The organism is Ruegeria sp. K11 (genome assembly GCF_056531905.1).
Genome location: NZ_JBQFMP010000014.1, coordinates 1 through 105434, shown reverse-complemented (window position 1 = coordinate 105434; position 105434 = coordinate 1). Strand labels below are relative to the sequence as shown.

Annotated in this window: 83 protein-coding genes; 37 read left to right on the top strand and 46 right to left on the bottom strand. The window is 56.7% G+C overall.

What is annotated here, in order from left to right:
• The first annotated feature begins 252 nt into the window (after positions 1-252).
• Entirely contained in the window at positions 253-1308 is a 1056-nt protein-coding gene (locus ACR0K4_RS19280; protein ID WP_480855210.1) for a tyrosine-type recombinase/integrase, read from the top strand.
• Between the two features lie 27 nt (positions 1309-1335).
• On the opposite strand, the gene ACR0K4_RS19275 is transcribed toward ACR0K4_RS19280, so the two are convergent.
• Positions 1336-2358 carry a ParB/RepB/Spo0J family partition protein gene (locus ACR0K4_RS19275; RefSeq protein ID WP_480855318.1) on the bottom strand — a complete coding sequence of 341 codons (1023 nt, stop codon included), beginning with the start codon at positions 2356-2358 and terminating at the stop codon, positions 1336-1338.
• 55 nt (positions 2359-2413) lie between these two features.
• Positions 2414-3826 (bottom strand): AAA family ATPase, encoded by a 1413-nt coding sequence (locus ACR0K4_RS19270; protein WP_480855316.1) that lies wholly within the window; start codon positions 3824-3826, stop codon positions 2414-2416.
• A 420-nt stretch (positions 3827-4246) separates the two neighbouring features.
• Here ACR0K4_RS19270 and ACR0K4_RS19265 point away from each other — a divergent pair, with 420 nt between their 5' ends.
• Positions 4247-5236, top strand: coding sequence for a replication initiator protein A (locus ACR0K4_RS19265; RefSeq protein ID WP_480855321.1), 990 nt, complete (start codon positions 4247-4249; stop codon positions 5234-5236).
• A 4-nt stretch (positions 5237-5240) separates the two neighbouring features.
• Here ACR0K4_RS19265 and ACR0K4_RS19260 read toward each other — a convergent pair whose 3' ends face one another.
• The 5 genes from ACR0K4_RS19260 to ACR0K4_RS19240 form a co-directional block, all read right to left on the bottom strand.
• The gene (locus tag ACR0K4_RS19260; RefSeq protein ID WP_480855314.1) at positions 5241-5510 is read right to left on the bottom strand and encodes a hypothetical protein; all 270 of its coding nucleotides are present in this window, start codon (positions 5508-5510) and stop codon (positions 5241-5243) included.
• Between the two features lie 295 nt (positions 5511-5805).
• Positions 5806-6843, bottom strand: coding sequence for an acyltransferase family protein (locus tag ACR0K4_RS19255; RefSeq protein ID WP_480855313.1), 1038 nt, complete (start codon positions 6841-6843; stop codon positions 5806-5808).
• 193 nt (positions 6844-7036) lie between these two features.
• On the bottom strand, positions 7037-8407 hold the full coding sequence (locus ACR0K4_RS19250) for a nucleotide sugar dehydrogenase (RefSeq protein WP_480855311.1): 1371 nt from the start codon (positions 8405-8407) through the stop codon (positions 7037-7039).
• Positions 8408-8597: 190 nt separating this feature from the next.
• The gene (locus ACR0K4_RS19245; protein ID WP_480855309.1) at positions 8598-9773 is read right to left on the bottom strand and encodes a glycosyltransferase family 4 protein; all 1176 of its coding nucleotides are present in this window, start codon (positions 9771-9773) and stop codon (positions 8598-8600) included.
• Between the two features lie 67 nt (positions 9774-9840).
• On the bottom strand, positions 9841-10929 hold the full coding sequence (locus ACR0K4_RS19240) for an NAD-dependent epimerase/dehydratase family protein (RefSeq protein WP_480855307.1): 1089 nt from the start codon (positions 10927-10929) through the stop codon (positions 9841-9843).
• Between the two features lie 167 nt (positions 10930-11096).
• Here ACR0K4_RS19240 and ACR0K4_RS19235 point away from each other — a divergent pair, with 167 nt between their 5' ends.
• The 3 genes from ACR0K4_RS19235 to ACR0K4_RS19225 all read left to right on the top strand — a co-directional run bounded on the left by ACR0K4_RS19235 (position 11097) and on the right by ACR0K4_RS19225 (position 14790).
• Positions 11097-12137: a Gfo/Idh/MocA family protein gene (locus ACR0K4_RS19235; protein ID WP_480855305.1), complete on the top strand. Its 1041-nt coding sequence runs from the start codon at positions 11097-11099 to the stop codon at positions 12135-12137.
• Between the two features lie 97 nt (positions 12138-12234).
• Positions 12235-13155, top strand: a complete 921-nt coding sequence (locus ACR0K4_RS19230) for a glycosyltransferase (protein WP_480855303.1) — start codon at positions 12235-12237, stop codon at positions 13153-13155.
• A 3-nt stretch (positions 13156-13158) separates the two neighbouring features.
• Complete coding sequence (locus ACR0K4_RS19225; protein ID WP_480855301.1) at positions 13159-14790, top strand: GMC oxidoreductase; 1632 nt, start codon at positions 13159-13161, stop codon at positions 14788-14790.
• 4 nt (positions 14791-14794) lie between these two features.
• On the opposite strand, the gene ACR0K4_RS19220 is transcribed toward ACR0K4_RS19225, so the two are convergent.
• The gene (locus ACR0K4_RS19220; RefSeq protein ID WP_480855299.1) at positions 14795-15898 is read right to left on the bottom strand and encodes a glycosyltransferase family 4 protein; all 1104 of its coding nucleotides are present in this window, start codon (positions 15896-15898) and stop codon (positions 14795-14797) included.
• A 261-nt stretch (positions 15899-16159) separates the two neighbouring features.
• On the opposite strand from ACR0K4_RS19220, the gene ACR0K4_RS19215 reads away from it, so the two are divergent.
• Together ACR0K4_RS19215 and ACR0K4_RS19210 are read left to right on the top strand one after the other, a co-directional pair.
• The gene (locus tag ACR0K4_RS19215) at positions 16160-17482 is read left to right on the top strand and encodes a glycosyltransferase family 4 protein (RefSeq protein ID WP_480855298.1); all 1323 of its coding nucleotides are present in this window, start codon (positions 16160-16162) and stop codon (positions 17480-17482) included.
• Positions 17469-18578 (top strand): formylglycine-generating enzyme family protein, encoded by a 1110-nt coding sequence (locus ACR0K4_RS19210; RefSeq protein WP_480855297.1) that lies wholly within the window; start codon positions 17469-17471, stop codon positions 18576-18578. Before ACR0K4_RS19215 ends, ACR0K4_RS19210 begins: the two co-directional genes overlap by 14 nt.
• 16 nt (positions 18579-18594) lie before the next feature.
• On the opposite strand, the gene ACR0K4_RS19205 is transcribed toward ACR0K4_RS19210, so the two are convergent.
• The 6 genes from ACR0K4_RS19205 to ACR0K4_RS19180 all read right to left on the bottom strand — a co-directional run bounded on the left by ACR0K4_RS19205 (position 18595) and on the right by ACR0K4_RS19180 (position 25301).
• Positions 18595-20124, bottom strand: coding sequence for a GMC oxidoreductase (locus ACR0K4_RS19205; protein ID WP_480855295.1), 1530 nt, complete (start codon positions 20122-20124; stop codon positions 18595-18597).
• Positions 20125-20158: 34 nt separating this feature from the next.
• Positions 20159-21130, bottom strand: a complete 972-nt coding sequence (locus ACR0K4_RS19200) for an NAD-dependent epimerase/dehydratase family protein (RefSeq protein ID WP_480855294.1) — start codon at positions 21128-21130, stop codon at positions 20159-20161.
• 94 nt (positions 21131-21224) lie between these two features.
• Positions 21225-21968, bottom strand: a complete 744-nt coding sequence (locus ACR0K4_RS19195) for a polysaccharide deacetylase family protein (RefSeq protein WP_480855292.1) — start codon at positions 21966-21968, stop codon at positions 21225-21227.
• Positions 21969-21971: 3 nt separating this feature from the next.
• Positions 21972-23411, bottom strand: coding sequence for a protoporphyrinogen/coproporphyrinogen oxidase (locus ACR0K4_RS19190; protein WP_480855290.1), 1440 nt, complete (start codon positions 23409-23411; stop codon positions 21972-21974).
• The gene (locus ACR0K4_RS19185) at positions 23408-24370 is read right to left on the bottom strand and encodes a lysylphosphatidylglycerol synthase transmembrane domain-containing protein (RefSeq protein WP_480855288.1); all 963 of its coding nucleotides are present in this window, start codon (positions 24368-24370) and stop codon (positions 23408-23410) included. The genes ACR0K4_RS19190 and ACR0K4_RS19185 overlap by 4 nt, the downstream gene beginning before the upstream one ends.
• A gap of 13 nt (positions 24371-24383) precedes the next feature.
• Positions 24384-25301, bottom strand: coding sequence for a glycosyltransferase family 2 protein (locus ACR0K4_RS19180; protein ID WP_480855286.1), 918 nt, complete (start codon positions 25299-25301; stop codon positions 24384-24386).
• A 269-nt stretch (positions 25302-25570) separates the two neighbouring features.
• On the opposite strand from ACR0K4_RS19180, the gene ACR0K4_RS19175 reads away from it, so the two are divergent.
• Complete coding sequence (locus ACR0K4_RS19175) at positions 25571-27046, top strand: lipopolysaccharide biosynthesis protein (protein WP_480855285.1); 1476 nt, start codon at positions 25571-25573, stop codon at positions 27044-27046.
• 24 nt (positions 27047-27070) lie between these two features.
• On the opposite strand, the gene ACR0K4_RS19170 is transcribed toward ACR0K4_RS19175, so the two are convergent.
• The gene (locus ACR0K4_RS19170) at positions 27071-28576 is read right to left on the bottom strand and encodes a PepSY-associated TM helix domain-containing protein (protein ID WP_480855284.1); all 1506 of its coding nucleotides are present in this window, start codon (positions 28574-28576) and stop codon (positions 27071-27073) included.
• Positions 28577-28761: 185 nt separating this feature from the next.
• On the opposite strand from ACR0K4_RS19170, the gene ACR0K4_RS19165 reads away from it, so the two are divergent.
• Both ACR0K4_RS19165 and ACR0K4_RS19160 read left to right on the top strand, forming a co-directional pair.
• Positions 28762-29802, top strand: a complete 1041-nt coding sequence (locus ACR0K4_RS19165) for a glycosyltransferase family 2 protein (RefSeq protein ID WP_480855282.1) — start codon at positions 28762-28764, stop codon at positions 29800-29802.
• Entirely contained in the window at positions 29799-31850 is a 2052-nt protein-coding gene (locus ACR0K4_RS19160) for a glycosyltransferase family 39 protein (RefSeq protein ID WP_480855281.1), read from the top strand. The genes ACR0K4_RS19165 and ACR0K4_RS19160 overlap by 4 nt, the downstream gene beginning before the upstream one ends.
• Before the next feature lie 22 nt (positions 31851-31872).
• Here ACR0K4_RS19160 and ACR0K4_RS19155 read toward each other — a convergent pair whose 3' ends face one another.
• The 6 genes from ACR0K4_RS19155 to rfbF form a co-directional block, all read right to left on the bottom strand.
• The gene (locus tag ACR0K4_RS19155) at positions 31873-33909 is read right to left on the bottom strand and encodes a B12-binding domain-containing radical SAM protein (RefSeq protein ID WP_480855279.1); all 2037 of its coding nucleotides are present in this window, start codon (positions 33907-33909) and stop codon (positions 31873-31875) included.
• Positions 33910-34013: 104 nt separating this feature from the next.
• Complete coding sequence (locus ACR0K4_RS19150) at positions 34014-34415, bottom strand: GtrA family protein (protein ID WP_170658116.1); 402 nt, start codon at positions 34413-34415, stop codon at positions 34014-34016.
• Positions 34412-35290 (bottom strand): NAD-dependent epimerase/dehydratase family protein, encoded by an 879-nt coding sequence (locus ACR0K4_RS19145; RefSeq protein ID WP_480855277.1) that lies wholly within the window; start codon positions 35288-35290, stop codon positions 34412-34414. The genes ACR0K4_RS19150 and ACR0K4_RS19145 overlap by 4 nt, the downstream gene beginning before the upstream one ends.
• Positions 35290-36531, bottom strand: a complete 1242-nt coding sequence (locus ACR0K4_RS19140; protein ID WP_480855275.1) for a methyltransferase domain-containing protein — start codon at positions 36529-36531, stop codon at positions 35290-35292. The genes ACR0K4_RS19145 and ACR0K4_RS19140 overlap by 1 nt, the downstream gene beginning before the upstream one ends.
• A complete protein-coding gene (gene rfbG, locus ACR0K4_RS19135) occupies positions 36528-37607 on the bottom strand; it encodes a CDP-glucose 4,6-dehydratase (protein ID WP_480855274.1) in 1080 nt (359 codons plus the stop codon). Before rfbG ends, ACR0K4_RS19140 begins: the two co-directional genes overlap by 4 nt.
• A complete protein-coding gene (gene rfbF / locus ACR0K4_RS19130) occupies positions 37604-38377 on the bottom strand; it encodes a glucose-1-phosphate cytidylyltransferase (RefSeq protein ID WP_480855272.1) in 774 nt (257 codons plus the stop codon). Before rfbF ends, rfbG begins: the two co-directional genes overlap by 4 nt.
• A 670-nt stretch (positions 38378-39047) precedes the next feature.
• Between rfbF and ACR0K4_RS19125 the strand changes: the two genes are divergently transcribed.
• Positions 39048-40532, top strand: coding sequence for an NAD(P)/FAD-dependent oxidoreductase (locus ACR0K4_RS19125; RefSeq protein ID WP_480855271.1), 1485 nt, complete (start codon positions 39048-39050; stop codon positions 40530-40532).
• Positions 40533-40535: 3 nt separating this feature from the next.
• On the opposite strand, the gene asnB is transcribed toward ACR0K4_RS19125, so the two are convergent.
• Entirely contained in the window at positions 40536-42407 is a 1872-nt protein-coding gene (gene asnB / locus ACR0K4_RS19120) for an asparagine synthase (glutamine-hydrolyzing) (RefSeq protein ID WP_480855270.1), read from the bottom strand.
• A gap of 166 nt (positions 42408-42573) precedes the next feature.
• Here asnB and ACR0K4_RS19115 point away from each other — a divergent pair, with 166 nt between their 5' ends.
• From ACR0K4_RS19115 to ACR0K4_RS19100, 4 genes are all read left to right on the top strand, one after another.
• Positions 42574-43239 carry a response regulator transcription factor gene (locus ACR0K4_RS19115; RefSeq protein WP_480855268.1) on the top strand — a complete coding sequence of 222 codons (666 nt, stop codon included), beginning with the start codon at positions 42574-42576 and terminating at the stop codon, positions 43237-43239.
• Positions 43229-44575 carry a sensor histidine kinase gene (locus tag ACR0K4_RS19110; RefSeq protein WP_480855266.1) on the top strand — a complete coding sequence of 449 codons (1347 nt, stop codon included), beginning with the start codon at positions 43229-43231 and terminating at the stop codon, positions 44573-44575. Before ACR0K4_RS19115 ends, ACR0K4_RS19110 begins: the two co-directional genes overlap by 11 nt.
• A gap of 234 nt (positions 44576-44809) precedes the next feature.
• The gene (locus ACR0K4_RS19105) at positions 44810-46774 is read left to right on the top strand and encodes a hypothetical protein (protein WP_480855264.1); all 1965 of its coding nucleotides are present in this window, start codon (positions 44810-44812) and stop codon (positions 46772-46774) included.
• 63 nt (positions 46775-46837) lie between these two features.
• The gene (locus ACR0K4_RS19100; RefSeq protein ID WP_170658127.1) at positions 46838-47647 is read left to right on the top strand and encodes an FkbM family methyltransferase; all 810 of its coding nucleotides are present in this window, start codon (positions 46838-46840) and stop codon (positions 47645-47647) included.
• A gap of 36 nt (positions 47648-47683) precedes the next feature.
• Here ACR0K4_RS19100 and ACR0K4_RS19095 read toward each other — a convergent pair whose 3' ends face one another.
• Genes ACR0K4_RS19095 through ACR0K4_RS19085 form a run of 3 tightly spaced genes read right to left on the bottom strand, consistent with a single transcriptional unit; the run spans position 47684 to position 51217 of the window.
• On the bottom strand, positions 47684-48709 hold the full coding sequence (locus tag ACR0K4_RS19095) for a glycosyltransferase family 2 protein (RefSeq protein ID WP_480855262.1): 1026 nt from the start codon (positions 48707-48709) through the stop codon (positions 47684-47686).
• Positions 48706-50217 carry a hypothetical protein gene (locus tag ACR0K4_RS19090; RefSeq protein WP_480855261.1) on the bottom strand — a complete coding sequence of 504 codons (1512 nt, stop codon included), beginning with the start codon at positions 50215-50217 and terminating at the stop codon, positions 48706-48708. Before ACR0K4_RS19090 ends, ACR0K4_RS19095 begins: the two co-directional genes overlap by 4 nt.
• Before the next feature lie 7 nt (positions 50218-50224).
• Positions 50225-51217, bottom strand: a complete 993-nt coding sequence (locus ACR0K4_RS19085; protein ID WP_480855259.1) for a UDP-glucuronic acid decarboxylase family protein — start codon at positions 51215-51217, stop codon at positions 50225-50227.
• A gap of 375 nt (positions 51218-51592) precedes the next feature.
• On the opposite strand from ACR0K4_RS19085, the gene ACR0K4_RS19080 reads away from it, so the two are divergent.
• Together ACR0K4_RS19080 and ACR0K4_RS19075 are read left to right on the top strand one after the other, a co-directional pair.
• Positions 51593-53671 (top strand): acyltransferase family protein, encoded by a 2079-nt coding sequence (locus tag ACR0K4_RS19080; RefSeq protein WP_480855257.1) that lies wholly within the window; start codon positions 51593-51595, stop codon positions 53669-53671.
• A gap of 251 nt (positions 53672-53922) precedes the next feature.
• Positions 53923-54456, top strand: coding sequence for a VPLPA-CTERM sorting domain-containing protein (locus ACR0K4_RS19075; protein ID WP_480855256.1), 534 nt, complete (start codon positions 53923-53925; stop codon positions 54454-54456).
• Positions 54457-54522: 66 nt separating this feature from the next.
• Here the strand turns inward: ACR0K4_RS19075 and ACR0K4_RS19070 are convergent, their stop codons facing one another.
• From ACR0K4_RS19070 to ACR0K4_RS19055, 4 genes are read right to left on the bottom strand one after another with little or no spacing between them, the layout of a single operon-like run.
• Positions 54523-55407 carry a glycosyltransferase family 2 protein gene (locus ACR0K4_RS19070; RefSeq protein ID WP_480855255.1) on the bottom strand — a complete coding sequence of 295 codons (885 nt, stop codon included), beginning with the start codon at positions 55405-55407 and terminating at the stop codon, positions 54523-54525.
• A complete protein-coding gene (locus ACR0K4_RS19065) occupies positions 55388-56218 on the bottom strand; it encodes a CpsD/CapB family tyrosine-protein kinase (protein ID WP_480855254.1) in 831 nt (276 codons plus the stop codon). The genes ACR0K4_RS19070 and ACR0K4_RS19065 overlap by 20 nt, the downstream gene beginning before the upstream one ends.
• 34 nt (positions 56219-56252) lie before the next feature.
• Positions 56253-57791, bottom strand: a complete 1539-nt coding sequence (locus ACR0K4_RS19060) for a GumC family protein (RefSeq protein ID WP_480855253.1) — start codon at positions 57789-57791, stop codon at positions 56253-56255.
• A 1-nt stretch (position 57792) separates the two neighbouring features.
• Positions 57793-58569 (bottom strand): ExeA family protein, encoded by a 777-nt coding sequence (locus ACR0K4_RS19055; protein WP_480855252.1) that lies wholly within the window; start codon positions 58567-58569, stop codon positions 57793-57795.
• A gap of 819 nt (positions 58570-59388) precedes the next feature.
• Here ACR0K4_RS19055 and ACR0K4_RS19050 point away from each other — a divergent pair.
• The 5 genes from ACR0K4_RS19050 (at position 59389) to xrtD (ending at position 66581) form a co-directional block, all read left to right on the top strand.
• Positions 59389-60006 carry a sugar transferase gene (locus ACR0K4_RS19050; protein ID WP_480855251.1) on the top strand — a complete coding sequence of 206 codons (618 nt, stop codon included), beginning with the start codon at positions 59389-59391 and terminating at the stop codon, positions 60004-60006.
• 70 nt (positions 60007-60076) lie between these two features.
• A complete protein-coding gene (locus tag ACR0K4_RS19045) occupies positions 60077-62527 on the top strand; it encodes a tetratricopeptide repeat protein (RefSeq protein ID WP_480855250.1) in 2451 nt (816 codons plus the stop codon).
• A 100-nt stretch (positions 62528-62627) separates the two neighbouring features.
• Positions 62628-63254 (top strand): polysaccharide biosynthesis/export family protein, encoded by a 627-nt coding sequence (locus ACR0K4_RS19040; RefSeq protein ID WP_480855249.1) that lies wholly within the window; start codon positions 62628-62630, stop codon positions 63252-63254.
• A gap of 291 nt (positions 63255-63545) precedes the next feature.
• Positions 63546-64844 carry a hypothetical protein gene (locus ACR0K4_RS19035; RefSeq protein WP_480855248.1) on the top strand — a complete coding sequence of 433 codons (1299 nt, stop codon included), beginning with the start codon at positions 63546-63548 and terminating at the stop codon, positions 64842-64844.
• 117 nt (positions 64845-64961) lie between these two features.
• Complete coding sequence (gene xrtD, locus ACR0K4_RS19030) at positions 64962-66581, top strand: VPLPA-CTERM-specific exosortase XrtD (protein ID WP_480855246.1); 1620 nt, start codon at positions 64962-64964, stop codon at positions 66579-66581.
• A gap of 4 nt (positions 66582-66585) precedes the next feature.
• Here xrtD and ACR0K4_RS19025 read toward each other — a convergent pair whose 3' ends face one another.
• Together ACR0K4_RS19025 and ACR0K4_RS19020 are read right to left on the bottom strand one after the other, a co-directional pair.
• Complete coding sequence (locus tag ACR0K4_RS19025) at positions 66586-67842, bottom strand: glycosyltransferase family 4 protein (protein WP_480855245.1); 1257 nt, start codon at positions 67840-67842, stop codon at positions 66586-66588.
• Positions 67829-69091 (bottom strand): nucleotide sugar dehydrogenase, encoded by a 1263-nt coding sequence (locus ACR0K4_RS19020; RefSeq protein WP_480855244.1) that lies wholly within the window; start codon positions 69089-69091, stop codon positions 67829-67831. The genes ACR0K4_RS19025 and ACR0K4_RS19020 overlap by 14 nt, the downstream gene beginning before the upstream one ends.
• Positions 69092-69462: 371 nt before the next feature.
• Between ACR0K4_RS19020 and ACR0K4_RS19015 the strand changes: the two genes are divergently transcribed.
• Positions 69463-70944, top strand: coding sequence for an oligosaccharide flippase family protein (locus tag ACR0K4_RS19015; RefSeq protein WP_480855243.1), 1482 nt, complete (start codon positions 69463-69465; stop codon positions 70942-70944).
• Positions 70945-70956: 12 nt separating this feature from the next.
• Here ACR0K4_RS19015 and ACR0K4_RS19010 read toward each other — a convergent pair whose 3' ends face one another.
• The 3 genes from ACR0K4_RS19010 to ACR0K4_RS19000 all read right to left on the bottom strand — a co-directional run bounded on the left by ACR0K4_RS19010 (position 70957) and on the right by ACR0K4_RS19000 (position 73900).
• Complete coding sequence (locus tag ACR0K4_RS19010) at positions 70957-72021, bottom strand: DegT/DnrJ/EryC1/StrS family aminotransferase (RefSeq protein WP_480855241.1); 1065 nt, start codon at positions 72019-72021, stop codon at positions 70957-70959.
• 108 nt (positions 72022-72129) lie between these two features.
• Complete coding sequence (locus ACR0K4_RS19005; protein ID WP_480855240.1) at positions 72130-72609, bottom strand: N-acetyltransferase family protein; 480 nt, start codon at positions 72607-72609, stop codon at positions 72130-72132.
• Positions 72610-72796: 187 nt separating this feature from the next.
• A complete protein-coding gene (locus tag ACR0K4_RS19000) occupies positions 72797-73900 on the bottom strand; it encodes a lipid II:glycine glycyltransferase FemX (RefSeq protein WP_480855239.1) in 1104 nt (367 codons plus the stop codon).
• Between the two features lie 153 nt (positions 73901-74053).
• Here ACR0K4_RS19000 and ACR0K4_RS18995 point away from each other — a divergent pair, with 153 nt between their 5' ends.
• From ACR0K4_RS18995 to ACR0K4_RS18980, 4 genes are read left to right on the top strand one after another with little or no spacing between them, the layout of a single operon-like run.
• Positions 74054-75013, top strand: a complete 960-nt coding sequence (locus ACR0K4_RS18995; RefSeq protein WP_480855238.1) for a glycosyltransferase family 2 protein — start codon at positions 74054-74056, stop codon at positions 75011-75013.
• Entirely contained in the window at positions 75010-76230 is a 1221-nt protein-coding gene (locus tag ACR0K4_RS18990) for a GNAT family N-acetyltransferase (protein ID WP_480855237.1), read from the top strand. Before ACR0K4_RS18995 ends, ACR0K4_RS18990 begins: the two co-directional genes overlap by 4 nt.
• Before the next feature lie 7 nt (positions 76231-76237).
• Positions 76238-77281 carry a lipid II:glycine glycyltransferase FemX gene (locus tag ACR0K4_RS18985; RefSeq protein ID WP_480855236.1) on the top strand — a complete coding sequence of 348 codons (1044 nt, stop codon included), beginning with the start codon at positions 76238-76240 and terminating at the stop codon, positions 77279-77281.
• Complete coding sequence (locus ACR0K4_RS18980; protein WP_480855235.1) at positions 77278-77958, top strand: polysaccharide deacetylase family protein; 681 nt, start codon at positions 77278-77280, stop codon at positions 77956-77958. Before ACR0K4_RS18985 ends, ACR0K4_RS18980 begins: the two co-directional genes overlap by 4 nt.
• A gap of 22 nt (positions 77959-77980) precedes the next feature.
• Here ACR0K4_RS18980 and ACR0K4_RS18975 read toward each other — a convergent pair whose 3' ends face one another.
• Positions 77981-79327, bottom strand: a complete 1347-nt coding sequence (locus ACR0K4_RS18975) for a hypothetical protein (protein WP_480855234.1) — start codon at positions 79325-79327, stop codon at positions 77981-77983.
• Between the two features lie 339 nt (positions 79328-79666).
• On the opposite strand from ACR0K4_RS18975, the gene ACR0K4_RS18970 reads away from it, so the two are divergent.
• Positions 79667-80473, top strand: coding sequence for a capsular polysaccharide synthesis protein (locus tag ACR0K4_RS18970; protein ID WP_480855232.1), 807 nt, complete (start codon positions 79667-79669; stop codon positions 80471-80473).
• Between the two features lie 22 nt (positions 80474-80495).
• Here ACR0K4_RS18970 and ACR0K4_RS18965 read toward each other — a convergent pair whose 3' ends face one another.
• The 3 genes from ACR0K4_RS18965 to ACR0K4_RS18955 form a co-directional block, all read right to left on the bottom strand.
• Complete coding sequence (locus ACR0K4_RS18965; protein ID WP_480855231.1) at positions 80496-81392, bottom strand: hypothetical protein; 897 nt, start codon at positions 81390-81392, stop codon at positions 80496-80498.
• A 28-nt stretch (positions 81393-81420) separates the two neighbouring features.
• The gene (locus ACR0K4_RS18960) at positions 81421-82212 is read right to left on the bottom strand and encodes a sulfotransferase family 2 domain-containing protein (protein WP_480855230.1); all 792 of its coding nucleotides are present in this window, start codon (positions 82210-82212) and stop codon (positions 81421-81423) included.
• Positions 82213-82369: 157 nt separating this feature from the next.
• Entirely contained in the window at positions 82370-84517 is a 2148-nt protein-coding gene (locus ACR0K4_RS18955) for a right-handed parallel beta-helix repeat-containing protein (RefSeq protein ID WP_480855229.1), read from the bottom strand.
• A gap of 456 nt (positions 84518-84973) precedes the next feature.
• Here ACR0K4_RS18955 and ACR0K4_RS18950 point away from each other — a divergent pair, with 456 nt between their 5' ends.
• Entirely contained in the window at positions 84974-86251 is a 1278-nt protein-coding gene (locus tag ACR0K4_RS18950) for a right-handed parallel beta-helix repeat-containing protein (protein WP_480855228.1), read from the top strand.
• Positions 86252-86293: 42 nt separating this feature from the next.
• Here the strand turns inward: ACR0K4_RS18950 and rfbA are convergent, their stop codons facing one another.
• The 4 genes from rfbA to rfbC are packed head-to-tail and all read right to left on the bottom strand — an operon-like array spanning position 86294 to position 89645.
• Positions 86294-87163, bottom strand: coding sequence for a glucose-1-phosphate thymidylyltransferase RfbA (gene rfbA / locus ACR0K4_RS18945; RefSeq protein ID WP_480855320.1), 870 nt, complete (start codon positions 87161-87163; stop codon positions 86294-86296).
• 15 nt (positions 87164-87178) lie between these two features.
• Positions 87179-88042, bottom strand: a complete 864-nt coding sequence (gene rfbD, locus ACR0K4_RS18940) for a dTDP-4-dehydrorhamnose reductase (protein WP_480855227.1) — start codon at positions 88040-88042, stop codon at positions 87179-87181.
• The gene (gene rfbB / locus ACR0K4_RS18935; protein WP_480855226.1) at positions 88039-89079 is read right to left on the bottom strand and encodes a dTDP-glucose 4,6-dehydratase; all 1041 of its coding nucleotides are present in this window, start codon (positions 89077-89079) and stop codon (positions 88039-88041) included. The genes rfbD and rfbB overlap by 4 nt, the downstream gene beginning before the upstream one ends.
• A complete protein-coding gene (gene rfbC, locus ACR0K4_RS18930) occupies positions 89079-89645 on the bottom strand; it encodes a dTDP-4-dehydrorhamnose 3,5-epimerase (RefSeq protein WP_480855225.1) in 567 nt (188 codons plus the stop codon). The genes rfbB and rfbC overlap by 1 nt, the downstream gene beginning before the upstream one ends.
• A gap of 296 nt (positions 89646-89941) precedes the next feature.
• Between rfbC and ACR0K4_RS18925 the strand changes: the two genes are divergently transcribed.
• Positions 89942-90940, top strand: coding sequence for a glycosyltransferase family 2 protein (locus ACR0K4_RS18925; RefSeq protein ID WP_480855224.1), 999 nt, complete (start codon positions 89942-89944; stop codon positions 90938-90940).
• Between the two features lie 330 nt (positions 90941-91270).
• Complete coding sequence (locus ACR0K4_RS18920) at positions 91271-92734, top strand: glycosyltransferase family 39 protein (protein ID WP_480855223.1); 1464 nt, start codon at positions 91271-91273, stop codon at positions 92732-92734.
• 62 nt (positions 92735-92796) lie between these two features.
• On the opposite strand, the gene ACR0K4_RS18915 is transcribed toward ACR0K4_RS18920, so the two are convergent.
• Entirely contained in the window at positions 92797-93108 is a 312-nt protein-coding gene (locus tag ACR0K4_RS18915) for an arylsulfotransferase family protein (RefSeq protein ID WP_480855221.1), read from the bottom strand.
• A gap of 674 nt (positions 93109-93782) precedes the next feature.
• Here ACR0K4_RS18915 and ACR0K4_RS18910 point away from each other — a divergent pair.
• The 4 genes from ACR0K4_RS18910 to ACR0K4_RS18895 all read left to right on the top strand — a co-directional run bounded on the left by ACR0K4_RS18910 (position 93783) and on the right by ACR0K4_RS18895 (position 98239).
• A complete protein-coding gene (locus ACR0K4_RS18910; protein ID WP_480855219.1) occupies positions 93783-94847 on the top strand; it encodes an arylsulfotransferase family protein in 1065 nt (354 codons plus the stop codon).
• A 70-nt stretch (positions 94848-94917) separates the two neighbouring features.
• Positions 94918-95160, top strand: a complete 243-nt coding sequence (locus ACR0K4_RS18905; protein ID WP_480855218.1) for a hypothetical protein — start codon at positions 94918-94920, stop codon at positions 95158-95160.
• On the top strand, positions 95160-96611 hold the full coding sequence (locus tag ACR0K4_RS18900; protein WP_480855216.1) for a sulfotransferase: 1452 nt from the start codon (positions 95160-95162) through the stop codon (positions 96609-96611). Before ACR0K4_RS18905 ends, ACR0K4_RS18900 begins: the two co-directional genes overlap by 1 nt.
• A gap of 236 nt (positions 96612-96847) precedes the next feature.
• Positions 96848-98239, top strand: a complete 1392-nt coding sequence (locus tag ACR0K4_RS18895; protein ID WP_480855214.1) for an arylsulfotransferase family protein — start codon at positions 96848-96850, stop codon at positions 98237-98239.
• A 57-nt stretch (positions 98240-98296) separates the two neighbouring features.
• On the opposite strand, the gene ACR0K4_RS18890 is transcribed toward ACR0K4_RS18895, so the two are convergent.
• The gene (locus tag ACR0K4_RS18890; protein ID WP_480855212.1) at positions 98297-100036 is read right to left on the bottom strand and encodes a glycosyltransferase family 39 protein; all 1740 of its coding nucleotides are present in this window, start codon (positions 100034-100036) and stop codon (positions 98297-98299) included.
• Positions 100037-100566: 530 nt separating this feature from the next.
• Between ACR0K4_RS18890 and ACR0K4_RS18885 the strand changes: the two genes are divergently transcribed.
• Positions 100567-101622 carry a tyrosine-type recombinase/integrase gene (locus ACR0K4_RS18885; RefSeq protein ID WP_480855210.1) on the top strand — a complete coding sequence of 352 codons (1056 nt, stop codon included), beginning with the start codon at positions 100567-100569 and terminating at the stop codon, positions 101620-101622.
• Between the two features lie 24 nt (positions 101623-101646).
• On the opposite strand, the gene ACR0K4_RS18880 is transcribed toward ACR0K4_RS18885, so the two are convergent.
• Together ACR0K4_RS18880 and ACR0K4_RS18875 are read right to left on the bottom strand one after the other, a co-directional pair.
• Complete coding sequence (locus tag ACR0K4_RS18880) at positions 101647-102735, bottom strand: ParB/RepB/Spo0J family partition protein (RefSeq protein ID WP_480522288.1); 1089 nt, start codon at positions 102733-102735, stop codon at positions 101647-101649.
• Between the two features lie 14 nt (positions 102736-102749).
• The gene (locus tag ACR0K4_RS18875) at positions 102750-104057 is read right to left on the bottom strand and encodes an AAA family ATPase (RefSeq protein WP_480522289.1); all 1308 of its coding nucleotides are present in this window, start codon (positions 104055-104057) and stop codon (positions 102750-102752) included.
• A 467-nt stretch (positions 104058-104524) separates the two neighbouring features.
• Between ACR0K4_RS18875 and ACR0K4_RS18870 the strand changes: the two genes are divergently transcribed.
• Complete coding sequence (locus ACR0K4_RS18870) at positions 104525-105205, top strand: DnaA N-terminal domain-containing protein (protein WP_480855208.1); 681 nt, start codon at positions 104525-104527, stop codon at positions 105203-105205.
• Positions 105206-105434 lie beyond the last annotated feature (229 nt).

Here is a 105434-nt window from a genome sequence, read left to right as displayed (position 1 = left end):
GATCGTCACGGTTAGCTCCTGTCATATTCCAGCCCGCGTTAACAGAACTGCGTTCGATCTGACAGGTGGGGACGGAGTTTGCGACAGAACCTTGGGAAGTCGCAATATTATTGGAGTAAGCTTGCAGGGTGTTCATAAATTAGATTTTTTGACTATAAGGCAACCTATCGGGAAAAGACTAAATTATATCCGATAAGTATCCCTTATCATGTTTTATTGATATTGCCGGGAAAAGGGCGCAGAACAGGCTTTATGAAGCCCCCTGCCCCATACCTCCCAGCCGCTTCCCCGGCCCTGTCTCAGGCGGATCAGGACGCGCTGACCGACCTTTATGTCCGCGGCACGCCAGCAAACACGTTGAGGGCTTATGAGCGGGATCTGATCTATGTCACAGCGTGGAAATCTGCCCGGTTCAGCGCCGCATTGCACTGGCCCGAGTCCGAGGCTACCGCACTGGCCTTCATTCTCGATCACGCCCGCGATCTAAATGACGCGGCACCAGATGATCACGCCCGCCGAACCGCGGAGGCACTGATCGCGCAAGGGCTGCGCAAGTCGCTGGCCTGCCCGGCTCCGTCGACGCTGGACCGGCGCATCGCCTCCTGGCTGGCGTTTCACCGGATGAAGAACCTCGCCTCGCCGTTCGATGCGCCACAGGTGAAACAGGCCCGATCCAAGGCGCGCCGCGCCGCCGCCCGGCCCCCTGCCCCGAAATCACAGCACCCGATCACCCGCGATGTGCTCGAGCAGTTGCTGACCACCTGTCGGGGGTCCCGGCGGGATTGCCGCGACCGGGCGCTCCTGATGCTGGGCTGGGCCAGTGGCGGGCGACGACGCTCCGAGATCACCGGATTGAGGCGCGCGGATGTCTCACTCAAGGAGTTCGGCAAGTCCGGCGTGGTCTGGATCTCGCTGTTGGAGACCAAGACTACGGCCAAGGGTGAGACCCCCCGGCTGGTGCTGAAGGGCCGCGCAGCGCAGGCTCTGATGCATTGGATCGAAGTTGGAGAGATCGAGGACGGGCCACTGTTCCGCCCCATCTCAAAAGCGGATCGGGTGCTGAAACGCCGCCTCAGCCCGGATGCAGTCTATCAGATCGTCAAACATCGCCTCGCGTTGGCCGGACTCCCGGACGACTTCGCCTCGCCCCACGGTCTGCGTTCAGGCTTCCTGACCCAGGCCGCCCTCGACGGTGCCCCGATCCAGGCCGCCATGCGTCTCTCGCTGCACCGATCCATGGCCCAGGCACAACGCTACTACGATGATGTGGATATCACAGAAAACCCGGCGACGGACCTGCTGGGGTGAGCTGACACATGTTTCGCGCGCGAAACATCAGGTGGTGCGGGAGTGTAGCCAATCTCGCAGGTCCGCAAGAAATCCTTCAGATACGCCCCGGCCTGACAGAATAAGCTGAGCACCATTTCGACTCTGTTTCAGCCGTATGTCGCCGATCGTCTCTTGCAGTTCGGGCTCGGTCTCGGACGCAGGTGCCTCGGGTTGATTTGAACCTTTGCTGTTCACCATGAGCGTCAGAATTGACAGCTCCTCATCCGCCGTTTCTATTCCGGCCTTCACCAGTGTTTTGGCAATCGACGGCGTCGCTTTCGGCTCCTCCTTCAAAAGCTTCGCAATCGACAACCCCAACCGTTCAGGGATGGCTGAAGCAAAGCGCAGATGGTCATCCAGCGCATGGTAGATTGTGACAAAAGATCCGATCTTCGACCGTTTGGCCCGGCTGGCCGATGCAAACAATCCTCGCAAAGCGGTGGCTTCGTCCGGATAGACCCCCTGCTCGGCCGCGCGGGCGACGATCCGCGCGCGTTCGTAATAGCTGAGCCCGACGCGAATTTCATTTTCCTCGACCATGGCGACATAGGCATCCGAGGCGCTCTGTGGTTGCCGGAGGAACGCGCGTACGGTTTCAAAACGCGCGTCACCCGTTTCCTGTACCAGCGCCCGCAGCGCCGTCATGCGCCGCCAACCCGAGATCAGGCCATAGCGCCCCTCATCCAGCGCCACGACCTCGATCGGGGTCTGTTGTCCGCGCGCCCTGAGGCTTTCCTTCAGCGCTGCCATCTCGGCATCGTCAGCGGCCAACCGGTCGCGCACCAGATAGGTTTCCTCAATCGCATCCAGCGGCAGGTCCAGCACCAGACGTCCTTCGGCCCGGGCAGCCTGCATTTCTGCGGTCAGTTCTTCCAAAGCGGCCTGCGCGGCAGATGCACCGGCCACCTGCGCAACAGGTGGGGTAGGGCGGGCTGTATCCGCCGAAAACATAGGATTCAGACCGGGGGCCGGCTGGCTGTCTTCCAGATAATCCGGCCGGGCCGGGGTCAGTCGTTTGCGTTTTGCCATCGGCTTCTCCTTTTCCGATGCAGCTCCGATATGTTTCGCGCGCGAAACATATCCGTCAGAGCGTCAATTCCGGTGTATCCGCCTCGTGAGTTTGCTGTTCCAGCTCTTCACGCCGCCAGACACCTATCAGCAGGCGCTTGAAGGCCGCATATGTGGCATCAAAGGTTTCCCGACCACGCACATAAGTCTCACGGTTGAAATCCCGGTAATCCGCTTCATAGATGCCGTTGACCTGTTCTCCGGCTTGCCCGATCAGCGCGGTATAACCTTGCCAGTGCGGCGACAAGGTACGCCCCAGATAAGCCTGCATCAGCCCGGCCAGCTCGACCTGCTGGCTGTTGTCATACCGGGTGATAAGCGTGCGCACCGCGTCCCACTGAAATGCCATCTCGGGGCGTCCCAGCGCGCGCGCGGCCATATTCTCACCGTCTTCAATGGACTGGAAGGTGGAATGCAACATATCAAAGAACCGGCCCGTGGAATCGAATTCCAGGAACGAGGCTCCCATGGGCACCAGCAGGATATCCGATGCGGCCAGCCCGTTGATGGTCAGATACCCAAGGGCAGGGGGCGTATCAATGAAGATGATGTCATAGTCATCCAGGACCCCATCTGCGTCCAAGGTGTCGGTCAGGGCATCCCATAATTTCCAGCTGCGCCCCTGCATACGCCAGACGGGGATCTGAAACTCGGCCCAGTAGAGGTTCAGCTGTGCCCCGATCAGATCGATATTCGGCCAATGCGTGGTCTGGATCAGATCCCTGCTGCGCAACTTCAGCGCCTCGGATAATGTATCGTCAATCGGATGGGGGGCCTCTCCCCGGTCGAGCCGGCCCTGATTGTCACGCTGCAGATGGGTGGCATAGTGACGGGCCAGCAAGGGGAACACCGTCTGCCATTCATCCGAAACTTTGCCGCCAAAAATCGAGGTCATCGAACCCTGACTGTCCAGATCGATGACCAGCACCTTGTACCCATCCAAAGCCGCCGACATCGCCAGATGAGCGCAGGTTGATGTCTTGCCCACCCCGCCTTTGAAATTGGCCACAGCCACCATCTTGGCAGGCAGCCCCTTGGGGCGATAGGGGCGGTACTCCTTGGTCTTCGATCCCTCAGAGGCAAAATGCAGCCGCAGGCGCAGCACTTCATCCAGGGTGAACCACTTGGCGCCGCCTTCGGTCTCGGATCGGCCCTGAGGCAGCTCCGGGTTCCCTTTCAGGACACGGCGGAAATGAGCGGGTGCCACAGGGATCAGATATTTGGTAATCTCCCAGGTGGAAAACAGGCGCAGTTTTTTTTGGCCGCCCTCTTCCAGCCCCCGGCTGGCAAGATCGGCCCGACCGCGGGCGCAGGCGTTTGAGATATCCGAGAAATCGGATGTTCCTGTCGGTTGACCCAGCTCGACATGTGCCAGGTCAGGGTCAATATTGAAATACGGGGGAAGCCCTTCCGGCGTGCCTGTTCTCATAGAAATCACTGCTCATGTGCTGTCTTTTTGGGAATATACCACAAAAGGCGACATATAAAAGAAATATAAGCATAGAGGCGGATTTTCTAAGCAAAAATAAGGGGTAAATTCCAGGCGGAACGCGGGTCTGGAAGGTAATTCAAAAAATATCCTGTTAGATTTTTGTTATTTAATTAGTTACGGATGAAAAGAAGAGTATCTAAGTATAAGAAAAAAAAGAGATTATATGGTTTCTTACTTCTCCAAGTGAATCTGATCCCACGATAAGGCGACTCTGATCCCACGTTTGAGTGACTCTGAACCCACGATCCGTTGGCTTTACGTGTCCTGTGGATAACTTTACGGTGGGCGTCAATAAAACCACGAACGAAGATTCGGGCAGGAACATATGGGCAGGCTGATTTGAGCGGGGCAGGGGCGCTGTTGCCCGACCGTCATCCAACAGGCGATTTTTTTGTTTGCGACATCTTCGATGCGCTGCCCAAAACTGATATGGGCTCGATGGAGCATCCGATGTTTTCGCTTTCGACCCGGCCTGACCGGCGGATTCTGAATTACGAACATAACGGGGTCGAGGTCACGGTGACGCCCTCGGTGCGTGGTCTGGCGACGATCCATGACAAGGATATTCTGATCTTCTGTATCAGCCAGTTGATGGCGGCGATCAATGCGGGCCGGGCCGTCAGCCAGGTGCTGCACCTGACCGCGCATGATCTGCTGGTGGCCACCAATCGCGAGACCAGCGGCGACGGTTACAAACGCCTGCGCGAAGCGTTCGAGCGGCTGGCCGGCACCAGAATCACCACCAATTTTGTCACCGGTGACAAAGAGACCACCACCGGCTTTGGCCTGATCGAAAGCTGGGAGATCGTGCGCCGCACCCGGGCAGGCCGGATGGTCAGCGTCAGTGTGAAACTGTCGGACTGGCTGTTCCGCGCGGTGCTGGCAAAATCGGTGCTGACACTCAGCCGGGATTACTTCCGCCTGCGCAAACCGCTGGAGCGGCGGATTTATGAGCTGGCGCGCAAACATTGCGGGCGCCAGCCCGAATGGCGGATCTCGGTCGAGGTGCTGCTGAAGAAATCCGGCTCGGCCTCACCCCGGCGGGTGTTCCGTAAAATGATCCGGGACATGATCGCAGCTGACCATCTGCCTGATTACGAGATGACCGAAGAGCCGGGCGACCTGATCCGCTTTACCCGCCGCGGTCAGGTGGTTGAAGGACCGGACAAACCGGTGCTGTCATCTGAGGCACTGGAAGAGGCCAGAGCGATGGCCCCGGGGCAGGATGTCTATGCGCTGGAGGCGGACTGGCTGGCCTATTGGGCCGCGTCAGGGCGTCCGCAAATCCGAAACCCACGCAAGGCGTTTCTGGGATACGTGGCCAAACGGGTGGCGGGACGAGGCTAGGGGATTAGCTGGAATAGGCGGGATTTTCTTTTTTACCCCACGCCTTCAGCATTTTTGCGGTACAGATCAGGGCGACAGCGGCAAGGATGAACAGCCAGCCAAACAGTATATAGGCCCCCAGTGCCATCAAAATGGAAGACCCGGACAGCAAGGTTATTCCGCCAGCGCACAGGCCAACAAGAACGGCTAATCCGATAATCCCCATCATGCTTTCCAAGTCCTCCGGTTCTGGTCTTGGTGGCGGCAAACCCCAAATGAGCCATGGCTGTGCCATTGGGCATGCACCCAAAAAGATTCCGCTACGAAATCATGGCAAAACTTTGGACCACTGAGGGTTAAAATTTGGTTATTTTGACCTGACGGAGCTTTGCTCCACTACTCGTGCTGCACTGCTTATTATTTATTGAGACATGAGAATGTCTGATCAGATAGTTTCGCAAATTGTTTACATCGTCAACGCATCGCACGTGAATTAAGCAAGTAAGGCATAAAATTGCGCAACGCCCGGGAAAAGGGCTGATCTGTTCTGATCGCCTGGGAAAAGAAACCTTGGGACCTAAACCCGTATTCTATCCTGTATGGCTGGTGGCCAGCTGCTTTTTATGACTGGGTTTCCGGAACGGCTGTTCGATCCAGCGCCAGCTGGCCCACGCAACAAGAAGCGAAATGACGATCATAACAATGCTGCTTTTTAAACCGAGGTTGTACCCTCTGCCGGTATAGTCGCGGAAAAAGCCGAACAGCACATAATGCCAAAGATAAAGGGAATATGAAATCAGACCGATCCCGACAAACGGTCGGGTTGAGAGGATGGTTTTGACGATTGTTTTGTGCCCGCCGCTATAGATGATCAGGACAGCTCCCAGGCATGGAAGCAGTGCCCACGGACCAGGGAACGCACCTTTGGACGGTGAGAGAATAAAGGCTGCGACCGCGATCAGCGCCAACCCGACAAAAGCGAATATCTCTGCTGTTACCCGCTGAAGAGAGGGGAGCCGGGTCGCCGAAAGCAAGACGCCCATCAACAACTCCCAGGCCCGGAGCTGAGGCATGAAAAACATGTAGTCTTCATAATGCGCCGTGGCGAGCGCGGCCCAAATGAAAGACACAAGCGCAATGATGGAAAAAGTCAGGAACAGGTTAATCGAATATCGCGCCGCCAAAATAGCAAGGAGGGGAAAGACAAGATAAAACTGCTCTTCAATTCCCAGCGACCAGGTGTGCAGCAAGTGCGTGCTGCCGAACCATTCCCAGCCTGTGGCGAACAGAAAGTTGGAGACTGAAATCGCAGCGCTTAGGGCAACCCAGAGCTCATTCTCGAAATACTCCCGCGAGTAGAAGAGATATTTTGCGGCCACTGCCACAAACAGTGTTGCGAACAAAGCCGGGATAATTCGACGTATTCGTCTTTCATAGAACCGGATTAACCGGAAATCCTTGGCCTCCAGTTCTTCGAAAATGATCCCGGAAATGAGGAAGCCGGAAATGACAAAGAAGATATCAACTCCGATAAAGCCGCCTGGAAAAATGTTCAGCCCGGTATGCTCAATAACCACGAGCCCGACCGCTACGGTCCGCAGGCCATCCACATCTCTCCGCCGTTCCATGCAAGGTTACCTTTACTTCTGAGATACGGAATACCTGTTCAGCGCGCAAATTTACTGACCGAGAAAATCTGGTTTCCGTATCAATACCGCATTACCCTTCACCTTATCGCGCTCATGGTGTGGTTCCGCCGAACTCGCGACCTTCAAGACCTTCATTAACGGTCACGAAAATCAACTGAACCGGTGTGGGCAATCACATCTTCACCAATCGCCCGTCCGCCATCTTGATCCCCTGCTTCTCAAATACGTTCCGCGTATCAAAAACCAGCGCCGCCTCGCGCGCGACCAGAGCGTAATCGGGGGCGCTGTGATCGGTGATGACGGCCACCGCCGCATAGCGCTTCAGGGTCTCCGGCGTCAGCGGTTCCGAGGTCCGGCCCGCAAGTTGCGGGTATTCGCCACCCTCGGGCAGGCGGGGAAAATACGGGTCATGATAATCGACCTCGGCTCCCAGCTTCTCCAACTCGTCCAGCAGCACCAAAGCGGGGCTGCGGCGGGTGTCCTCGACATCACGCTTATAGGCGATGCCCATCAGCAGGATGCGTTGTCCGGTCAGCGGTTGCCCGGTTTCCGCCAGGGCTGAGCCGTTGCGTGCGGCCAGTTCTGCGGCCATCCGCGCGGCCAGCATCGATGGTACGGCGTCGTTGCTGGAGCGTGCCAGATTGATGAGCGGTGTATCCGATCCCGCATCCGCCGCGCGCCAGGCCAGATAGGCAGGCGAGACCGGGATACAGGCGCCGCCAATGCCTGGGCCGGGATAGAAAGGCATGAAACCAAAGGGCTTGGTCGCCGCGGCCTCGATCACTTCCCAGACATCCACATCCATGGCTTCAAGCGCGGTCTTCAGCTCGTTGACCAGAGCGATATTGACGGTGCGAAAGCTGTTTTCGACCAGTTTGACGGCCTCGGCCGTGGCGGCCGAACTGACCGGCACCGCGCTGGTGACGATGGAGCGATAGAAATCCTCGACCAGTTGCCGTGACAGCGGGTCGTCGGCACCAACCACTTTGGGAATGCTATGCGTGTCGAACTTGTCATTGCCCGGGTCTTCACGTTCGGGCGAAAACGCCAGGAAGAAATCGCTGCCTGCGCGCAGACCGCCCGCTTCGAGGATCGGTTGCACCAGTGTGGTCGTGGCACCGGGCCAGACGCTGCTTTCCAACACGACCATCTGACCGGGGCGCAAATGCTGCGCGATGGTCTGGGCGGCGGCGGCGACAAAGCGCATGTCCGGGTCTTGTGCATCGGTCAGCGGGGTCGGCACGCAGATCAGGATCACATCGGCCTCGGCCAGCGCGCTGGCATCCTGCGTGGCGCGGAACTTGCCGCTGTCCACCGCTTGCGCGATCCGATCAGGCTCCAGGTAGGATATCACCTGATCCCCCTGATTGATCCGGGCCACCCGGTCAGGGTTGAGGTCCACGCCGGTGGTATCGAATCCTTCATCATAGGCGGTCAGGGCCAGCGGCAGGCCGACATAGCCCAACCCCACCACGGCAACCCGCGCGTCGCGCGCCGCGATAAGCTGTTTGAGGGACTGATGATGCGAGGTTTCGTAATTCATAATCTACCCTGATCGTACAAAGTCACACTGAAATCAATTGGCATCACGGTTGCCGAAAATCTCGACCCTCTTCACGGATAGGGCGGAATGAGGGTGAATCCAACATATTTGTCCGCCTGCCGAGACACCACAGCATTGTGTTTCTTCAAACGGTTCAATTTTGGGCTTGTGGCGTCATTGTTGAGAAAACCTATTTTGGTTGCAGGGCGTGCCGAAAGGATTCCTCGGCCAGCTCCGCGCCTTTGTCCCAACTGAAGCGGGAGGCCTGCGCCAGCGCCTTTTGCGACAGTGCGTCTTGCAGGCCGGGTTCGGTCAGAAGGCGGCAGGTCTGATCCGCCAGCGCCTGGCTGGACAGGGGATCGAAATACAGCCCGCCATCGCCGACCACTTCCGGAAGGCTGCCGCGATCCGAGGACAGGACGGGCGTGCCGCAGGACATCGCCTCGAGTGCGGGCAGGCCGAACCCTTCCCACAACGAGGGGAACACCAGCGCGTCAGATGTGTTCAGCAGGGCGGCAAGCTGTTCATCGTCGATCTCGCCGGTAAAGACGATGCTTTCCGACCGTGCCGCATCCGCGGCAGCGCTGGCCTTGAGGTCCTCGACATTGTCCCAGAACCGTGCGCCGGTGGTGCGCCCGACAATGGCCAGCCGAGCATTGGGGACACGTGTCAGGATTTCGGGCATCGCCTCGATCAGGCGCAGTACGTTTTTATGCCGGTTGAACCCACCCACATAGACCAGCAACGGGGCATCGGCCGGAATACCATATGTCTGGCGGGTCTGCGCCAGACGCTGCGTGTCAGGGATGTGCCGAAAGATCGGCTCGGCGCCTTCGGTGATGATGTCGGTGCGCGCGGCGGGGATGCGCAGGATGCGGCTCAGATCATCGGCGGACGCCTGCGAGATCGTCATGATCCGGGTGGCCTGTTTCTTGGCCAGCCAGCATTTCGCCTGCCACAGGCGGAAATTCAGCTTTTTGGGGAAAATGAGATCGGGGAAGCGTTCGGGAATGGTGTCATGAAAACACACGACCGAGGGTCGCCGGGTCAGTTGCGGGAAATAGGAATAGACTGCGGGGTAGAAGAACAGATCACAGTCCATCCGTTGTGCGGACCTGGCCATGGTCATCAGATCGGCCCCGCCGCGCGCCGAAGCGCCTGAGGAGGCCTCGGACATCGACTTGTCGGACCCGGCGATCCGGATATCGACGCCTTCGGGCACGGGCCGCGTCGGTTCCTGATCGAACAGCAGCGTATAGCGGAACCCGGATTGCCGGGCGGCCAGGGCAGGGATCAGATTGCGGGTGAACCGCCCAAAGCCGCGTTCATTTTCCCAGGAACTGGCGTCTACGCCGATATGCAGCATGATGTTGCCTTGATAGTTGCCCTGAAATCCGGGCCATGTGGTTGCGTTTCAAATAATGGGCGTGGCGTCAGCCGAACCGGCCCCGCAAATAATCTGCTGTCGCCTCCAGACCTTTTTCAAGCGGATAGTCGGGCTGATACCCCAGCCGGGCCTGCGCATGTGCGATGCTGCACCCGCCTTTGGCGGCGAAAAGCTCCAGCAGATGCCGGTCGGGATAAGCGGCCCCATCGCCCGAGGCCACGCGTCGTTTGATGGCGCGCACCAGTGCCTCGAACCGGTCCCGCCCCAGCACGGTACGACCAAGTGCGCCGATCCGGGCCGCAGCCGAGAGGGTCTCGGGGCCCGCATCGTGATCGGGCTCGGGCCCCAATCGGTCCGAGAGGGTCTGATAAGGTTCAAACCGCAATTCGCCCTTGCCGATGATCCGGGAATAGCCTGACAAGAGGTCAGACCAGGCTACCGGTTCAGGCCCCGAAATGACAAAGCGCTCCTGGCCCAAATCCTCCAGCACAGCCGCCCTGAGAATGGCCTGCACCACATCATCGACGAACACTGCGTTACACAGGCCCTCGGGCTGCGGCAGAATCTGCGCGCCTGCGGCAAGATTTTCCGTCAACCCGTCGGTCCACAGGGTGCTGCCGGGCCCGTAAATCAAGGTGGGTTGCAGGATGGCGGCCGGGATTGGCCCGGCCATCAGCTGCTGCTCCATCTCGATCTTGGCCTGACGATACGGGCTGCCGCCAGGGCGTTGCATGGGGCTGGTTTCATCCAGATCCTCGTTGGGCCACAGATCATGCACCACGATGGAACTGGTGTGGATGATCCTGCTGATGCCCGCATCCTGCGCGGCACCGAACAGTGCGGCAAAATCCGACAGGTTCTTCTCAGACGTGGCCCGCACGTCATAGGCCAGATGCACCAGTATATCGTGATCCCGCAGGGCCTCTGCGACCGCCGTACGGTCACCAAGTGCTGCGGTGACAACCGTGGCGCCCTGTGCCTCAAGATCTTTAGCACTGTGGCGACTGCGCAGCAGGGCTGTGACCTGCGCCCCGTTTTCCAGAAGGGCCGGAACCAGACGTGCCCCAAGGAATCCCGTCGCGCCAGTGACAAAGACCGCTTGCCCCTGCAGTTTTTCCGAGCCGGTGAAGTTCACTGTTGCCAATCCTTCTTCAATTCAAATCGAGGCATGAAATCGTTGCGCCTCAGAAGCCTAGCGCAGGGTGGTTGCGCATGCTACTCCGCTAACAGATGATCTGCTGTTATAGATGTCCGGGGTGTAACACCCCATGGTTTTGAGTGAGGAATTTTATGAGGATCGGCGTGATCGGCGCAGCCGGCAAGATCGGGCAGATGCGCGTGCAGACCATTATCGACAATCCCGACACCACGCTGGCCGCCGTTATGGATATGGACATGCACCGCGCCGAAGCCGTGGCCAGCGGTGCACCGGCCTTTACCGATGCGGACCGGTTCTTTGATGCCGGTATGGATGCGGTCGTGATTTCGACCCCGGCGCATGTGCGCGAACCTTTGTGCCTGAAGGCGTTTGACCGGGGGCTGCATGTGCTGTCGGAAAAGCCGCTGGCCACCACGGTCGAGGCCAGCCGCAGGATCGTTGCGGCCGCCCGGACGGCGGGCAAGGCTTTGGGTGGCGGGTTCAACATGCGGTATTACCCGGCCTTTTCCTATGTGAAGGATGTGATCGGGTCCGGCCAGATCGGAGAGGTTGACCATGTGCGCATCTATGGCGGGCATGAGGGTCTGACGAAATTCGTATATGACTGGGAATACAAGGCCCGGATTTCAGGCGGTGGCGCGCTGTGGGATGTGGGCATTCACATGACCGACATGGCCCGCCACATGCTGGGTGAAATCACCAGCGTTTACGGCGTTGCCACCGAAAAGGTCTGGAACGAGCCTGGTTCTGAGGACAACGCGATGGCGATCTTCAAAAGCCCCGAAGGTATCCCGGCGATCTATCAGGCGACCTGGACAGACTGGAAGGGTTACAAAAGCCAGATCGAGGTCTATGGCAGCAAGGGTATGGTCCGCGGTGCCTATGCGCCGATGGAAACCTTGCTGATCACCATGGACCGTCCGGGCGGCAAGCCCACCCGTCAGCATCGCCGCTATCCCGGGATCATGTTGCGGGAAAAGCTGAAATCCTGGAAGACCACGGCGCTTTTGTCCTTTGCTGATGAGTTGCAGGAATTTGTCGGCCTGTGCGCGGGTCAAACCGGGTTGCGGATTTCCGATGGTCATGCGGCCCTGCGCGCGATCGAAGTTGCGGATGCGGTGCGCGAAAGCAGTGCGTCCGGCCAGCCGGTCACGCTTGAGGCGCTGGGGGACATGGCGGCATGACCCCTGATCGGATTCCAGACGCCGCTTGGCATCCCGAGCGGGCCTTGTCAGTATCTGCCGTGAAGAGGCAGGATTTTTTCAGTTTCAGGAGCTTGCGGTGACAGATCATCCAACGCTTTCCATTGTTGTGACCATTGTCGATGGCGGCTCTTACCTGCGCGACTTTCTGGTGTCGGTTGCCGCGTTCGAAGACCCGCCACCTCTGGACATCATCGTGCCTTACGATGCCAGTGTCGCGGATGCCGCTAATTATGCGGCAGAGTTCCCGGATGTGAATTTTCTGGACCTCGGCCCCATCACACCTGCCCGTCCGATCACATCCGAGGCGGGCCAGCATGAGCTGTTTGACCGCCGCCGCGCCGCAGGGCTGGCCGCCGCCACCGGCGACGTGATCGCGATCCTTGAAGATCGCGGGCATCCGCACCCGGACTGGGCCCGCACCGTCATGCGTCTGCACGCGGAAACCGGCAAGAATGTCATTGGCGGGGCCATCGACTGCAAGGAACCGGTCTCGTTGCTGAACTGGGCTTTCTATGTGACAGACTTTGGCCGTTACGGCCTGCCCTTTGACAGCGGCCCGGCGGAATGGGTCTCGGACGTGAATGTGACCTATAGCCGGACGGCGCTGGAGGCGACCCGCCACCTGTGGAAAGAACGGTTCCGCGAGCCGGTCGTGCACTGGTTTCTGATTGAACAGGGCGAAGAGCTGTTGCTGTCCAATGAACTGGTGGTCGATCATGTGCGCCCTCCGGCCACGCTGGGTCGGTTGCTGCCGGAACGGTTTCACTGGGGGCGTCTGTTCGGCCATATCCGCGCCATGCATATGAGCGGTCCGAAACGGCTGGCCTATATCCTGTCGAGCCCGCTGATCCCGCCGGTTCTGTGGGTGCGTCACGGCTTGACGCAGGCAGGCAAGGGGCGGCTTCTGCGGTATCTGACCGCGCTGCCTTATATCATCATCCTGACCATCGCCTGGACCTGCGGCGAGGTCTGGGGCTACATCACGCGCAGGCCCTGAACGATGCAGGCAACCGGACCAGAATACGATGTCATCGTCATAGGCTCCGGCGCTGCCGGGGGGTGGGTTGCGAAGGAAACAAGTGAACGCGGCTGCCGGACATTGATGCTGGAAGCGGGGCGCGCGCTGGATTCCAAAGATGATTTCCCCGACAGCGACCGCGCAGGCGGGTCCCGGGTCAGCATCCTTGCCCGTGTCATGGCGATCCTGCGTGGCCAGCATGTGCAGGCGCGCTGCATGTCCTTCACGCCGCTGACCGGGCATCTGTTCGTCAATGATCGGCAGAACCCCTACACCACGGCGAAAGGGTCTCATTTCAACTGGTTCCGGTCCCGTCAGGTGGGTGGGCGGCTGCATCTGTGGGGGCGCAACGCGCTGCGCCTTTCGGATCAGGAATTCAAGGCCGCCGAGCAGGACGGGTTCGGTGATAGCTGGCCGATTTCTTATGCCGATCTCGATCCCTGGTATGGCCAAGTCGAACAGTTTCTGGGGGTCGCAGGCGAGGCGGCGCAGATCGAAAACCTGCCTGACGGTCTCTACGATACCCCGCATCCGCTGACCAAGGCTGAACGTGCGCTTATGGACGAGCTCGCGCAGAAATGGCCCGATCGCCCGGCCACCACCTGCCGGATCATCCGCCATGTGCCGGCGCGAACGCCGCTGCCCCTGACCGCCGCGCAGGCAAGCGGGAATTTCGAGCTGCGCAGCGGGGCGGTGGTGTCAAGGATCGAAACCGATCCCGAAACGGGTCTGGCGACCGGCGTTTGCTATATCGACGCGGCCAGTGGGCAGGAACACACCGTGACGGCACGGGTGATTGCGGTTTGCGCCTCGACCATTGAATCCGTGCGGCTTCTGCTGAACTCTCACGGGCCGCAACATGCGCGGGGGTTGGGCAATTCATCGGGCAATCTGGGGCGCTACCTGTCGGACCACCTGATGGTCTTTCGCGCAGGGACCCTGCCCGAGGTCGAAGGGCTGGGGCTCGATCACGACCCGTATGATTTCGGGGCCCAGTCCGGCATCTACATTCCCGGTTTCCGCAATCGTGGCGGGCGTGACGATTGCGGGTTCCTGCGCAGCTATTCTCTGCTGGGCTCTGTCGGACGGATTGAGCCGGGCTGGTTTTTCATGGCAATCGGCGAGGTCCTGCCGCGTGCCGAAAACCGGATCGAGCTTGACCCCGGCAAACGCGATGCCTGGGGTATTCCCGTGCCAAAGGTCACGTTGCGCCATTCCGACAATGAACGCGCGATGGTGCAGGACATGAAAGAGACGCTGAAGGACGTATCGCAGACGTTCAATCTGCCGGATGATCTGCTGGGGCGCGAAAGCCTGATCTCGAAACTGGCGTATAAAATGGCCGGACCGCTAGTCTATACCCCGGACGGGGCCTTGCAGCCGGGATCATCCATCCACGAAACCGGAGGGGCATGTATGGGTGATGATCCCAACCGGCATGTGCTGAACGGGCATCTCGAGGTCTATGACTGCCCCAATGTCCACGTCACGGACTCGGCGTCCTTCCCGACCAATCCGTTTCAGAACCCGGGCCTGACCATCATGGCCCTGTCCGCCCGTGCAGGCGCGCGGATCGCCGAAAAAGTCACCGCAGACCGCGCAAGCGGCGCATGATGTTTCAGCCGCGCGACCGCCCGGCCAGATCGTAATAGGTTTTTTCAAACTGACGGTGCACCCAATCCGGGTCGAACCGGTCTTCACGGCTGCGCTTCAGGGCATTGTCCGCAAGCGTTTTCCGACGCCCTTCGTCCGACAGGACATCCGTCACAGCCGTGCAGATCGCATCGATATCACCGATCGGAACCACTGCGCCAACGCTGTCATCGATCAGTTCAACCACGCCGGAACAAGCGGTGGCAACGGCGGGCGTTCCGGCCTGAAAAGCCTCGGCGATGGTGAAAGGCAATGCCTCCCATCGTGAGGTCAGCAGGAACAGGTCAGCGGCCCGCAGGTGACGGATCGGTTTATCTGTTCGGCCGATGAATTGCAGATGCTTGCCAACCCCCTTTTCCTGCGCCAAGGCATGCAGCTTTGCCTCGTCCGGTCCATCGCCTGCAACGACAAACCGAAAACCGGGATGGGTGTGCTTCATCCGGGCAACGCAATCGATCAGAATGTCGATCCCTTTCTGCGGCTGAAGTCGGGCCAGTGTCAGGATCACTCGCTCGCCATCTCCCAGCAGCTTTGCCCTGAGTTCGGCCACCTCCTCGGCGCTGTCTTCGGGCGGAGGAGATACGCCCAGGCCGATCACCTTCAACTTGTCCTTTGGCACATTGCCAATGGCGGCCAGATCTTCGGCGGACCGATGACTGGGTGTAATCACCAGATCGCATTTGGCGGCAATCCGGCCAAAGGCGGCAATGCGTTCCGGTTCAGACCCGTGATAGGTGACGGCGACCGGAATGCGCCGTCCGGTGCGGGCCAGATTGGCGACCAGAGCGGGTGCGGATTCGTGGCAATGGATCAGATCGACGGGGTTGCGCGCCAACCAGCGCCGCAAACGCCAGGCTGCGCTGGCCGTGTGGCGCAACCGGTTCACCATGTTGCCTCCTTCGCCCGCAACATAGCGCGTAGGCAGATCCAGAAATCCGTCCCCACGGTTGGGACCGGCCCAGATATCAGCAGTGCCCGCCAGTGTGATGCGGTGGTTTCTGGCTTCCAGCCAGTCGCTCAGCCCGAGGATATGCCGGGTGATGCCGCCCATGCCAAACTGGGAACCCATTTCGATGACATGAAGGGGATTTGAAGAAGGGGCAGTCTGCATCTGATGTAGGTCGGGGCCAAATTTCTCAACAATCGCGCGATCATAACACGCGGGCATTATTTGCCTATGTCAGGATGGCCGATCCTTTCAGCGCATGTGCATTTGCAGCATGTCCGCAACACAAGGTAAGAACCCGCAGGTCACACGGGTTCGGACTTTAGATTGCCATATTGATTGTGTCTTATACCGGTCAGTTATTAGTAGCCCGGTACGATCCGCATGCAGTCATTGCGCATTTTGATGTTCACCACATTTTACCCGCCTTATTCCTTTGGTGGCGATGCCGTGGGCATTCAGCGCATGGCGCGGGCGCTGGTGGCGCGCGGTCATGACGTGACGGTGGTACATGACGAAGACAGCTATCTGATCCTTGGCGGCAAACCCCAGCCCGAGGGCGATCCCGATGGGGTCCGGCGGATCGGGTTGCGCAGCCGCAACGGCATGATGTCGAACCTGCTGACCCAGCAGCTTGGTCGCCCGGTGATGCACGCCGCGCGCATCCGCCAGATTCTGGATGAACGGAAACCGGATATCATCTGGCACAACAACACCTCTTTGATTGGCGGGCCGGGTCTGTTGCCGATGGGCGAGGGGCTAAAGGTCTATGAGGCGCACGAACATTGGCTGGTTTGCCCCACCCATGTTCTGTGGCGGCACGGGCGCGAGCTGTGCGACGACCGCCAATGCCTGCGCTGTGTGCTGAACTACAAGCGCCCGCCGCAGCTGTGGCGCTATACCGGCGCGCTGGACCGGGCGCTGGATCATATGGATCTGATCATCGCCAAAAGCGAATTCAGCCGCGCCAAACATCGCGAGTTTGGCCTGCGGCAGGAGATGCAGGTGCTGCCTTATTTCCTGCCCGATCTGGATCAGGATGCCTTGCCGGAACCGGCAGCGCATGAGCGCCCCTATTTCCTGTTTGTCGGGCGGCTGGAAAAGATCAAAGGGTTACAGGACGTGTTCCCGGCCTTTGATCGCTATCCGGATGCTGATCTGCTGATCTTGGGTGACGGCGACTATGCGGAGGAATTGAAGAAACAGGCCGCAGGCAATGACCGGATCAAGTTCCTGGGCCGTAAGACGCTTGAAGAACTCAACGCTTATTATCGCGGTGCCATCGGTCTGATCGTGCCGTCCGTATGTTACGAGACCTTTGGCATCATCCTGATCGAAAGCTTCCGGCTGGGTACACCGGTGATCGCCCGGCGACTGGGACCCTTCCCCGAGATTGTCGAGCGGGCAGGCGGCGGGTCGCTGTTCGAAACCGAAGACGATTTGATCGCCGCGATGCGTGATTTGCAGCATCAGCCCGACCGGCGCGAAGGGCAGGGTGCCGCCGCGCGTAAGGCGTTCCTAGATATTTGGCACGAAACCTCAGTTCTTGAAGCCTATGGCACGGCACTGGCCCGCGCTGCACATGGCAAAGGTGACCTTGCGCTGACCCGCGCGCTGGAGGCCGGGGCGTTTGAGAATGGAGCAACGAGCCCAATGCCCACCGGGCTTGCGGGCAAGCAGGAAGGATTTTCAGATGGCGTTGGATAGAAGGGCGACCGGATCAGAGAAAGGTTCCTTTATCGGGGGGATGTTTCGATGGGTGCTGCGATTGCTCTGGGTCATGCTGTCCGGTGCGCTGGTGGTCTTCGCGCTGCTGGCAGGTTTCCTCTTGCTGGTCGTAATTTCCAACACAGCACTGCGCGATCTTGAGACCACGATGCGTAGGACCGTAGAGAAGGAACAGTTACCCGAACCCAACCTGTCAGGCCTGCAACGGGCTGCACTTTTTGCGACGGCTCAGGTGCTTCCTCTGCATCAGCCCGGGACCCAGATGGTTACGCCGGGCAGAGTCTTTCGCGATTGTGCGGATTGCCCGGAAATGGTTGAGGTTCCCAAAGGCTATTTCCTGTTCGGGTCCCCGATCTTTGAAGAGGGACGGTATGTGCACTTGTTTAGTCACACGCCGCTTCGGTCTCAGTTCAAATTGGCCAATCGGGAAGGTCCACGCCGCTTGACGCGCATTCCACGCGCGCTGGCATTTTCCCGCTATGAGATCACTTACGGGCAATGGCGGCAGGCGCAGGAAGACCCTGAATGGCAGGAGATCACCGGGCAAGAGCCATATCTTCCGGACTTGGGGGCAGATTATCGCGACGATCAGCCCATGACGTTGATCGATTGGACCGATGCGAACGCTTATGCGACTTATCTAACCACCAAGACCGGGCAGACTTACCGCCTGCCCACCGATGCGGAATGGGAATATGCCGCCCGGGCCGGAACCGTAACGCGGTTCCCATGGGGGGACGACATCGGGAAAAACAATGCAAACTGCATCAACTGTTCAGTCTTGTGGCTCGAGCGCAAACCCGGTCCTGTCGGTTTGTACCCACCTAATGATTTCGGCCTGTACGATATGCACGGCAACGGGTTTGAATGGGTCGAAGACTGCTTTGAAGCCTATCTTGATCCTGTGACGGTCGACGGCTCTGCGTTTGTACAGGAAACCTGCGAGTTTCGAGCCATTCGCGGGGGCGGCCCGGCCTCTCCGGCCTGGCAGAACCGGTCTGGATTTAGGGTTGGACCACATTATTACAACCGTGGTCAGGGCCACGCCATTCGCCTTGTTCGAGAGTTGAGCTAAGCCAGTCTACCGGTCGTCAGGGGGCCAGCGTACCAATCCGATGGGCGTTGGCCATGACCGAGAAGGTGATGGTCGTGGCCGGAATGCTGGGCAGGCTTGAGGCGTCGACCAGATGCACACGCGACAGCCCTTTAGGTCGCCCAAGGATGTCGGATTGCCCCAAGCGGGGCGCTTTTGCCATGGGGACGGATCCCCCCACATGAAAACTGGAGCCCACATCGCCCGGACGGCGGGCGAAGCTCAGGGGGGTAAGCCCTGCCAGTTTCAAAACCTGAGCCATGCGCGTGGTGGCACGGACCATAACCTGTTCGGTCTCGTCATTGCGTTCAACCACCAGAGCAAGCCGCCCATCGGCGGCCAGCGTCAGGTTGATCCGGGCGGAATGAGTGGAATGCAGAAAGGCTTGGGCCACAATCAGGCGCTTTGCCAACATCCGCCACAAAGGGGCAGATCCGGGCAACCTCGCGCCATAGCTGCTAATCAGATCATGCGCGTAAAACTCGTTCCAGGTATAGACCTGCGCGTGCACCAGATGGGGTGAGACTTCGGGATCATCCAGTTCGATGAAAAGCTGTGGCAGGGTGTGATAGGGTTTTCGATCCGGGCGTCGCGGCGCACGCCAGCGGTGCAGGCTGGGCAGAAAGAAATGTTGACTGTCCTGCAATTGCAGACGCCCCCCCGGGTCCGGGGATGAGGTCAAAAGCAAACGGGCCGTTTCCAGAACTCCGGCGGCGACAAAGATGCGGTCGGCCTGCAGAGTCTCGCCATCCTGCAGCGTGACAAGGACATGATCGGCCTGTTCTTTGAACTGGCGCACCAGACCTGCGCGATGGCGAAAGCCAGCATGCAAGCGCAACGTTTCCAGCGTTTGCCCAGAGGCGTAAATCAGACCCCAGGGGCAACCATGCAGACATTGACCACAATACCGGCAGCCCGCCGCAACGGCCAGCCGCGCAGCCCCGGTATGGGCACCAAGTTTCGAAAGCTCGGGCTTGCGACGCTCCAGACTTGATAGCAATCGTTCGGCCTGAGGGGATGGGGTCAGCGGGGTCCGGTCCTGCATTGAAAAATCGGGGAACAGAGCCTGCAAGTCATCCACCCGGCCGCTGATCGGCAGGAATTCTGCAACCGCCCGGTAGTGTGGCGACAGGTCATCCATCCCGATCGGCCAGTCCGTGATGTCAGCGGCACGGTTGGGCAAGACCGCCGAACCCCACAGGTTAGACAACCCTCCCGTGGCGTGCGAGGCGCGCAACCCGATCTGATCCGGTGTCGTCAGTGTCTCTGCCCCGGGGACCATGGCGAAATCCGATCCGAACCGGCGCACTTGCCCGGGTGGCGTGTCGAATTGCGGAGCTTGCCAGGCCTTAACATCATCGGCGGACCAGCTGTCGGGATCACCAGAGGCCAGGTGATCGCGACGGTCCTGCGCCGCAGATTCCAACCCGCGCCCGCCATCTAGCATCAGAACCTGACGACCCCGGTCCAGCAAAGCCTTGGCCACGGACACGCCAGCCGGCCCCGATCCGATCACCAGATCGGTCACGGGGCGCGACCTGTCCATTGCCCGGAATTTGGCCTCATGCCGGGACCGGGCGTTTCATCTCGGCAACGATGTCATCAATGATCTGCTGCAGCGTCCGCATCGGGCGGAACCCGGTGACACGCTGCAGCTTTGAGACATCGGGCAGACGGCGCTGCATATCCTCGAACCCTTCGGGATAGACCGTGTCATAAGGCACGCATTGGATTTCTGAACTGGACCCGGTTGTGCGGATCACCTGTTCGGCCAGTGCGCGGATCGTGACCTCCTGATCGGTGCCGACGTTGAAGACGTCACCGCGCGCATCCGGAAGGGTCATGAGCCTGCACATGGCCTCGACCACATCCGCCACATGACCAAAACAGCGTGATTGCTCACCCGTGCCATGCACCATCAGCGGTGCACCTTCCAGCGCGGATTTGACAAAATTGGGCAACACCATGCCGTAGCGCCCGGTCTGTCGGGGCCCGGTGGTGTTGAAGAACCGCAGAACCGTGACTGGCAGGTTGGATTCCCGTGCATGGGCCAGTGCCAGAAACTCGTCCAGCGTCTTGGCGCAGGCATAGGACCATCGCAGGTTGCGGGTGGCACCAATGGTCAGGTCGCCCTCTTCCTGAAAGGGGAACGTTGTGCTTTTGCCATAGACCTCAGAGCTTGAGGCGATGAAGGTATGCGTCTTGTCCACCAGCGCTGCGTCCAGCACGTTCTCGGTGCCTGCGACATTGATCAGGATCGACCGGCTGGGCTCGTCCATGATCAGTTTCACCCCGACAGCCGCCGCCAGGTGAAATACCACATCCGCCGGGCCAACCAGATCGGCAACCTGCTGGCGATCCAGGATACTGCCTTTGACGAAGGTGAAATCCGGGTGGTCCGCAACACTGGTCAGGTTCGACATCAACCCGGTCGACAGGTCGTCCAGAACCGTGACGGCATGACCATCCGCTATCAGTCTTTCCGTCAGATGAGAGCCGATAAACCCGGCGCCTCCGGTAATCAGAATATGCATATGTTCGTACCTGTCACTTGTTGAGAACCACTGTGCCGGAGTGTACAACCCGCCGCGCACCTCCGGCTATAGTCGCGGGAGAAAAAAGACCTGTTCACCAAGGCTTCCCCCGTATTGCCGCCCGCACGCCGCGCAGCATTTTGCGTGCGGCCAGATAGGGTTTGCCGCGACCGGCCAGATGCGCGCGCCAGCGGGCGATGTCGGTGAAATAGAACATCTCGAGCCGGGGCAGGTCATGCAGGTTATCTCCTGCTGTGGCGACGCCCAGACGGGTGCCGACCGATGTGTCGTAATGCTGCGCGATCCGGGTGCGCACGGTCGGGTTTGAGGCCCCATAAGGTGGTGCAAAATGGCGGATGGGCTGGTCCAGCCGGGCCGAGATATCCTGACCGGGTCCGGTTATTTCATCCTCAAGTGCCGCGGGCTCCAGCGTGGTGAGGTCGGGATGCGTGACGCTGTGCGCGCCAAATTGAACGCCTTCACCGGCCAGTGCTTCGACCTTGTCCCAGCCCATCAGGGGACGGGGAGGAACATGACCGCCAGCCCAGCTATCGGTGCCTCCCATCCGGCCCGAGGGCAGATAGACGATCGGGCAAAACCCGTGATCGCGCAGGATCGGCCAGGCGGTGTCGGCAAAATCGGTGAACCCGTCATCGAAGCTGATGATGACCACACGGGGGGCAGGCGGGTTCGGCAGCGCATCGGGCGTGACCACCGGCAAGTTCGCATCAGCCAGCGCCTGCATCTGCGCCTTGAACACTTCAGGCGCGATCGAGGTCGGTCCCGGCGCATCCGAGATCGAATGGTACATCAGGATATCGGCCTGCCAGGCGGGCATGGGTCAGTCTTCCACCACATGGGTGGCAAAGACCTCGCGATACCGGTTCCACTTCGCGCGGTCGACATTGCCTTTGCCGTCGATGCAATCCGCCGCGCCATAGGCCATCGCGAAAGCATGATGCGTATTGTCGTGGGCAAACAAGCCCTGACGCCCGAAAACCAGTAATCCGTCCATACCCGAGAGCCACTGATCAACCGTGTCGAACCGCTCTTCATAGCCTACATCATAGACCGGATAGGCATGGCTCAGCCGCCGGGTTTCGCAATGCCGTACCGGAACGGTGACGGGCAGACCCAGCTGGCCCAGCCATTTGGTGAACTCCTGTCCCAGTTCCTCATCGGACATGGACCACCATTTTTCTTCCGGGTCGCAGGGCAGTTCGGCACACAGCACGGTGACGCCTTTGGGTTCGCCACTGGCGTTATAGTTCTTGGGCTCGGACATGCGGCTGATCGGGATCGACAGTTCGGGGAAGTAATGCGCATCGAACTCGGTGAACTGGTCGGTCTCCAGCACCAGATACAGCAGGATCATGCCCCGGAACCGGATCGCGCGGGCGGCCTCGACCACCTCGGGCGGGGGGGCGCTGATCAGGCGCGTCAGCCCGGTCAGCGGAATGGTCGACAGGATCAGATCGCCGGTCAGGTGCCGCTCACCATCGCCTTCGCGGATCGTTAGGCCGGTGATCCGGTCGCCCTCTCGGTCGATAGAGGTGATCTCGGTGTTGAACAGGAAGGTCGCCCCGTTGCTTTCCGCACTGTTCCGCATCGCGTCCGAGATTTGCCCGAACCCCTTGCGCGGATAGAAAAACCGCCCGGCTGTTTCACTGCGTAGCCCGGGCAGCAGGCGTAGCATTTTCATCAGGATTTTGCCGACCGAGCCGCTGCCGACCCGCCGCTCGGCCAGTTTCACCGCCAGCTTGTCCGGGTCCAGACCCCAAAGCTTGCGCACGTAAGGGAAGTAGAAATTGTCCGAGATTGTCGGCCCCAACCCGTCATAAAGCACGGTCGAGAATGTCTCGGGGCCTGTGCTTTTCTTGCGGAAGGGTTTCAGCACCATGTCTCCGATCAGCGACGCGGCAAAGGGTTTGGGCAGGCGCATCAGCGCATCGGTCAGTTTCAGCGGAAAGTGAATCCACTTGCCGCCCAGCCGGATGCGCCCGTGGCGCGGACGCAGCAGCAGATCGTCGCCCAGCAGGGTTTTCACATCCTCCAGAACCTCGGGCTCGGCGGCTGGGTGGAACCGGTGCGAGCCATAATCGCAGATCACCCCTTCGACCGGGAACGAGGCCGAGTTGCCACCTGCGATGGCGGCGCGCTCGATCACGGTCACCTTGGCCTGTTTGGTCAGGGCGTGGGCCGCAGCCAAACCGGCAGGGCCGGCCCCAAGAATAATAATCTCAGGCTTGTCCTTGCCTGTGGGTCGGGGAACATCCGTCACTTGCACTCTTCCTTTTGGGAATTTGCCGGGGCGCTGAACCGCATCCCGGACATGGTCAGAACCAGCGCGCCTAACCCGCCCGCTGTAAACAGAACAACCTGCCAGACCAGCCCGGCGGCAACCACGGCCGGGGCGCTGGCGCCGAGGGGGGCCAGAAAACCGGCCAGTGTCGCTTCGCGCAGGCCCAGCCCGTTCAGGGATACGGGCAGAACGGCGATGATCTTGGCCAGCGGCCAGGCGAAAACCCACGGGCCTGCTGCCACATCGACACCTGCAGCGATGGCCAGCCACCAGGCCAGCAGGACCAGCAAGAGCTGGATCAACACCGAGGCGATGAAGGCCACGGCCAGCGTGCCGGGTTTGCGGCCCATCCCGGCCAGCGCTTCGGCCAGACGATGGGCAAAGCCTCTACCGGGCAGAGACGGGACATAGCGCCAGGGCAAGGGTAACAGGCGCGGCAATGCAACCATCCCCGCCAGCGCCGCCAACAGGATCAGCGCCACCGGCCAGATCGTCTGCCCGCCTGCGGCGCTTTCCCATGTCAGCACCAGACCAAGGCAAGACAGGGTCAACAGGGCCACCATGTCAATCAGGCGATCCACGGTTGCGCCCGCGACGACCTGCGCCCCGTCCTTCATCGCGGCTTGCGCCAGACCGGCGCGCACTGTGTCACCTCCAATCGCGCCGGGCAGGCACAGGTTGGCGGCCAGACCTGCAAAATGCGCCCGGATGGCCAGCGGGGCCGGAAACCCGCGCCCCAGCAGCAGCCACCATTTCAGCGCCGCCGCTACATGGGCCAACAGGAACAGAACCAGCACGCAGGCAAAGACCCAGACCGGGATCGCCTTCAGTGCGGCCAAAATCGCGTCGGCTGGCAGGATCCAGAACAGAATGGCCAGAACCAAAGCGGATCCGGTAACCCGGATCAGCCAGCGCCGTTGACTAGGATCGGAAAGCATGTCGCCGCTCATCTCACGGTCTGAGATGCAGCCGCGAGATCATGTCGGCAATCAGCCCCAGCGACCAGATCATGATCGCGGCCAGAAACGAGAACACCGCCGTTTCGCTGAGGTTCCAGCGTATGATATCGACAACCAACGTCGCACTGCCCAGAGCAAAGAACGCCAACCCCAGGGGGATGAACACCCGCAGCGGATTGAACAGGGTGCTGATACGCAGGATCAGGATGATGAAGTTCAGAAAGTCGATTGGCCGGATTTTCGATTTGCCGACCCGCTTGCCGTATTCGATCGGTGTATAGATCATCCGCTTGCTGTTCGAGGTCATGCACAACGTGATCGTGGTGGTGAATGAGAAATTCTGCGGCAAGAGCGGCAGGAACGGGATCAGTTCGGATTTGCGGAACACCCGCAGGCCCGAGTTCAGGTCGTTGATCTTACGTTCGGCCAGGAATGAGGCGAAGGCGAACAGGAATTTCTTGGCCGGCCTGCGCAGCAATGGCACGTTTTTCATCGCCGCGCCCCGGTCACCCACGACCATGTCCTGATCGCGGCACATGGCCAGCATGCCGGGCAGATAACGTGCGGGATAGGTGCTGTCGGCGTCCAGAATGGCCACATATTCATGCTGCGCCATCCGCACGCCGCGCTTGAGGCTGGCGCCATAGCCGGAATTGACGTCGTTGAAGGTGACGGTGGCCCCGCTGGCCTCAGCCTCGGCGCGGGTGTTGTCCTGACTGGCATCGTCCACCACGATGATCTCGTAGGGAATGCCCAGCGGTTCCAGATGAGTGCGCACGTCCTCGACCGTGTGGCGGACAGCGTTTTCCTCGTTATAGGCGGGGATGACCACGCTCAGGCTCATGCCTGATGTGTCCGGGGCATCCGTCGCGCTATGTTCCGCGTCAATCCGCTCGGCAACTTTGTTCATGAAAATGAAAACCTTTTATTCACTCAATAATCCCTGCCCTGTGTGCACCTGTATGATATGCGTGACACACTGAACGCGACAGGGCTAATTCCCTGCATTGCGCATAGTATTCGAACACGTTCAGACTGAACATAGACAATAAATTTGACCAAATTCGACCGTTTCAGCGTCAAGTTTTGTATTTGTTGATTCCACATAAGCCAGATGCGGTGTTTTAAGGCGATGAACGCACCGGCAAATGGCCGGATCGCACGACAGGAAGGAAATCGATGTCAGGGCGGCAGAGTTTCACCAGCGGAGTGGCCTGGATGTCGGCTGGAATCTGGGTCGAGCAGGCGTTCAATTTCATCATTTTTGCCATTCTTGCCCGCATATTAGGGGTCGAAGCCTTCGGGCTTCTGGCAATGGTTGCAGCCTTCGTTCTGTTTTCTGAATTTTTGGTGCGCGAGACAATCTCGGACATTCTGCTGACCCATGACGCATTGTCACCCGAGCGATTGAACTCGGTTTTCTGGCTGCTGGCCGTGTTGGGCGCAGTTCTGACTGTTGTGCTTTTTCTGGGCGCGGGACCGGTCGCAAGTTTCTACAATGAGCCCGTTGCGTCTGGATTGTTGATCGGATTGTCCCCAACGGTTCTGATGATTTCACTGACGGCGGTCCCGGTGGCGATCCTGCGACGGGAGATGCGGTTTCGCGTTCTGGCCATCCGCGCGGCCCTCGGCGCGGCCGTCGGAGGCGTTGTCGGCGTCGGCATGGCCCTGGCGGGATACGGTGTCTGGAGTCTTGTGGGTCAGCGTCTTGCGATGACGGCGACCAATATCGTGATGGCCTGGGGGGCAGTGTCCTGGCGACCGGCGCTGAATGTGTCACGTGAACACATGCGCACGATTCTGCATTTCAGCCATCGGATTCTGGGGCTGCGCGCGGCCGAACTGGCCGCAGTTCAGTCACCTGCGGTGATCATTGGCGCAATGCTGGGACCAGTCCAGGCAGGATATTTTGCGATTGCATGGCGGGTGATCGAAACGGCCTCGTTCCTGATGATCACGCCCTTGCGCACTGTCGCACAACCCGCCTTTGGCGCAGTGGCACGGGATGGCGGGCGGGCGGCAGACTTTCTTTTGGATGTCATGCGCCTGACCGGGTTTCTGGCATTCCCTGCCTTTGCTGGTCTGGCGGTTTTGTCTGAACCCGCGCTGGTGTTGCTGTTCGGGCAGAAATGGGCTCCGGCGGCCCCGGTTCTGAGCCTGATGTCCGTGTTCGGAATGTATCTGTGCGTGGAAAAAGTGCAGCAGACCTTCTGTCTGGCGGCCGGCCAGCCCGGTCGTCTGGCGGCTCTTTCCTGGATCGAGGTCGCCTTGGCCGCAGTGGTCATTGTGTTGGCCGCGCCTTATGACCTGTCGGTGGTAACGGCCGGGTTTGTGGTCGTTTTCCTTCTGATCTGGCCGCTCAAATTTGCCAATCTGGGACATATAGCAGGGCTGTCCGGTATGGTTTTGATGCGACAGCACCTCGCACCGCTACTGTTATCGGCGGGAATGGCGGCGGTCGTGTTTGGGGTCGTGTGGAAAATGGAAACGATGTCCCAGATTTTGATCCTTCTGATCGGTACGGCAACCGGGATCGTGGTCTACTTCCTGCTTGCCGTTGTGTTTCAACGCAGCCGTCTGCGCCTGTTGATCACGATGATCCGCACGCATGAGGAACCGGAGGCTGAAACCGGTCCGCAAGAAGCCAAAGGATAGCCCTCCGGGCCGCGTCGCTGACGGCTACCAGATTGGCGCACCGAGGCGGAAGGTGACAGATTTTTCCTCTCCGTCCGATTTTTGCAGGCGGGCGATGATCGTATTTTCGGCTTCCGAGGGCGATAGCTGAAAAGAGGCTATCGCCCTGCCGCCGGTCTGTGTGAAATCGACGGATTGGGTTTCATCCCCGTTGATTTCGATCACCGCAGCCTGAACATCCGGCTCGCCGATCCGCAACTGGACCTCAAGATCTGTACCGCGTCGGAGAGGGGTATCCATAACCAGCCGAGCGACCGAAGGGGGGGCATCAATTGCGAAAGCCCGGGTCCTGTCGTGAGAATCGGGACCAAACCGGTAATATGCCGTGAACAGAATGCCCGCCAACAGAAGGAGGTAGCCCCACCGGGTCCAGCCCATCCCGCGCCAGATACGTCTGAGCGGGCCATATTGGGTGGCATCAGGGGCAATCCGGGCTGCAAAGATCAGGGCACCTGTAAAGGCCAGACCGCTGGCAATCAGGCCAAGAACGATCCACAACGCCATCGAAAACCCACCGCCCCAGGTGCCAAAATGCAGCATGTCCATCAAGGGTTTCAAATAGGTCAGCCCACCGGTGTCATCCGGTGTAAAAGCCCCCAGAACCTCTAGCGTTACGGGGTCGATAAATACACTGCCCGGCCCGAAAAAACCGGAATGGCCGTCCGTGTCTCCAAAAAAGTTGATGCTGTCGGTTTTCTTGTCCGGCAGGAAAATAAGGAAAGGCTCAAACCCCGGCAGCGCCTCGCGCGCCCGGGCTTCGGCCTGGTCAATAAGTGCTGCGTCAAGATTGGCAGGCAAAGCTGTGTCACGAGGGACCGGAGGATTGGGATGCGGGCTGCTGCCTTCCAGCCCCAGACTTCCCAACAGAAAATAGAAACTGGTTACGGTCGTTATAATCAGCAACGGCACCGTCCAGACCGCAGTTAACCGATGTGTGCTGCCTGCCCAGGACCGCAATCCGCCTGCGCGGTTGGGCCAGCGGAAAAACCCTTTCCAGAAGCGCCGATAGGTGATGAGGCCACTGATGATCTGGAACAGCAGTATGATTGAGGTGGCGCAGACCAGCATGAATACGACCCGCTGCCCGGTCAGGAACGTGTCGTGCAGGTCACGCAGGATGCTGCGAAAGCCAACGGGGCGCGTTTCATCGACAACTGCACCAGTGGCAGGGTCGGTCCAGAAGCTGACTTTTTCCCCCCAACCTGTGTGGGCTGCTGTGCGGTCCACAAACCACGGTGCGGGTTGTTTATGGATGATAAAGATGCGGCTTTCGGGATGCGCGTCTTTGATACCGTCATAGATCGTTCCGAAACTGGCGGTGCGTTCTTCCTTGGGGGCGGTGGTCCAGATTGCGGTACGGCCAATCGATTCAAGTTCGATCGCAGCCACCAGCAATGTTCCGGTCAGAAACATGAACGCGAAAAAAAGCGACAGATGCAGGCCCAGCCAGGTGTGGAGCTTAAAAAGCGAATTGCGGATTTTGCGGTTCATATGATTGGCTGTCAGTTTACAATTTTCGGACACACTAAACGAAGTAAGTGCATAAGAAACAATAGCCCCGCGTGATTGTTACCGATGCGGGCTGATTTCACTCTCTATGTGGCGGAGGACGCACGGTATTGTAAAATATTTCTGTAGCTTAGGTGTTGTGCGAATCCCGAACTTCGCGGGATGGTATGCTTGTACCCGGGTATTGGTGGGGTAAACGGTGCCGTTTGATGTTAAATAAAGATATGAAAAAAATTTCTATTGTTTCGCCATGCTTCAACGAAGAAGACAACGTGGCGAATTGTTATGAAACCGTAAAGGCAATTTTCGATAAGGAATTGCCGGGTTACAGGCGCGAGCATATTTTCATCGACAATGCGTCTTCGGACCGGACAGTAGAGATTCTGCGCGAGATCGCGGCGAAAGACCCGGATGTGAAGGTGGTGATCAATGCCCGCAATTTCGGGGTGTTCCGGTCAACCTTCAACGGGCTGCGCTATGCCACCGGAGACGGGGTTGTCGTCATGTTGCCCGTCGATTTGCAGGACCCGCCCGAGATGATCCCCGAATTCGTTCAACTTTGGGAAAGCGGTTATGACGTGGTGGCCGGGGCCCGCAGCACCCGTGAAGAAGGGTTCGTGATGCGCAACGCGCGCGGCATCTTCTATCGCATTGTCAACGGGCTGTCGGATGTGTGGCTGGAGCCATCGGTCGGAGAGTTTCAACTGATCGACCGCAAGGTGCTTGAGGCGGTGCTGGCGCATAACGACCACTACCCTTATATCCGCGGCATCATTGCCAGCTGCGGTTTCCGCCGGATCATCAAGCCTTATGTCTGGCAGGCCCGCAAAAGTGGCTTGACCAAGCACAGTCTGATGGCTCTGACCGATCAGGCGCTGAATGCGATCTTTTCCTTTACACGCGCCCCGATGCGGTTCTGCACGATCAGCGGGTTGGTGATTGCGACTGGCTGTATCCTGTTTTCCCTGATCTCTGCGGTGCTGTTTTTCTTTAATCCCGATCAGGCCCCGCGCGGGACGACGACCATCATCGTTTCTCTGTTCTTCCTGTCGGGCATCCAGATGCTGTTTATCGGGATGTTGGGCGAGTATATCACCTCGATCCACAATCAGGTGCGTGGGGGCCCCATCGTTACCGAGCAGGAGCGCATAAATATTGAAGGCCCCGCGCAGGATCCCGCCCTGACCCGAGAAGAGCATCTGGCATGATCTTCCGTTCGAACCGGGTGCAGCAGGGCTGTCTTGTCCTGGCGCTGTTGTTCTGTGCCAGCCCGGTCTGGGCTGATGATACACCGGTTACCAACGCCACCCTGTCCGAATTGCGTATATGGTTTGGGGTTATGGTTGTGGCCGCAGCGGGCTTTCTGGGTTTCTTCTGGACGCGCGGGCAGGTGCTGTTTGGCGTTCTGAGCGCAACGGTTCTGTTGGGCAGTGCTGCCCGGCTCTGGCTGACGCAACCGCTTTGGTTCCCACGGCTCGAGATTTCTGCAGATCCACCTGAAAACCTGATCATGCTGGCAATACTTGCGGCGCAGGCGGGGATAACAGGCCTCGTTCTGATACGCCCGGCAGGCCGTGCCGCTATCGGCAATCTTGTTACCGGAGCAGGGGTGTTTCGCCTATTTCTTTTGCTGGTTCTGGTCGCGGTGTTCAGCTTGTCGGCAACGCCATATGTGGCCTATGGCTATCACGTGGCCTATGGTCTGCAGGTCGGCGTAGGTGGCGCATTATCACTGGTGCAGATGGCAACGATTGTGGCCATGTTTGCCATCGCCGGGCCCAACCAGATACCGCGTATCCCGGCGGGCGGTCTTGCTATATTTGCAGCCTTGGCCAGCGCCTTTCTCGCCTGGACCGCGTTTGATCGGGTTCCTCATGTCGAGGATGAGCTTGCCTATCTGTTTCAGGCGCGCACCTTTGCGGCTGGTGCGCTCTGGAGCCCGGCCCCGCCCGAGGTGGCGCAACCGGCGCTGGAATATTACCTGTTCGATGTCACGGGTGGAAAATGGCTTGGCGTTCCCGCGCAGGGCTGGGCCGTCGTTCTGAGCTTTGGGGTGCTGATCGGGGCGCCCTGGGTCATCAATCCGGTCCTGACCGGGGTTGCGGTCTGGCTTGCACATGACATTGTCCGCCGCACTATTAGTCGCGAACGCGCGGATATGGTTGCGCTGCTTATGGCGACCTCACCCTGGGTTCTGGCCGTTGGGGCCACGTTGATGAACCACGCGCTTATGCTGGTGACGGTGTTGCTGGCCTGGTGGTGCCTGCTGCGGGCCGGGCAGGGGTCGACCCGCAGCGCCGTGTTGCTGGCGCTTGTTGCGGGTTTGGCTTTGGGTTGGGGGTTTGTGACCCGACCACTGGACGGGTTGATTGTCGGGGGCCTGACAGGTCTGTGGCTGCTGCGCCGATTGCCCGGCGGGATCGGGCAGGTGCTTGCCTGCGGTGTCGGAGGCATCCTGTCCGGGTCTGCCGTTTTCCTGTTTAACTATGCAATCACGGGTGATCCGCTTTTGACCGCACAGGCCGACTATCTCAGCCGCCTGTGGCCGGACACGCAAAACGCGTTTGGATTTGGCGATAATGTGGGCCCTCCGGCCCAAAGCTGGGGGGCATTGGATATCTGGGTCGGCCACAGCCCCGCTGAGGCGGTATTGAACCTGATCAACGCAATTGCATCGCTCAACCTCGAGCTTCTGGGCTGGGCATTTGGATCACTGGTTCCGATCTGGATCGCCGTTATCTGGCGTAAAAAGCTGACAGGCTTCGACCGGGCGATGCTGGTGATCTTTGCTGCTCTTGCGGGGGTTCTGTTCTTCTACTGGTTCACGGGCACTTTCTATCTTGGCCCGCGTTACTGGCATACGGCGTTGCTGCCTATTCTGGTTCTGTCCGCTGCCGGGATCGAGGCGATCAATGACCGGCTGCCCGAGCAGTATCGCGGGCGCCTGCATTGCATTGTCGTGCTGTTATGCGCGATTTCGGTGGTCACTTTCACATCCTGGCGCGGCATTTCCAAATATGACGGGTATGGCGGGTATACCGGTGACATCCGACGGCAGGTCGAGGCCGCCGATCTGGGCAACGTACTGGTCTTTGTCTCGACACAAGGGGATATCGGGTCTGCGCTTTACCTCAATGACCCATTCCTGCCGCCAGACAAGCCGATATTCCTGAACGACATGGGGCCAGAGCAGAACGCGGCAATCATCGCCGCATTCCCGGGGCGCGAGGTGGTTTACCTAAGCGACGCAGACTGAAATCCAGTTTGTGCAGGCGCGGCTATTCAGCCGCGTGCTGGTTTTCGGCGGCCACGAAATTGCGCCGGAAGTCATTGGCAAACATCGTCCGCGTGAACCGGCCCAACCCCGAAGCGTGTTCACCAAAGGTGTCAATGCGGGACAGCAAGGTCGTTTTCACACGTGGGTCGACCCGTGTTTTGAATTCGCGCGGGTCGTCGAACTGATGATCGCTCAGAGCACCCTCATAGCCCGAGCTGCGCCAGGCCTCGACATCGAAGGACGAATTCCAGACCGGTTCGTGTTCCAGGCTCTGTGAAAAGGGCACATGCAGCATCACGGCGCTGTAATAGTTGATGATCGTATCAAGCATCGCATGCGCTTCGTGGTCATCCTCGTCCAGCAGATCCGAGATCGCCCGCTTCAGGAATTCCAGAGCCTCGTCCAATACAATGAACCTGCCAATCATAGAATACTTGCTGAGCAGATTGCCCCCCAGCTCTCCACCGATCAGATCATCATAGTTTTCATGGGCCCAGGCGACGCATTCGGCGCGGGTCGGGAACAGCTCCTGCTGGTTTTCCTCAAGATAGCCGGACACGGCATCACGGAGCGGCTGCGGGGCCTGATCCAGAATATCCTGCATATGCTTGACGATCTGGAACGGACGGATGCCCAGAGAACGGGCCAGGCGGAAGGCCTCTTCAAAGTTGTTCTCGTAGTAAAAGATCGTCAGCAGCAGATGGAAAACCCGCGTATCCAGATAGTCCTGGAACGAGAAATTCTCGGATTCCACTACCATCTCTTCGGTCTCGATCACCGTGTCACCGGTGTATTTGCCCAGACAGCGTGCCACCACGCGATGGCGGGTCTTGAAGCCGAACTCCTCGCGGCTTTCGGGATTGGCCAGCGGTGCGCCATGCAGCAGCATCAGCTGATGCGCGGCCACCCGGCTGACGCCGGTTTCGATCAGCTTGTCCACCGCATCCATGAAGGATTCCTTGGTCTCGCCGGGCATGCACAGGATCAGCTCGCCATAGGATTGCATGCCCTTGGAATGCAGTTCCTGCTGCACCTCGGCATAGGTATCCAGGCTGATATTGTCGCGTTTGATGTTTTTCAGAACGACCGGGTTCAGCGATTGCACCGAAGAGGTCATCGGCAAGCGGCCCTTGGCCTTGCGCATCACCTTGATGATCCGGTCACCGCGGTTTTTACCCGTGGTGGTGCGGATATATTTCGGCCAGTCATACCGCTCCATCAGGTGGCCCAGATAATCGGCCACCTCTTCATCCTGCACATACATGCCGAAATTGTCGTCTGCAAAGCACAGCGGGCTGGCGTGGTTGATGCGGGCGACGATGTAATCCAGATCGGCCTTGGTGCGCTCGAACGAATGGCGGAACACTTTTGAGTTCGATTTGACCGCCGAGTTGCAGAAGGCGCAGGTGAACGGGCAGCCGCGCGCCAGTTGCATCAGTGCAAACAGGCCGGTGTCAAAGAACTTGTCCATCAGTCCGGCCAGATAGGGCGAGGGGATCTCGTCCAGATCGCGGATGCGGGGCGGTTCGCCGCCGCGCAGAATTTCCCCGGTTTGGGGGTGGACGAACAGCGCGCCATCAACGGCCTCTTCCCACATGCCTTCGCGGCGGGCGCCTACGTCGATGAAACGCTGCAGCGTGCTCAGAAAGGCGCGCTCGCCCTCATAGGTGGGACCGCGCACATGCATGTCAATCTGCGGCATGGTGCGGATCCAACTGTCCTGTTCTTCTTCGGTCAGCGGGAAGTTGGGGCCGCCCATCAGGGTCAGCACGTTCGGATTGAGAGCCTTGACATAATCGGCGAATGACAGGGCCAGATTGTGGTTCCAGGAATAGCTTGAGAAACCGATGATATCGGGAACCGCTGCATCAATGGCCGCCTTCAGCTCCTGAGGGTCGCGGAAAATGGCGACCTCCAGTGGTGTTGGGCTTTTGGCATAGGCTTTGGCAAACGTGGCAAGATTTCCGACACCCAGCGGATAGGTGTCCGATGTTGCAGTAACAAGATTGTGGCCGAGATCGGCGAGATAAAGACGCATCTGTGAATTATCCTTGCGGTACAGTGTCTATGTCAAATTTCTGACTCCACGGTCGGTTTGGTCGTCGATGGCAGATCTGCCAAAGTGTTGTTTTCAAGCATTTTTCAAACATCCTGCTGCCAGGGAAAGCGGTCCGTCAACACCCTGGAAATCATTATGAACGCCAGGATGGCGGTGGGTAGAACAAGAAGGCCCTGGGCCACGATGGGCTGCAGGCCAGCACTCAGCAACCCTTCAAGCGACAGGGCATTGAACGCGTAGACGACCAGATAGGACAGTATGTAATAGGGTAAACGCCCAAAGCCCTTGGTGTCGAAGACAAGCCGGGCATGGGTCATGAAATTCCACAAGACCCCGCCGGAAAACGAGATCGCCAGCGCCGCTTGTGGTGGCAGGCCTGACAGGCTGAGACCGGTGAACAGCGCGTATCCGAATGCGGTATTCAACACGCCGACCAGGGCAAAGCGCATGAATGATCTTTTGCGGGGAACAAGATGTTTCTTCATACCCGTGCCCCTTCTGCGCGCAGAACATCTGCCACGCCCGAGGCGATGTCATGTTGCGGGATAAAACCGGCCTCGTTCTGCAAACGGCTCACATCTGCAGCCAGGCGGTCAGGATCATTTGCCGCGCGGGCAATGGCCCCCAGCCGGATCAGATCGGGATGGTGCATCTGCTCTGCGACCTCTTCAATAAGGTTTCGGACCGGGATCGTCGTGCCGCTGGCAACATTGACCGCGCCGGTGACATCGGTTTCCAGCAACTGTGCCAATGCGCGCGCCAGATCGTGCACATGCAGGAAGTCGCGTTCCTGCAGACCGTCAGTGCAATCCACGGGCTGACCCGCTTTCAGGTTGGAAATCAGGTCACCGAACAACCGTCCCGGAGGTTCGCCCGGCCCGTAAACAAAGAAAATACGCGCCCAGACCAGCGACAGGCCAAGCGCTTCCTGTCCCGCACACAGGGCCATTCCGGTTCCAGCTTTCGCTGATCCATACAAAGTACGAGGGCGCAATGGACTGGTTTCGGTCAGTTCCGGCAACGCCCAGTCATATTCGGCACAGCTGCCGGCGCAGACCACGCGCTGCCCACCGGTGCGTGCGAATTCCCGCACCAGATGCAGCGTGGCTGCCATCCAGTCCAGATTGGCCGGAGACGTCCAGCGATCGCGCGCGCCGTCATGCCATGCCAAATGTATCAGATGACTGGCACGAGCGGTTTCAAGCGCCGTCGCGACGGCCTCGGGATTCAGCAGATCGCATGCAATGTCGCTTGTGTTGCTTCGGCCCAGCGTCACAACCTCATGCCCGGCTTCGGTCAGAGCCGGAATTGTGGCGCGCCCGATCAATCCGGTCGCCCCGGTCAGCAGAACCCGTCCCATCAACTGATCCTGACCTTGGGCACGGCGGTTACGAACCGCGTTCCCTGCGCCCTCAGGTCGGCCATCTGGTTTATAACCTCATCGCGGATATTCCACGGCAGGATCAGCACGTAATCGGGGGGTGTTTCACGCAGTGCTTCGACCCCATGTACGGGGATGCGGCTGCCGGGCAGCAGGGTGTTCTGTTTGGCCGGGTTGCGGTCAACGCAATAAGAGATCAGGTCCGGCCCGATCCCGGCATAGTTCAGCAGCGTGTTGCCTTTGGCTGCTGCGCCATAGGCGGCAACGGTTTCACCTTTCGCCTGTGCTTCGCGCAGGAAAGCCAGCAATCCGTCACGCAAGGTTTCGACCTGAGCGGTGAAATTCATATAACCTTCGGGGCGGTCAAACTGCGCGGCGGTCTCATCGGCGCGGACCTTGGCCACCCCGGCGCCTTCGGGATGACTGGCGGCTTCAAGGCAGGCATAGACACGCAGCGATCCACCATGGGTGGGCAGTTCTTCCACATCAAAAACGCGCAGACCCGCCTTGGCAAAGATCTCTTCGACCGCCAGCAGTGACAGATAGGAATAATGCTCGTGATAAATCGTGTCGAACTGCACGCTGTTGATGAGGTTCAGAAGATGCGGAAACTCGACCGTATAAACCGCATCCCCTTTCAGCAGAGTAGCAATCCCGGTGACGAAATCGTTGATGTCGGGCACATGCGCCAGAACATTGGCCGAGGCGATCAGCGCCGGAGGCTGTTCGGTCTTGGCGACCTTCTGCGCCAGCGCTTCGCCGAAATAGTCCACCAGTGTGCGTACGCCTCTTTCCTGCGCCGCCGCGGCCACATTACCCGAAGGCTCGATGCCCAGAACGGGAATGTTCTTTTCGACAAAATACTGCAGCAGGTATCCGTCATTCGAGGCGATCTCGATCACCAGATCGTCTGACCCGAGATTGAACCGCTCTGTCATGCTGTCCACGTAGTCGCGGCAATGGGCCAGCCAACTGTCAGAAAAGCTTGAAAAATAGGCGTAGTCGGCCGAAAAAATCTCTTCCGCTGGCACCACATCATCCACCTGAACCAACCAGCATTCAGTGCAGACCCGCGCGTGCAGCGGGTAGACCGGGTCTGGTGTGTCCGCTTGATCGGGATCGACATAGGAGTTGGCCAGAGGAGACAGCCCCAGATCGACAAGCGTCATCTCAAGGGGGGCGCCGCATTGGCGGCAGGTGGGGTGGGTCGCGCCGGTCATGCTTGTCTCTTGCTTATGGTTTCGAATTCGGCGATCTGCGCGCGGCACAGCTCGGTGGGCGAGGTGCCCCGGGCCCAGCCCGCATACCAGTCTGCCGTCAGCCTGACGGTATCCTCAAAGCTCAGGACCGGACGCCATCCAAGACCGGCGCGCGCCTGCGAGACATCCAACCGCAGCATCTTGGCCTCGTGCGGTGTATCTGCCGGGGTGTCGATTTCGATCCGGCCCTGCCCAAGCGCTTTTATGACGGCTTGAGCAACGTCCAGAACCGGGCGTTCGTCGTCGCGTTCGGGGCCAAAGTTCCAGCCTTGTGCAAAGGCGTCGCTCTGCCCAAGTTGCTGCGCCAGCATCATGTACCCCCTGAGGGGCTCCAGAACATGCTGCCAGGGGCGAATTGCGCCCGGATAGCGCAACACAACACGTCCTTCTTCGCTCAGACAGCCGCGGACAATGTCGGGCACCAACCGGTCTTCGGCCCAATCCCCGCCACCAATGACATTCCCGGCCCGCGCGCTGGCGATCCGGGCCGGGTGCGGGTCCGCCGCGTCCGGCGAAAAATAGCTGCGCCGCATCGCGGCGGTTGCAATTTCGGTTGCGCCTTTCGATGCGGAATAAGGGTCATGCCCGCCCATCGGATCGGTTTCGCGATACCCCCAGACCTGTTCGACATTTTCATAGGCCTTATCCGAGGTGGCAACCACCACCGACCGCAAGCTGGGCGCTGCCCGCAGGGCGTCCAGCAACTGAACCGTGCCCAGCACATTGGTCTCAAATGTCTCGACCGGTGTGCGATAGGACCGCCGCACCAATGATTGCGCAGCCAGATGAAAGACAAATTCAGGATCGGTATCCGCGATCAGACGATCAAGTGCCACCCGGTCGTTCAGATCACCCGTGACCGAGCGAATTTTACTGTGATCCAGCAGAGCCCAGAGGTTAGGATCCGTTTCGGGGGCAAGGGCATATCCGGTCACATCCGCACCGGCCTCGGCCAGCCACGCGGCCAGCCAGGCGCCCTTGAAGCCGGTATGCCCGGTTACAAGAACCCGTTGCCCTGCAAATGCGCTCGCACTCATTCCCAGATTTTCCACGGTGCGTTGCCTGTGGCCCAATGCTCCTCAAGCTCCTGACGCTCGCGGATCGTGTCCATGGGCTGCCAGAATCCCTTGTGTTCGAAAGACATCAACTCGCTATCGCGCGTCAGGGTCATCAGCGGTTCGCGTTCCCAGGCGGTCGCGTCACCTTCGATGTATTTCCCGACTTCCGGCGAAAGCACAAAAAAGCCGCCATTGATCAGGCCACCATCCCCGACAGGTTTCTCGCTGAAGTTCAGAACCTGATTGTCCTGCATCTCCAACTGGCCGAAACGACGGGGCGGAGGAACCGCCGTGACGGTCGCAAGCTTGCCATGCGCCCGGTGAAAATCGATCCCGGCCCGAACATTGATGTCGCCGACCCCGTCGCCATAGGTCAGACAGAAGGCTTCTTCATCCTGGACAAGCGGGATAACCCGTTTCAGCCGCCCACCGGTTTGGCTGTTGTCGCCTGTATCCACCAGCGTCACGCGCCAGGGTTCGGACTTGCTGTTTGCAATCTCAAGGCTGCCACTGGCCAGATCAATTGTGACATCCGAGCTGTGCAGGAAAAAGTTGGCGAAGTATTCCTTGATGACGTAGCCTTTGTACCCCAGGCATACGATGAAGTCGGTGACCCCGTTGGCCGCATAGATTTTCATGATATGCCAGATGATCGGTTTGCCGCCGATCTCGACCATGGGCTTCGGTATCTTGACGGTTTCCTCGCTGAGCCGGGTGCCCAACCCACCGGCCAGAATAACGCACTTCATAAAATCGCTCCCTCGTTAACAACGAAGTCGGCCGCCAATTCACAGACCTTTACCTTAGGTCCGCTGCAACCTTGTTCCTACAAACTTTCAAGCGCAGTAGGACGGGAGCGTTGCGTTCGTGTCAAGATTCACAAAGCTACGAGTCATGATGCACTGAATTTCCCGGCACTCTAGCGCATAAGCATACACAATATGAGGAATGAAAAGATATTGTTGACGCGATTTTCCAAAGAGTGTTGGCGTTTGGCACATAGTGCAAATAACATCGTGAATACAAATGCCCAGGGTGCTGCAGGTCGTGCATTTTGCAATATCCTCGTGGTGCTGCCAAGGGTGATGCAGTACACCCCAAGACATCTACCTCAGAGAGATAAAACTGTTTTTATTCAATCATCTGTTGGAATTTTTCGGTCGAGTTCTTATGAATAAACCTGGTGTTTCCAGAGGACTGGACTACGAGTTCCCGGCGCGGCATTCCCGATCTTCAATCAGGTTCATTCCGACCTGATGCGCGGGTCGTTCCGCACAGATGCGTGCTTGAATATTATGCCTGATGCGAGTGTCTTGTAAGGAACACGGCTACTGTTTCGAGGGCCAACAGGAATTTGTTGTGAATCGACGATAACCTCCTGTAGCCTGACACTAGGGTTTTGGTATGGATGTTAGTCATTTGAAAAAAGATATTGTTCCAGTTGTTGTCATTGGGGGCGGACCGGCTGGTCTGACCGCTGCCTATGAGCTTCAAAAACTGAGTGATACGCATGTCCCTCAGGTCTATGAGGCCTCGGACATGGTCGGGGGAATCTCACGGACCGAGACCCATAAGGGCTATCGTTTCGATATTGGCGGGCACCGGTTCTTCACCAAGGTTGGTGAAGTCGAGGACATGTGGCACGAAGTGATGGGTGACGATTTCATCACCGTTCAGCGCCTGAGCCGCATCTTTTACCGCAACAAGTTTTATGATTACCCGCTGCGCATCTTCAATGCCCTTGGGAATATAGGTCCTTATGAGACCTATAAGATCATTGGCAGTTTTGTGAAGTGGAAGCTGCGCCCCAAGCCGCAGGAAGACACTTTTGAAGAGTGGGTGATCAACCGCTTTGGCGGGCGTCTCTATATGCATTTCTTCCATAGCTATACCAAGAAGGTCTGGGGCATTCCGCCATCGGAGATCCGGGCCGACTGGGCCGCGCAGCGGATCAAGAACCTGTCTTTACCCAAGGCGGTCTGGAATGCGATTTCCGGCGCCAATGACACAGCCAGCCTGATCGAGGAATTCCAGTACCCCCGCCTTGGCCCCGGCATGATGTGGGAAAAGACCCGTGATCTGATCAAGGAAAAAGGCGGTACCGTTGAAACCCACTCCGAAGTGGTGCGGGTGAACCGCGACGGCAACCGTGTCACGTCGATTGATGTGCGCCACTGGAATGAAGAGGGTGAGAAGCGCATCGAACGGGTTGAGGGTGAAGAGTTCATCAATTCGATGGCCGTGCGCGATCTGATCCACGCCTTTGATCCGCCGCCGCCGCCCGAAGTTGTCGAGGCAGCAGATCGCCTGAAATATCGCGATTTCCTGATCGTGACGCTGATCCTTGATCACGCGGATCCATTCCCGGACAACTGGATTTACATCCATAGTCCGAAGGTAAAGGTGGGCCGCATCCAGAACTTTCGTGCCTGGTCCAAGGAAATGCTGCCTGATCAGAACACCGCATCAATCGGGATGGAGTATTTCTGCCAGAAGGGTGACGGGCTGTGGTCCTCGGCTGACGAAGATCTCAAACATCTTGCCAGTGAAGAACTTGAACAGCTTGGCCTTGCCAAGGCCAGCGACGTCATCGATTGTGCCGTGATCCGGCAGCCCAAGGCATATCCGGTTTATGACAGCGAATACAAAGATGCTTTGGATACCGTCAGCGACTGGCTAAAGACGCTGGAGAATTTTCAGACTGTCGGACGCAACGGCCTGCATCGATATAACAATCAGGATCACTCGATGCTGTCAGCGATGTATGCCGCCCGCAATATCATGGGCGAAGACAACGACATCTGGGACGTGAATGTGGAACGCTCGTATCACGAGGAATTCGAGGCGGATTCCAAGAAGAATGCCGCCCCCGAAAAAAACCTTCGTAAAAGCACGGCGCACTGATCCTTAACCGGGAACTGCGGTATTTGCAGGTTCGCGGTTTATCGACAGATTGGAGGGGTGGGTGTCCGGCTGGATTGTGACGTGATCGCGTAATCTACTGATTTCCCGGCTTTCATCCTGACGATCCAGACCGCATCGCAACCAGGTCTCGGTCAGCAGCAGTCGTAACCGAAGATCTGGCGCGGTTTCGGTAATGGCTGTGTGCATTTGCGTCCGGGTCAGACCGATCAGGTCCTGCAAACAGGTATTTCTGAAGTATTCAGGGCGAATATCCAGCCGTTGGAATACGGTCGTCTGACCCATGTTCCCAATGCGTGGGCCAAGGGCGCGGGGGGAATAGCGACTGGCGACTTCCCTGACGACCCATTTGTCACGAATGAATGGGTGTGCGGCTTTGAAAGCAAAGGGTGAGAGCCGCAGCTTGTGCCGCGTCGGAAGATTGACTGCGAACCGAGCAATCGCAGTATTTAGGAACGGAAAGCGTGCCTCGATACCGGCAGCCATGCCCATTGCGTCGTTCTGATGCAAGTGGGTCGACAGGGGGTGGCGCATACAGTCCAGCGTCCATTGTCTGCTGCGATCCTTCAGCGGGCGATCAATCGCCTTTGCGCGATCATTCCGGGGCGGCCGCGTGGCCCAAAAAGAGCCTATCACTGGCAATGCTCCTACCCCGTCCAACATCCGGTTGTACCCGCTGGTCAGACGTTTGCGCCCCAACCCGGGACCGCCCAGGAATAACTCATCCGCCCCGGCACCCGAGATCAGGCCCTTCATTCCGGAATCAGCCGCCAACCGGGCCGCCATCATCAATGGGACACAATGCGAAGGTTGTTGGGGCGGGCTTTCGCTGTGCCGTATAATGTGGGGTATCATGTCGATAAAATCCTGCTCATCGACATCAACAACATGCAGATCAAGTTTCAGGCTTCTGGCCAGATTACGGGTTGCGTCCACCTCGCTGCGCTCACCTTTTACATTGGTGTGAAACAGCGGCAGGTTCTGATGTTGTGATGCAGCGATTGCGGCCAGCAGGGATGAATCCACACCTCCGGAACAAAAGGCGCCTATAGGTGCTTCGGCGAACAGATGCGCAGCCAGGGATCTGTGCATCAGATCAGAAAATTCGTCGACAATTTCGGGCGTCGGCAGGTTGTCGAGACGCGCCATTTCGCTGGGATCGAGGAAATCCTCCAGATGAAAGAAGGATGTGACCTCAACCCTGCCGGTTCCGTCAAGACGCAGGCAAGTTCCGGGGGGCAGGCTCCGGACACCGTCATAGAAGGTTTGACCTTGCCCTGGTTCGCCGGAATGCGTCAGATACGTCGCCACTGCGTCGATATCCGGTCGCAGTGTCATCCACGGCTGGAATGCCTTTATTTCCGAGGCGAACAGAAAGGCCGGGCCTTCTTTTGTCTGCTCTTGCGTCCAGTAAAGAGGTTTCATCCCAAAGCGATCCCGCGCGAGCAGAACCTGGCGGGTATGTCGGTCCACGAAAGCCAGTCCGAACATGCCTTCGAACCGGGGCAGTACATCCGCACCCCATTGGATCAGACTGTGCAGAACAACCTCGGTATCCGAGGTTGTTCGGAACCCTATCCCAAGCGCCTCAAGCTCGGACCGCAGGGATCTGAAGTTATAGACCTCACCCGTGTAGACCAAGACGTAACGGCCGGTTGGATCGGTGAAGGGCTGATCTGACCGGATATCGGTATCCACAAGGGACAGGCGCTGATGCGCCAATCCAAGGCCGGGCTCTGCCAGGGTATGGCTGGCATCGGGGCCGCGATAACGGATGCAAAATGCACTTTTGCTCAGCCTCAGCGCATCAGGGGTTCGTGTTCCATCCTTTGGACAAATACCAAACAGGCCAGACATTCGGGCCTCCGACATTGCAGTAGATTAGCGGGCGAAGCCCGGTATGACAGATTTTGGTCGCTTTCGACGAAGGGGCGGGTGCACTATAAAAAAGACAGAGTGAACGATGCATGTCGGGCCTTGTCATGCCCTGTTCATGTTTGTGTGTGCCAGTGGCGAGGGTTTGATGAAGATACTTGTTGCCGAAGACGACGACACGCTGCGCAGTGATCTGGGTCGGTTGATGCGCGCGCGCGGGGATGTCGTGAAACTGGCCGAAAACGGCAAGGATGCACTGTTTCTGGGAGAGACCGAAGACTGGGACGTCATCATTCTGGATTTGGGGCTGCCGGGGCTGGACGGGCTTTCGATCCTGCACGAATGGCGCAGCCGTAATATGGCGGTGCCGGTTCTGATCCTGTCGGCGCGCGACAGCTGGAATGACATTGTCTCCGGCTTGCGCAACGGTGCCGACGATTATCTGGCAAAACCCTTCCATTCCGAAGAACTCATGGCGCGGCTCGAGGCTCTGGTCCGGCGGGCAAGCGGGCGGGGCACGCCCGCGATTGATGTGGGGGATCTGTCGGTTCTGCCGGATGAAAAGACCGCTTACTTCAAGGGCCGGACCGTATCTCTGACCGCGTTTGAATTTCGCGCGCTGGAGCATCTGGCCCGACATGCAGGCTCGGTCGTCAGTCGGGCCGATCTGATTGAACACATCTATGACGAAGAGCTGGACCTTAATTCGAATGTCATCGACGTTTTAATCTCGCGCTTGCGCCGCAAAATGTCCGCTTCGCTGGTGGAAACCGTGCGTCGACAAGGGTACCGGATTCCTACAGATGATGCGTGAATGGGCCACGATCCCACGCCGCGTTTCGATTGCGACAATCGCGATCTGCTGCGCCATACTTGGCGTTGGTACCCTTATTTTAATTCAGCTTTATCGTACCCATGAAATCCGCGAACTGGAGCTATTGCTGGCACAGGACCTGTTGATCGAATCCAGCCGGATCACGTTTGATGGGACCAATATTGATCTGTCCAAAGGAGATGGGCGCGGGATTTATGACCTCGATAACGTGAACTGGGTTTGGCAACTCACCAAAGAGCGGGAAGGTGATGCACCCGAAATCCTGATTCAATCTCCGTCGCTTGGTCCTCTTACTGCGACCAGCGCAGTGCTTGACGTCCCGGCATCGGGCAAGGGAAACTTCATGAGCCCAAACGGAGGACTCGTCCTTGGTCTGTCGACCGCCTTTCCGGGAGCTGCGCCCGAAGATCGGATGATCTTTCGGATTGCAGGACCCATGCGGCATGTCGGTGAAGGAATTCGCAGCGCAACCCGGCTGATTGCGTTGGTTTTTTTCGGCATCGCCCTGACGGTTTCGATCTCGGTGTATTTTACGGTCAACCGGGGTCTTAGGCCGCTGGAACGGCTCAGCGCATCGGTCAAGGCCATGCGCCAGGACGACCAGATTATCGACAAACGCAACTGGCCGCCGGATTTGGTTCCGGTGGTCGAAGAGTTGCGTGAACTGCATCGCCGCAACAACATGAGCCTTGAAAAGACCCGCAGAAAGAATGCGGAACTGGCGCATGGCCTCAAAACGCCCCTAGCCGCCCTGAGGCGCGTTGCCGAAGGGATGGGTGATAACAGGCGCGATCAGATTGTCGATCTCATCGACCGGATGACGCGCGTGATCAAGCGTAACCTCAGCCGTGCCCGGACCGAGCGCCCTTATGGGAAATCTGCACCGGTTCGTACCAGCGCCGAAGACGTGATGTATGCGCTTGGCGTCATTTTCAGGGATCGGATGCCCAAGGTGGAAATCGCCATAGAGACCGGTGTCGTGTTTGCTGGAGAGATCGCGGACATCCAGGAGATTTTTGGCAACCTGCTTGAAAACGCCTGTTTCTGGGCCAGAAGCCGGGTACGTATTTCGGCGACTGCAAATGGCCGGGATTTGATTGCGCTTCATATCGAAGATGATGGCCCCGGCATGGGTCAAAGCCAAAAGATACCCGATATCGCCACCGATGATGACGACGATGAACACGGCCTGGGCCTGTTGATTGTCCGGGATATTGCCGAGCTTTATGGCGGCTCGGTCAATATCGGGACGTCCGTCCTGGGCGGGGCTAAAGTATCGGTCATGTTGCCCGGGCGGATCGAAACGCCCAAATAAATATCGGCACGGAGTATTTGTTTCCCCAAGATCGCCAATGTGGATATGCTTTCTGTATTGGTGCCGTATTGCGCATGCAATCCATCCGATAGGTACAAAACACGCAACCTGATGAGAATTACATGTTATCAGTGAATTGGTTGATTGAAGATAGATGCATTCAGCTGGAATCCAGTATGCCTTTTATTGGGTAATCGTCGACTGTTGTGTTTTGATGAGATTGTATAAGACGTGATGATATTGCGCCTTTTTCTTTTACTCATTGGGTTGGCTGGCATTGTACTGGCCGGTCAGGATGTTGCGGCAACATTGGCCGCTGACGCGGCGCTTTTGGATGGAACATCGACCTACTTTGCATCCAGCGGAGTTTTGTTTTCATATCTCTGGGTTCCTCTGGTCGCGCTGGCAGCATCAGCACTGTTTGTTGCGCCCGGTTTGCTGCTGGCCCTCGGAATAGCCACGTCCGAAGACCGTTTTGAGCACTGGTTGCTCAAAGGGTTCACTTTTTCTTTGTTTGGTGTACCGGCGCTTGCTGCTGCGGTGCAGGCGATTAGTGGCGTTCCGATGACGGGAACCGCCTTCATTCTGCTGCTCGTTTTACTCTGCCTGCCCGGTATTGGCCTCATCGCATCCCGTCCCGTTCCAGAGATATTGCAGGGCAGAGGCTGGGATGTGGCGGGCATGATCGTCTTGCCGCTTGTCGTTCTGATCTTTCTGGCGCCCAAATTTTATTGGGAATCGCTGAATGATGACGGGGCGCACAGCTTTCTGAACGCGATGTTGTTCATGACTCGTGGCTTGCCGTTCTGGCCGCCGGACGCGGGTGGGATCGGGGGATATCCGACCCCGAAAATGATGTCGGAAACCTTCCTACAAACCGGGTTCATGCGCCTGTTTGGGCCTTATGAGGTTTCTACCCGGCTTGCATACCTGCCGGGGGTTTCGGTCCTGTTCGGGGTGATGCTGTCCTTTGTGCGCGATGCGGACGGCCAGACCGATCCTCGCACCGTTCTGGGGTTGGGAGGCGCGTTGCTTCTGTTTTCCTTCGTGATGGCGTTCAACCCGTCCTACAATCCTTATTTCGCCGACATCGCCTTGCCCATGGCGCGCGAGCCAATGATCCTGCTGGGAGTGTTGGGCTACATCCTGTTCTTCAATGAACAGAGGTTCGGCTGGATGGCATTTGTCTCTACCCTGGCCTTGTTGACCGCCCCGAATGGCACTTTGCTCATCGGGTTCTTTCTTATTTCCCATTTCCTTTTGACCCGACCACTGCCGTTCCGAAAAGTATTTGTCGCGGGGCTGATTGCCCTTGGTGTGCTGGTGCTGGCATCGTTGGTTGAAATGATGCTGACCCGGTCTGGGCTGATGGGCGTGGCCGACGAATTTGGGGCCGACAGCATTCTGCGCCGTCTGCGCTTTGTGACGGTATTCGATACCGGACGGTTCCTGTTCTGGCTGCTGCCCTGCGGGATCCTGCCCGGTCTGGCACTATTGGCCTGGCCCTGGCAGGACAAACTGTCCAGAACGCTGACCCTGACGGTCATTGCATATGTACTGTTTTTCTATGTGCAGGCCTATCGCATCCTGCCGCACCACTTTGCCCCCGCTGCAGTCATTCCGCTGATCATCTTCTGGCGGTTACGTCCGGTACAGGTTGCCCCGACCCCGGCACTGGCTTGTGCATTGGCCGGGCTTGCGGTGAGCGTCTGGGTCAGTTGGCCCGATACATTGCGCCCGTTTACCCAAACCCGGGATATTGGTCATCGCATCTCCATCGAAACGGATGCTGCACCGTTCCCTGATTTGAACCAGATCCGTGTGGTTCCAGACCTGATCGCGCAAGGTTTCCCGCCTGTCTGGACACAGGCAGAGTTGGAAAAGCAGTACATGGCCGGACAATTGTCGGTTTATGTTCATGCCAGAATGTCAGCGCCTGATACCGCAATCCCGGATTATTTTATTCGCGCGGCAACTGCCCCTTTAGCGGAGGGGGAAGTCGTGATTGGTGAAGCTGTGGAAGGACAGGTTCTGGTGGTGCGTAATCAGGCGGCCTACGAAAAGGATCTTGGGAATACCGACGTTCCGGTCAGTATTGCAGATGCCTATCGCGTGCCGCTTGATAGCATTTTCGGACAGGGCACGCGCGAGACGCCGTATCCCGTCTGGGATATCGCGAAAGTAGTGGGGCTGAGATAGCCAAAGATTAGGAAACATCAGATTTGCCCGGGGAAAAATACGGGCAGTTAAACGGAGAACTTTATGAAGCAAAATCTTGCAAAACTGGTTGAATCATACCCAGTCCTCCAGAAGCCTGCCTATTTCGCTTATATCGGCGTGGTCAGTGCCAAAAACGTCAGCCGTCGTTTCGCCATGAACAATCTCGGCTATCTGCCGAAACGTGTCTCGGACCGGGGTCAGGATGTCTGGGTCATCAACGAGGTCTATAACGGCAAACGCAACGGGTTCTTTGTGGAACTTGGGGCCGCTGACGGGTTTTCCGATTCAAACACGTTCATTCTGGAAAAGCATTATGGCTGGTCCGGACTGCTGATCGAGCCCAACCCGATCAACTATAACCGGATCACCAACTGGCATCACCGCACCTCAACCAAAGTTCCACTGGCAGTTGATCCTGAACCGGGCAATCTGGAGTTTATGATTGATGGTCAGCGCAGCAGCCTGCTGGTGGACGAGGCCGACAACATGACCGAGCGCCGCGCCTCGAAACTGGCCCGGTTCCGTGAAAAGGGCATGGTCGTCACGGTTGAGGCCGTACCGCTGGAAGAGGTTCTGGATCGTTACAACGCACCCGCGGATATCGACTATTTCAGCCTGGATGTGGAAGGGTCGGAAACCCGGATTATGCGGAACTTCCCGTTCGACAGGTATCGCTTCCATGCCATGACAATCGAACGCCCGACGCCTGAGCTGAACGAACTGCTGTTTGCCAATGGCTATCACTTCGTGCGCAACTCGCTGTACGACACCTTCTATGTGCATGAGAGCAATCCGCGCTTTGATCAGGTCGAGAAATTGCCGTTCGAACAATTGCCCGCCAAACAGTTCTGAAACTGTCTCTGATACACCTCCGTGTCGCGCGAACGTTCAGTTTCGCGTGACGCGGAGTTTCTGCTTTTGCCCCAGCACGTGATATTCGAACAGGCACCAGACATAGACGGTGGCCGAGTAGACATAATAGACCTGATGGTACAGCAGGCACTTGAAGGCAAACCATGGTCCACCATGCCCGGCCATCGTGCGGACCAGATCGAAATTGGCGACAAAGGCTGCGGCCAGCAGCGCGAAGGGCAGGGGCCATGCCCCCGGCCAGATCGGCAGGGCCAATATGGACAGCAGCAACAGACCCGCAAGGCCGGCCCGTACACGTTCGGCGGCCGATGTGTTCAGATCATCCGACAACCCCTCGCGCGAGATCATCAGACGGGCCCAGGGCAGGGCGCGGCAGTAGATGTCGGTGCTCAGGCTGTTGCGGATGGTCCAGACTTTCAGGTGCTTGCCCTGCAGTTGAGGCTCCACAAGGATGCGACGGCCGGTATTGGCGATCCGATAACCCAGCTCGATATCCTCGATCGACGGGACCTCATAAGTTTTGACATCGAACCCGCCGACCTCGCGAAACACATCGCGCCGGATGGCGCCGCATCCGGCCCAGAATGTGCGCGCCTCGCGCCGGGCACGCTGGTGGTGATAGCGGTGCAACAGGTTCTTGTAGCGCGAAAACCATGCCTGCCCGTCCGGCGTATCGTCATATGAGCCGAACACCGCCCCGACATTATCCTCGGACATGGCTCGACGGATATGTTCCGGGCCGTCAGGCCAGGCGATGACATCGGAATCGACAAACCACAGGATATCGCCCATGGCCTGTTCGGCGGCCAGATTGCGCGCGGCCCCGGGCCCGCCATTGACCGGCGTGGTCAGAACCGTCGCGCCCATCTTTTGCGCAAGCGCTGCGGTGCCGTCGGGGGATTGATCATCGACCACCAGAACCTCCTGCACCTGACCGGCGTTCAGCATATCGATCAGCGGCGGCAGCACGCGCGGCAGCAGGTGTTCCGCGTTATACGCTGGCATGACCACGCTGATGGTAAGAGACGAAGCTGAACTCACGAGATATCTCCGGAAGCAGAGCGCGGCGTCTGGGACCGCTGGACAAGAAGAAGGAAGGCGGCGGTAAAGGGCAGCAGCCACATCACGCGCGCGCCATAACGATCTGCAGGTTGGGACACACCGCCACAGACCAGCGCGTTGACGGCAATTCCGATCAGGATGAACAAGGCAAACAGCTTCAGCGGTGGTGCAATTCGTCCGGGCCACAGCAGCATTCCGATCACAATAACCAACGAGATCAGATAAATCCCTGAATGGATGATATTTGCCGCCCCAAGCCAGGGCTGGTCGCGCGTCAGAATAACGTCATCGAGAACTCCAAGCTGCGCGTCAGGCAGCCCGGAGAGTAATTTCGCATTGCGGATAACAGCCTCGTTCGGGATGGTCATTCTGACACTGTTCATGCCAAGCTGCGTGGCCGCATTTTCACCAAGCGCAAAAAGCGTCCCGAATGGACGGGCCACCAGGACCTTCAGGAAGAAGGCGCGCTGTTCGGCGGCAACAGCCTGCTGATCCTCAATCGGCATCAGCCGGAAAGAGCCCAGCCGTTCAGATTGTTCAAAGATGATATGGGTGGCGGTCAGCCGATACGGATCGTCAGACCAGGTCAGCGCCTCATGCAGCGCGCAGGTTGCAAGGTCAGATTGCGGGCAGACATCGTTCAGATAGTTCAGGCCCGGGCCATCAACGATCAGGCGCGCGGTGATATAGGGCGTATAGACCACCTCTTTCTGCGCAACAGTTTCCGTTGCAAATTCAAAGGCTTTACGCTCGGCAATCGCCAGCGCGACAAGGCAGATAGCAAATCCTGCGGCTAGCCACCGCCCATATCCAAGGCGCAGCAGGGCGGCGAGCACCACAAAGGGCACCATCAGAACCGCAACCCCCAGATGCGAAGGGTGCAGAACCACCGCAAACGTGGCCAGGGCCAGCGCTCCCAGCCACTCCAGCGCAGTCATATAACGCCCGGCCACAACGACCGCTGCAATCAGGATCAGCAGGATCGATGCGAAGATATCCGGCATGACATAGGCGATATAGAAAGGCAGCGAGGTCACTCCTGCTGCCAACAATGGAATTGTCACCAATTCAAGCGTGTTTCGGCCGGTCGGTACAGTGCGCTGCACCACGCGCATCGCCAGCCAGACCGCAAGCAATAACGCGGCCAGATGAACACCTGCAACAGCCCCCAGCGCATCAGCACGCCAGAAAGCCGCAACCAGCAGGGCATAGGCCATTGAACGTGACCCGCCGGTTGTTTCATCCTCGTCGCCGGTTTGATCTGCCTGAACCGTGTTGGTGCCACCTTGAGCACCTTCAGGTTCTGACGCAGGCAGAATAAGGGACAACGCCGTATCGCCCTGTCTGAAATAACTGCCGGTATCGAAGTAATAGAGTGGGCCGCGATTGATCATCACGACCATCAGACAGACGAACAACGTTGCTGCGAACAGCAGGATCCCCCGGAACCATCGGGGCGATCTTTCGAGAGGGGTCTGCACGGCCATTACCGTTCTACAGCTCCTTCATTGCCATCCCGGTACGCTGGAAATAGGCAATTGTGGCCTTTAACCCTTCCTCAAGCGCAACCTTGGGCACCCAGCCCAGCTGTTCCTTGGCGCGGGTAATATCCGGCTGACGCTGGATCGGATCATCCTGTGGCAATGGGTGCATCACCAGTTCGGATTTCGATCCGGTCAGACGGATCACGGCCTCGGCCAGTTCGCGGATGCTCATCTCGACCGGGTTGCCTATGTTTATTGGGCCGGTCACGTCCTCAGGGGATTCCATCAGCCTGATCAGCCCATCAATCAGATCGGATACGAAACAAAACGACCGGGTCTGGCTGCCATCGCCGTAAATGGTGATGGGCTCTCCGTTCAGGGCCTGCATGATGAAATTGGACACAACGCGCCCGTCATCGGGATGCATATGCGGCCCATAAGTGTTGAAAATCCGCGCCACTTTGATTGGCAGGTTGTGCTGGCGATAGTAGTCAAAGAACAACGTCTCGGCGCAGCGCTTGCCCTCGTCATAGCACGAGCGCGGCCCGATCGGGTTCACATGCCCCACATAATCCTCGGTCTGTGGGTGAATCTGTGGATCGCCATAAACCTCAGAGGTCGAGGCCTGCAGGATGCGCGCGCCAACCCGTTTGGCCAGCCCCAGCATGTTGATCGCCCCATGCACCGACGTTTTTGTCGTCTGTACCGGATCATGCTGATAGTGGAAGGGCGAGGCCGGGCAGGCCAGATTGTAAATCTCGTCCACCTCGACATAAAGCGGAAAAGTCACGTCATGACGCATGACCTCGAACCGGGGATTGTTCAGAAAGTGGCGCAGATTGGCACGCCGCCCGGTGAAATAGTTGTCGACGCACAGAACCTCATGCCCCTGTTCCAGCAGAGCTGCACACAGATGCGAGCCCAGAAACCCGGCCCCCCCTGTCACAAGGATCCGTTTGGCATTCAGATTCATCTCATCGGGATCAAAATCAGACACGTTCATCGGTGGCCCCGGCAACTTTCACCATTTCTGGCACAACACCCATTCGCATCATCTCCCTGCTCATAGGCAGGCACTTTAAACAAACGGCCAAACTACAAATTCCGATCGAAAATAAGCGCCTGTACTGGGTACAACAACAGCCCAACGCTACACGAAACTGTGGGCGCGTCTAAGGAGAAATATAGGGGGTGCCGTGTTTCGCCCGTTTTTCCGAACAGGTGCGCTTTCCCGACCTCATGCGAAACTTTGTACACGAACAGTGAGGAGTGCCAGACGGGATTGTTTCCCAAATTCCACGTAACATTTCTACGCGTGGTTTCTCTTATTCGCATGATAAATCGCAACAGGTGGCCCCACGGCAAACATGAACGGGACATGACCGCGTCAGACATACCCAGTTCACCTGCCCTTTTTATTATCTGCCGGGTTCTTGTCGTCAGTAAGTGGTTCCCAGTTTCCGAAGCAATGCATTATCGACCCGAAGTAGATGGATTGCGTGCAATTGCCGTGGTGCCGGTGGTGTTTTTTCACGCGGGCTTTTCACTCTTCAAAGGCGGTTTCGTCGGCGTCGATGTCTTTTTCGTCATTTCGGGTTATCTGATTACCTCCATTCTTCTTAAAGAACTCGAAGCCGGTACATTTTCTCTCCTGAACTTCTATGAGCGTCGGGCCCGTCGTATTCTGCCCGCCCTGGCGGTCATGGTCGCGGCCTGTATACCCGTCGCGATCTTCCTGATGACCCCTGCACAAGCGAAGAATTTCGCACAGAGTGTTGCAGCCGTCGGCCTTTTTGCCTCGAATGTTCTGTTCTGGCTTGAAAGTGGCTATTTCGATATGGCCTCGGAAGAGAAGCCGCTGCTTCATACCTGGAGCCTTGCGGTTGAAGAGCAGTTTTATATCGTCTTCCCGTTACTTCTGCTGTTGCTATGGACCTACAGAAGAAGGCTGCTTGTTCCCGCTTTGGTGATTTTGGCCATGCTCAGCCTTGCGCTGTGCGAATGGGGCTGGCGGAACGCACCAGGTGCAACCTTCTTTCTTGCACCAACCCGCGCCTGGGAGCTACTGGCGGGATCGTTCTGCGCCATTCTCATAAGGCGTGGCATCACCGCCCATGATGTGTTGGCTGCATTCGGCGTCGCGATGATCGGCATATCCATTTTCGTCTTTGACGAGGCCACGCCGTTTCCATCCATCTATGCCCTGCTTCCGGTCGGCGGCACAGTCCTTGTAATCCTGTTTGCCGGACCCGAAACACTAACCGGCAAACTGTTGGCCAGACCCTTATTCGTTGGCCTCGGGCTTATCAGTTACAGCGCCTATCTCTGGCATCAACCCCTCTTTGCATTCGCTCGTCTCTGGACGCCAGAGACCGTGTCGACAACCGTTTTCGCCTGCCTGATCTGTCTGACTTTCGCGATTGCGTATCTAAGCTGGCGTTATGTTGAAACGCCGTTCCGCCGTACTTCGGGTTCGCGCTCGATCCCTCGAGGACCGGTTTTTGCCCTGGCTGTTACGGTCTCGTTGCTGTTCGTGACATTCGGTGTCTGGGGCCAGATGACAAAAGGCTGGCGCAACGCCTATCTGGCGCGCATGCCCGAAGCGGAAAGGCATATGCTTTCCATGATCGAGCATGCGTATAACGAACAACTCGCCAATGCGATGTCGCGCTATGATGATGGTGGCTGTGTCTTCGATATCCGCACAATTGATGACGCAGTGCGCCAGCGTATTGTCGATTGCGCCGAGGAACATGGTCCCGGAGTTCTTGTTCTGGGCGACAGTCACGCGATTGACCTTTATGGCGCGGTTATCACCGCATCGCAGGCCGACGAGCCTTTCCTGATCGGACTTGTCTCAGGTGGCTGCCGGCCGCATACGCCCATGCCGTACTGCGCGTACACCGCACTTGCAGATTTCATCAAGGACCACCCGGATATCTTCGAGTTTGCGGTTTTCGAACAGGCTGGGTTCTATCTTTTGCAAGGCCCCGGTTTTGACGTCGGTCGACGAGACATGTTCGGCAAGCTGTCGCCAAATGAAACGGTCCCACAATTTGTCCCGCACGTGGATCACGTGCTGGCCGTCAAAGACTATCTGGAACGTCTTGCGGACCATATCCCAACTGTTTGGCTGACCCCTCGTATCGAGCCGCACATACAACCGGCTTATATTCGAAGGTCCGGATGTGAACACTCTTATCAGCTTCGGCCAGGTACCGAGGAAACATTCCTGAACCTTGAGGCCATGATTGCCAGATCACTTTCAGAGTCTCCTGTGGAATTCCTGTCGCAGAACAGTTTGCTCAACCTGTCTTTTCCAGAAGACTTCTTATCCTGCGACGCGCTGTTCTGGTCAGATGGAGACCATTTCAGCGACGCTGGAGAGGAGCGGTTTGGCAAAAGAATGCAGGTTGTTGAGAACGCGCGTGCGGTACTGGGGCTGGATCAGAAGTGAAATACCTGGCGCCTGGCGGTTCGCGAACCCTGATTCCCTTACTGTGAGCGCCGTCATGTTCACACTTAGGAAACAAACCAATGCTTAAGTCTGAATTATGCCCCTTGCTACGCCCCATTGCCCCAAAAAAGCCGCAATTTCTCAAAAAAGCCTTAGCAATCAAACGGAAATGATTTATTAACATTGTTAGTAGGTGCCGTGCTCGGGGTGTGCATGGACTCAGTGTGTTAAAAATAAAGGTGGGTCCTTTAATGTTTAGAACTTTAAAAATGGCGCTTGTAGGGCTTGTCGCCGCTGTCTTTATGACCGGCTCGGCCAGCGCGCTGACACAAGTCACTGCTGGTGGCAGCTATGACATCACATCCGACAATCTGTTTTTTGGCGCGGTAGATACAAACGCGGGTGGTGGCGGATCCTATTCCGTCAACTTTACCTCGCCTGTTGACCCTCTGGGGGCATCAGCACAGGCAACCATCGGTATTCGTCTGCTGACCAACGCTTTCCCTCTGGGTCTGACGGTAAAATGGGTCGATGCGAACAATCCTGCCAACGTACTGGCCTCGACGACTGTGCTGGGCGGTGTGACAACAACACTCAAGACGCTCTTCAGCAGCGTGAGCCCGAATACCTTGAGCCAGAACCTCGTATTCGTCTGGGCGGCATCGGCACCGAACGTGTCCTTTGACTTTGACGTGGCCGCAGTTCCGCTGCCAGCCGGTGGCGTTCTGCTCCTGACTGCACTTGGCGGTCTGGCTCTGGCCCGCCGTCGCAAGACTGCTGCCTGAGCAAAGCACATAATCTGACCTACAACGACAAGGGGCCGCTATGCGGTCCCTTTTCTTTTGATGTGATCAGATATTGCGGCCTGATGCCTGACGCAACATCCAGACCATCCGCTGGCACCTGAGCCGGAACAAGGTTGAAATGGCGCGCAAGATTTCACCAGTTGAGGTCAATTTGCTACTGGCGACAACTTTCGGGGCATGCACAACCGCGCTTGCCGGCATTGCAAGCGCGCGGATTGCCCATCGCAAACGCGCCGGGGCATCGGTTCCGTTCAGTTGATACCCCTCTTGCGTTGTCCGCCGCCACTTGGCTTTGAGCGCCGACCAGTCCTGTCGGGACGGATGGCTTACACACAACTCGTCCCGGTAGACCAGGCTATAGCCACGGGCAACAGCGCGCATGGTCCACTCCCGATCTTCGGAAACACCATTGATGAACCCGCCGATCTTGTCGAACACGTCCCGCCTGGTCAGCAGGTTGCCTGCGCCAGAACATCCCTGGACTTCAATATAACGCCGGAAATTAAAGGCAAAGACAGCCTCGAACGCTTCAGCCCCGCTGCGTGGTGACGGGGTTTCATCAAAGACATCGACCCGACCGCCAATCAAATCCCCCTGATCCGCAATCTGACGCCCAACCGCCAGCCAATCCGGCGCGGGAACGCAATCCGCATCAATGAAAAACAATCTCGGAGCCGTAGTTTCTGCAACCCCACGGTTACGTGCATGAGCCGCGCCTTTTTGCGGCTCTATCAGGAAGCGGATTTCCGGGAAGGTCTGCCGAATGCCGTCCAGTGAAACGGGTGAGTTGTTATCGACAACAACAACCTCAGTGTCTTTCAGATCGTTCTCTCGAAGCGCATGAAGGCACCTCTCCAACCTTGGCAGGTCGTTGTAGTGAGGGATGATAACCGCATCGACCGGTACCGTTTCAGTAGGAGCCGTACTCATTTCCAAAGGCCCCGCTGATATACCGGCACTTGTTCAAAACGATCCCCATGACATTCGTGAGTTCCGCCAACTGTCGCTCGGCGATGTCGATATGATCGATACTGGTCTCCTCAGCTGCAGCCAGAAGCAGGGCACAATCGACATTCCTGAGGAACCCGTGACTGTCATCACTGGCCATCAGCGGGGGTGTATCAAACAGAATGATATCGGGTTTGTATTCCGCCTCGAGCCATTCCAGAAACTCGATGGTTCGGCGGCTTTGCAGGATCTCAGCGGGATTGCGTGTCGAAGCGAAATTCAACCCGAAAATCACGTTGTTGCCATGGCGCAAAGCGTGTTCGTGAAACGGCACATGGCCCTGAATGACATCGGCCATATTGTAATCGCCGGTTTGCTTCAGGATTTCGGCCAGTCCTCTGCGCCGCAGGTCGAAATCGATCACGATCGTGCGCAAATCTTCCTGCCGTCCCAGGCTGAAGGCCAGATTGGCTGCTGACGTGCTTTTACCGCATCCGCTGTAAGGAGACGTCAGTGCCACCCGGCGCCAACCGTTGGTCAGGGTTTGCTGCAGCATCTTGGTGCGTAGCATGTCATAGGGAGTCGCATCTGCACCGCCACGAAAAGACATCAGGCGCTTACGGGAGATGAGGCGCGGTTCGATCTTAATCTCTGGCACAGCTTGCCAGACATCTTCATTGACGCTGTCTTCAGGAACATGTCGCTGTTCTTCAGTCAGCGGCAGTGGTTGAACATGCTGGCGGCTGTCGCGTTCTTTGCGCGCCTTCTGAATCGCCTGCTGAAGACGGTCCATTACACCTTCCTTACTTCAATAAAAACGAAATTCACTAAAAAACCCCAAGCTTGTCGATCATTCTCTCGGTGAGCAGATCCAGAGGCAAATAATAAGTGTGAACGGCCCAGACAGATGCAGGTACTCCGATCATAATCACCAGAATAACCGCCGCCCATGTAAGGCGTTGCTTCATCACTTCACCCCTGGATCTTACATAGGGAAGCGTAGCGATGGGCCAGACATCCAGTTTCTTGATCAGATCCTCAGGCCTGCGCGGAGCCCGGTTCAGCAGTTCCAGCAAAAAGACAAGAGCCAGACCCAACCCTATACCGGCCCCTATGCCACCGCCCGCGATGAGTAGACGGTTGGGCTTGGTAGGAGAGCTCGGGACTGCGGGATGTTCGATCACCGACACGCGCTGGCCCTGGGATGTAACCTCGATGCGTTCGCCGGTCGATGCCGAAGCCAAACGAGAGACAGCTGTGTTGTATTGACCCTGAATATTGCCCTGGTCGCGCTGCAATTCAGATAATGTAATCGAGTTTGCCGGGGTCTGTTCAATTGACCGGGTTACCTTTTGAAGGCTTTCCTCGGTGGTGGCACGCTGGTCTTCCAGGGCAGAAATCTGTGAATCCAGTTGAGCCAGTTGAAGGTCCAGTGACGAATTGCCCGTTTGCGTGGAACTCGAGGCCGCGCTTGCCGTCTGTTCAGCTGCAACCACTTCTTCCAGACGTTTGATCTTGGCACGCAGTAACCTGATCTGTGGGCTGCTTTCGGAATAGACCCCCAACTGATTATCAAGCTGGTTGCGCAATTGGGTCAGCTGTTGCTGTGCCTGTGTCTGTGGTTGTTGAGGCGCAGTCGTGATCTGACCGGTAGTATTATAGATTTCCAACAGTTTCTCACGCTGATTCTGCAGCGTGAAAATCTGCTGGTCTGTCTGCTGAAGACTGGCTTGCAGCGTTCCCTGGCGCCCCATTCGAAACTGCAGGCTGGCAGGCAGTGCTCCGGCGTTCTCGTTCTGAAACTCAAGAACCCTTGCGTTCGCCTTATCAAGCTCGGCCCCAAGGCGTTCGACTTCCTGCTCAAAAAACGCCAGCGTATCCGATGCCCGTTCTTTGCGATAATCAACGTCAAGCTTTTGAATTTCCGTCAGGTATTCATTCAGCACACCGGCCACAATCGGCCCACTTCTACCTTCGAACGAAATGGACATCAGATTTGCCTGATTGCGGCCCGACGAGATACGAACCCGAGTTTTCGAGCGCAGTTCATGGAGAATCTGATCCGGTGTAGCTTCATCCTGCTTCGGCAACACTTCGAACTTGCGCGAAATATCAAGAAGGACCGGGCGTGTCAGCAGGCGTTGCTCAATGATCTGAAGTTGCTCGAACGGGGACGTCGTCACCGTACTGGCCGCCAGATTTCCGGGAATCTGCGGCGATTCCACAATAAGCCGGATATGCGACACATAGGTCGGCGGCAATGTCATCGCCACAGTGACCGAAATTGCCGATACAATCGTCGCCACAATTAGGAAATACGGAAACCGCCTCAGGAAAATGGAGAAATAGTAACGAACCGGGCCCATCTCAGACTGTCAGCTCCTTTTTGAGTGAGTTTCCGCCAAAGAACACACCGTCCTTCACGACCTGGTTGACCACGTCTTCATCCACTTTGTGCGTCTCATTCGTCCAGGCATAAAGCAGAGCGAAATCACAGAACTGGTTCACCAAACGCGGAACGCCCTGCGTTTGCTCAAATATCTGCTTGCAAGCCTCTTCCGTAAACTCTCCGCCTGACCCGCCAGCCGTTTTCATCCTATGCCTGATATAGGCTTCGACAGACTCCTTATCCATGCGTTCGAGATGAAAACTGGCGGCCACGCGTTGGGTCAACTGGCACATCTTGGGGTCCAGAACCATGTCGCGTAACTCGGGCTGACCGACCAGAACAAGCTGGATCAACTCGTCAGTGTTTGAGTTGATATTGGTCAGCATGCGGATTTCCTCCAACCCTTCGACGGTCAGGTTCTGCGCCTCATCGAAAATCAGAACCACCCGCCGCCCTTCGGCATATTCCGCAACAAGAAAATCCTGCAGCGCACGGAAAATCTGCACATAGCTTGCGTCTTTTTCGATTGGCAGGCCCAATGCATGCAGCACCCATTGCAGCAAATCTCCTCCGCCGCCTTGAGCATTTGAGACCAATCCAACCGTGATCGAGTGCTCCATGTCGCTGAGAAGATGCTGGATCAGCGTCGTTTTTCCGGCTCCGATCTCTCCGGTCAGCAAAGTGATCGGCGCGCAGCTCATGATGCCGAATTGCAAGACCGAATAGCCGCGTTTGTGGAGCGGCGACCAGTACATAAACCCTGGATCCGGCAACAACGTGAACGGCCGCCGGTCAAGCCCGAAGAAATCCAAGTAGAACCCGTCGCTTGACGCCATCGCTCCCCGGTAGCCTTCCGCTTTGTCAAACCTAATGCTGGCCCTCCGGAGATTACCTAAACCTAAACTCTGAACCACCAGAAATTCCCTACACAATGCGCATAGATCGAAACCCAATGCACTTATATCACATGAACCAAATATACTTGGGTCGTACTGTGCCATAAAATCAAGATTGCGCGTACTACATGCGATGAATTGACCTTTTGCGCCACCTAATAGAGGGGATTTTTGACAATTGTTTCCCCATCAGGTTGCACAAGAAATGCCCAAGAATGCAGCAGACGCAACCTGAGGCAAGCATCGCCGGAAACCGCTGAACTCTCAAAACCCACCGCTTTTTGAGATCAAAGGCGCAAAACACGACTTATTGTCTCAAATACAGCCACGGGCATCCAGGAATTTGAAGAGGTTCATGGGGCACAACAGCCATATAACAGCTATGTTTTTCGGGATCTCACCACGGGTGCATCAGGAATAATGTTTTGCAAGCGGTTCAGAATTTGTTAACAATTGCGGGCAGGGGTCTACTGTCCGCGCAAGCGTCAGTCGATTTGCAAATGACATAAAAATATAGAGTTTTTTGTATAAAAGTTGAGGTTGAACGCAGTGAGTTCCTAAGTTTGGTAGGTAGTGGTTGTTGAGTATCCGTGTGTGTTGGGGGTTTAAATAGTGACAAGTCATTCCAAAGAAGTAGCCAGCGCTGGCTACTCTAGCATCTCTGTTAGGCCGACCTCAGTGCAGTATCCGGGGTTCTACAGAGGTGTCGGGAAGCGCGTCTTTGATATCGCGTTCACACTGCTTGTGACGCCGTTTGTCGTTCCGGCGATTGCCCTTCTGGCCATCTTTCTGGCCTGTCAGGGGGTGACACCGTTTTATCGTCAGGACCGGGTCGGCAAGAACGGGAAAGCCTTCAAGCTGCTCAAGCTGCGCACCATGGTGCATAATGCCGAATCCGTGCTGAAGGACCACCTGGCTGCAAACCCCGAAGCCCGGGACGAATGGAACCGCAATCAAAAGCTGCGCAACGACCCGCGCATTATCAAGTTCGGCACATTCCTGCGCAAATCCTCGATGGATGAACTGCCGCAATTCTGGAACGTCCTTGTGGGTGAAATGTCCCTGGTCGGCCCGCGCCCCATGATGCTGAACCAGCAGGATTTGTATCCTGGCAAGTTCTATACGGCGATGCGTCCGGGAATTTCGGGACTGTGGCAGGTTTCCAAGCGCAATCAGTCCTCCTTTGCCGAGCGGGCATATCACGACACGGAATACTGGAAGAGCATGTCCCTCAGCACAGATATTTCCACCCTGATCCGGACAGTCTCCGTCGTTCTGCGTGGCACCGGGTGTTAAACCCGGAGCACGCGGCCGAGTGAAACCGTTAGGCCGCACGTGAGTTGGAAATTTGTGCGGGAGTGCAGCATTGAGCAGAACCAGAAACCCCATCAGCAAATGGTTGGCTGCGGGCTTTTTAACCGCAACCCTGCTGCTTAGCGCCTGCGACTCGGCCGAAGAGAGAGCAGAGGCGCATTTCCAGGCCGGTCTGGCGCATCTGGAAGCTGGCGATGTCGAACGTGCACTGGTCGAGTTCAGAAATGTCTTCAAACTGAACGGGCAACACAAAGAGGCCCGCCTGACCTTTGCCCGGCTGGAACGTGAACGCGGCAATATCCGTGGTGCCTATAGCCAGTATCTCAGGCTGGTCGAGCAGTATCCGGACAGTCTTGAAGGGCAGCGCAGCCTTGCTGAAATGGCTCTGGCAGTTGGCAACTGGGACGATGTCAGGCGTTACGGCGCCGCAGCGGCCGCATTGGCCCCAGACGATATCGAAATCCAGTCCATCAACAATACACTGGCCTATACTGATGCGGTTCGGGATGGCGACGCTGCTGGCGTGGACTTTACCGTTCATACCGCCCGCACGATGATTGCCAGCAATCCCGAGGTCATGACCGCACGGCAGATTGTGATTGACCATCTGGTCCGCGATCAGGACTGGGCTGGCGTGTTGGACGAAACCGGAGCGGCCATTGCAGTCGACCCGAAGGAAGAAACCCTTTACGGGCTCCGCCTGCGCGCCTTGCAGGAACTGGACAGAGCTGCCGAAGTCGAAACGCTGCTCCGGCAAATGGCGGTGGTTTTTCCTGACGATGAAGGCATCGAGCAGTTATTGATCCAGCATTATATCGATCAGAACGATCTGGACGCTGCGGAACAAATGTTGCGCGCCGAGGTGGACCCCCTGGCTGAAGATTTTATGCCAACCCAGCGGTTGATTGCGTTTTTGAACGAAAGCCGAGGTCTTCCGTTCGCGATCTCGGAATTGGATACGATCATCGCGCAAAACGGACCCAATACCTCCCGTTTCAAAACAATACGCGCCTCTTTGAAATTCCGGTCTGGCGACGAACAGGCTGCAATCGCCGAGATGCAGGAATTGCTTGAAGGTGCGCAACGCACCACGCAGACCCGCGAAAGCGAGGTGGAATTCGCGCGCGTGCTGTTTCAAACGGATAGAGTGGGTGAAGCACGCGCACTGATCGAAAAGGTGCTGGCCGAAGATCCCACCCAGGTCGAAGCGCTCAAATTCAAAGCGTCCTGGCTGCTGGAAGAAGACAATACCGGCGATGCCATCTTGCATTTGCGCGAAGCGCTTAGGCAAAACCCCCGCGACCCGCAGCTCATGACCCTGATGGCCCAGGCTCATCAACAAAATGGGGACCGGGAGTTGATGGGGGAAATGCTGGCTCTGGCCACGGAAGTATCGCGAAATGCACCAGAGGAAACGCTGCGCTACGCCCGGTTCCTGATAGAGGAGAATGACCCGGAAATCGCCGAACGCGTTCTGATTGCATCCCTTCACCAGACACCGGACGAACCGGAACTTCTGTTTCTTTTGGGCGAAGTTTATCTGGGTTTGAAAGATTGGGGGCGGCTGGAAGTTGTCCAACGCTCTATAACGGATTTGGATACCCCCGAGGCGCGCCGTCTTGCAAATGAGCTGAAGGCCCACATGCTTGCGGCCCAGGAACGCACCGAAGAACTGACGGCCTTTCTGAACGAACTGGCGAACGATCCAGAATTCGGTCTGCCTGCCGATATCGCGCTCATTCGCTCGTTGCTGGCACAGGGGCAGGCCCCCGCCGCATTTGCCCGCCTGGATAGCTTGCTTACGGATGATCCCAATTCCCTGCCGATACGATTGGTCAAGGCCCGCGCCCTGACGGATGAAGGCAAACGCGGCGAAGCCGAACAGCTCTATCGCGAAATCCTGGCTGATTACCCGGATACTGCACGGGGTTGGTTATCCCTCCATGCTCTCGTTACCGCACGAAACGAACCCGAGTTGGCTAAAGGCATCCTGACCGACGCCCTGACCAGACTGCCTGACAACCCCGATCTTCTCATGCTGCAAGCGTCGGATCACGAGCGCGCCGGAGAGGTGGATCAGGCAATTGCGGTCTATGAAAAGCTTTACCCCCTCAGCAACCGATCTCTGATCGTGGCCAATAACCTTGCCAGCCTGTTGTCGACCCATCGCACCGATGACGAAAGCTTGCAACGCGCCAGCGCCCTTGCGCGACGCCTGCGCGGCACCCGTAATCCCATCTTTCAGGAAACATATGGCTGGATTGCCTACAGGATGGGCAGTTACGATGAAGCTGTAAGATACCTCGAAGCCGCTGCGCTCGCATTCCCGGAGCATCCCGTTGTGCTGTATCATCTGGGCAAGGCATATGACGCCGTTGACCGCCGAGAGGATGCCTTGCGCGCCTATCGCACAGCGCAGGCGACTGGGGTCCCTTTGAACGTTTCGCCTTCGCTGGAAGAAGAAATCGAACGGGCCAACGCCGCAGCCAATCCCGGACAATGACCCCACAAGCAGAGTGCGCTGCATTTCTGCCGCATCGCTGGTCCGTTGAATCGGCTGCAGATTGTTTCATTGACCACGAATCGGCATAAAGGGGAAAAATATGAGAGATTTGAATATGCGGACAATAATCGGCTCATTGATTGCGTTTATCATGACTATGGTCATGGCAACCGGAGCATGGGCGCAATCCTATCAGATCCAGCCGGGTGATGCGCTTCAGATTGAAGTGCTGGAAGACCCCACCCTGAACCGGACAATTTTGGTTTTACCAGATGGCTCCATCACCTTCCCACTTGCCGGATCGCTGCGAGCGGCGGGACAAACAACAGATGGGCTGAGCTCATCTCTGGCATCAGCGCTGGGGCCGAATTTCAATACACCACCGACCGTATTTACATCCATCGCCAGGGTCGCACCTCCGGCACTTCCTGGGGCCCTTACTCCGACCGGGCCAACAATTGATGTCTTCATCATGGGTGAGGTCAACGCGCCTGGAAAGTATCTTGCGACCGAAGGAACAACCATCCTTCAGATGCTCGCGCAGGCCGGTGGCCTGACCAACTTCGCCGCCCGCAAGCGCATCGAATTGCGCCGGGCTGATAATACATCGGGTGCCGTGAACAAATTCACATACAACTATAATGGCTCGGGCGGCGGCATCAGAGGAAACACAGTACTTAAGACCGGAGACGTTGTTGTCGTGCCAGCGCGCCGTTTGTTCGAATAGGGGCTGATACAGGTGGGAAAATCCAAAAATAAGCTGTCCACCACATTGGGGGGAGGGACAGCTTTATTCATTTCACTAACGCCGGCAGTCGGCCAACAAGCCCCGGCGCAACAGACGACAATACAGCAAACGGTTGCAGCTTCGACGACCCTGCAACAAACGGCTGCCCCATCAACGGCCACGCAGCGTGCGCCCAGCCTGCAACTCATCTCTCAGCAAGCACAGCGAAACCCTGCACGCAGGGTTGGCCTGCCGACGGCCACTCAACAGGGCACCGGGACCGGAACCGGGTTGAATATAACGCTGGACTACCTGTCATCCCTCAGACATGACGACAACCTCAGACTGACGGACCCGTCTCTTGGTTCGACCACCTGGTGGGAAAACACACTGTCTCTGAGTCTCATTAACCAGACGCCTGGATCCACTCTGACATTCGACCTGTCGGGGCTTTACCGGATCGCCAACGAGCCGATCATCGGAACCGAGTCCAGCTTTTCTGATCCGTTCTCACAGCTGACCTATCAACAATCCAGCGCCAACAGCCAGTTTCAGCTTCTGGCCGAATATCGTGAGCGGGATCTGGCCTTCAACCGGTCACTGACCGACATCAACCTGGATGGCACCATCGATTCCTCTGATGTCGTCGGCACTGTGGGTGATCAGATCAACACACGTGGGAATCTGGACTGGCAAATTGGTTTGAACGATCCACTGGGTTTCCAGTTTAACTACAGCCACCGTGAACGCAGATACGCGAATACGATTGATCCGGGGCTATTTGACAACAGCACGGATGATTATGCCGGGACTGTGTTGTTCAGGATATCTCCGGTTCTGCAGGGCAACGTGCGTATCGGTTACGTGGATTTCACAGCAGACGACACGGTAGAAACCGACCGGCAGACAACGACAGTATCAACCGGCGCAACATATGATGTGTCTGCCGTCACCACCGTCAATGCAAATATTGGCTACACCCGGGTAGATGACACGCAACGCGCAAACAATTTCAACGACGTTTCCGAGAATTTCGTCTGGAACTTTGCCTGGAACAAAAGACTGTCGGATGGCACGGCAAACGTGCTGCTTGACCAAACCTTCGGCGTGAATGGCACCCGGACCAACGCTACCTTTGGGCGGGACTTTCAACGGTCAGGCGGCTTGTTCAGCTTCAATGCCGGTTTTACCAGAGGCCCCTTTGACGAGGTCACACCGATCGGTCAGATTGATTACAGCTATCAACTCGCCAGTTCCCGGATCGGAGCAACGATACAGCGCCGGGTCGGCACCAGCACAGAAAGTGTGGAAACCCGCGAAACCGTAGCGTTTTTAACCTACGATTATTTCATCAATCCGATCTCTGCCATGACGTTCAGCGTCAATTTCATCAGCCAGCAAGATGAGGGATCAGGCCCGTCCAACCAGCGTCAGCGCGGTACATTCGACGCGTCCTATACCCGTGCCATCACGAAAGACTGGGCAATGAATGTCGGATACCAGTACGAGATGGACGACCAGAATGGCTTCAGGGCCTCTTCGAACTCGGTCTTTCTGACACTCGGACGGCGCTTCACCCTTAAACCTTAAGCAGATATCTGAACAATCACACCATTCAGTTGCGATTGTATCGGCTAGGGATCAAAAGCGTGGGAGCCGGAACCGTTACAATTTCAGGGCTCTTCGTATTATGCATGATGGTCTGTGATGCATCATCTCGATTCGAAAAATAGCCGCAGCACCACGCTTGAGGCGGCCCGGATGGCCATGCCAGCGATCAACGCGGCAGGGTTGTTCTGGTTTGTCCTGCTGCTGCTTGGCTCGTTGCCCATCTTCTGGATCGGGATCGTCTCACTGGGCGCGGCCTGGAGTACTCCGGAATACAGTCATGGGCCGTTGATCCCGGTCATTTCTCTGTATCTGTTCCTGCGTGAATTGCGGGACATGCCGCCCCCCAATCCGGTTGTCCGTGACCGTTGGCCCGGCATTGCGGTCATCGTTGTGGCCCTGGCCGTCGCCATTCTGGGCAACCTGACCCGCATTCCGGACATCGTCACCTATGCAATGATCATCTGGACCGGCGGCGTCATGCTGACCGTGTTTGGCTGGCAGCGAGGAAAATACCACCAGCTGCCGGTGATCCACCTGGTCTTCATGCTGCCACTGCCGCAGTTCGTCTATTGGAAGCTCACGATCTTCCTGCAATGGATATCATCGGAACTGGGCGTCTGGTTCGTGCAACTGGCCGGTGTTTCCGTCTTTATCGAAGGCAATGTCATCGATCTGGGCGTCTACAAACTGCAGGTGGCCGAGGCCTGTTCCGGTCTGCGCTACCTGTTCCCGATCCTCAGCTTCTCGTATCTTTTTGCCCTGCTCTATCGTGGCCCGATCTGGCACAAGGTGGTCTTGCTGGTCGCAGCCGCGCCGCTGACGGTTCTGATGAACTCGGTTCGTATCGGGGTGATCGGTGTTCTGGTCAATCATCACGGCATCGAACAGGCCGAAGGGTTCATGCATTTCTTCGAGGGCTGGATCATCTTCCTGCTTTGCGTGGCCATCCTGTTCGTCATGGCAATCGGGTTGCAACGGCTGGCTCCCGATCCAAAGCCCTTTGCCGAAACCATCGATCTGGATACGGACGGGCTGGCCCCCGTCGCATTGCGTATCTTTGGCATCCGCGCCTCGGTCGCGCTGGCTGTCGCCACGCTTGTGACGCTTACGGTGTCGACAGCCTGGATCCTGCGCCCCGCCTCAGAGGTTCAGCCGATCGAACGAGACCCCTTTGTGCTGTATCCGCGTCAGCTTGGAGACTGGTCCGGATCGACCACCAGCCTTGATCCGCAGGTCGAACAGGTTCTGGGCGCCAGCGACTATCTCAACACCACGTATATCAACACCGGGTCGGGTGATTACGTGAATATGTTCGTGGCCTTTTACGACAAGCAGACCGAAGGGGATGGCATCCATTCACCCGAGGTCTGCCTGCCCGTCGGCGGTTGGGAAATCTTCACCCTCGAACCTTATGAGATCAATCCCGGCAACACCCCGTATGGCAGTTTCACCGTAAACCGCGCGGTGATCCAGAAAGAGCTGTCAAAACAGCTGGTCTATTACTGGTTCGAACAACGCGGCAAACGCATGGTGAATGATTTCCACGCCAAGATCAGCGTCATTCAGGACGGCTTTACCATGGGCCGCACCGATGGGGCGCTGGTGCGTTTCGTCACCCCGATCCTGCCCGGCGAAACCGAGGCCGACGCCGATGCCCGACTGCAACGCTTCATGGAACCCAGCCTGAACCGCCTCCCGCAGTTTGTGCCGTTCTAGGGCGTTATCCCTTCCAGATTCGTTTATACGCCGCGATCAGCGCAGGAACCTGATGCGGCCAGGCCATCTCGGATTCCACACGGGCACGGCCGTAACGGCCCATGGCGGCGCGGCGGTCGTCATCGGCCAGCAGTTCAGTGATTTTGTCAGCCATGTCCACCGGATCGTTGGCCTTGGCGTATAACGACGCCTCCTGCGCCGAAAAGCGCCCCTCGGTCACATCGAACTGAACGATAGGCTTTTCGAACGCCATGTATTCGAGGATCTTGTTCATGGTGGATTTGTCATTCATCTCGTTCACCCGGTCCGGGTTCACACAAACATCCGCTGTCGACAGAACCTCGAACAGATCATGGTCAGGCGCGCGACCGGTGAAGGTGACGTAATTCGACAGCCCCATATCGGCGGATTGCTGTTTCAGCTTGTCCAGGCTGGGGCCGCCGCCGACAAGGCAGAACTGGATATCCTCGCGCCCCTGGACCTGCACCAGATGCGCCACGGATTCCAGTAGCAGATCGATGCCTTCCTGGTCGCCCATGACACCGACATAGCCCACCATGTATTTGCGCCCGTTGCGCCAGTCCGGGTTCGGCGGCAGGTGCTGCAAACGGCTGAGGTCCGGGCCCGAGCGGACGACAAACACATCCTCGGGCGCCATGCCACCGCGTTCGATGGCGATCTTGCGATAGCTTTCGTTGGTCGCAATCGACACCCGGGCCGAGGCGAAGGTCAGCCGCTCGAACGTCTTCATCAGCTTCCAGAAGAAGCCGCGCTTGTCGAACTTGGCCTCGTAAAGCTCGGGATTGATGTCGTGGTGATCAAACAGGTACCGCACACCGAACAGCTTGAAGGGCAGCGCCACCAGAAAGATCAGATCAGGCGGGTTGCAGCCATGGATGACGTGAAAGCCGCGGGTGAATTTGATCTTCAGCGCCAGCCAGCTTTCCCAGAACAGCGCCGCGCCATATTCCAGCAGATACCCCAGCGCACCGCTGGCATCCAGGGGCAGCGGGTGGCGGTAGACCTTGATGCCCTCGTCTTCCCACACGCGCTCTTCATGGCCCTTGCCCGTGGGGCAGATAACCGAGACCCGCGCACCGGCGGCCGCCAGCGTGCGCGCCTCCATCCAGACGCGTCGGTCAAAGGGCACGGGCAGGTTTTCGACCACGATCAGAACCTTCAACCCTTTCAGGGGCTGGCTCTGACGCAGCTCATCAAACGAGACCGGCTCAACGGCAGAAACGGCGCTAGTCATATTCATAGGTTCTTACCACCTCTGCATCGCCAAGGTTCAGCTCATTCACGATCCGGTTCGATCCAATCACCAGATCCCACGGCCCGGCCTCAGCCGTGGCACGGTCCACCAGCAGGTTGCTGACATTGGGCAGATGGGTGAAAGCGTAGCCCAGATTCTGCCCGCGCAGATCGGCAGGCCGGATCGCCGGATCATAGACGGACAGCTGATATCCTGCCTGCAGCAAGCGCCGGGCAATATCGACATTCGGACTTTCGCGCAGATCGTCCGTTTCCGCCTTGAAGGCCAGCCCCGCCATCAGCACCCGGCCCCCGTCGGGCAACCGGTCCATGATGTGCTGCGCCTGATAGCTTTTATGTGCTTCATTTGTACGCAACAGACTGTCAATCAGATGCGTATGCGCGCCCACCTCACCGGCAATATGCTGCAAAGCGCGCACGTCTTTGGGCAGGCACGAGCCCCCGAACGCCCCCCCCGGACGCGTGTAATAGGGCGAGATATTCAGCTTTGTATCCGAGACAAAAATCTCATGCATGGTTTTGGCTGACACACCCATCCGGTGACAGATACGGCCAACCTCATTGGCAAAAGCCACCTTGGTTGCATGCCAGGTGTTGTCGACGAATTTGGTAATCTCGGCCTCTTCGTATTCGGTGTAAAACACCGGTGCGTCCAGCCCTTCATGCATCTGATCCATCACCTGCGACCGGCCTCCGTCACGGGTGCCCACGACGATCTTGGGCGGATTGAAGAAATCATCCACCGCAGACGCCTCGCGCAGGAATTCCGGATTATAGACGACCTCGATCACCTGACTGGCTCGATCTCCCAGATAGCTTTGAAAAATCGGCTCAACCAGTTGCGTGACGGTCCCGGGACGGAAGGTCGAGCGATAAGCCACCGTCAGAGGCCGAGCCCGGTCGGACGAGACGGTCTCGGCGATCTGGCGGGTCACTTCGGCCACGAAACTCATGTTATGCGACCCGTCGATCGAGCTTGGCGTGCCGACGCAAACAATGGCCAGGTCGACATCGGAAAGATCGGGCATCTCGACCACCGCCCGGATCAGGTTCTTGCCCAAGGCCTCGGTCAGCAGCTCGGCCACTTTCGGTTCTTTGATGGGCGGTTGCCCCACATTTATTTCCGCAACCTTGTCGGCGTTCACATCAACGCCAATGACCTCATGCCCCTCGCGGGTCAGGCAACATGCCGCCGTAAATCCCACATACCCCAACCCGAAAATCGCAATCTTCATACTGTCATACCGTCTTTAAAATGATGCCGTCATTCAATTGTTTCTAAATCGAATACAAGGCTTCACATAGCTGATGTCCTTGCGCAAATTGATTTCAAATTGTGGGGTTGATCGCAAATTTTCCTTGAAATGTGGCAACGCTTTCTGACACTGAGCTAAAATCATGCGACCTTGTCACTAGATGAATAACAACCTTCAAACTGATTACCAACGACTAGCCTGGATTGCCACAAAGGTTACATGTGACACGCCCAGATCGGCCTTGGGGGAAGGCGAAATTAGAAACACTGAGGCGTTAATTTGTTTTTTGTTTTAAATGTAGAAAGATGGGGCGATTGAGGCACTCTCCTAAAGTAGGCCTGCGTTCAAGCATGCTGACTCGCAGATCGGCCCTTGCAGTGGGCGCTGCGACCTTGCTGGCGTCTGGTCTTTTCAGGCAGGTTCTGGGGTTTGCCACGCTCGCAATCACGGCTCGTCTTCTCAGACCCGAAGACTTTGGCATCATCGCATATTTTATAATCGCAACTGCGTTGCTTGAGATGCTTCAACGTCAGGTCAGCATCGTGTTGATCCGGCTTGAGGATGTGACCCACGAGCACCTCAACACAGTGTTCACCATGCAGATTCTACTTGGGCTGATGGCCGCGGCACTGGTCTGGTTGTCAAAGCCCGTTGTTGCTTTGTTGGGTATACCTGAGCTTGTGGAGATTTTACCGGCAATCGCCGCGATTTCGATTCTGATTGCCCTGCGCAGCCCGCGTTTTCTGCTTTATGAGCGCGGCCTGAGATTTACTCTGGCCGCAGCAGAAGAAACCATCAACCGTGTCGCCTATGCCAGCGTCGCCATCTATCTGTCATGGGTGTGGCAAAGCTTTTGGGCAATCATTGTGGCCATGTTTGTCGGCATAGCGACCCGAAACCTGTGGACATTCGGGACAGCTCCCATGTTACCCCGGCTTTCGTTATCACGCTGGCGGGAAAGCCTGTCTTTTTCTTCCTGGTCCATGGGCGCGCAACTGTCTCAGTTCCTAGCCAATAACATGCCCCAGATTTTTATCGGTGCGACTCTGGGCCTTGCAGATGCCGGGATTTTCCGGGTCGGAAGCCGTATCACCACAATTGTGACGACGCAGCTCTTCGCCCCACTGCAACGCGTGATTTATCCGGGTCTGGCGGATGTCTCACGTTCAACCGGTCAGCATCAGGAAGCGTTTATGCGCATCAACGAAATGCTGTTGGCCATCGTTCTGCCGGTCAGCGTCGGAACCGCGTTGATTGCAGAAAACATGATCCTTGTCGGCATGGGCTACAAATGGATCGCCGCAGCCCAGGTCATCTGGGTCCTGGCACCGCTCAAGGCGCTGGAAACATTACAGGCGAATGTCCGGGCCGCCAGCTATGTCGAAGGATCAACACGCATTCTGTTCATTCGGAATGCAACCCTGTTGGCACTGGTTTGCTTTTATATGTGGATCGGTACCAAGTTTGACTTTCACGGCGCACTGGCGGCAGCGGGCCTGTCCAGCTTTACCGCACTTATCATTACCTTGGTCATAGCCAAAAGATTCGGCAAAGGCGGCCTGTTTGAGCCACTGACCGTCGCCTGGCGCAGCATCCTGTCCTGCGCCATCATGATTGCTCTGGTGATTTTTGCGGATATGCTGCTGCACGCCGGGGCGCATGTTCCGCGCCTTCTGGTGATCGTTCTGATCAAAGTGGGCGTTGGGATGGCCACCTACACGTTGACCCATATTCTATTGTGGATCATGGCAGGGCGCCCCGAAGGATTTGAAACATTGGTCTTTTCGCTGATCTCCCGCCTGCGCGGACACCTCCGGCGCGAACGGGCCTGAACGAGGTTGCCGTTACAGCGCCGCACGTAATTGGGCGGTGATATAATCCAGATGATCCGCCCCGAGATACTGATGCAAAGGCAAGGATAACGCATCGTTCTTCAACGTCATCGCTTCTTTCTGGTCACTCCAGTCAAGGTTACGATTGAACCCGGCCCACCATGGCGTCGCCCCGATCCCCTTACCCTGCAGCGTCTGGACGACCCGATCCCGATCAGCCACCAACACCGGCATGTTGAGAGGGCAGGTTTCAGGCGCAAGTTCTGGCAGCAACAGACGAATGCCTGGAATCTCTGCAAGCAGATCCCTATAAATCTGCCAGTTTGCCCGCCGGGCTGATACGGCCTGAGAAACGGAAAATGACTTCAAAGGACGGGAAGCAAAAACACTCATCCCGGCACTCAGAAGAACCGGATCAAAATAGTAATGTCCCGGAATATCCTCTAATTCAGTGCTCTCAGGGGCTTCGGTATCAGCCGTGGCTTTGCCTTTCACGGCTTGCACCATCCCCTTTGCGCGCGTTGAACCAAGCACTGCAGTCAGACCAGTGCGCACCAGTGTTTTTGCAACAACCTTACGTGGCGCAGGACGGGTAAATGGGTTGGCAGTTTGCAAATCCGGTGCATTGATCACCAACGCACCTCCCCCCAGAACCGGAACAAACTTGTAGAAGCAAAACACCGACACATCGCCGGTGCGACCTTCCGCCGGCATCGCACCACTCAGCAGGCTTAACGCACAATCCTCAATCATTCGTAATCCGTGCCGGTCGCACAGTTCGCGCAGTTCTGCCAGGGCTGGCTGAATGACGCCGAAGTAATGAATGACGTACAGCACTTTTGTCTGCGGGGTGATCAGGGGCTCGATCCGTGCGGGATCGGCAATCAGATCCTGTGCCACCGGAAACAGCCGAACCGACAGACCCGCATGGATCAGCGGGTCAACTTCCGAGCCGCAATTATATGCCGGAGCCAGAACCTCGTCCCCGGGCTGTAACCCCAACAAATCGCAGGCCGCTCGGATCGCGACACGGGTGTTATAGCTTGGAAACATCCGACGCCCCCTGAACAGAGACATATACCCCCCCTCCGCGTCCGACCGGAAAAGGTTCGAAAAGCGCATAGGCGGGTCGCCGCAATACAAGGTGTTTCTGGATGCTTCAGTGGTCATGTCAGCCTGTAAAATTCAATAGCTCCGCCAAACCCGGCGGCGCATGATCCGATTTTCGTCACACTGCCCCACAGGAGAAAAGCCCATCTTCAGTATATTTCTGCGAGAGGGCAGGTTGTAGTCTCGGCAATTGGTGAAAATGCTTTCAACCCCGTCCGAGGCCCGATCCGCTGCGATCATCCGCCAAAGCTGTCCCTGCAGGTTGTGACCACGATATCCCGGCAGCACATAGACATGCCAAAACAACTCATCCTTATTGCCCAGAGGGACAAAGAAATCACGGCTGTGCGTCGCATCGCGCACCCAGGCGAGGGCTTGCACCTCACCCGCTTCTTCCAGCAACCAGAGCCGCCAGCCCGATATCAGCCAATCCACAGCACCCCAGTCATGCGCAGCCTGAGGATCGGTCAACCAAGACAGATCCGGTTGTTTCAGTTCATCCGCTGACAAAACTTCGCGCAAACGTCCGCCATCCTTCAGGGAGGGCTGCGACATGAGGCCTTTTCTTGTATCAAGCTTGAACACCAGATGACGCTTGCGAACGAAACTGTCGAGAAAAGCCAGCCAAGTCTGTTTGATCAGCATACGAGGGCCCAGCCGAGCTGCCCCCTGTATCAGCTGTATTTTACCTTTCTTCGCCAACTTCATCGCAAATACCACAAACCATTTCCGCAACCGAGCTTCAGCCCATGATCGCCCGTTTGACCTTTTTCAACTGTCCACGCAGCAAGTCACGAGCATTTCCGGTCAGGAACACATGCCGGTTCACAATTTTCTCGCGCTCGGAAATCCGGCGAATGATGCGTGGGCCGAATTCTGATTTGTACTTGTGAATGTTGAATTTCTTGTCGCCCGCAACCGGAGCGCGATAGCCTTCGACATCCAGAACGCTGCATCCTTTTTGCTGCGCCCAACACATCGCTTCCAACCACAAAGCCGGTGCAATGCGCAGGTTACCTGCGGCCTTGAGGTGTTCAGGCTCGGTTGTGAAGTGACGCCCATGCACAACGTCTTTGCTGCGATAAACCAGCAGACCGGCCAGGAATACATCTTCCTGCCACGCCATGATCACGGTTCCAATATCGTCGGGGAACAGCACATCTTCGAATGTCGTCTCATAAGTCGCGACATCCAGTTCTTCCAATCCACGCGTCACGCGCAAGCGGTTCATGCTGCTTAGAAAGATGTCGAATTCGTCGCTTGTTTTTACAATGCGAAAGGACACGCCTTGCCGTTCAGCGCGACGGACTTCGCGCCGGGCGCTTTTGGAGAAGTTTTTCATAATCTCATCGCGGGGGCCGGATATATCCACCCACCCGGTTTCACGGAATTGCTCCTCTTCGGAGATCCGCCAACCATCCCGGGCCAGAGCTGCATCCATTGTCACCGCATCCTCTTCTGTCCAGAACGGAGTCACATTCAGACTACCAACACTGGCCAGTTCAGGATGTCTGCGAAGCGCCTTCAGAAACGCAGCCATATGACGGGTGTCATCGCATACCGGACCGCTCAGGCAATAGGCTTTGGACCAGGCACCGGGCAGAAACGGATGTGGTTCCAGCGAAAGCAGGCCAACAGCCACCAGGGCGCCATCACTGTAGGCGCGGGCATACAGAACCTTTCGGCCCGAGGCCTGCTCAGAGCGGGCAAAAACCAGAGATTGCCGCGGATGCTGGTGTTTTGCCGCCTTCAGGAAAGTATCCCAGTCCCCGCGTTGCTTCGCATCCAGGGCTTCACTGCATTCGACCACTATGTCGTCTTGGATTTGAAGGTCCGGCGCTGTCAAACTATTACCTCAATGTACTGGTCTATACGCTTTGACTTTTACGACTGCTTTAAAAACAACAGTAGCCTTCATAGGAAGGTGGTCAGTGTATTCATAGAATGAAACAATGACTAAGTAATTTGAAATGTGAGTGGTTAACGAGAATAGAGTGTCATGATTTCATCACCAAACAGCACGCCCAGTGCCTGCGCTGTTTCAATCGTGATCGTAAACTGGAACACCCGAGATATTCTTCGGGATTGTCTGGCATCTATCGCTCGCGAAACAATGCTGCCGCATGAGGTCATTGTTGTCGATAATGCATCAAACGATGGCTCGGCCGAACTTGTGCGAACAGAATTCCCTCAGGTGCGGTTGATCGCCAATGAAAGCAATCGGGGGTTTGCGGCAGCCAACAATCAGGGGTTGGAAATCGCGCAGGGAGACACCCTGTTGTTGCTCAACCCAGACACCATCATTCTGGATGGCGCGATTGATACCATGGTCAACTGGCTGGCCGGGCATCCCAATGTGGGGTGTGTCGGTTGTCAGGTGCTAGAGGATGAACACACCATTCAGCGCACCTGCTTTGCAGATCCTGGGCCGGCCAACCTTGCACTGATCGAATTCGGCCTGCATCGCCTGTCACCGCAAAACCGGTTTCTCGGACATGCCGAATATGGGAACTGGGACCGCAATTCCGAACGCCCCGTCGATGTGGTATCGGGCATGTTCATGCTGGTGCCCCGCCCCGTATTCGAAACGGTCGGTCTGCTGGATGAGGCCTTCTTTGTCTATTCTGAAGAGGCCGACTGGTGTCGCCGCATTCGCGATGCCGGGTGGACTTGCGTATTTTCCCCCGCAGCACAAATCCTGCATCTGGATGGGGGCGGCAAAAGCACGGTCCAAATCCGATCGCGGATGTTTGTGCAGATGCAAAAGAGCAAAATGATCTATCTGCGGAAGCATTACGGCCTTTGGGGGGCGTTCTGTGGCCGGATCATCTTTGTCGGGTCATCTATATTGCGGTTCCTTATGTCTGCCACCGGTCGACATGACGAAGCTGCCGCTCGGCGTCGGCTTGCGCGCGCATCCCTGCGTTATCATCTGGTTAAACAGGAGCCGGCCGAGTGACCGAAGCGTCAAGCCAGCTGTCATTCCGGTGGGTCGATGGGGTGGCACCTCTGCAGGAGATGGCGAAAGAATGGACCGCGCTTGTCGATCAGGTGCACGCGGATATCTATGCCGACCCGGTCTGGGTGCTGACGTGGTGGTCTCATTTCGGGAAGGGCCGAACACTTCGCAGTTTGATCGTGCGTAACGCCAACGGGGATTTGGTCGCCCTGATCCCCTTCATGATCCATTCGATCTGGCTGGGGCCTGTCAGGACACGCGTTGCAAAACTGGCCGCTACAGATCCAAATACAGTGGTTTTTCAACTCGCAGCCGAAGAACAGGCCCTGACGTCCAGTCTGAGCGAGGCTCTATCCGATCTTCTCGGTCAAGGACATGCCGATCTGATCAGCTTTACCCCGGCGTCCGAGCGCGGGCATATTCTGAGCGCTGCACGAGAGGCGGTCGCCCACGACACCTCTTCTCACCCCGCATTGGTGTTGCGGGATACCGTAGCGGGCACACATACCGTCTTTGAACTTCCTGACAGTTTTGACAGCTATCTCAGTCAACTATCCAAGAAGCGTCGCAACCAATACCGGCGGGATCTGAAACGCCTGCAGAATGATCATGGGCTGACAACACAAGTGACCCATCCTGGCACAGCGCAATTCCAGGATTTCGTCAGGTTTCACAACCGGCAATGGCAAGAAGCCGGAAAAGGTGGTCATTTCACCGACTGGGCTGGCAGCGTGGCCTTTTACAGTGATCTTGCCAAAACGACCCTATCCACGGGCAAAACCTGGTTTGTCGAACAGCACGGGCACAATTCGCCTCTGGCCACCCAGTTCTGCCTGGTATCCGGCCGGGTCTGCCACTGGCGCCTGCCCGCCAGATCGACCGACCCCGAGCTTGAGCGTTTGAGTCTGGGCAAAATCGGCCTCATTCAGATGATCGAAAAACTAATCGAGGGCGGTATCACTCGGGTTGAAGCCGGGATCGGCGACTATGGCTACAAGCTGATTTATGGCGGGGAAGCGGTGCCCACCCACCGCCTGATCATCTCCCAGAAATCTGGCTTGGCCGCGTTTCGTCTCAAGCTGTGCCTGGGTTGGGCTCGTTTGCTGCATCTGGCCTACTATAGGCTCTGGTTTGGTCGGTTGGCTCCGCGTCTGAGGTCGATCCTTCCGCTGGGACATAAGTCTTTGTGGACCGCGTGGCTCAGGACAAGGATATAAACCCGTCATGACCACTGAGGCCCTGTCCCTTCGCATTCTATCTGCATCCGATTGGCCGACTTGCAGCGCCGCTTTTCGGGATCTGACCTATGAACAAAGCCTGACCTATGCACAGGCGGCCGCGCGGCGGATCGGGGCAGAACCGCAATTTGTCCAATTGGAAACCTTATCCGGAGACCCGATCGCCGCCGCGTGCCTGCGCATCAAACGCCTGCCCGGGCTTGGGCGCGGAATCGCATGGATCGCGTCAGGCCCGCTGGTTCAGCATCGGGATCATCCAGACCCTTCGCCCGAAACCCTTCAGACCGTGTTCGCGGCCTTGCGTGAGCATGCAACGACGACAGGGCATATTCTACGCCTGCGCTTTCCAGTGATCGCCCAACATGAGGTATCGTCCCTCGACGAACTGGCGGCCAGTCAGGGATTTACCTCAACAGAACGGGCCCCGTCTTACAGAACCGTTGTTATGGACTGCGATCAGGATGAAGACACACTGATGCGTGCGTTGCATGGTAAGTGGCGCAATCCGCTGCGAAATGCGCTCAAGGCCGGGATCGAGCTGGACATTGCGCCGATTGCTAAGGCCCATAGCCGGTTTCATACGCTGTATCAGGACGTGCAGACGGTCAAAGGGTTTCGTCCGGACATCCCCCCTGAATTCTACTACGACCTCGCCGGACCCGACTTTTGCCACGAGGTTCTGTTTGCACGGAAGGACGGTGCTGACATCGCGGGCATGACCATCGGACGGGTGGGCCTCAACGCCGTCTACCTGTTCGGCGCCACGGCTGAGGCTGGACGGCGGTTGAATGCCGGGCATTACCTGATGTGGCATTCCATTCTACGCTGCAAGGAACTGGGTATGAAATGGTACGATCTGGGTGGAATAGACCCTGAAACAAACCCAACCGTTACACGGTTCAAGCGCCGCACCGGCGGGACAGACTTGTGCGCGGCAGGCCCTTATGAATTCCAGCCCAAGGGGCTGATTTCACCTGTCATCCGAACTGCGGAAACACTGCATTCCCGTTTGAAAGGGCTGCGAAAATGACCGGCCTGACGAGCATCAACTTTCACGGCATCGGAGACCCCAAGCGCACACTTGAACCCGGTGAAGCGCCATATTGGCTGTCGCAAGAGCAATTCGAACACGTCCTTGACCAGATTGCCGCGAGACCTGACCCCGCGACTGTTCAAATCACCTTTGATGATGGCAACCTGTCCGATCATGATATTGCGTTGCCTGCGCTGATAAACCGGGGCCTTCGCGCGCGTTTCTTTGTTTTGACCGGGCGCCTTGGGCAGTCGGGTTCGCTGCACAAGGCACATCTGCATAACCTGCAGGACGCAGGCATGCAGATCGGCAGCCATGGGATCGACCATGTCAGTTGGCCTACACTGGACGACGCCGCGCTCAGACAGGAATTGGAAACGTCCCGTACACAGCTCGAAGAGATCTGCGACCGCTCTATAACCGAGGCCGGTATTCCATTCGGACGCTACGATGCACGGGTATTACGAGCCTTACGTGCATCAGGCTACACGACAGCTTGGTCAAGTGACGGCGGCCAGTGGTGGCAAGGTGCGTTCCTGCGCCCCCGCACCTCGCTGCGGGGCGACATGTCGTTGGCCGAAATGCAGGCCATTCTGTCGGGTCACATGCCTGCACTACGCCGTCTGCGTCGCGCTATTGGAATGACTCGGCGTCGCTGGACAGTGACAGGTTAAGCACCCCAACGAGTAGCCTCTGTCATTCGGCGGGCTTCGGGAGAGGCTCTTTGGGAAAACGAGTATATCGGATTGTCCGTCGCGCTGACGTTTCCTGCGCCTGTTCGCTCTCACCTTCTGATGTTTCCCGGGCATCAATCAACCACATTCCGCCGCCAAGAAGGAACATGAACAGGCAGTAGGTTGCATCCCACAAATGCACGGTGAATGCAGAGACGCTGAGGCTCAGGAACGAGATCAGAAATCCGGTCCGAACCCGCGCGTAAAGGCCGGTCAAAGGCGCACGGATAATTTGATAACTCGCAATGATGACGGCCAAACCAAGGAAAACCAAAGCCGGGATTCCGTATCTCAGAGCAATAAGAAGCCAGAAATTGTCAACGCTTGGCTTCATCCACTTGGGACGGGTCCACTCACCCAGGCCAATCCCAAAAATCGGGTTACGGAAAATATCGTCGATTGCGTGGTTGAAGATGTGAATTCGGTTCCAGGCCGACCCGGCCGAAAATGTAAGCTCGGTCGCAATGATCTGAAATGCATTCCGGTTCGATGCAAGTTCGAGGATGATATATATAATCCCGAATATGATGGCAAAAATCACCCATCGTTTTTTGACACTCTTCAGGATTTCGTCCCAGGCAATCAGGAAAGCCTGCAGCATGACCCCCATGAAGGCACCGGAAGACAAAGAGCTGAAAACAGCCACACCTACAACAATCGGGCGCTGAATTTGTTTGAAAAACGCACCTTCCGGACTGAGCACATACCAGGACAGGGCAAAGACAGGCGAACAGAAAACGCCAAGCAAAATCGGATGAGGCATGGAGGCCTGCGCCCGCTCCAACCCCAGTCTCGGTTCCTGGTTCACATCCGCATAAACCTGAAATACCCCCCCAAATATGTCCAGCAGGATCGGTTGCCCCGTGACATTTTCGTAAAGCGCAAATGGCACCAGCACCAGAACGATGGCAAAAAGCCACCACACCATTGTTCGGAATGTCGCATAGTCCCGGATCAGAACGCGCGCGAACAAATATGGCACGACTGTTTCCACAACCAGAATGCCCGCGAATTGCCAGCGTCCTATCCCGTGATTGGCAAACAGGGCCAGCGCCGCCCACATCGCTGCAAGCAGAACCAGAATGTCAGGTGATCGTACCGGACCTGCAGCCCCCTTGGCCCACTGAACAAACACTGGAATCGTAGCGGCCAGAAAATACAGACGATACGCACTCAACCTCAGGCCGATGAAAAAGAAAAAGAACGGCATGACAAAAGACAGGAGCAAAAGCGCGATTATGAACCCATGGCGAGACTTTTCAGCCGCACTGGCAGCGGTCTGATGACCTGACTGCATAACTAGAGACATGAACCGTGCCTTTCTGGAAAACACCTGACGGTGCGATACTATCAACAATGCCTAACGTGTACGCCAGGGAAGTATAATCTGCATCATATAAGGGTCCATCACCGTGGTAAGAAAAACAATATCCTGTGTTTAAGGTGACTGTTTCGCGGGCATGGTGGTGAATACACAGCAAAAAACAGATGCAGGCCAATCGTGATAGTTTGCTGGCGCTGCTTTGAAATGACCGTTAAAACACCGGCATGGGTGACGATAGGAGCGTAGGATTTGGCCGGGAACCCTTGGTTATTTTTATTTGTATCTTTGGTTAAGGGTAAACAGCTCCGCAGTTTTGCGCGCAGATTGACCCGCAAAGCCGGTAAGACACAGCCAGACGGATTCGACAGTGCCGTTCCCCGGGTCATCCCCAAAAACATCTGGATGTTTTGGGACAAGGGGATCGATGAAGCTCCTGAAATCGTGCAGATGTGCATTGCATCCTGGCAAGACAAAAACCCGGACTGGACCCTTCGCATTCTCGACAAGAACACAGTCGCCGAATTTGTCGATATGCCAGAGCTGTCGCCCGAAATGTCTATTCAGTCCTATTCCAACATTTTGCGATTCAAGCTTTTGAAAGAACACGGTGGCGTTTGGGCGGATGCGACTGCGTTTTGCGTCAAGCCATTGAATGATTGGTTGCCGATTGTAGGACAACGGGGGTTCTTTGCCTACTTCTGGACCCCCGAAACCCGATGGTTCACCTGGCCCGGCTATACGCGTGAGGTGGCAACGTGGTTTCTGGCGTCAGAGCCACAGAATGTCATAATGGCAGACTGGTACGAATACAGTGTCCAATATTGGGAAAACCGCGAGAAACCGCATCTGTATTTCTGGTGCCAGACCTTGTTTGAGTTGCTGATTTACATGCGTCGCCCGTTCCGGCGCGCTTTGCGTGAAGTTCCCAAACTCGGATGTGTCGGACCGCACTTGGTTCATGAATGCCTGTTGCGACAACGCGACCATGCCCGGGTTGCGCGCATCCTGGACGATGGTGCAGCACCCGTACAAAAACTGCGTTGGCAATGGAACGCGCAGCATCTTGAAATTGCAAAGAAACTGCTGCGCGTCTCGGAAACCGAAGTTCCCAAACGACCCAAGGTCAGCTGACCCACAGCCTGTTTTTGCCACTTTACTCCATCCGGATCAGCATACCGGGATAGTCCCGGTCGATCTTTCGCAGATCCTGTTCGTATTTCTGCTGCAATGCGTTGGCTGTTTCACTTTTGTAGGGATGAAATGGAGTACCAGCGGGCGCATCCGGCCCACCGTCATAAAAGATCCGCTTCACCCGTTCCCGACGTTCCTCGATTGATAAGCCGCGGTCCAATACCTCGGCCTGTTGGATCGCCTCTTGTGATGGAGAGGTGGTTCTTGTCGGCGGCGGAAGCTCTGGAAATACGCCCACATCCCTACCCGCGAAAATTGTCAAAATTTTCTGCCAGTGCGCCCTGTAATCTTCGTGCCGCCAGACCCGCAGCGTCGCACCTGGAAAGGCAGCGATCAGACGCTCGATCAGATCTGGCCAACTGGGTGGCGCCTTCAGAACATCTGCACTGATACGGGACTGCCAGTCCGAGTCTGGCGCAAAGGATTTCAACATTTGGGCATAGGCAGAGGGCAACAGTCTGTCATAGGAACGCACCCCCAGAAACAACGCAACAGGGGCCGTTCTCTGCATCTCACTGACTATATGTGCACCACGAAAGGACGGATAGAGGGTCGGTGACAACAACCCGTCGGAATATCCCAGCAAATCCTCGTCCGAGATCAGAACCGTTTGCCCTCCATCACGCAATGCACGGGTCTGACGCATGAACTGTCTGGCCAATGGCTTTGACCAGAGTTTTCGCCGCCAGTGATCCGGATTTGAATAACGGCGCTGAAGCGGGCCAAAACTTTCGCGGGGAATATAGTCCACCCCCGATTGCGCCATCTGCCCTCGATGCGCGAGCAGCGTATCCTGAACATGGGTTGTGGCAGTCTTGTGCGCACCCAGATGTATGCGCCATTCTTTTATCGATTGCACCTGACCGCTCCGTTCCTTGCCTGTCGGATCACGCAGCAATACCTGCCAAGACATCCTGATGCAGGGCAATATCTTCGGCATAGTAATCGCGAACAAACTCCCCGATAGCGGGTTCATTCAAAACAGGGTGTGGCTGTGCCCCTCCCGATTTCATCAGAACGCGCCGAGCGGATACGCGCAAGGCTTCGTGCACAGGGCTGGGCAGAACTCGTCGGGCCAGCGCGCTGCCCCCATACATAACCCGTTTCAGCTGTGGATGGCGAAACACGGTGGTTTTGTTGGCATGCCCTATTTCCAGCGAGGCCAGGCCGATCTGCCGGGTCAGAGCTTCAACAAAAAGGTCAAGATGCTCGACCGGGTAAAGATTGCGTACCAACCGTTCGCCATCAATCCGGACAAAATCCGACTGCCGGGAAAAATGGACATATTCCGGGGAAATCACCGCAGGGCCAGAGCGGAGATAAGCCATGACTCTCCGGGTCTCGGTACGGATTTCATCATCGCCGAGCTGCGCAAACTCTTTGCCCAAATACATCTTGGCCCGCTGCGACATGGCGGATTGAAACCGTTGATAGGGGTCGCGCAACAATGCGTAGCTTTCGTATTCCGCCAGCTTGCTGAATGCTTCGGGATCAAGATCGCGCAACAACCGCAACGGAAGGTGGCGATAGTCTATTTCACCCAGTTCAGGATGATGCTCGACCAGCTTCAGAAACCGACTGTCCGCATCGTGGAAAGACAAGACTGCATTACGAACCGAAGTTCCCGCACATTTCGGCACGTGGATGAACACAAAGCGATGGCGGTCGGACAAAATCATAACGCGCAACTCTCAACACTACCGGCCTGAAACAGCCGCAATTCTCTGGGGCAAAAACAACCCGCCCTGAAATACGGTTGGCCAGGTGCGATTTTGCACCCAGCCAACACAATTTTTCAACTATGTATGCATCGACTTTTCACCGATGCACACCCTGTCACGCAATCGCAAAATCGTCCTGTGGAAGCATTGTGTCTACAAAGACGACCTCATCATCGATTGCAAACGCGCTGACTTCGCCGTCGATATACCGATTTCTGGCAAAGCCGAGATCCCAACCCCATTCCTTGCCGCCATGCGCATCGACAAAATCGAAATCGGTGTTGGTTTCGTCAAGCACCACATCTCCATCGACAAGGACCTGCAAACGATCCGCGTTCTGGTCCACCATAAAGGTGATCGTATGGGTTTCGGTGTCATTCAGACCCAGGTCTTTTACGTAAAACCCTTTGGTGAACTTACCGTCATTGTTTGCGGCATGTGCGATCAGCCCGTCGCCGGTCAGAGTCAGACCCACGTGACCCTTGTTCCAGACCAGACGCTGCGCGCTGCCATCTGCTTCGGCTCGTGTGAATTCAACAGTGAAGGCAATCTGCTCGGAATCCTCGAACTCGGTGAGGCGGCCAAATTTCACAAGGTCCTTGTTTCCATCGAACTGAATCACCGGACCCGAGGCGGTGTCTACAACCGTCGCATCACCGACAAGCTTTGCCTGACCATTGGTAGACAAGTTCGCGATATCCAGAACAAAATCGTCGAATACCATCTGGCTGGTTGGGGCAGTAGGTGATGTAGAGCCGGATGTACCACCAGTGTCTGTGCCGGACGTACCACCGGTGTCTGTGCCGGACGTACCACCAGTGTCTGTGCCGGACGTACCACCAGTGTCTGTGCCGGACGTACCACCAGTATCTGTGCCGGACGTACCACCAGTATCTGTGCCGGACGTACCACCGGTGTCTGTACCGGACGTATCACCAGTGTCTGTGCCGGATGTGCCCCCGGTGTCTGTTCCTGATGTACCACCAGTGTCTGTGCCGGACGTCCCCGTACTGGATGTACCGCTTGACGGCGATGTGCTTGTTCCCGTTCCGCCAGTCACTGGTGTGGTCGCGGTTCCGACCCAGGAGTCATACGAGAACGGATACCCATCAACCAGATCAGAGCCCGCGCCCAGAACATCTACTGTGCTGCCTGGAACAACACCGAACTGGTTGTATCCGTCGGTTGCAGTTGTCGCATGATAGACAAACTGGGTGTCATAATATCCGGCAGCATTCGGATCCGTATTCTGAACAAAGGCATTGTCCAGAACCGTCCAATCAGACTGTCCTTGATGACCTGCAATCCCGGATGTCACATTCTGATCGATGATCACGTTCGTCGAAGAAGATCCGACGGTGATTTTGGGAATGGTAACGCCGCCTGTCACCGAGCGCGGAACCGCGATCAATGTATTGTTCGAAATCGTCAGGCCGTCGGTCATGTGAAGCGCAATGCCGTTCGTGTGGGCATTGTAGATAATGTTCCCTTCGATCACGATATCCTGGTGCCAGTCGGTCGGATCCGAATAATTGGCGTTGTCACCGCCAGCCCAGATACCCTGCGTGTAGTCACCCGCACCCATATCCAGAACGTTGTTCCGGATGATGATGTCGCTGCTGCCATCCCCGCTGGAGCGCTTGATCTGAATCATGTCGCGGTGATCATGGGACCCCGCAGCACCGCCAAAATCGTGGATGTAGTTGTTCTCGATCAGAACACCATCGACCCGGCCCAGGTTGATACCGTCCGAGCGGATTGTGTGGATGTTGTTACCGATCAGATCAACATCCGACGAAGTGCCGACGTTTACGGCTTTCCACCACGAATGGAATTCGGAATTGGCGATCGTGACATTTGCCGAACCTTCGACCACAAGCCCCTTGCCGAAGCCTGTCCCATCAGCCGAGGTTCCGGTTCCGCTTGCGAAATCCCCATCGAAGACCGAATTGACGATGTTTATGTTGGTGCTGTTATCAATCCGGAACTTGCTGGCGGATTCACGCTGTCCACTGACATATGTGTAATCGAACAGGATTGTGTCGAACGTGATGTTCGAAGCCTGGTTGACATAAACTTCCGAAAAGCTTGCCATCGCGCTCGGATCTGCAGATTTGATCGTCACGTTAGATGCGTAAAGGGCGTTTTTGAGATTCAACGTCCCATAATCCCCCGCCGCAAGCAGTATCGTTTCCCCACCTTGTGCCTGAGACAGAGCCTGGTTCAGCTCCGCCGCCGAGGTTACCGTGATTGTCGTCGACATCTTTCACCTTTGTTGCATAGGCGCTGTGAGTGGCAGCGCACAAGAATCCCGCTCACCCAGGACAGAAGGAACAGCCGCACAGAGGCGACAGAGGGGCCAGAATATGGCTATGTTTGGAAATTGTTGCCTGTATCGGGACAATAACGTCCCTTTGCCTTCATTTCCGAGCGAACTAGATACTCGTTACCGGGAATTGTTCCTCTTCCCTTAGCGGTAACTCAGGGTTTGGAGCATTGATTCCCCCGCTGCAACAATAGACACAAAATTGCCACTATTCAGGCATGTGCCCGCGTATCCCCGACAAGTATCGGCGATGAATTGCCCGGTTCCCTTGCGTCACGCAGCACGATCGTCAGGCTAAAGCGGCCAATACGCCCCACAATAAGGCTGTGTGGACATGTCTCATACATACCCGTAGCCTGCCTTTGTAGCGGATGTGACAAGGATGGATTTGTCATGCAGAACAGATACGGCTTGATCGGAATGCTGGCATGCGCCTGCGTCGTACTGCTGGCTTTTTCATCGCCATCATACGCCGCCCGCGCATGTAACGGCACCAAGGTTACAACAAACGTGTCCAGCACGGAAAAAGGCCAGGTTATCCGCAATGCCTCCGAACTCTCTACAGCTTTGAAAAACGCCGGCGGCGGAGAGGTGTTCACCCTTGAGGGCGGGAATTACGGCGCACTTAAGATTACAAAAAACTTCAGGAAACCCGTCACGATCCGCTCAGCCGCCCCCGGATCACCGGCGTGTTTCACGGAGTTACGCCTGCAGGGTGCAGGGAACGTCAAACTGGACGGGTTGTTTTTTGACTACGAGTATTCTTCGGGGGACAAGGACTCGACCAGCCGCTTCACCATCTATTCCAGCCGGGATGTGACCATCTCGAACTCCTTGTTCGATGGGGGCTATAGGTCGGGGGTAGGGCATGGCCGCGGACTGCGCCTCAAGGACAATGTGTCGATCACGCTCTCGGGGAACACGTTCCGCAAATGGTGGAAGGGACTTACTGGCGGGCATAGCAACGACATCACGATCCGGGGGAACACCTTCTACGACATACGCTCGGACGGTATGGCAATGGGGGCAGTCGATGGGTTGGTCATCGAAGGCAACCATCTGCATAATTTCCGCGGTGCGCGTGGCGGCAAGGATCACCGAGACATGTTGCAGATCATGCGGGCTTCCAACCGGCGCAGCACGAATATCGTAATCCGCAATAATATCTTTGATATGGGGGCCGGAGACTACGCCCAGACGATCTGGATGGGAGGGGATGGGAAGAATTTGGGCGATCCATTGGTTCGGCACCAGAATGTACTGGTCGAAAACAATGTGATCTATAACGCCCATGCGCATGGTATTTCGATCCATGGGGCCGACAACCTGTCGATCAGACAGAACTCCGTCATCCGTGTCAGACGGGAAAAGGATGGCGGCGTGACCATTCCGCGGATCAGTGTTTCTCCGGATTCAACCTCTGTCGTCATCGAAAAAAACGCTGTCAACAAAATCAGCGGATACAAGAACCAGCGCGATTGGGTCATCCTCAATAATGCTGCCATTCAGGATGTCTCACGGGGGGCGCCCGGGTTTTATGACAGTGAATTCATCTATTATGCAACCGGGCCAGCCAATGGCCGTCACGAATATGGCGTGCGTCCGGGCAGTCAGATCGACCGGCTTAATGCAGGATCCACACTTGTGAAAAGTTATCCGACCCGTCAATAGCCCGCCAATTGCATCAGGCCAGATGGTCAATACATCTCGGCATCAACTCAGCAACAGCCTCAGATATTCGCCATAGGTGGATTTGGCGAACAACCGCGCACGTTCTTCAAGGGCTTCGTTGTCGATCCAGCCATTGACCCATGCGATTTCGTCGAGGCTGCCAGTCTGCATGCCCTGCCGGTCCGTGAGTGTGCGCACGAAATTCCCCGCATCCAGCAAAGAGCCATGTGTGCCGGTGTCCAGCCAGGCAAATCCACGCCCCATGGTCTGCACGTCCAGCAGGCCTTCGTGCAGATACATTTCCAGCAGCGACGTGATCTCGAGCTCGCCACGGCCCGACGGTTTGACCTCGCGCGCACGGGCCGGGGCATCGCCATCAAGGAAGTAAAGCCCGGTGACCGCGTAGTTCGAGGGCGGAACCTTCGGTTTTTCGATGATCGCGCGCGCCTTTTTGCCTTCGAAATCCACCACGCCATAGCGCTCCGGGTCGGCAACCCGATAGGCAAAAACCGTACCGCCGCGCTTTAGCCGGTCGGCTTCCAGCAGCAGGTCCGGCAGGCCATGCCCGAAAAAGATATTATCCCCCAGGATCATCGCAGACGGCGCCCCAGCCAGGAAATCTTCGGCCAGCGTATAGGCTTGTGCCAGACCGTCAGGAGACGGCTGTGTGATCCAGGTCAGGGACAATCCATATTGACTGCCATCGCCCAACAGACGCTGGAACTGGTCCTGATCCTGAGGCGTGGTGATAATCGCAATCTCGCGGATCTGCGACAGCATCAGAACGCTCAGGGGGTAGAAAATCATCGGCTTGTCATAGATCGGCAGCAATTGCTTCGAGACCGCCATGGTGATCGGATAAAGCCGGGTTCCGGACCCGCCGGCAAGAATGATGCCTTTGCGCTGCATGATCTGTCCTCTCAAGGTTCAGCCGTTGGCTGATTTCAACTCGCTCAATATGTCCGTCAGACCAGCTTTCCAGTCGGGTTGCGGGATACCGAAAACATCGGTCAGGCGCGAACAGTTCAGGCGTGAGTTCAGGGGTCGGGGGGCCGGGGTCGGGTAATCCGTGGTTGGAATATCTTCGACCTGCACGGCCATACCCGATTGCAAGACGATCTCGCGCGCGAAATCGGCCCAACTGGTGTTGGGGGCGCCGGAATAATGGAATATCCCGCCTTCGGTTTCTGACCCGGTCTTGGCCATCATAAGCAACGTATCAGCGATGTCGGCCGCGGGCGTTGGTCCACCGATCTGGTCTGCCACGATGCTCAGCCTGTCACGGGTTTCAGCCAGTCGAAGGATGGTTTTTGCGAAGTTCCTTCCATGGGCCGAAAACACCCAGCTTGTCCGCAAAATGGCGTGCCAGCCCCCGGCCTGCGCGATCTGACGCTCGCCTTCCAGCTTGGTTTGACCATACGCGCCCAGCGGGCCGGTGGGATCTTCGACAGTCCAGGGGGTCGTGCCGGACCCGTCAAAAACATAATCTGTCGAGATATGCAGGAAGGGCAGCCCCCGTTCCGCCGCTGCCTGTGCCATAACCCCGGGCGCATCCCCGTTGATCCGCTGCGCCAGCTCTCTCTCTTCTTCGGCCTGATCAACCGCGGTATAGGCTGCAGCGTTTATGACCACCCCGGCGTCCGTTTGACGGATCGCTTCCGCGCATTGGGAGGGATCGGCTAGATCGGCCTTTGATCGGTCCAGCGCCTCAACCGTGGCGTCATGTATCTGCGCACGGCGGCGCAGTTCGGTTGCAACCTGACCAGAATGACCAAATACCAGAACCTTCATTTGGCCATTCCCAGACGCTCACCTACACCGCTGCGTGCCTGCAGGGCGCTCAGCCATGCGCCATTATCCAGATACCATTGAACTGTCTGTTCTAACCCGGTTTCAGGCGTGTAAGAGGGTCGCCAGTTCAGCTCTGTGCGGATCCGGGTCGGATCAATGGCATAGCGTCGGTCATGGCCGGGCCGGTCAGTGACAAAGGTGATCAGATCGGCATAGGGCACACCGCCCGGTTTCAGGCGATCCAGGATTGCGCAAAGCATTTTGACCAGATCAAGATTGGTCATTTCATTCTCACCGCCGACATTGTAGCTGCGACCCAACACGCCCTTTTCAAGGACCAATAGCAGCGCTTCGGCGTGGTCCTCGACATGCAGCCAGTCACGTATATTGTCCCCTGCCCCATAGATCGGGATGGGCTTGCCCGACAACGCGTTGAGGATGACCACCGGGATCAGTTTTTCCGGGAACTGGTATGGGCCGTAATTGTTCGAACAATTGGTCAGAAGCACAGGCAGGCCATAGGTTTCCCGCCAGGCACGCACAAGATGATCTGATCCCGCTTTCGAGGCTGAATAGGGTGAGTTGGGCTGATACGGACTGTCTTCAGTGAAAAACCCGGTTGCGCCCAAAGAGCCAAAGACCTCATCCGTGGAAATATGATGAAAGCGGAAATGTTGTGGACGGCCCGCTTCCATCCAATAGGCGCGGGCAGCTTCCAGCAGCACATAAGTCCCGGTCACATTTGTATCGATAAAAGCCGCAGGCCCGTCAATTGAGCGGTCAACATGGCTTTCAGCGGCCAGGTGCATGATCGCATCCGGTTGATGCCTGCGCAGGATTTCCGCCATGGCAGCCGCATCCCGGATATCGGCATGCTCGAAGGCATAGCCCGGTGCGTCAGCAACCGAGGCAACATTCTCCAGACAGGCCGCGTAGGTCAGAGCATCAACATTGACGACCGAATGCCCATCTGCGATCGCACGGCGGATGACGGCAGACCCGATAAACCCCGCCCCACCCGTAACCAAAATCTTCATTACACGACCTCAAGCTCGAAAGGAGTTTCGATGTCGCGCAGAAGTGGCGCGGCCTGGTCTTTTTCAGAAAGCTGAGGGGTCGCCCTGCTCACCGGCCAATTAATTCCGATATCAGGATCATCCCAGCGAATAGCGCCTTCTGTTTCCGGCGCGTAGGTATCAGAGCATTTATAGACGATCTCGGTCTCTGGCTCCAAAGTCATAAATCCGTGCGCAAACCCCGCAGGGATCAGCAACATCCGCCCATTCTCAAAGCTGAGCTCTTCTCCGACCCATTGCCCAAAGGTGGGCGAGCCCTTGCGAATATCGACCGCAACATCGAAAAGCCTGCCCCGACCGCAGCGTACCAGTTTGGTCTGCGCTTTTGGGGGGGCCTGGAAATGCAGACCACGTATTGTATTCACTGCGCTGGAAAGTGAATGATTATCCTGAACAAATTCCGTTACTACGCCTTTCGCAGCAAAGCTGTCGGCATTGTAGGTCTCCTCAAAAAACCCACGATGATCGCCAAAACGTTTCGGGGTAATCAACTTAACTTCCGGGATGGAAAGCGTCACTAGTTCCATAATCAAAAACGTCTCATTCTATTACACGGCTATACCAATTCACATTGCCCGCCCGTATCGGGTTTACGCAGCCGATCTTGTTGCCTGCTTTCATAATTCACAAGCTTCCTGTTGGGATACAACCAAACCTTCCACCCCCGGAGCTTCTGCCAAAAGAGCCGGGCGAAGTGATCACAAACAGACACGGATACCCAAAAAAACCGCACCAGGGCGCGGAACTCTTTGAGGCTCACACCAAACCGTGATCAATTACAACCAATTCCACGGAAAAAGACATTCTCATGGTGCCGTCAAACATGAACATATCCACGTCGCGGTCTCGGGCAGGTCATGCGGATTGCACGGCCCCGACGCTCAGCATCGTTGTGCCGATGTTCAATGAAGAAGACGTCCTGCCAATCTTGTTTGACCGGTTGGGTCAGTTTTTGGAAAACCTGGGGGAAAGTTACGAGATCATCTGCGTGAATGATGGCAGCACAGACGGCACGGCCAGGATTTTGGCCGATATGCATGCTGGCGACAATCGCATCAAGGTGGTGAATTTTTCTCGCAATTTCGGCAAAGAGATCGCGTTGACCGCCGGGCTTGACGTGGCATCAGGCCAGGCTGTTGTTCCAATAGACGCAGACCTGCAGGACCCACCCGAGTTAATCGAGACCTTTCTTGAGAAATGGCGCGAGGGATATGACGTCGTCTATGCCGTAAGGCACCGCCGGGATACCGATACTGCAATAAAGCGTTGGTCGGCCATCAAGTTCTATCAGGTCATCAACAGACTCTCGGGTGTTCCGATCCCGGCCAATACGGGTGACTTTCGGCTGATGGACCAGCGTGTGGTTCGCTCCATATCCCGGTTGCGAGAACATAACCGCTTTATGAAGGGGCTTTTTGCCTGGGTCGGATTTCGACATGCCGAGGTGTTTTATGACCGCCCCGAACGCGCCGCTGGGCAGACCAAGTTCAACTACTGGCGTCTTTGGAATTTCGCGCTGGATGGCATCACCGGTTTCAGCACCGTACCGCTGAGAATTGCGGGCTATATCGGGATGCTGACCGCGTTGGCGGCAATTATCTATGGCTTATTCCTGACCATGCGCACGCTGATCCATGGGGTGGATGTGCCGGGTTATGCCTCGTTGATGGTTGCCGTACTGCTGATCGGTGGTCTGCAGCTTGTGGTTCTCGGCGTGATCGGAGAATATCTGGGGCGGCTCTTTGACGAGGCCCGCAAACGTCCGCTGTATATTGTCGAAAGCAGCCTTGGCCTGAGCGCAGGAGACGATGGGTCAACATGATCTATTGGCGAGCAGATTGCACGCACCATTGCGAAACAGCACAGCCTAAACAGGCGGACACAAGCCATTCATCGCGATCAGTGAATCCAAGGCAAAGCTGCACAGCGGTGATAAATTTTACCGCCTCCAGACTTGTGGAAATCACGTCAATTCGACAAAATTATCCCGGATTTGGAAACGATTTCCCGTGGAACGCCCTATATCCGTATATTCTCGTAACCCGACATCACGAAATCAGAGATATACCGGCAAGGGGCGGTGCGCGATCAGCGCAAAGTCGACTTATAAACGCCCACCAGAATTGAGGCTCTTGTGACCGGTGATGGCCCTATGATTCAGCACTCCTCCGCCCTTGGCCGTAATGATCTGGCTGTGCTCCTGCTCATCCTGCTTGTTGCCGCCGTGCTGCGCACCGCAGGGCTGAACGCACCTTTGTGGTACGATGAGATCTGGACCGTCGATACCCATGTCAGCCTGCCCTGGGGCGATATGATGCGCGAATACTCGATGAACCATCATTACTTCTTCAGCATGAAGGCCAAGCTGGTTTCCCAGATTTTCGGCGACCAGCCTTGGGCCTATCGCTTTCCCGCTGTGTTGTTCGGTGTTGGTATCGTTGCTGCGATCTGGTGGCTGGCCCGAGACATTGCCGGCACGAAAATCGCGCATATTTCTGCCCTGCTCGTCGCGCTTTCCTATCACCAGGTCTGGTTCTCGCAAAATGCCCGCGGATACACCGAGCTCGCGTTCTGGAGCGCCTTGGGCCTCATCTTCTTTTTAAGGGGGACGCGCCGCCCGAGCATCGGCATCTGGGGCGCCTTTGGCCTGACCGCCGCCGCCGCCGTCTTCACCCACCTGACCGGCGCGTTCTTCTTCGTCGCTTTAGGTCTGGTTTGGCTGGTATCGCTTGCAACCGGGTTCGGGCGCCCCGCCCTGAGCCGCGACTGGATACTGCAGCCCCTGATCGGTGTCGCAATTGCGATCGTCTTGATCCTTCTTGTATATCTGCCGCTTTTTCCAAGCCTCGTTGGGACCATGGGCGAGGTTGCGACAACCTCTGCCGTCGACCCGATGCAGGAATATCAAAACCCGGTCTGGACCGTGCTGGAGGGTCTGCGCACGGCGGTCGGAAATACCGGCCCGCTGACCATGGTTGTCGCAATCGGAGGGCTGATCGCGCTGGTATTCGGCGCAATGGGCGCGCATTCTACGCAACCGCTGTTTTTCCCGGCCATCGCCATGCATATCATAGTGACGCTGGTCATTCTTCTGTCGCTCGACATGCGGATCTGGCCGCGCTTCTTTTTCGTCGATATCGGCCCGATCATCATTCTCGCCGTTGTCGGGTGCTGGCACGGCGCAGGCATTGTGGCCCGAGCAATACGGCGCCCCCGGATCGGAGGGCCATTATTTGCCACCAGCGTTGTGGCGATGGTCGCAGTCTCGGTTTTTCTTGTGCAACGAAACTATTCCGCGCCCAAACAAGACCTGGCCGGGGCTTTCACCCTTGTGGAAGAGACGCGCAGCCCATCAGATCGGGTCTATGCCATCAATCCCGGCGGGCCGATCTTTGGCAACCATTTCGACGCCGACTGGACAACCCTTGGCGATCCCGAAGGCTACGCAAAGGCAATGGCCCAATCCGGTCCCTTGACACTGGTCGTCCTCTTCCCCGGTCGAATGTTCCGCACTATCCCACAGCTTAAACAAGATACTGAGGGGCAGCTGGACTTTGTCCATGCCTTCCCGGGAACGCTGGGTGACGGCGCCGTTCTTGTTTATCGTCGCAATTGAAACGTGTTTGCCCGCCGATCAAGCGTTTTGATTTGGGATGGAAAGCTGAGGATCATTGACCATCAGGAACAGGACCAAACTGATCGGTCGACATGATCCAAAGGATAGCGCCGGGCTTCCTCGATCAGTGCGGCAGAGCGGGTTCCAGCAACCAGCACCATCGACCAAACGGTCTCTCCATCTGGCGTGATCTCAAAAACGCGGCCTGATGTGCTTTCAGTTATGAGAATATTACCGTTGGGCAGCACCTGATGTGTGCCCATGATGAAGCTGAAAAACCGCTGATCATCACTCTTGGGATAGACCGTCTCGGCAAGGCCAGTCACGGGGTCGAACCGGAGGACACGGGCACCCGCAAAATCACGGCTATGCACCTCAGCAAACCTGGCAATGGCACCCTAGTGGCCGTCATAAAGATACCTTGCCAGAGTCCACGCAAACCAATGGCACCAAACAATACCTTCCTTAATCCTTACTGTCTGTTTTTAAACAATACTTTTCTTTGTGTCACCTGAGCACGGCGCACCATTTCCAGGACCAAAGAAAATTCCCAGCCTCAAAGTGTTTCCAATTGCCATCGGCTGAGCACCAAAACCTAACAAAATACGCAATGAATGATTGAACCAATCTTCTCGCTCGGCGCTGTTTTTTATAATTTATAATGTCTTAGGGCGTAGCCCCTCGCTGGGAAAAATCCCCCCAACCTTCGCCAAAGGCAAAAGATCACAAACAATCCGGAATATTTGAGTAAAAAGGATAGTGTTTAGCGCCAATGCCGCTGCACGGGGACTCCTACGTTGACTTGGCCCGAACTGCGGACGACAAATACACTGTAACGATTTCAGTTCAGGTTTCACCAATGCGTATTGTTTCATACATCTCAGCGCTCTTCCTCGTTGCTATTCTGGCATTTGTTATAGGCATGTGGACAACCCACAAGCATTGGGCACCATGGGCAACTCTCTCTGAAGTCAAAGAGGCTATCAAATCGTGGAGAGCCACCGGATATGTTGTCCCTGATGGAACCTATCTCCGCCGTCCTGCCCGAATGCCGTCCGAAGCATACGTCGTGCACCGGGCCGACAAGATCGCCCCCGGCTATGTTCTGATCAATCGCATTGCCAACCCTGAACCCGGCTATCTGACAGATCTCATCGATGCCGAAGGTAACGTGCTGCACACTTGGAAAATTGACCATTCGAAGATTATCGACGGCGGCAACGAAGCCGAATTTGTACACGCCGTTCGCCCGCTGCCCGATGGATCGATCCTCGCCAATTTCGACGACAGTATGGGTATGGCGCGGTTTGACACCTGCGGCGACATCGTATGGCGACGCACAGATATGGTGTTCCACCATTCTCTGACCGAAGACCCCGACCTTGGCGGCTTCTGGACCTGGACCTCTAAAATCTGGGATGGCGGGCATGACCAGCAGATGGCCCGCATCGACGTGGAAACCGGAAAGACACTTGAGAGCATCGATCTGGCAAAAGACGTCATCCTGCCCGACCCGCAAGCACAACTGGCCTTCCGCATTCCCAACGGGTTCAAATGGCGCTGGGATGCAGGGGTCGATGAAATCCCCGACATCATTCACCCCAATGATGTGGAAGTGCTGCCAGCTGCATGGGCGGACGCCTTCCCGCAATTCTCGGCGGGTGATCTGATCATGTCACATCGATCGATTGATCTGGTCGGTGTTGTGGATCGTCAGACAAAGCGTCTGAAATGGCACAAAGCAGGACCATGGGAACATCAGCACGATGCGGATTTTCATCCTGATGGCACGATTACGGTATACTCGAACAATACCGACCGTCGCCGATCCTCTATTATCGAAATGGACATGACCACTGGCGAAGTCCGCGATAAATTCGCCGATTCCGAGTTGGTCTTTGACAGCTTCATCATGGGTCAACAGGAACGCCTGCCCAATGGAAACTGGCTGATCTCCTCTCCGATGGAAGGCCGGGTGATTGAAGTGACGGTTGACGGGGATCTGGTGCGCGAAATGTCGAACATTCTGACCGATGACTACAATTCGATCATCACAACGGCCGTTCATGTTCCAGTCGACTATTTTGACGCTCTGCCGTCGTGTGATAAATGAAACCGCAAAAAAGGTCGCTGGCCTCGGTTTTGAAAGGCACCTCAGACCCGCATTTATTCAGGAGCAAATCATGAACAGACGTTTCCCGATTACAGCGAGCGCTGCATTTGCTGTCTCCAGCCTCGCGTTTGTTTCACCGGCTCATGCCTATATCGGGCCAGGGGCCGGACTTGGCGCGATCGGCCTGGCCCTGGCTCTGCTGGTTGTCGTGGTTTTACTGATTGTGGGTTTCCTCTGGTTCCCGATTAAGCGGGCTTTGAATGCCCGTCGTGACGCTAAAGCTGCTGGTACGCAATCTGACGACACCCCTTGATGATTGCCTTTTGCATTTCACTGCTGGCAGTTCTTGGTTTTGCAATCAGCTTGTGGAAAGTCGGAGTTGTTCCGGCAGCCCGGTCCTTGATCGCATCCTCAGTTGGCGGGGTTTCGGCGATGTTCGATGCCGAAACCACAGATCTGGAAAAAGAAGCCGCCGTTCGCCGCGCGGCGTTCGATCTTTTGGCAGGCGTATGGCAACTCGCCTGGCGCTTTGGCCTGACCCTTGCCGCTGCCGGAGCGCCAGTAGTACTGGCCGATATCGCTGGCCTGGCCCCCGCCGATGAGGTGATGGGGTTGATGCTCCGTCTTGATTACATCGTCGCCGTCACCGTGGCGGCGATCCTCGTTGCCCGGTTCGCCTCAAAACGGCTATCCAAGAACACAGCATCCGAAAGCGAAGCCTATTCGGACGGTGATCGTCTGGTTCATACTCTGGCATTTTCGACACCAATGGTCATGAAATCTCTGGCGGCAACAGATGACCGAGCCTTTCGGCTTTCCCACAAAGGTGCGGATTCTCAGCCCCCTATTTTTATCACCTCTCTGGCCCGAGGCGGCACGACCGCGCTTTTGAACGCATTTTTCGACATGCCCGCGATTGCAACGCATCAATACCGGGATATGCCCTTCATCACAGCGCCCTATCTCTGGTCCCGTCTCGGCGGAAAGCGATCAGATCGGGTCGCTCGTCGCGAAAGGGCTCATGGTGACGGGCTTGAGATTGACCTCGACAGTCCCGAAGCGTTCGATGAGGTGCTATGGCACCTCTACTGGCCAAACAAGTACCGCCGACAGGCCATCGACCTTTGGCAAGAAGGGGATGCAAACGGACCCGCTTGTGACAGAATGCGCAGACATTTTGACAAGATCGTCGCGCTACGCCGTCCCGGGCAGACGCAGGCGCGCTATCTGTCGAAGAACAACGCCAATATCGCGCGGCTGCGGGTTCTGCCCTCTTATTTCCCCGGCTGTGACATCGTTGTACCGCTGCGCCGCCCGGCTGCTCATGCGGCGTCACTGCTGCGCCAGCACAGGAACTTCCTTACCCTTCAGGCCGAGGATGATTTTGTGCGTCGCTACATGTCAGACATCGGACATCTGGAATTTGGTCTATTGCACAAACCGATGGCTTTTGACCAATTCGACCCGGGTGAAACCGGACCCGATCAACCGGACTATTGGCTACGCTATTGGATTGCCGCCTTCCACGAAGTCAAACAACAAAGCGACAAGTGCCTTATCGTCACACAGGATGACCTGAGATCCCGTCCGGATGAAACAGTGAACGCATTGCGGGAAACGCTCAACCTCCCCCAAACCGACCAGCGCTTTGGCACCTATTTTCGTAACACACCAGACCAGACACCAGACCAATTGTTTGACGTCGAGCTGCTGCATCGCGCTAACACGCTTTACGAAGACCTGGACAAGCTGGCCGTAAAATAGCGGCAAGATTCGGCGCCCCAAGTCCGGCCTGTTTCAAACAGGGGAACCAGGCCGCAATGCTTCTAACTGATTGACCACTGGCAAAAACTTTCCCCTTGCACTGGTCACGAGATGTTGGCCCTGCACAGCGGGTCTCTGCTGGTTTTGAAAAACGCTCTGATTTAGTGTAAATTCCACTCAAATTTCGAAGCCATTTAGTTTTTTTTGCATCTGACGTCCCAAGGGTAGAACCTGTGATGGAAAGACTGCTATTTAAGAAAGTTGAGCTTTGGGTCCTGGGATTGGTTCTGGTCGCAGGACTAATAAGCATGGTCCTGTTTGGCGCGATCGTTCTGGACGAAGCACGCGGCGAGGAAGGTGGGCGTGGCAGTCATTTCGGAGCATTTGGCCAGGCGGCCCTGACACTCGCAGAACTCCCCGAAAACACACGACAGGTCTTGAAAACTGTCGGGAAGCCTGACGCCAAAATGATGCCCTTTCTTCGTCTGTCGGCGGATGCAGATTTGCCCGAGGGATGGTCCTGGATGCAGCCTGCCGGCTCTGGCGGGCTGGCCGGATATCTTTTGCTGAGCCGATATAACGGTGATCAGTCGCGGCATGTGATCGAATTGATGTCGCTGGAAACCGGAGAGACTCTCCGAACCTGGGCACCGGAACCCGAAACTTTGCTGGCCACAGTTGAACGGCTGCCGGAGTTTGATGGGTTTGCGCGCTACGAAAACTGGAACAATGCCTATTTTCGCTATATTCATCCCTATTTGACCGAAGACGGTGACCTTCTGGTCAAAAACCATATTGCACCGTTATTTATGTTGTCCCCCTGTGGCGATATCCGATGGTCTCGAAGCGAATATCTGTTTCATCATTCGACCAGTCCTGACGGTCAGGGCGGGTTTTGGATCCCGAGTTTCAAGCTGGACGGCTGGCCGGAAAACCTGTCACCCAAATTTGCCCGCGATGCTTTGGTGCGGATCAGTGCCGAAGGTGACGTGATTTTCGAAGAAGCCCTGGATGATATTCTGATCAATAACGGGTTGCGCCACCTCCTGTTTCCTGCTGCCAATTTCTATTTCGATCCAATGCACTTGAACGACATTGAACCCGTTCTGACCGACGGGCCGCACTGGCAAAAGGGCGACCTGTTTCTGAGCCTGCGCACCCCGTCGCTTGTCGCTCTTTATCGACCATCGTCACAGAAGATCATCTGGTCGCAGGCCGGACCATGGATGTCACAGCATGATGTGGACATCCTTGACGACCATCGGATCGCGATATTCAACAACAACGCTTATGATCGCGGACTGGGCGCGCGCGTGGAAGGTGTCAGCGAAACTTTGATCTATGATTTTGATGATGCGTCATTGGAAAGTCCGTTTCGCCGTACGCTGGAAAACCTGGGGGTCGCAACCGTTTCCGAAGGGTTGCAGGATTTCACGGTTTCCGGACACCTGATTTTCGAAGAAGCCAACCGCGGTCGCATATTCGTGCTTGATGGTTCAGGACAGGTGGTTGCAACCTTTGTGAACCGGGCGAAAAACGGAGAGGTTTATGCCCTGGGGTGGTCACGGTACGTCTCGCCATCTCTCGGTGAAAAGGCCCTGAATGCTATTGCCAGTAGCGGATGCTAATCCGGGTAGACGTTGGCAGCAGTACGCATCAGGCCAAAAAGACGAGACCATTCCAGCCTAAGGCTCAAAGAGTTCTGCCCTGGCCCGAAGTTTTTCTATAACAAAGGTTCGCTTATATCCCCTGAGCGCGTCATGCCGTGCGTCAGATGTGGCCTGTTTTCCGGAGACCGGCCAAGTGACCAGCCAAACGCGCGCATCAGGATTGCCTTGCAAGGCGGCTTCATATTCCGAGACAACGAGATTGGAATCGCTGATATAATATAAAAGCGGTGTGTCGACCCAGTTTCGGTATCTCAGAAACACCAGATCGTTTTGCCGCATTTCATCCTGCATCGCCTGCGCAATGCCTTGATAGTCGTTAGGGGCCCCGGGTTTTCTAGAGGCGTAAAGCACACTGGCGACAAAAACAGAGACACATAAGCTGACAGAGACAAGCCTCAACCGGTTGCTCGTGAACAGCCAGACTGCACCCGCTGCGCAAAGGATCAGGAGATAGGGCACAAAGACCAGAAATGCCCGGTCCGCCAGGACGTAAACCTTGTATGAGGCCGCGAAAAGGATCAACGGAGCCGCAACCGCCAAAAGCCATAAAAGCAGGGTGCGCTCCTGAGGATAGTGCAGTGTCTTCGATGGCAATCTGGGAACAAAGCCGCGCCATGCCGTGCCCAATATTGGAATCAAGAGCGCGAGAAAGGGTAATACGGACATCGCCATCAGCATTTCGTTCCGGCGATGGGCAATTGAAGCAAGCCAAAGCATGAAACCGGATGAGCAGATTGCCACCAAACCCAAAATCCACGCAGGAATACCCGGACCCGTGCTTGCAATCGGTGCCTCGCGTTTTGGCGCTTTGAGGCTGGCAACCAGCAACGCAAGTGCAAATATCAAAACAAGCCAGGTCCAGATTGGCCCAATCTGTAGCATGGGAATGATGCGATGGTCCTTCGCAAACAAAAATCCAAAAGAGAAATACTCGACAAAAAACTCGGGGTTAGGGTCTCGGGTCGCAGCGTGGCGTGCGCGGTAGACCGCATGTGTCAGGGCCGGCGCAGACAGGATGAACGCGAGGGCCTGAACCTGAAATAACCTCGGTATCTGCCATCGAACATTTCTCTGGGCAACATGTGTGGGTTGCATCTGAGATCGGGGCAAAACCAATACTGCCCAAGACAAATGGATCAAAATCAAGGGCCAGAAGAACTCGACTGTTAGGATTCCGGCCAGAACCGAGGCGATGTAGGCCAGCTCGATTCCGGGTTTTGGCGCCCGCGCCCTGACCAAACACAATAACAACCAGGTTGCCATGAGAGACAGAAAAGCACCGGCGACGTACATGCGAGCCGTCTGACTCCATGCAATGTGAAACCCATGAAGTGCCAACAAGAGTGCCGCCAGGCATGCCACGGTCGATCCGAACACGCTCCGGGCGACGAGGAAAATAAATGGAATCGACCCCAAGGCGAACAACACACCCGGAAACCGCAGTGCAAAATGAGAGGTGCCAAATGCGTTGGTCCATCCCAGCATCGCTGCATACCATCCCATAGGATGAGGTTCGTCATGAAAGTGCCACCAGACGGTTTCGGCGAAGCCAAGTCGCGGTGGCGGCTCCGAGATATCGGGAACGAGATTGATCCCGGGAATGTAGATTTCCGGATGAGAAAGACTCCGAGCCTCAAGCCCCCAAAGTCGCAGCAGGAGGGTCAGAACTAATATGGCCGTCAGCGTCAGGAAAACGACCAGATTTCGATGCTCACGGCTGATCGGGAAAACGCTATTTTTATCAACTACTTTCATCCAATTCTAACCTATCAACACCAGCCATATGCCGTTGGATCTCAAGTCAAAATTACTTACACGCCAAATCTGTCGCAAATCTTGGGTGACTGCAGCTCCTTCCACTTTTGATTAAAACAAAACGACATACTTAAATGGAAATTCAGCTCATGGTTTTTTTGATCTTAACAGAAAGCACTGGAACAAACCTAACGGAAGGCGGCGAGCCGGATCAAAAATTCAGAAGGCGGTCACCTTCCAATGCAACGACAAACTGTCTTTTGATCAGATAACACCGTCTGCCGTTCGTCCGATAAACCTGCACATCTCGTTGATCGAAACCTGGCGACAGGACCCATGCTCATTGAATCTACTCAACAAGAGCAGTCATCATATTTCTATTTAGAACCAGTGTTCTAAGAACTTTATGGTCACTTTTATGGTATTTTGCATTCCACGATTCATCTTTCGTGATAGGGTATAAATGTCCGATAAGTATCCCTTATCATGTTTTATTGATATTGCCGGGAAAAGGGCGCAGAACAGGCTTTATGAAGCCCCCTGCCCCATACCTCCCAGCCGCTTCCCCGGCCCTGTCTCAGGCGGATCAGGACGCGCTGACCGACCTTTATGTCCGCGGCACGCCAGCAAACACGTTGAGGGCTTATGAGCGGGATCTGATCTATGTCACAGCGTGGAAATCTGCCCGGTTCAGCGCCGCATTGCACTGGCCCGAGTCCGAGGCTACCGCACTGGCCTTCATTCTCGATCACGCCCGCGATCTAAATGACGCGGCACCAGATGATCACGCCCGCCGAACCGCGGAGGCACTGATCGCGCAAGGGCTGCGCAAGTCGCTGGCCTGCCCGGCTCCGTCGACGCTGGACCGGCGCATCGCCTCCTGGCTGGCGTTTCACCGGATGAAGAACCTCGCCTCGCCGTTCGATGCGCCACAGGTGAAACAGGCCCGATCCAAGGCGCGCCGCGCCGCCGCCCGGCCCCCTGCCCCGAAATCACAGCACCCGATCACCCGCGATGTGCTCGAGCAGTTGCTGACCACCTGTCGGGGGTCCCGGCGGGATTGCCGCGACCGGGCGCTCCTGATGCTGGGCTGGGCCAGTGGCGGGCGACGACGCTCCGAGATCACCGGATTGAGGCGCGCGGATGTCTCACTCAAGGAGTTCGGCAAGTCCGGCGTGGTCTGGATCTCGCTGTTGGAGACCAAGACTACGGCCAAGGGTGAGACCCCCCGGCTGGTGCTGAAGGGCCGCGCAGCGCAGGCTCTGATGCATTGGATCGAAGTTGGAGAGATCGAGGACGGGCCACTGTTCCGCCCCATCTCAAAAGCGGATCGGGTGCTGAAACGCCGCCTCAGCCCGGATGCAGTCTATCAGATCGTCAAACATCGCCTCGCGTTGGCCGGACTCCCGGACGACTTCGCCTCGCCCCACGGTCTGCGTTCAGGCTTCCTGACCCAGGCCGCCCTCGACGGTGCCCCGATCCAGGCCGCCATGCGTCTCTCGCTGCACCGATCCATGGCCCAGGCACAACGCTACTACGATGATGTGGATATCACAGAAAACCCGGCGACGGACCTGCTGGGGTGAAAGTTTGGGGCATCAGACTTGATCTTACCCGTGGGTAAGATCGTCCTCCTCTCGAATAGCATCGATGAACGCAGCGATAGCGCTTTCCAGTTTCGCTCGATCGACACGTGTGAAGTCCATGTTATAGCGAAGATCGAGACGCCCCGCAGACGCTGAACACTTCGCAACCCCTGCCCTACCAGGCACCTGAAACGTCGTCTTTGCCCGACGCGTCTTTACACGGCTTTCGGAATTTGCTGCCGGAGTTGCCTTTGGCTCGCTCTCGATAAATCCACGAAGAATCGAAACTTCACGAGTGCCCGTTCTGTCTGGCTCGGAAAGAACTGCAGAGCTGATCTTCTTTGACAGGTCAGGTTCAGCGTCCAGCCTACGTTTGAGTTCCACTCCAACATTTCGCGGAATGTCGTTGGGATGCTTCAAAACGGAACCCATAATGGTCAAAAGACTGGCAAAGGCACGAATGTAGCTGCGCTTGGTATAGCTCGCAGATTTGAACAGAATGGCGACGGCCTTATCTACGTCTTCACAATTGTTACCTGAATCCTCAGCGAATGCCCTTGCGAGAGACGCCATTTCCGCAAATGAAATATCCTTCCGGATCAAGTTTTCGTCCACCATGCGCCGATAACTTTCATCCAGCGCAGCTGGCTCGATGATACTTGCCGGGATTTGCGCGTAGTTTTCCTCTCCGGTTTCTTCATAAAGCGCACGAAATGCTGATAGGCGACGCATACCCTGAATCAGTTCGAAATGACCGTCAGGCCGCCGCTCTACCTTGATTGGGTTCGACAAACCAATGTCCTGAATAGACAGCTTGAGTTCATCCAACTCAGGATCGGGACCCGGTGCCCTGTCACGGGCTAACTTGTCGGTCAGGACGTCCGAAACCGCGATCCTTTCAATAACCAATCCTTCAGCCCGCATGTTAACGAACTCATGTGCCAACCGATCATTTTCTGACCGGATGGCACTTTCAGTCGTCTGCTGGTTCCGCAAAGCGTCAGCGTTTTCCGAAATTGCGGCCGCCATGGGCCCGCGCCGTTTCTCGGGATCAGGTGCCGTAGATCCACCAACTGGTGCCTCTTCTGCTGCTGGCATATCGATATCGAACATTCTGCGTCTGCGGCTCATACCTCATCCTCCACTTTGTCCCAAGCTGACAGCATCACATCCCGAAACTCGTCATACACATGATCGAAAGTCGAACGCGCACGACGCCAGGTCTCTCGGGTCATATCACGATAGTCCATTTCGTAGACAGAGCTTAGAAAACGGCCGGATTGCTCGACAGCGCGGGTCATTTCCACCGGATGCTCAGCGACATGCTCCCCAAATACTTTGCGAAACGCATCAAACATCGCCAGGTGCAATGCATTGCCCGGTTCAAAACGCGTCAGCAAAAACCGCAACTCACAAAAAACCTTGGGCAATCCAATCTTACCCGTGGGTAAGGTCTTGTCGAATCCATAAGCCAGATCTTCCAGCGCCTCGGCCAATTGCCCAATGAACGACGTGGTCGAGTCATATTCCCAGTACCCGGGCCCGGATGGAATATACAACATGTCCGCTGCGAAAACCGCATTCATAGACTGATAGCCAATTGCCGGAGGGCAATCGAAGAGTATGAGGTCGTAGGCGTCGTCTGGAATCTGATCGAGATACCGAGAGACTGCCGCAAAGAAGGACCACTCCGGATTCAGGTGGCGGTATTGCGCTGAGGCAAACTCGACGAACGCAGCGTTTGCGCAAGAAGGAATGGCATCGATGGTGGACCAAGATGTCTGCTTGATAAAGTCGGCAATCCGCAAGTCACCGAGCCCCATGTCGGTAATAGACGGTGGCAGCTCGCGACGGGGCAGGGCGGTTCCGGATTCGGCGGCGACGGGACGGTTGTTCATACGCTCCGTCTCACGAATGAGGTCACGGGCCATAATACCCCAAACAGTATAGTCTTCTGCAACGTCCGTCAGACCCATCGAATGGCTCAGCGTTGCCTGTGGATCAAAGTCGACCACCAACACGCGATATCCATCAAGGGCGGCAGCATGCGCGAGATGCAGCGCAACCGTTGACTTTCCAGCACCTCCCTTGAAGTTCGCAACGGCCGCCCGAACCGCTCGTTTTCCAATTGGTCTCGGCGGCATGAGAGATTGACGATTCACTTTCAACCGCCTGCGCAACTCGTTAACCTCTTCAAGACTGAACCACCTTTGGCGGCCGTCTGGCTCCACTTCACCGCCGGGAAGGGAAGGGTCCGCTACCAGCTTTCCGCGGAAGGTTGATTGATTAACCTTGAAGATAAGTTCGGACACCTCCCAACTCGAGAAGCGCCGCAAGGTCTTTTCTTTCTCGGGGCTGAAGGTTTGCTGGCGGATCCACCCCTGCAACTTGAGAGATTGGTTGCGCAATGCGTTTAAATCTTCGTGCGTGTACATGCCTCTGCTCGCATTATTTTGGACGTTAATTTCTATCTTTTCGCTTTTTACGCGCTGTTTTAATATTTGGCAAAAGAAATTATAGTGTATTTGCCATATTACCCATGGGTAAGAAAACAACGGCTTCCAGCTCAATCGAGCTTCACACCTTGTGATTCGCCGCCCAACACCTCCGTTCCGCTTGGAAACGCAGAATTAAGGGGGCAAAATTTATTCTCCCACCACATATTGGGGGACATAACAATAAAAAAAGGGGGCACTTTGAATGTCCCCCATCACCATAGATTCACCCAAAATTATATTCGAAAAGGAATTCTGAACCTTATCTCACAGGTTGTTCTCGCACTCCTCTTGACAGAATCGGGAAATTGGACGCTAATCCGGAGAAGATAACGAAAAGCGTTGAGAAGAAGCGCGGACAAGCGGCAAATCGACCGCAATGAGGCATAATATGGGTAGTAAACAGAATGCAGTTGACTAAACCTGCTGGACGAAACGCGTCAGTACGGAAATATGACATACTGTCAGCGCTTGTTGTCCATGCATTAACGCAAGACAAGCATCGGCAACGTAGCATACTGCGAATTATTTGCTTGATCACAACGCGCTACAACTGGCGCAGCAACGAGTTATCCATTGGGCGTGCCGAGATTGCACGTCTTTGGTCAGTGGATGAACGCACAGTTAAACGCGAGATGGCAAAACTAAAAGCATTAGACTGGATTTCGGTGAAACGACCCGCTGTACGTGGACGAGTCGCAGTTTACGCTTTGAATCTCAGACAGATTAGTCTGGACACAACAGAGGTTTGGTCTTTGATCGGACCGGATTTCCAAGAGAGGATGGGTGACGAGCCAGACGCCAAAACCAATGTGGTGCCTTTCGCCGCAAAAGCGCCGCTTGCTCCGACAGAAGGTGAAGATACCTGGAGTAAGGTTCAAACCATTCTTCATGCCCACGACCCGGAGCTTTGGACTAGCTGGTTCCAACATCTCTCAGAGGCGGAAAGGGCAGGGGGTGTCGCAACTTTAATTGCGCCCTCTCGGTTTTTGGCGGATTATATCTCGCAGAACTGGACAGCGCGATTGCTGGCCGCCTATAGGCGTGTGGACCCTGCTGTACACAATCTTCGGATATTGACGGCTTAAGAGTTGAGTGTGGGCGCTGAAGACAGAGGTCAGTGCAGTAGTCATTTTACAGCAAAAATGAGCGTTATTCGTTTTGCCGTATTCCTTTGCGAAGCCAAACGGAGATCTGTTGCAGAGTTTTGAGCATTGATCCTCAAAGGTTCTGTCGCAAATTTCTTTGAGAGTTGTATAGACGAAACTGGATAGGCGGTTATCCCGCCAGCTGGATAAACTGCTTAAACGGGCGGAG

Excerpts from the sequence above, each read along its gene's own strand:
- ACR0K4_RS19165 (WP_480855282.1), top strand. The coding sequence starts at position 28,762 with ATGCTTGTACCCGGGTATTGGTGGGGTAAACGGTGCCGTTTGATGTTA.
- ACR0K4_RS18925 (WP_480855224.1), top strand. The coding sequence starts at position 89,942 with ATGAACATATCCACGTCGCGGTCTCGGGCAGGTCATGCGGATTGCACG.
- rfbC (WP_480855225.1), bottom strand. The coding sequence starts at position 89,645 with ATGGAACTAGTGACGCTTTCCATCCCGGAAGTTAAGTTGATTACCCCG.
- ACR0K4_RS19110 (WP_480855266.1), top strand. The coding sequence starts at position 43,229 with ATGATGCGTGAATGGGCCACGATCCCACGCCGCGTTTCGATTGCGACA.
- ACR0K4_RS19175 (WP_480855285.1), top strand. The coding sequence starts at position 25,571 with ATGTCAGGGCGGCAGAGTTTCACCAGCGGAGTGGCCTGGATGTCGGCT.
- ACR0K4_RS19010 (WP_480855241.1), bottom strand. The coding sequence starts at position 72,021 with ATGTCTCTGTTCAGGGGGCGTCGGATGTTTCCAAGCTATAACACCCGT.
- ACR0K4_RS19220 (WP_480855299.1), bottom strand. The coding sequence starts at position 15,898 with ATGGGTTCCCAGTTTGGCATGGGCGGCATCACCCGGCATATCCTCGGG.
- ACR0K4_RS19260 (WP_480855314.1), bottom strand. The coding sequence starts at position 5,510 with ATGGCACAGCCATGGCTCATTTGGGGTTTGCCGCCACCAAGACCAGAA.
- ACR0K4_RS19150 (WP_170658116.1), bottom strand. The coding sequence starts at position 34,415 with ATGAAGAAACATCTTGTTCCCCGCAAAAGATCATTCATGCGCTTTGCC.
- ACR0K4_RS18955 (WP_480855229.1), bottom strand. The coding sequence starts at position 84,517 with ATGTCGACGACAATCACGGTAACCTCGGCGGCGGAGCTGAACCAGGCT.
- ACR0K4_RS19140 (WP_480855275.1), bottom strand. The coding sequence starts at position 36,531 with ATGACCGGCGCGACCCACCCCACCTGCCGCCAATGCGGCGCCCCCCTT.
- ACR0K4_RS19180 (WP_480855286.1), bottom strand. The coding sequence starts at position 25,301 with ATGAACAAAGTTGCCGAGCGGATTGACGCGGAACATAGCGCGACGGAT.
- ACR0K4_RS18975 (WP_480855234.1), bottom strand. The coding sequence starts at position 79,327 with ATGTCTCTAGTTATGCAGTCAGGTCATCAGACCGCTGCCAGTGCGGCT.
- rfbG (WP_480855274.1), bottom strand. The coding sequence starts at position 37,607 with ATGAGTGCGAGCGCATTTGCAGGGCAACGGGTTCTTGTAACCGGGCAT.
- ACR0K4_RS19055 (WP_480855252.1), bottom strand. The coding sequence starts at position 58,569 with ATGTACTGGTCGCCGCTCCACAAACGCGGCTATTCGGTCTTGCAATTC.
- ACR0K4_RS18910 (WP_480855219.1), top strand. The coding sequence starts at position 93,783 with ATGCCGTCCGAAGCATACGTCGTGCACCGGGCCGACAAGATCGCCCCC.
- ACR0K4_RS19020 (WP_480855244.1), bottom strand. The coding sequence starts at position 69,091 with ATGAAGATTGCGATTTTCGGGTTGGGGTATGTGGGATTTACGGCGGCA.
- ACR0K4_RS19215 (WP_480855298.1), top strand. The coding sequence starts at position 16,160 with ATGCAGTCATTGCGCATTTTGATGTTCACCACATTTTACCCGCCTTAT.
- ACR0K4_RS18985 (WP_480855236.1), top strand. The coding sequence starts at position 76,238 with ATGACCACTGAGGCCCTGTCCCTTCGCATTCTATCTGCATCCGATTGG.
- ACR0K4_RS19005 (WP_480855240.1), bottom strand. The coding sequence starts at position 72,609 with ATGTCGCAGCCCTCCCTGAAGGATGGCGGACGTTTGCGCGAAGTTTTG.
- asnB (WP_480855270.1), bottom strand. The coding sequence starts at position 42,407 with ATGTCTGGCCTGTTTGGTATTTGTCCAAAGGATGGAACACGAACCCCT.
- ACR0K4_RS18875 (WP_480522289.1), bottom strand. The coding sequence starts at position 104,057 with ATGTACACGCACGAAGATTTAAACGCATTGCGCAACCAATCTCTCAAG.
- ACR0K4_RS19200 (WP_480855294.1), bottom strand. The coding sequence starts at position 21,130 with ATGCATATTCTGATTACCGGAGGCGCCGGGTTTATCGGCTCTCATCTG.
- ACR0K4_RS19075 (WP_480855256.1), top strand. The coding sequence starts at position 53,923 with ATGTTTAGAACTTTAAAAATGGCGCTTGTAGGGCTTGTCGCCGCTGTC.
- ACR0K4_RS19280 (WP_480855210.1), top strand. The coding sequence starts at position 253 with ATGAAGCCCCCTGCCCCATACCTCCCAGCCGCTTCCCCGGCCCTGTCT.
- ACR0K4_RS19040 (WP_480855249.1), top strand. The coding sequence starts at position 62,628 with ATGAGAGATTTGAATATGCGGACAATAATCGGCTCATTGATTGCGTTT.
- ACR0K4_RS19025 (WP_480855245.1), bottom strand. The coding sequence starts at position 67,842 with ATGAATATGACTAGCGCCGTTTCTGCCGTTGAGCCGGTCTCGTTTGAT.
- ACR0K4_RS19115 (WP_480855268.1), top strand. The coding sequence starts at position 42,574 with ATGAAGATACTTGTTGCCGAAGACGACGACACGCTGCGCAGTGATCTG.
- ACR0K4_RS19270 (WP_480855316.1), bottom strand. The coding sequence starts at position 3,826 with ATGAGAACAGGCACGCCGGAAGGGCTTCCCCCGTATTTCAATATTGAC.
- ACR0K4_RS19185 (WP_480855288.1), bottom strand. The coding sequence starts at position 24,370 with ATGCTTTCCGATCCTAGTCAACGGCGCTGGCTGATCCGGGTTACCGGA.
- ACR0K4_RS19065 (WP_480855254.1), bottom strand. The coding sequence starts at position 56,218 with ATGGACCGTCTTCAGCAGGCGATTCAGAAGGCGCGCAAAGAACGCGAC.
- ACR0K4_RS19015 (WP_480855243.1), top strand. The coding sequence starts at position 69,463 with ATGCTGACTCGCAGATCGGCCCTTGCAGTGGGCGCTGCGACCTTGCTG.
- ACR0K4_RS19160 (WP_480855281.1), top strand. The coding sequence starts at position 29,799 with ATGATCTTCCGTTCGAACCGGGTGCAGCAGGGCTGTCTTGTCCTGGCG.
- ACR0K4_RS18900 (WP_480855216.1), top strand. The coding sequence starts at position 95,160 with ATGATTGCCTTTTGCATTTCACTGCTGGCAGTTCTTGGTTTTGCAATC.
- ACR0K4_RS19250 (WP_480855311.1), bottom strand. The coding sequence starts at position 8,407 with ATGAATTACGAAACCTCGCATCATCAGTCCCTCAAACAGCTTATCGCG.
- ACR0K4_RS18960 (WP_480855230.1), bottom strand. The coding sequence starts at position 82,212 with ATGATTTTGTCCGACCGCCATCGCTTTGTGTTCATCCACGTGCCGAAA.
- ACR0K4_RS18895 (WP_480855214.1), top strand. The coding sequence starts at position 96,848 with ATGGAAAGACTGCTATTTAAGAAAGTTGAGCTTTGGGTCCTGGGATTG.
- ACR0K4_RS19060 (WP_480855253.1), bottom strand. The coding sequence starts at position 57,791 with ATGGGCCCGGTTCGTTACTATTTCTCCATTTTCCTGAGGCGGTTTCCG.
- ACR0K4_RS19085 (WP_480855259.1), bottom strand. The coding sequence starts at position 51,217 with ATGAACGTGTCTGATTTTGATCCCGATGAGATGAATCTGAATGCCAAA.
- rfbD (WP_480855227.1), bottom strand. The coding sequence starts at position 88,042 with ATGAAGGTTCTGGTATTTGGTCATTCTGGTCAGGTTGCAACCGAACTG.
- ACR0K4_RS19170 (WP_480855284.1), bottom strand. The coding sequence starts at position 28,576 with ATGAACCGCAAAATCCGCAATTCGCTTTTTAAGCTCCACACCTGGCTG.
- ACR0K4_RS18920 (WP_480855223.1), top strand. The coding sequence starts at position 91,271 with ATGATTCAGCACTCCTCCGCCCTTGGCCGTAATGATCTGGCTGTGCTC.
- ACR0K4_RS18905 (WP_480855218.1), top strand. The coding sequence starts at position 94,918 with ATGAACAGACGTTTCCCGATTACAGCGAGCGCTGCATTTGCTGTCTCC.
- ACR0K4_RS18980 (WP_480855235.1), top strand. The coding sequence starts at position 77,278 with ATGACCGGCCTGACGAGCATCAACTTTCACGGCATCGGAGACCCCAAG.
- ACR0K4_RS19255 (WP_480855313.1), bottom strand. The coding sequence starts at position 6,843 with ATGGAACGGCGGAGAGATGTGGATGGCCTGCGGACCGTAGCGGTCGGG.
- ACR0K4_RS18870 (WP_480855208.1), top strand. The coding sequence starts at position 104,525 with ATGCAGTTGACTAAACCTGCTGGACGAAACGCGTCAGTACGGAAATAT.
- ACR0K4_RS18880 (WP_480522288.1), bottom strand. The coding sequence starts at position 102,735 with ATGTTCGATATCGATATGCCAGCAGCAGAAGAGGCACCAGTTGGTGGA.
- ACR0K4_RS19070 (WP_480855255.1), bottom strand. The coding sequence starts at position 55,407 with ATGAGTACGGCTCCTACTGAAACGGTACCGGTCGATGCGGTTATCATC.
- ACR0K4_RS19080 (WP_480855257.1), top strand. The coding sequence starts at position 51,593 with ATGACCGCGTCAGACATACCCAGTTCACCTGCCCTTTTTATTATCTGC.
- ACR0K4_RS18950 (WP_480855228.1), top strand. The coding sequence starts at position 84,974 with ATGCAGAACAGATACGGCTTGATCGGAATGCTGGCATGCGCCTGCGTC.
- ACR0K4_RS19225 (WP_480855301.1), top strand. The coding sequence starts at position 13,159 with ATGCAGGCAACCGGACCAGAATACGATGTCATCGTCATAGGCTCCGGC.
- ACR0K4_RS18890 (WP_480855212.1), bottom strand. The coding sequence starts at position 100,036 with ATGAAAGTAGTTGATAAAAATAGCGTTTTCCCGATCAGCCGTGAGCAT.
- ACR0K4_RS19105 (WP_480855264.1), top strand. The coding sequence starts at position 44,810 with ATGATATTGCGCCTTTTTCTTTTACTCATTGGGTTGGCTGGCATTGTA.
- xrtD (WP_480855246.1), top strand. The coding sequence starts at position 64,962 with ATGCATCATCTCGATTCGAAAAATAGCCGCAGCACCACGCTTGAGGCG.
- ACR0K4_RS19145 (WP_480855277.1), bottom strand. The coding sequence starts at position 35,290 with ATGGGACGGGTTCTGCTGACCGGGGCGACCGGATTGATCGGGCGCGCC.
- ACR0K4_RS19090 (WP_480855261.1), bottom strand. The coding sequence starts at position 50,217 with ATGGCCGTGCAGACCCCTCTCGAAAGATCGCCCCGATGGTTCCGGGGG.
- rfbF (WP_480855272.1), bottom strand. The coding sequence starts at position 38,377 with ATGAAGTGCGTTATTCTGGCCGGTGGGTTGGGCACCCGGCTCAGCGAG.
- ACR0K4_RS18885 (WP_480855210.1), top strand. The coding sequence starts at position 100,567 with ATGAAGCCCCCTGCCCCATACCTCCCAGCCGCTTCCCCGGCCCTGTCT.
- ACR0K4_RS19155 (WP_480855279.1), bottom strand. The coding sequence starts at position 33,909 with ATGCGTCTTTATCTCGCCGATCTCGGCCACAATCTTGTTACTGCAACA.
- ACR0K4_RS19195 (WP_480855292.1), bottom strand. The coding sequence starts at position 21,968 with ATGCCCGCCTGGCAGGCCGATATCCTGATGTACCATTCGATCTCGGAT.
- ACR0K4_RS19245 (WP_480855309.1), bottom strand. The coding sequence starts at position 9,773 with ATGCTGCATATCGGCGTAGACGCCAGTTCCTGGGAAAATGAACGCGGC.
- rfbB (WP_480855226.1), bottom strand. The coding sequence starts at position 89,079 with ATGAAGATTTTGGTTACGGGTGGGGCGGGGTTTATCGGGTCTGCCGTC.
- ACR0K4_RS18995 (WP_480855238.1), top strand. The coding sequence starts at position 74,054 with ATGATTTCATCACCAAACAGCACGCCCAGTGCCTGCGCTGTTTCAATC.
- ACR0K4_RS19275 (WP_480855318.1), bottom strand. The coding sequence starts at position 2,358 with ATGGCAAAACGCAAACGACTGACCCCGGCCCGGCCGGATTATCTGGAA.
- ACR0K4_RS19100 (WP_170658127.1), top strand. The coding sequence starts at position 46,838 with ATGAAGCAAAATCTTGCAAAACTGGTTGAATCATACCCAGTCCTCCAG.
- ACR0K4_RS19210 (WP_480855297.1), top strand. The coding sequence starts at position 17,469 with ATGGCGTTGGATAGAAGGGCGACCGGATCAGAGAAAGGTTCCTTTATC.